Source organism: Larkinella humicola, from assembly GCF_008727875.1.
In the GTDB taxonomy this organism is placed as follows: domain Bacteria; phylum Bacteroidota; class Bacteroidia; order Cytophagales; family Spirosomataceae; genus Larkinella; species Larkinella humicola.
Genome location: NZ_VTWS01000001.1, coordinates 748870 through 864212, shown reverse-complemented (window position 1 = coordinate 864212; position 115343 = coordinate 748870). Strand labels below are relative to the sequence as shown.

At 51.3% G+C, this 115343-nt stretch carries 94 protein-coding genes and 2 tRNA genes (2 of these 96 only partly in view); 46 read left to right on the top strand and 50 right to left on the bottom strand.

Annotation, left to right across the window (positions count from 1 at the left end; all coding sequences use genetic code 11):
* A protein-coding gene (locus F0P93_RS03665) for a site-specific integrase (protein WP_138994179.1) crosses the window boundary here: on the bottom strand, positions 1–131 show its beginning. Its footprint begins 1135 nt before the window's first position; the window shows 131 of its 1266 coding nt (coding positions 1–131); its start codon is at positions 129–131; its stop codon lies off the left edge, out of view.
* 791 nt (positions 132–922) lie between these two features.
* Between F0P93_RS03665 and F0P93_RS03660 the strand changes: the two genes are divergently transcribed.
* Both F0P93_RS03660 and F0P93_RS03655 read left to right on the top strand, forming a co-directional pair.
* Positions 923–1252 (top strand): winged helix-turn-helix transcriptional regulator, encoded by a 330-nt coding sequence (locus tag F0P93_RS03660; RefSeq protein ID WP_150874979.1) that lies wholly within the window; start codon positions 923–925, stop codon positions 1250–1252.
* A 9-nt stretch (positions 1253–1261) separates the two neighbouring features.
* Positions 1262–2350 (top strand): fatty acid desaturase family protein, encoded by a 1089-nt coding sequence (locus F0P93_RS03655; protein WP_150874978.1) that lies wholly within the window; start codon positions 1262–1264, stop codon positions 2348–2350.
* Between the two features lie 213 nt (positions 2351–2563).
* Here F0P93_RS03655 and ald read toward each other — a convergent pair whose 3' ends face one another.
* Entirely contained in the window at positions 2564–3703 is a 1140-nt protein-coding gene (ald, locus tag F0P93_RS03650; protein WP_150874977.1) for an alanine dehydrogenase, read from the bottom strand.
* A 171-nt stretch (positions 3704–3874) separates the two neighbouring features.
* Here ald and F0P93_RS03645 point away from each other — a divergent pair, with 171 nt between their 5' ends.
* Positions 3875–4336, top strand: coding sequence for an Lrp/AsnC family transcriptional regulator (locus F0P93_RS03645; protein WP_114409623.1), 462 nt, complete (start codon positions 3875–3877; stop codon positions 4334–4336).
* Here the strand turns inward: F0P93_RS03645 and F0P93_RS03640 are convergent, their stop codons facing one another.
* The 3 genes from F0P93_RS03640 to F0P93_RS03630 form a co-directional block, all read right to left on the bottom strand.
* Positions 4337–5458, bottom strand: coding sequence for an NAD(P)/FAD-dependent oxidoreductase (locus F0P93_RS03640; RefSeq protein ID WP_150874976.1), 1122 nt, complete (start codon positions 5456–5458; stop codon positions 4337–4339).
* A gap of 217 nt (positions 5459–5675) precedes the next feature.
* Positions 5676–6212 (bottom strand): ferritin, encoded by a 537-nt coding sequence (locus F0P93_RS03635; RefSeq protein ID WP_150874975.1) that lies wholly within the window; start codon positions 6210–6212, stop codon positions 5676–5678.
* A gap of 194 nt (positions 6213–6406) precedes the next feature.
* On the bottom strand, positions 6407–6760 hold the full coding sequence (locus F0P93_RS03630) for a hypothetical protein (RefSeq protein ID WP_150874974.1): 354 nt from the start codon (positions 6758–6760) through the stop codon (positions 6407–6409).
* A gap of 184 nt (positions 6761–6944) precedes the next feature.
* Here F0P93_RS03630 and F0P93_RS03625 point away from each other — a divergent pair, with 184 nt between their 5' ends.
* The 6 genes from F0P93_RS03625 to lepB all read left to right on the top strand — a co-directional run bounded on the left by F0P93_RS03625 (position 6945) and on the right by lepB (position 12649).
* The gene (locus F0P93_RS03625; protein ID WP_138994166.1) at positions 6945–7967 is read left to right on the top strand and encodes an SPASM domain-containing protein; all 1023 of its coding nucleotides are present in this window, start codon (positions 6945–6947) and stop codon (positions 7965–7967) included.
* A 191-nt stretch (positions 7968–8158) separates the two neighbouring features.
* On the top strand, positions 8159–8947 hold the full coding sequence (locus tag F0P93_RS03620) for a ParA family protein (protein WP_114409618.1): 789 nt from the start codon (positions 8159–8161) through the stop codon (positions 8945–8947).
* Between the two features lie 23 nt (positions 8948–8970).
* Positions 8971–9888 carry a ParB/RepB/Spo0J family partition protein gene (locus F0P93_RS03615; RefSeq protein ID WP_138994165.1) on the top strand — a complete coding sequence of 306 codons (918 nt, stop codon included), beginning with the start codon at positions 8971–8973 and terminating at the stop codon, positions 9886–9888.
* Positions 9889–10004: 116 nt separating this feature from the next.
* Positions 10005–10652 (top strand): DUF5683 domain-containing protein, encoded by a 648-nt coding sequence (locus F0P93_RS03610; RefSeq protein ID WP_150874973.1) that lies wholly within the window; start codon positions 10005–10007, stop codon positions 10650–10652.
* 19 nt (positions 10653–10671) lie between these two features.
* Positions 10672–11400, top strand: a complete 729-nt coding sequence (gene dapB, locus F0P93_RS03605) for a 4-hydroxy-tetrahydrodipicolinate reductase (protein WP_150874972.1) — start codon at positions 10672–10674, stop codon at positions 11398–11400.
* A 112-nt stretch (positions 11401–11512) separates the two neighbouring features.
* The gene (gene lepB / locus F0P93_RS03600) at positions 11513–12649 is read left to right on the top strand and encodes a signal peptidase I (RefSeq protein WP_150874971.1); all 1137 of its coding nucleotides are present in this window, start codon (positions 11513–11515) and stop codon (positions 12647–12649) included.
* Between the two features lie 130 nt (positions 12650–12779).
* Here lepB and ung read toward each other — a convergent pair whose 3' ends face one another.
* Positions 12780–13445: a uracil-DNA glycosylase gene (gene ung / locus F0P93_RS03595; RefSeq protein ID WP_150874970.1), complete on the bottom strand. Its 666-nt coding sequence runs from the start codon at positions 13443–13445 to the stop codon at positions 12780–12782.
* Positions 13446–13625: 180 nt separating this feature from the next.
* On the opposite strand from ung, the gene apaG reads away from it, so the two are divergent.
* From apaG to F0P93_RS03580, 3 genes are read left to right on the top strand one after another with little or no spacing between them, the layout of a single operon-like run.
* On the top strand, positions 13626–14012 hold the full coding sequence (apaG, locus tag F0P93_RS03590) for a Co2+/Mg2+ efflux facilitator ApaG/CorD (RefSeq protein WP_114409612.1): 387 nt from the start codon (positions 13626–13628) through the stop codon (positions 14010–14012).
* 34 nt (positions 14013–14046) lie between these two features.
* Complete coding sequence (locus tag F0P93_RS03585) at positions 14047–14826, top strand: O-methyltransferase (protein WP_310587979.1); 780 nt, start codon at positions 14047–14049, stop codon at positions 14824–14826.
* A gap of 6 nt (positions 14827–14832) precedes the next feature.
* Entirely contained in the window at positions 14833–16212 is a 1380-nt protein-coding gene (locus F0P93_RS03580) for a monooxygenase (RefSeq protein ID WP_150874969.1), read from the top strand.
* 143 nt (positions 16213–16355) lie between these two features.
* On the opposite strand, the gene F0P93_RS03575 is transcribed toward F0P93_RS03580, so the two are convergent.
* From F0P93_RS03575 to F0P93_RS03565, 3 genes are all read right to left on the bottom strand, one after another.
* The gene (locus tag F0P93_RS03575) at positions 16356–18242 is read right to left on the bottom strand and encodes a DEAD/DEAH box helicase (protein ID WP_150874968.1); all 1887 of its coding nucleotides are present in this window, start codon (positions 18240–18242) and stop codon (positions 16356–16358) included.
* A 390-nt stretch (positions 18243–18632) separates the two neighbouring features.
* A complete protein-coding gene (locus tag F0P93_RS03570) occupies positions 18633–19979 on the bottom strand; it encodes an anthranilate synthase component I family protein (protein ID WP_150874967.1) in 1347 nt (448 codons plus the stop codon).
* On the bottom strand, positions 19979–20938 hold the full coding sequence (locus F0P93_RS03565; RefSeq protein WP_150874966.1) for an NYN domain-containing protein: 960 nt from the start codon (positions 20936–20938) through the stop codon (positions 19979–19981). The genes F0P93_RS03570 and F0P93_RS03565 overlap by 1 nt, the downstream gene beginning before the upstream one ends.
* A gap of 253 nt (positions 20939–21191) precedes the next feature.
* Between F0P93_RS03565 and hisB the strand changes: the two genes are divergently transcribed.
* A complete protein-coding gene (gene hisB, locus F0P93_RS03560) occupies positions 21192–22316 on the top strand; it encodes a bifunctional histidinol-phosphatase/imidazoleglycerol-phosphate dehydratase HisB (protein WP_150874965.1) in 1125 nt (374 codons plus the stop codon).
* A 442-nt stretch (positions 22317–22758) separates the two neighbouring features.
* Positions 22759–23199, top strand: coding sequence for a hypothetical protein (locus tag F0P93_RS03555; protein WP_150874964.1), 441 nt, complete (start codon positions 22759–22761; stop codon positions 23197–23199).
* 88 nt (positions 23200–23287) lie between these two features.
* Here F0P93_RS03555 and radC read toward each other — a convergent pair whose 3' ends face one another.
* The 3 genes from radC to F0P93_RS03540 form a co-directional block, all read right to left on the bottom strand.
* On the bottom strand, positions 23288–23983 hold the full coding sequence (gene radC, locus F0P93_RS03550) for a RadC family protein (protein WP_150874963.1): 696 nt from the start codon (positions 23981–23983) through the stop codon (positions 23288–23290).
* A 116-nt stretch (positions 23984–24099) separates the two neighbouring features.
* Complete coding sequence (gene rpsT, locus F0P93_RS03545) at positions 24100–24363, bottom strand: 30S ribosomal protein S20 (protein ID WP_150874962.1); 264 nt, start codon at positions 24361–24363, stop codon at positions 24100–24102.
* Between the two features lie 105 nt (positions 24364–24468).
* Positions 24469–24870, bottom strand: a complete 402-nt coding sequence (locus F0P93_RS03540) for a Dabb family protein (RefSeq protein WP_150874961.1) — start codon at positions 24868–24870, stop codon at positions 24469–24471.
* Between the two features lie 138 nt (positions 24871–25008).
* Between F0P93_RS03540 and F0P93_RS03535 the strand changes: the two genes are divergently transcribed.
* From F0P93_RS03535 to F0P93_RS03520, 4 genes are all read left to right on the top strand, one after another.
* Positions 25009–25965, top strand: a complete 957-nt coding sequence (locus F0P93_RS03535) for a zinc dependent phospholipase C family protein (RefSeq protein WP_225309361.1) — start codon at positions 25009–25011, stop codon at positions 25963–25965.
* A gap of 98 nt (positions 25966–26063) precedes the next feature.
* Entirely contained in the window at positions 26064–27251 is a 1188-nt protein-coding gene (locus tag F0P93_RS03530; RefSeq protein ID WP_150874959.1) for a class I SAM-dependent rRNA methyltransferase, read from the top strand.
* Between the two features lie 30 nt (positions 27252–27281).
* The gene (locus tag F0P93_RS03525; protein WP_150874958.1) at positions 27282–28418 is read left to right on the top strand and encodes an FG-GAP repeat domain-containing protein; all 1137 of its coding nucleotides are present in this window, start codon (positions 27282–27284) and stop codon (positions 28416–28418) included.
* Between the two features lie 142 nt (positions 28419–28560).
* Complete coding sequence (locus F0P93_RS03520; protein ID WP_225309360.1) at positions 28561–29769, top strand: FG-GAP repeat domain-containing protein; 1209 nt, start codon at positions 28561–28563, stop codon at positions 29767–29769.
* 80 nt (positions 29770–29849) lie between these two features.
* Here F0P93_RS03520 and F0P93_RS03515 read toward each other — a convergent pair whose 3' ends face one another.
* On the bottom strand, positions 29850–30872 hold the full coding sequence (locus F0P93_RS03515; RefSeq protein ID WP_150874957.1) for a S1C family serine protease: 1023 nt from the start codon (positions 30870–30872) through the stop codon (positions 29850–29852).
* Positions 30873–31005: 133 nt separating this feature from the next.
* Between F0P93_RS03515 and F0P93_RS31425 the strand changes: the two genes are divergently transcribed.
* The 3 genes from F0P93_RS31425 (at position 31006) to F0P93_RS03505 (ending at position 34139) form a co-directional block, all read left to right on the top strand.
* Complete coding sequence (locus tag F0P93_RS31425) at positions 31006–31182, top strand: hypothetical protein (protein ID WP_191908717.1); 177 nt, start codon at positions 31006–31008, stop codon at positions 31180–31182.
* A gap of 82 nt (positions 31183–31264) precedes the next feature.
* Positions 31265–32407, top strand: coding sequence for a UDP-galactopyranose mutase (gene glf / locus F0P93_RS03510; RefSeq protein WP_150874956.1), 1143 nt, complete (start codon positions 31265–31267; stop codon positions 32405–32407).
* A 175-nt stretch (positions 32408–32582) separates the two neighbouring features.
* A complete protein-coding gene (locus tag F0P93_RS03505) occupies positions 32583–34139 on the top strand; it encodes a capsule assembly Wzi family protein (protein WP_150874955.1) in 1557 nt (518 codons plus the stop codon).
* On the opposite strand, the gene F0P93_RS03500 is transcribed toward F0P93_RS03505, so the two are convergent.
* The 3 genes from F0P93_RS03500 to folP all read right to left on the bottom strand — a co-directional run bounded on the left by F0P93_RS03500 (position 34125) and on the right by folP (position 36317).
* Positions 34125–34418 carry a hypothetical protein gene (locus F0P93_RS03500; protein WP_150874954.1) on the bottom strand — a complete coding sequence of 98 codons (294 nt, stop codon included), beginning with the start codon at positions 34416–34418 and terminating at the stop codon, positions 34125–34127. The genes F0P93_RS03505 and F0P93_RS03500 overlap by 15 nt on opposite strands.
* A 179-nt stretch (positions 34419–34597) precedes the next feature.
* Entirely contained in the window at positions 34598–35428 is an 831-nt protein-coding gene (cdaA, locus tag F0P93_RS03495) for a diadenylate cyclase CdaA (RefSeq protein ID WP_150874953.1), read from the bottom strand.
* Positions 35429–35471: 43 nt separating this feature from the next.
* Positions 35472–36317, bottom strand: coding sequence for a dihydropteroate synthase (folP, locus tag F0P93_RS03490; protein ID WP_150874952.1), 846 nt, complete (start codon positions 36315–36317; stop codon positions 35472–35474).
* A 90-nt stretch (positions 36318–36407) separates the two neighbouring features.
* On the opposite strand from folP, the gene F0P93_RS03485 reads away from it, so the two are divergent.
* The 6 genes from F0P93_RS03485 (at position 36408) to F0P93_RS03460 (ending at position 44542) form a co-directional block, all read left to right on the top strand.
* Complete coding sequence (locus F0P93_RS03485; RefSeq protein ID WP_150874951.1) at positions 36408–36965, top strand: DUF1599 domain-containing protein; 558 nt, start codon at positions 36408–36410, stop codon at positions 36963–36965.
* Positions 36962–38110: a BT_3928 family protein gene (locus F0P93_RS03480; RefSeq protein ID WP_150874950.1), complete on the top strand. Its 1149-nt coding sequence runs from the start codon at positions 36962–36964 to the stop codon at positions 38108–38110. The genes F0P93_RS03485 and F0P93_RS03480 overlap by 4 nt, the downstream gene beginning before the upstream one ends.
* A 25-nt stretch (positions 38111–38135) precedes the next feature.
* A complete protein-coding gene (locus tag F0P93_RS03475; protein ID WP_150874949.1) occupies positions 38136–38645 on the top strand; it encodes a shikimate kinase in 510 nt (169 codons plus the stop codon).
* 131 nt (positions 38646–38776) lie between these two features.
* A complete protein-coding gene (locus F0P93_RS03470) occupies positions 38777–40126 on the top strand; it encodes a TolC family protein (RefSeq protein ID WP_150874948.1) in 1350 nt (449 codons plus the stop codon).
* Positions 40127–40168: 42 nt separating this feature from the next.
* Positions 40169–41335, top strand: a complete 1167-nt coding sequence (locus F0P93_RS03465; RefSeq protein WP_150874947.1) for an efflux RND transporter periplasmic adaptor subunit — start codon at positions 40169–40171, stop codon at positions 41333–41335.
* A gap of 12 nt (positions 41336–41347) precedes the next feature.
* Positions 41348–44542 carry an efflux RND transporter permease subunit gene (locus tag F0P93_RS03460; RefSeq protein WP_150874946.1) on the top strand — a complete coding sequence of 1065 codons (3195 nt, stop codon included), beginning with the start codon at positions 41348–41350 and terminating at the stop codon, positions 44540–44542.
* A gap of 1 nt (position 44543) precedes the next feature.
* Here F0P93_RS03460 and F0P93_RS03455 read toward each other — a convergent pair whose 3' ends face one another.
* The 3 genes from F0P93_RS03455 to F0P93_RS03445 form a co-directional block, all read right to left on the bottom strand.
* Positions 44544–45050, bottom strand: coding sequence for an RNA polymerase sigma factor (locus F0P93_RS03455; protein WP_225309359.1), 507 nt, complete (start codon positions 45048–45050; stop codon positions 44544–44546).
* Between the two features lie 308 nt (positions 45051–45358).
* Entirely contained in the window at positions 45359–46906 is a 1548-nt protein-coding gene (locus F0P93_RS03450; protein WP_150874944.1) for a hypothetical protein, read from the bottom strand.
* A gap of 234 nt (positions 46907–47140) precedes the next feature.
* Positions 47141–48454, bottom strand: coding sequence for a pilus assembly protein (locus F0P93_RS03445; RefSeq protein WP_150874943.1), 1314 nt, complete (start codon positions 48452–48454; stop codon positions 47141–47143).
* A gap of 190 nt (positions 48455–48644) precedes the next feature.
* Between F0P93_RS03445 and proS the strand changes: the two genes are divergently transcribed.
* Together proS and F0P93_RS03435 are read left to right on the top strand one after the other, a co-directional pair.
* Positions 48645–50117 carry a proline--tRNA ligase gene (gene proS / locus F0P93_RS03440; protein WP_150874942.1) on the top strand — a complete coding sequence of 491 codons (1473 nt, stop codon included), beginning with the start codon at positions 48645–48647 and terminating at the stop codon, positions 50115–50117.
* Between the two features lie 164 nt (positions 50118–50281).
* Entirely contained in the window at positions 50282–50731 is a 450-nt protein-coding gene (locus F0P93_RS03435; protein ID WP_114409587.1) for an FKBP-type peptidyl-prolyl cis-trans isomerase, read from the top strand.
* Positions 50732–50851: 120 nt separating this feature from the next.
* On the opposite strand, the gene F0P93_RS03430 is transcribed toward F0P93_RS03435, so the two are convergent.
* Together F0P93_RS03430 and F0P93_RS03425 are read right to left on the bottom strand one after the other, a co-directional pair.
* Positions 50852–51235: an FKBP-type peptidyl-prolyl cis-trans isomerase gene (locus F0P93_RS03430; RefSeq protein WP_114409586.1), complete on the bottom strand. Its 384-nt coding sequence runs from the start codon at positions 51233–51235 to the stop codon at positions 50852–50854.
* Positions 51236–51282: 47 nt separating this feature from the next.
* Positions 51283–53811, bottom strand: a complete 2529-nt coding sequence (locus F0P93_RS03425; protein WP_150874941.1) for a DUF5686 and carboxypeptidase-like regulatory domain-containing protein — start codon at positions 53809–53811, stop codon at positions 51283–51285.
* Between the two features lie 300 nt (positions 53812–54111).
* Here F0P93_RS03425 and F0P93_RS03420 point away from each other — a divergent pair, with 300 nt between their 5' ends.
* The 3 genes from F0P93_RS03420 to F0P93_RS03410 are packed head-to-tail and all read left to right on the top strand — an operon-like array spanning position 54112 to position 59781.
* Positions 54112–55251, top strand: a complete 1140-nt coding sequence (locus F0P93_RS03420) for a Pycsar system effector family protein (protein WP_225309358.1) — start codon at positions 54112–54114, stop codon at positions 55249–55251.
* A 16-nt stretch (positions 55252–55267) separates the two neighbouring features.
* Positions 55268–56122 carry an SdiA-regulated domain-containing protein gene (locus tag F0P93_RS03415; protein ID WP_150874940.1) on the top strand — a complete coding sequence of 285 codons (855 nt, stop codon included), beginning with the start codon at positions 55268–55270 and terminating at the stop codon, positions 56120–56122.
* A gap of 20 nt (positions 56123–56142) precedes the next feature.
* Positions 56143–59781 carry a BamA/TamA family outer membrane protein gene (locus tag F0P93_RS03410; protein ID WP_150874939.1) on the top strand — a complete coding sequence of 1213 codons (3639 nt, stop codon included), beginning with the start codon at positions 56143–56145 and terminating at the stop codon, positions 59779–59781.
* Positions 59782–59783: 2 nt separating this feature from the next.
* Here F0P93_RS03410 and F0P93_RS03405 read toward each other — a convergent pair whose 3' ends face one another.
* A complete protein-coding gene (locus F0P93_RS03405; protein ID WP_150874938.1) occupies positions 59784–61112 on the bottom strand; it encodes an adenylate/guanylate cyclase domain-containing protein in 1329 nt (442 codons plus the stop codon).
* 213 nt (positions 61113–61325) lie between these two features.
* Here F0P93_RS03405 and F0P93_RS03400 point away from each other — a divergent pair, with 213 nt between their 5' ends.
* Genes F0P93_RS03400 through F0P93_RS03385 form a run of 4 tightly spaced genes read left to right on the top strand, consistent with a single transcriptional unit; the run spans position 61326 to position 64866 of the window.
* Positions 61326–62738, top strand: coding sequence for a CotH kinase family protein (locus F0P93_RS03400; RefSeq protein ID WP_225309357.1), 1413 nt, complete (start codon positions 61326–61328; stop codon positions 62736–62738).
* 8 nt (positions 62739–62746) lie between these two features.
* Positions 62747–63553 (top strand): polyphosphate polymerase domain-containing protein, encoded by an 807-nt coding sequence (locus F0P93_RS03395; RefSeq protein WP_150874936.1) that lies wholly within the window; start codon positions 62747–62749, stop codon positions 63551–63553.
* Positions 63519–64181: a DUF4956 domain-containing protein gene (locus tag F0P93_RS03390; RefSeq protein WP_150874935.1), complete on the top strand. Its 663-nt coding sequence runs from the start codon at positions 63519–63521 to the stop codon at positions 64179–64181. Before F0P93_RS03395 ends, F0P93_RS03390 begins: the two co-directional genes overlap by 35 nt.
* Positions 64132–64866, top strand: a complete 735-nt coding sequence (locus F0P93_RS03385) for a DUF2490 domain-containing protein (protein ID WP_225309356.1) — start codon at positions 64132–64134, stop codon at positions 64864–64866. The genes F0P93_RS03390 and F0P93_RS03385 overlap by 50 nt, the downstream gene beginning before the upstream one ends.
* Positions 64867–64986: 120 nt before the next feature.
* Here the strand turns inward: F0P93_RS03385 and F0P93_RS03380 are convergent, their stop codons facing one another.
* From F0P93_RS03380 to F0P93_RS03360, 5 genes are all read right to left on the bottom strand, one after another.
* Positions 64987–66099, bottom strand: a complete 1113-nt coding sequence (locus F0P93_RS03380; protein ID WP_150874934.1) for a DKNYY domain-containing protein — start codon at positions 66097–66099, stop codon at positions 64987–64989.
* A 130-nt stretch (positions 66100–66229) separates the two neighbouring features.
* Positions 66230–66928 (bottom strand): SanA/YdcF family protein, encoded by a 699-nt coding sequence (locus F0P93_RS03375; protein ID WP_225309355.1) that lies wholly within the window; start codon positions 66926–66928, stop codon positions 66230–66232.
* A gap of 10 nt (positions 66929–66938) precedes the next feature.
* The gene (locus F0P93_RS03370; RefSeq protein ID WP_150874933.1) at positions 66939–69599 is read right to left on the bottom strand and encodes a DNA gyrase/topoisomerase IV subunit A; all 2661 of its coding nucleotides are present in this window, start codon (positions 69597–69599) and stop codon (positions 66939–66941) included.
* 342 nt (positions 69600–69941) lie between these two features.
* Positions 69942–70580 (bottom strand): NUDIX hydrolase, encoded by a 639-nt coding sequence (locus tag F0P93_RS03365; protein WP_150874932.1) that lies wholly within the window; start codon positions 70578–70580, stop codon positions 69942–69944.
* Entirely contained in the window at positions 70573–72162 is a 1590-nt protein-coding gene (locus F0P93_RS03360) for an NAD(P)/FAD-dependent oxidoreductase (RefSeq protein ID WP_150874931.1), read from the bottom strand. The genes F0P93_RS03365 and F0P93_RS03360 overlap by 8 nt, the downstream gene beginning before the upstream one ends.
* A gap of 466 nt (positions 72163–72628) precedes the next feature.
* Here F0P93_RS03360 and F0P93_RS03355 point away from each other — a divergent pair, with 466 nt between their 5' ends.
* The gene (locus F0P93_RS03355; RefSeq protein WP_150874930.1) at positions 72629–74707 is read left to right on the top strand and encodes a discoidin domain-containing protein; all 2079 of its coding nucleotides are present in this window, start codon (positions 72629–72631) and stop codon (positions 74705–74707) included.
* 91 nt (positions 74708–74798) lie between these two features.
* Entirely contained in the window at positions 74799–75989 is a 1191-nt protein-coding gene (locus tag F0P93_RS03350; RefSeq protein WP_150874929.1) for an acyl-CoA dehydrogenase family protein, read from the top strand.
* 91 nt (positions 75990–76080) lie between these two features.
* Here F0P93_RS03350 and F0P93_RS03345 read toward each other — a convergent pair whose 3' ends face one another.
* The 3 genes from F0P93_RS03345 to F0P93_RS03335 all read right to left on the bottom strand — a co-directional run bounded on the left by F0P93_RS03345 (position 76081) and on the right by F0P93_RS03335 (position 78751).
* On the bottom strand, positions 76081–77565 hold the full coding sequence (locus tag F0P93_RS03345; protein WP_150874928.1) for a helix-turn-helix domain-containing protein: 1485 nt from the start codon (positions 77563–77565) through the stop codon (positions 76081–76083).
* A gap of 118 nt (positions 77566–77683) precedes the next feature.
* A complete protein-coding gene (locus F0P93_RS03340; protein WP_150874927.1) occupies positions 77684–78142 on the bottom strand; it encodes a hypothetical protein in 459 nt (152 codons plus the stop codon).
* A gap of 186 nt (positions 78143–78328) precedes the next feature.
* Positions 78329–78751: an OsmC family peroxiredoxin gene (locus F0P93_RS03335; protein WP_138994117.1), complete on the bottom strand. Its 423-nt coding sequence runs from the start codon at positions 78749–78751 to the stop codon at positions 78329–78331.
* Between the two features lie 212 nt (positions 78752–78963).
* Between F0P93_RS03335 and F0P93_RS03330 the strand changes: the two genes are divergently transcribed.
* On the top strand, positions 78964–79677 hold the full coding sequence (locus F0P93_RS03330) for an MBL fold metallo-hydrolase (protein WP_150874926.1): 714 nt from the start codon (positions 78964–78966) through the stop codon (positions 79675–79677).
* A gap of 38 nt (positions 79678–79715) precedes the next feature.
* Here F0P93_RS03330 and F0P93_RS03325 read toward each other — a convergent pair whose 3' ends face one another.
* From F0P93_RS03325 to F0P93_RS03305, 5 genes are all read right to left on the bottom strand, one after another.
* Positions 79716–79931, bottom strand: a complete 216-nt coding sequence (locus F0P93_RS03325) for a hypothetical protein (RefSeq protein ID WP_150874925.1) — start codon at positions 79929–79931, stop codon at positions 79716–79718.
* A 33-nt stretch (positions 79932–79964) separates the two neighbouring features.
* Positions 79965–83975 carry a non-ribosomal peptide synthetase gene (locus F0P93_RS03320; RefSeq protein ID WP_225309354.1) on the bottom strand — a complete coding sequence of 1337 codons (4011 nt, stop codon included), beginning with the start codon at positions 83973–83975 and terminating at the stop codon, positions 79965–79967.
* A 23-nt stretch (positions 83976–83998) separates the two neighbouring features.
* Entirely contained in the window at positions 83999–89488 is a 5490-nt protein-coding gene (locus F0P93_RS03315) for a hybrid non-ribosomal peptide synthetase/type I polyketide synthase (RefSeq protein ID WP_150874923.1), read from the bottom strand.
* A gap of 834 nt (positions 89489–90322) precedes the next feature.
* On the bottom strand, positions 90323–90643 hold the full coding sequence (locus F0P93_RS03310) for a hypothetical protein (protein ID WP_150874922.1): 321 nt from the start codon (positions 90641–90643) through the stop codon (positions 90323–90325).
* A gap of 49 nt (positions 90644–90692) precedes the next feature.
* On the bottom strand, positions 90693–91358 hold the full coding sequence (locus F0P93_RS03305) for an AAA family ATPase (protein ID WP_150874921.1): 666 nt from the start codon (positions 91356–91358) through the stop codon (positions 90693–90695).
* 741 nt (positions 91359–92099) lie between these two features.
* On the opposite strand from F0P93_RS03305, the gene F0P93_RS03300 reads away from it, so the two are divergent.
* The gene (locus F0P93_RS03300) at positions 92100–93542 is read left to right on the top strand and encodes an amidohydrolase (protein WP_150874920.1); all 1443 of its coding nucleotides are present in this window, start codon (positions 92100–92102) and stop codon (positions 93540–93542) included.
* Between the two features lie 16 nt (positions 93543–93558).
* Here F0P93_RS03300 and F0P93_RS03295 read toward each other — a convergent pair whose 3' ends face one another.
* Together F0P93_RS03295 and F0P93_RS03285 are read right to left on the bottom strand one after the other, a co-directional pair.
* The gene (locus F0P93_RS03295; RefSeq protein WP_225309353.1) at positions 93559–94341 is read right to left on the bottom strand and encodes a M15 family metallopeptidase; all 783 of its coding nucleotides are present in this window, start codon (positions 94339–94341) and stop codon (positions 93559–93561) included.
* A 481-nt stretch (positions 94342–94822) separates the two neighbouring features.
* Positions 94823–95620: a TolB-like translocation protein gene (locus F0P93_RS03285; protein ID WP_225309352.1), complete on the bottom strand. Its 798-nt coding sequence runs from the start codon at positions 95618–95620 to the stop codon at positions 94823–94825.
* Between the two features lie 527 nt (positions 95621–96147).
* On the opposite strand from F0P93_RS03285, the gene F0P93_RS03280 reads away from it, so the two are divergent.
* Entirely contained in the window at positions 96148–96939 is a 792-nt protein-coding gene (locus tag F0P93_RS03280) for a hypothetical protein (RefSeq protein WP_150874918.1), read from the top strand.
* A gap of 74 nt (positions 96940–97013) precedes the next feature.
* Here F0P93_RS03280 and F0P93_RS03275 read toward each other — a convergent pair.
* From F0P93_RS03275 to F0P93_RS03245, 7 genes are all read right to left on the bottom strand, one after another.
* Positions 97014–97101: transfer RNA gene (locus tag F0P93_RS03275), tRNA-Ser, on the bottom strand.
* A gap of 61 nt (positions 97102–97162) precedes the next feature.
* Positions 97163–98230 (bottom strand): asparaginase, encoded by a 1068-nt coding sequence (locus F0P93_RS03270; RefSeq protein WP_150874917.1) that lies wholly within the window; start codon positions 98228–98230, stop codon positions 97163–97165.
* Position 98231: 1 nt separating this feature from the next.
* Positions 98232–99011 (bottom strand): TatD family hydrolase, encoded by a 780-nt coding sequence (locus F0P93_RS03265; protein WP_150874916.1) that lies wholly within the window; start codon positions 99009–99011, stop codon positions 98232–98234.
* Positions 99008–100000, bottom strand: a complete 993-nt coding sequence (locus tag F0P93_RS03260) for a glycosyltransferase (RefSeq protein ID WP_150874915.1) — start codon at positions 99998–100000, stop codon at positions 99008–99010. The genes F0P93_RS03265 and F0P93_RS03260 overlap by 4 nt, the downstream gene beginning before the upstream one ends.
* Positions 99997–100644 carry a polysaccharide deacetylase family protein gene (locus F0P93_RS03255; protein WP_150874914.1) on the bottom strand — a complete coding sequence of 216 codons (648 nt, stop codon included), beginning with the start codon at positions 100642–100644 and terminating at the stop codon, positions 99997–99999. Before F0P93_RS03255 ends, F0P93_RS03260 begins: the two co-directional genes overlap by 4 nt.
* A 33-nt stretch (positions 100645–100677) precedes the next feature.
* Positions 100678–101811 carry a glycosyltransferase gene (locus F0P93_RS03250; RefSeq protein WP_150874913.1) on the bottom strand — a complete coding sequence of 378 codons (1134 nt, stop codon included), beginning with the start codon at positions 101809–101811 and terminating at the stop codon, positions 100678–100680.
* 6 nt (positions 101812–101817) lie between these two features.
* Positions 101818–102804 carry a lysylphosphatidylglycerol synthase transmembrane domain-containing protein gene (locus F0P93_RS03245; RefSeq protein WP_150874912.1) on the bottom strand — a complete coding sequence of 329 codons (987 nt, stop codon included), beginning with the start codon at positions 102802–102804 and terminating at the stop codon, positions 101818–101820.
* Between the two features lie 32 nt (positions 102805–102836).
* Between F0P93_RS03245 and ruvC the strand changes: the two genes are divergently transcribed.
* The 3 genes from ruvC to F0P93_RS03230 all read left to right on the top strand — a co-directional run bounded on the left by ruvC (position 102837) and on the right by F0P93_RS03230 (position 104100).
* The gene (ruvC, locus tag F0P93_RS03240) at positions 102837–103436 is read left to right on the top strand and encodes a crossover junction endodeoxyribonuclease RuvC (RefSeq protein ID WP_114409552.1); all 600 of its coding nucleotides are present in this window, start codon (positions 102837–102839) and stop codon (positions 103434–103436) included.
* Between the two features lie 162 nt (positions 103437–103598).
* Entirely contained in the window at positions 103599–103799 is a 201-nt protein-coding gene (locus tag F0P93_RS03235; RefSeq protein ID WP_150874911.1) for a hypothetical protein, read from the top strand.
* A gap of 7 nt (positions 103800–103806) precedes the next feature.
* Positions 103807–104100, top strand: a complete 294-nt coding sequence (locus F0P93_RS03230) for a PAAR domain-containing contractile injection system baseplate protein (RefSeq protein ID WP_150874910.1) — start codon at positions 103807–103809, stop codon at positions 104098–104100.
* A 167-nt stretch (positions 104101–104267) separates the two neighbouring features.
* On the opposite strand, the gene F0P93_RS03225 is transcribed toward F0P93_RS03230, so the two are convergent.
* Positions 104268–106334, bottom strand: coding sequence for a thioredoxin domain-containing protein (locus F0P93_RS03225; protein WP_150874909.1), 2067 nt, complete (start codon positions 106332–106334; stop codon positions 104268–104270).
* Between the two features lie 172 nt (positions 106335–106506).
* On the opposite strand from F0P93_RS03225, the gene F0P93_RS03220 reads away from it, so the two are divergent.
* Positions 106507–107826 (top strand): MFS transporter, encoded by a 1320-nt coding sequence (locus tag F0P93_RS03220; RefSeq protein WP_150874908.1) that lies wholly within the window; start codon positions 106507–106509, stop codon positions 107824–107826.
* A 22-nt stretch (positions 107827–107848) separates the two neighbouring features.
* Positions 107849–107923 (top strand) — tRNA-Val (locus tag F0P93_RS03215).
* A gap of 14 nt (positions 107924–107937) precedes the next feature.
* Here F0P93_RS03215 and F0P93_RS03210 read toward each other — a convergent pair.
* The 5 genes from F0P93_RS03210 to F0P93_RS03190 all read right to left on the bottom strand — a co-directional run.
* The gene (locus F0P93_RS03210; RefSeq protein ID WP_150874907.1) at positions 107938–108978 is read right to left on the bottom strand and encodes an alginate O-acetyltransferase AlgX-related protein; all 1041 of its coding nucleotides are present in this window, start codon (positions 108976–108978) and stop codon (positions 107938–107940) included.
* Between the two features lie 10 nt (positions 108979–108988).
* Complete coding sequence (locus F0P93_RS03205) at positions 108989–111715, bottom strand: hypothetical protein (RefSeq protein WP_150874906.1); 2727 nt, start codon at positions 111713–111715, stop codon at positions 108989–108991.
* Positions 111716–111899: 184 nt separating this feature from the next.
* Positions 111900–112673 (bottom strand): glycosyltransferase family 2 protein, encoded by a 774-nt coding sequence (locus tag F0P93_RS03200; RefSeq protein ID WP_150874905.1) that lies wholly within the window; start codon positions 112671–112673, stop codon positions 111900–111902.
* 152 nt (positions 112674–112825) lie between these two features.
* Positions 112826–113968, bottom strand: a complete 1143-nt coding sequence (locus F0P93_RS03195) for an acyltransferase family protein (RefSeq protein ID WP_150874904.1) — start codon at positions 113966–113968, stop codon at positions 112826–112828.
* 3 nt (positions 113969–113971) lie between these two features.
* On the bottom strand, positions 113972–115343 hold the 3' portion of the coding sequence (locus F0P93_RS03190) for a hypothetical protein (RefSeq protein WP_150874903.1). 419 nt of this gene lie beyond the right edge of the window; the window shows 1372 of its 1791 coding nt (coding positions 420–1791); its start codon lies beyond the right edge, outside the window — the gene reads right to left on this strand; the stop codon is at positions 113972–113974.

Genomic DNA, 115343 nt, shown 5'->3' with positions numbered 1-115343 from the left:
AGGTCTATACCGATACTGTAATACTTGCGGTCGCGCTGATAAGTTAGTCGAAGTTTTAGCGGATAGGTGTTATCGGCCTTAATCCGCCGAGTATCCAGAATGACTGCAATTGTTGGAGCTGCTATTTTCATTGGGCGTATCAAACCTTGCTACACAGTTTGATACACGAAATTAGTAAATATTCAGAGTAAAACAAGTAAACGTTAGTAATTCATTTCGGTTAAGCTACTGATTTTTAGTAATATTACTTCGTAAACAGGAACTACTAAGAAGCATCAGTAAGTTATGAGCAACTGACTTGTAATCAGTAGGTCGTTGGTTCGATCCCGACTGGGGGCTCTTCACACATTATCAAGTAGTTAGGTCGGAATTTCCGGACAGACAGAAAAGTTTCCAGTAGAACATCAGTGGAACTTCTTGTCTGTCCGTTCCGGTTCTAAGGTAAGTCAAGTTCCAATTTCTCCAAATCGGCCGCCATTCGAGCTAGCCTTTTCTAATTCCACTTTTTAGTTTTTTAATCTTTTACTGCCACATGAAGAAAAAGACCTTCAGGCCGCAGCTCGCCGTTCTGAAACAAATATGACATTTTTTTTATTTATCTGAACTTGTTAGTAGCTTACAGCGTAGTAAGTATATCACACATTCGTTAGTTACCTTCCTGGGGTGACTTTCTCTTTCCCCGCATTCATCCACTTGCTCTTGCCGGCGAAAATCGCCGGAAGCTTTCACTTTGACAATTCCTGGCATACTACAACTTTAAGGTATCCGGAGTGCTCTCTTACGCGTGCTGGTTTGTCTTTTCATTTGCGATGAACAGCCCGGATATCAAGGCGCACCCTACTCTGATTGCCTTTTTCTGATTCAGGCGTCCTCCCGCTAGGGGATTACTTTGATTCGGTTCAGGTTCACTGACTCAATAACGATGTCCAAAAAGAACCGGAATGATCCACCCGCTGAAATCGATTACACCCTCATCACCAAAGCTCTGGCCGTAGTGTCCGGGAAATGGCGGTTGTACATCATACTACTGGTGGGCGAACACACGCTGCGCTATGGCGAGCTCTACGAAAAAATGGCCATCAGCGAGAAAATGCTGGCCAGTGAACTAAAAGCCCTTGTTGCCTTGGGGGTAATGATCCGAACGGTCTATGCCGAGGTTCCGCCACGGGTCGAATATACACTAACTACGAAGGGCCGATTAGCCTTGCCGATTCTGCGGGGTATACAGGAAATCGGTCGAATGTTTAACTGACTTTACAACATGCCACTTAAATTCACCAATACTACCCGGTCGCAGTTTTTTGCTACGGCCCGCCAGCGAGTCGATGCCTATTTTAAGGAGACTGGGATTTCACCCCATGCCAACAGAGCGATGTGGCTTAAGGCCAGCTTCTTTTTGGGTGGCTATGCACTGTTTTACGGACTCATCCTGTCGAACCAATTCAGCCCCTGGGCGATGTTGTTGCTGGCTGTAGGTCTGGGGATGTTTACCGCTTTTATCGGGTTTAATGTCTCGCACGATGCTCTCCACGGCGCATTCTCGTCCCGGAGTTGGGTCAACCGGCTGCTGGGAGCAACCTTCTATTTAGCGGGAGCCAATCCCTACGTCTGGAAAATTACCCATAACGTCGTTCATCATACCTACACCAATATTCCCGGCCACGACGAAGACATTGAAATTGCTCCCAATTTAATTCGCGTTGATTCTGATGAGCCATTGCGTCCGTGGCAGCGCTTTCAGCAATGGTATGCTTTTGGATTGTACTCGCTGGCTTCGCTTTCCTGGGTATTTAGCAAAGATTATTTGAAATTCTTTAAGCGGAAAATTGGTCAGCATGATAACTCCTCGCACCCACGCAGTGAATATTTTACGTTGTTTGCCACAAAAATTGCCTACTACTTTTTCTTTTTGATTCTGCCTTATCTGGTGCTCGATCTGACCTGGTGGCAATTGGCAATTGGTTTTGTCGTGATGCACATGGTCGAAGGATTGGTATTGGGTCTGGTTTTTCAATTAGCGCACGTGGTCGAGGGAACCTCATTTCCGGTACCCATCGAAGGGGTCGGCATACAGGAAGCCTGGGCGGTACATCAAATGCGCACAACGGCTAATTTCGCTCCACGCTCCCCCGTTGCGGCCTTTTTTTGTGGTGGACTGAATCGTCAGATTGAGCATCACCTGTTTCCAAAAGTCTGCCATATTCACTACCCGGCTATTACGGCCATTGTAAAGCAGACGGCGCTTGACTTTGAACTGCCTTACCTGGAAAATTCTTCGTTTTTCTCAGCACTTCAGTCACACTTTCGGCTTCTGAAAAAATTGGGTCGGCCCGATGGCGTGGCCACCTAGGCCGATGGCATAACCCCGGAGCCTTCGCAAATGTGCGCTCCGTTCTCACTGGCTAAAACACGTAAACGATTCAATAAAAAAAGACACGACTCATGGCGGTCGTGTCTTTGCTATTTCTATTCCTAAACCCTTAAAAAATTGTTGATGAAGGTGTACTGATTATTCGTCGATGAAGTGTAATCTTAACCAGGTCGGAATACATACGGTCTTGCTTTAATAGTCGATTTCTTCTTCTTCGCGCTGCAGCAATTCGTTCACATCGTTAAGCGGCAAACCAAACGCATCGGCTACGCCTTTGTAAACGATTTTGCCGTTAACGACATTCAGCCCACGCTTCAGTTCGTCATTGTCGCGACACGCTTTTTGCCAGCCTTTGTTGGCCAGTTGCAGGGCGTAAGTAAGCGTGGCATTCGTCAGGGCCACGGTCGAGGTGTACGGAACGGCACCCGGCATGTTGGCAACGCAGTAGTGAACGACATTGTCGATGACATACGTCGGATTTTCGTGCGTGGTCGGTACACAGGTTTCAATGCAACCACCCTGATCAACGGCGACATCGACCAGAACCGTTCCGGGACGCATCAGTTTCAGCATCTCGCGGGTGATGAGGTGAGGGGCTTTCGCGCCCGGAATCAACACCGCGCCAATAATCAGATCGGAATGCTTGACGGCTTCCCGAATGCTGTATTCGTTCGACATCAGCGTATCGACGTTTTCGGGCATGATATCCGACAAATACCGCAGACGCGGCAGGCTGATGTCCATGATGGTGACGTGAGCGCCCAGACCAGCCGCCATTTTGGCTGCCTGTGTTCCCACAATGCCACCACCCAGAATCAGCACATGGGCCGGTTTTACCCCCGGAACACCTCCCAGCAGGATTCCCCGGCCTTTTTGCGGTTTTTCGAGGTATTTGGCACCTTCCTGAACCGCCATCCGGCCGGCGACTTCCGACATCGGAATCAGCAACGGCAGGCTGCGATCGGTTTTTTCCACGGTTTCATAGGCCAGACAAACGGCTTTGCGTTCGATCATGGCGTGCGTCAGTTCTTCCGACGATGCAAAGTGGAAATAGGTAAACAGCAGTTGATCTTCTTTAATCAGGTTATATTCCGACGCAATCGGTTCTTTCACCTTCATGATCATTTCGGAAATGCCGTAGACATCCTCGATGGTGGGCAGCATAACGGCCCCGGCGTCAATGTACTCTTCGTCCTCAAAACCGCTTTCCACCCCCGCATTGACCTGGACATAGACGGTATGACCAAATCGACGAAACTCAGCAACACCCGCGGGGGTCAGCGCCACCCGGTTTTCATTGTTTTTTATTTCTTTAGGAACACCGATTACCATCGTATTCTGCGGTTGTGGTTGGTATTGATTGGATGCACAAAGGTATGAATTGCCAAACAGATTTCTGATTCTATAACTCCTTTTGGGAAATACTGTTTACTTTTCGTAGTATAGAAGGAAATAATTTGGCAACGAGCCTCACGAATGGCTTTGTAAAGAAAAAATTCCGTCATGACGCAGGTAGACAAGATTGACCGGCAGATATTGTCTCTTTTACAGGATAACGCACAGCTCACCATTCAGGAGATCGGCCAGCGGATCAACCTCTCGAAATCGCCCATTCACGAACGCATCAAACGGCTTGAACGTGAAGGGATTATTGAGAAATACGTGACACTTCTGAACAAGAAAAAACTGGGCCATCTGCTGGTGGTTTTCTGCCATGTTACGCTCGACAAGCAAACCCGCGACACCTTCGTGGAGTTTAATCTGGCCATTGCCCAACTCCCGGAAATTATGGAATGCAATCTGGTATCGGGAACGTTTGATTACCTGCTGAAAGTGGTGGTTCACGACATGGAGACCTACAACCGGTTTTACCAGGAAAGGCTTTCGGTAATTCCCGGTATTCTGAACATCAGCAGCTTTTTCGTGATGTCGGAAGTGAAAAATACGACGGTGATTCCGGTGTGACTATTTTTCGACCGCGATAACCTCCCCATGCGTCTGCCGAATCACCCCCCGCAACAACGGTTTGAACGTTCCGAAAACCGAAACCGCTGCTTCCGACAACCACCGATCACCGAAAAGCCGTTGTACGGTTCGGCCTACCCACAGCCGCCGGGCAAACCGGGCCGACCATTCCGATTGATACCGTTGCTCCAGTTCGTTGCGCGAGAACTGCCCGTTTAAATACCTCGATGAGAGTTCACTAACCAGTTTGCCACTGTGTATGGCTAATGCCATGCCGTTGCCGCAGAGGGGCGTAATCAGTCCCGCCGAGTCACCCGCCATGAGAATGTGCTGTTCGACGGCGCGTTTAGGGGCAAACGAGAATTCGTTGATGACTTCCGGCTTTTCGTACAAAAATTCGGCATTTTCATAAATGCGTTTCAAATGGGGATTCTGAAACAAAACAGCCCGTTCCATCGCCGGAATGTTGCCGAAAGGGCGGAGATTCTCGCGCGTCGTCAGGTAGCAAAGGCAAAACTTCCCGTCTTCGATGGCCGACAAACCGCAATACCCGTCCTGGAAATTATGGAGAGCAATGGTGTCGAGTGGAAAGTCGGTCCGGATGTGATATTTCACGCCAAGATACGGCGACGGTTTTTGCATGAACGGCCGCTGCAATTGCCGGTCGATTTTGGATCGTTTGCCATACGCACCAATCACCAATCGGCTGGATAAGACCTGTCCGTCGTTTATGTCAACTGCAAACTGATTGGAAGAAAAGGTGACCTTTTCAACCTGTTTGCCCACTAAAAACCGGATGCCAGCCGATTGGCCCAGCGAAAACAGGGAATGGTCGAGGACGTAGCGACTCACGCCAAAACCGCCCAAATCCAGCGTCGTTTCCAGCAAACGGCCCGAGGGAGAGCTGAACTGGAACCGGTCGATGTGGTTGGCCCCCAAACCCTTCAAATTGACTCCCAGCGATTCGATGTAGGGTCTAACTTCATTGGAGACGTATTCGCCACAAACTTTGTGGAAAGGGTACATTTTTCGCTCGACAATCGCAACCTGAAACCCCGCCCGGGCCAGTTCCAGCCCGCTGACTAATCCGGCCAGCCCTCCTCCGATAATGATGACATCCATGCTTCAGGCCGGTTCGTATGCGATTGGGGGTTGATTGGAAATGGTAAAGATAGTGAATCGAAGTGGCCCAATAAACACAACCAAAATGGGCAATCAAGATAAGTTGCTCATGCTAAATCCCAGTTTATAAAACCGAATAAAAAGAAAACCCGGATGGTTTAAATCCGGGTTTATACAATTCAGTAAGAAGCTATAGGAAGAAAGCAATGAATTCAGTTTATTGTGCTTCAACGTCGCCGTAGGTGATCTTTGGAATGGCTTTGTCGATCATATAACGACCCACGCCTTCTTCACCAATGACATCGAATAGTTCGACTGCCCGACGCGCTACGTATTCTTCTTCGATTTGTTCTTTCACGAACCACTGCATGAATTGATCGGTTGCGAAATCGTTCAACTGGCGGGCCTGACCCACAATGCGGTTGATCGAGTTACTAACCGCAATTTCCTGTTGCAGAGCCAGTTCGAATACATCCCGGAAACCGTCAAATTCCTGCGGAACGTTGGTTACTTCGGGCGAAATGGCGTGACCGCCCATATCAGAAACATAGTTGAAAAGCTTCAGCATATGGTTCCGTTCTTCATTGGATTGCTTATAAAAATAACCGGCGCTAAAGTCAAAACCGTTGCGATCACACCACGCAGCCATCGATAAGTAAATGGCCGAAGAGTGTGCTTCCATTTTTATTTGTTCGTTGAGAATGCGCTCAATTTCTTCTTTCAGCGACGTTCTCATTCTCACTAAATCTTTCATCGTTGTATCAGTTTTTGGTTCTTGACCAGATGGAGGGATTTGCCTTTTCTGTTACAAGAATACTGATTTCAACTGGAAAAAGTTTTGAGTCTGCAAAATTTGGAAACAGTCTAATTGCAGTGATTGAGCGCTTTAAGAAGGTAAGCGCTGTAAAACAGAATGAATGTCCGGCAAAACAATCCGGTGATGGTCGGTTAGTACACGACCGAGCTATAAATTCGTTCGTTCAGGAGGGTGTTGAGGTCGAGGACGAAACGGGTGCCGGCCAGCAGGTCGCGGAGGGCAATGAGGTCACAGAGACTCAGAACAAAAAGATGGCCGGTGCGGGGTGCATCGATGATTTCGACGTCGTAGGCGTCGTCGGTATTGAAGATCATCGTGTGAATATCCACCGAATCAACCCGCTTCTTAAACGTCAAAAAATCGGAAATCCGGAGCGAAACGCGCGCTTCACCGAACTGAATAATGATCCGATTGGTTGTATCGCATTGATAGGTTGCGCCTTTTGAGCTGGCAAACAATTCAGTTAATGGAAGCGTATTCGACACGGATGGTACAAAAGAAATCGGTGAAAAACAGATTACGATGCATTTGACTCCGTAAAAGTACAATTGGATTGCAGATATGTCAAGTTTATTTGAAACAATTCTAAATAAATTTGTTTTCATATTCTATAACGTAGTACCATCGTGGCCAATGGCCTACCTTTGTTCCACATCTTGATGAATCCGCATGAATCGTAATATTTCCGACGGCTTAAATTTTTTCTCGAAAGTAACCCCCAAACGTGCCTGGAACGCGCTGAAAGTATTGTCGAGTTATTACGAATCGAAGTGGACCGGCAAGGCGGTTCACCGGGGTTCGCCGATTGCCATTTCGTTTGAACCCACCACCTCGTGTAACCTCCGCTGCCCCGAGTGTCCGAGCGGTTTGCGGTCGTTTACCCGGCCAACGGGCATGTTACCGGCTGATCTTTTCAAGCAAACCATTGACGAAATTGCCGATACCCTCTTGTATCTGACGTTCTATTTTCAGGGCGAACCGTACCTGCATCCCGATTTCCTGAAACTGGTGGGCTACGCATCCCAGAAAGGAATTTATACCGGAACTTCAACCAATGCGCATTACCTGACGGATGCCAACGCCAAAAAAACCGTCGAATCCGGCCTGGACCGGCTGATTATTTCGATTGACGGTACTACCCAGGAAACGTACCAGCAATACCGGGTGGGCGGGAAGCTGCACAAGGTGATCGAAGGCACGAAGAACATCATCAAGTGGAAGAAAGAACTGAAGTCGAAGACACCCCACGTGATTTTTCAGTTTCTGGTGGTCAAGCCCAATGAACACCAGATTGGGGAAGTGTACCAACTGGCAAAAGAACTGGGGGTGGACGAGGTGGGTCTGAAAACCGCCCAGATTTATGACTTCGAACATGGCTCCGATCTGATGCCGACCATCGATAAGTATTCCCGGTACGAAAAAACGAACGATGGTACCTATGCCATCAAAAACGCGCTGGACGGACATTGCTGGAAAATGTGGCACTCCTGCGTCATTACCTGGGACGGTCTGGTGGTGCCCTGCTGTTTCGACAAAGACGCCCATTACCGGCTGGGTGACCTGAAGGAACAGACGTTTACGCAGTTGTGGAGCAGCGAACCGTACCGGCAATTCCGGCAGACGCTCATCCAGTCGCGCTCCGGCATTGAAATGTGTAAGAATTGCACGGAAGGAACGCAGGTCTGGGCTTGATCACAATTAAATAATACGACCGGAAACCGGAACGGGTAAGGGTCTAGACAGTCAGACGATTAGCGTATGGATTGATCCGGTTTGCCGGCTCGTCATTTTTTCATCCGTGAAACATTTTCAAAAAATCCGTGAAACGTTCCTTGCTTTAGAATAACCATCTATAGATATTTGGGTCTGTAACGAACAAACCCATGGGTAAAGTTATTGCTATTGCCAACCAAAAGGGGGGCGTCGGAAAAACCACCACCACGATCAATCTGGCCGCCAGTCTGGCGGCTCTCGAGTTTCGAACCCTGATTGTCGATGCCGACCCACAGGCCAATTCCACGTCGGGTCTTGGTTATAATCCGAAAGAAATTGAGAACAGCATTTACGAGTGCATGATTGAGGATATTCGCACCCGGGATGCCATCATCCAAACTGATTTTCCGAATCTTGACCTGCTGCCGTCGCACATCGATTTAGTAGGGGCCGAAATTGAGATGATCAATCTCAAAAACCGGGAGGAGAAAATGAAGGAGGCTCTGTATGATGTAAAAGATGAGTATGATTTTGTCATCATCGACTGCTCGCCTTCACTGGGTCTGATTACTATCAACAGCCTGACAGCCGCTGACTCCGTGATTATACCGGTTCAATGCGAATATTTTGCCCTGGAGGGACTCGGTAAATTGCTGAATACCATCAAGATCATTCAATCGCGGCTCAACACGTCGCTGGCCATCGAAGGCATTCTGCTCACCATGTATGATTTGCGGGTTCGCCTGTCCAATCAGGTGGTTGGCGAAGTCACGGCCCACTTCCAGCAAATGGTGTTCAACACCATTATCCCGCGCAACATTCGGCTGAGTGAATCACCCAGCTTCGGATTACCGGTTCTGGCGCAGGATGCCGACAGCAAAGGAGCCATCAGTTATCTGAATCTCGCCCGCGAAATTCTGATTAAAAATGGCCGGTTGCCGCAGGATCAGACCGTATAATATCCAACCCGAATTTAGCAGCCATGGATAATACGAACGCAAAAAGTAATCCGAAGAAAATGATAGGTCTGGGGCGTGGGTTAGGAGCCTTATTGCATGACAGTGACCAGGTAAATCGTCCCAGCAAACCGTCGCCGTATGAGTCGATCTCAACGATGACGGAAATCAGCGTCAACCACGTTGAAACCAATCCCTTTCAGCCCCGAACCCGGTTCGATGAAGAGGCTTTGATGGAGTTGGCGGAGTCGATCCGGGTCCAGGGAATTATCCAACCCATCACGGTTCGTCAACTGGGCCGCGACCAGTATCAGTTGATTGCCGGTGAACGGCGGTTGCAGGCATCCCGCCTGATTGGGCTGACGCACGTGCCAGCCTATGTTCGACAGGCCAACGACCAGCAGATGCTGGAAATGGCACTGATCGAAAACATTCAGCGTGAAAACCTGAATTCGATCGAAATTGCCCTGAGCTACCAACGGCTCATCACGGAATGTAATCTGAAACAGGAAGAACTGGGCGCCCGGGTTGGGAAAAACCGGACGACGGTGAACAACTACATCCGGTTGCTGAAATTACCGCCGGTGATTCAGGCGGCTTTGCGCGACACCAAAATTCAAATGGGACATGCCCGGGCCATTATCAACGTCGATAATCCGGATATCCAGATTAAACTTTTCAACCGGCTGATTGAGGAAGACTGGTCGGTACGCCGGGTGGAGGAGGCCGTACGCGGTCTTTCAACCGCACCTGAAAACGAACCCGAACGCCGGTCGACACCCTACAAGCAGGAGATTCGGGGGTTGCAGTTTAAACTCTCGTCCATGTTCGGAACGAAAGTGTCTATCAAAGCCGATGACAAGCACAAGGGCGAGATCAAAATTCCGTTTACTTCCCAGGACGAAATGAACCGGATTCTGGAAGTGCTGAATTACAAGGCATAAAAAAAGTTAATTTCCTGAAATCCGGTGGCGGGTCGGGTGCGTACTACGTTAGTATACGGACAATCTGCATTGATAACACTTGGAAGATGGAAACAGGAACCCCGGTACGGTTACGAATGAAGTGGAAAAACTACGTTTGGGTGGGTATGCTGATCATGCTGGGTACAGCGGCACGGGGGCAAACGCCGGTTGGTGCGGTTCCCAACGGGCAACCACAGCCGGTTTTGGTCGATTCCGCTCGTACACTGGTCACGGCTGATACGATTTCGCTGACGCCGAAGCAGAACGCGAAGATCCGTAAAATCATACCAAGAACCGCCACCATTCGCTCGGCCATATTGCCGGGGCTCGGCCAGATTCACAACGGCCACTGGTGGAAAGTACCGATCATTTACGCCGGTTTTGGGACCATGCTGTATTTTTCCCAATACTACAGCGATCAATACCGAATGTATCGGGATTACGGCATCAAGGCGAATTATTCCACAGGTCAGGAAACCGAGGTGCCTGGCTACTCACGGAAAATAACCGTGGCCGAACTGGAACGGGCCGCCCGCGCTGTTGCACGGTACCGGGATTATAACTACCTGGGAATCGGGCTGTTGTGGGGTGTGAATGTCATTGAAGCCAATGTGACGGCCCACTTAAAAACGTTCGATATTTCGGAAGACCTGACGATGAAAGTAAAGCCTGGGTTGCTGATGCCCGTTATTGGCATCATGCCGGTTCCGGGAATCCGGGTTGCTTTTCAGTTTAAAAATTGAAGCCAGAACGATTAGCTGAATGAAGATTTTATTACTCGGATACGGCAAAATGGGTAAAACCATCGAGCAGATTGCGCTGAACCGGGGGCACGAAATTGCGGGTCGGATTGATGTGAATAACCGCTCTGATCTGGATGCTTTAGGGAAGGACGACGTCGACGTTGCCATTGAATTCAGTTCGCCGGAAGCCGCGCTGGATAACGTGCGGGATTGTTTGAAACGCGGTTGGCCGGTGGTTTGCGGCACAACCGGCTGGTTGGAACACCGGACGGAAATTGAAGAATTATGCCGACAGCAACACGGGGCGTTTTTTTACGCATCGAACTACAGCATTGGCGTTAACCTGTTTTTCCGGCTCAACAAAATGCTGGCCCGGTTTATGAAGGGCTATCCGTCATACCACGTTTCGATGACCGAAGTGCATCATACCGAGAAAAAGGATGCCCCGAGCGGAACGGCCATCACGCTGGCAGAAGGCATCATTGAACAGATCCCGACCAAAAAACGTTGGATCAATGATGCTGACAGTCAACAGGATGCGGTAGTCATTGAATCCCTTCGGGAAGGCACGGTTCCGGGAACCCACGTAGTCCGGTATGACTCGGAGGTCGATACCATCGAGATCAAACACGTCGCCTACAGCCGCCAGGGCTTTGCCCTCGGCGCCCTCACCGCCGGGGAATGGCTGGTGGGGAAAGAAGGCGTTTTTGGAATGGAAGATCTGTTGGGAGAAACGGTTAGTATATAAAGTAAGTAATATCGAACATCGAATACTGAATAGCGAATAACGAAATAGTCGGACTCAAGTCGGTTCATTATTCAACATTCGGTATTTATTATTCATTATTTTTTACAAAAGCATGTCTGTCGTTAAAAACCAGGAAACCGCCACCCGGCGCACTGTCAAGAACAAATCGCCGTTCCGTGAGTGGATTGATTCCATTGTCTTTGCGGTGGTTGCAGCTACGCTGATTCGCTGGCTGTTTATGGAAGCGTTTACGATTCCGACGCCTTCGATGGAAAAGAGCTTGCTGGTCGGTGATTTTCTGTTTGTCAGTAAATTGCATTACGGAACCCGGACGCCCAAAACGCCCTTGCAGGTGCCGCTGACGCACCAGAAAATCTGGGGGACCGAAATACCGTCGTACCTCGACTGGATTCAATTGCCCCAATACCGTCTGCCTGGCTTCTCGTCCGTCAAGCAAGGCGACGTCGTGGTGTTTAACTACCCGCCCGAAGACTATCCGACCGATCTCAAAACCAACTACATCAAACGCTGCATCGGCGTTGCGGGCGATGTGCTGGAAGTGCGCGACCGCAAGGTTTTCGTCAATGGCCAGGCATTTCCCGATCCGGTGAAATCCGAAACCGAGTATTTTCTGAAGACAAACTCGGTGATCAGCGCCAAAGTGTTCAAGCGGTATGACATTACGGATTTTGAGCAAAGTACGGAAACGTTTAATGATACGATTGCCGCGAACGATGCCTCCGGCTACCGGATTCACACCACGCCAGAAACCGCTGCTCTGTTGAAGCAACAGGATTTTGTTCAGGGCATCGAAGCCCTGAGTTCGCCGAAAGGGTCGGCCAATCCTTTCCAGCCGGTGTATCCGCAGTCGTCCCTGTTTCCCTGGAATGTCGATAATTACGGTCCGATTACGATCCCGAAAGAAGGCGCGACGATCCAACTGGACGAAAAAAACATTGCCTTGTACGGCCCGGTGATTCAAAAATACGAGGGCAACGAGAAGGTTGAGTTAGCCGAAAATTCCATAAAAATTGATGGGAAAGCCATCACGTCATACACGTTCAAGCAGGATTACTACTTTATGATGGGCGATAACCGCCACAACTCCGCCGACTCGCGGTATTGGGGCTTTGTGCCGGCCGATCACATTGTGGGTAAAGCGGTTTTCATCTGGATGTCGATCGACCCCAATCCGGAAAGCGTTTTGAATAAAATCCGCTGGAACCGCCTGTTCCGAATTATTGACTAACTAAAGCGGTACCAAGGAATAATAAATGTAAAATGATGAATGTTAAATGTAAAAGTGCTGGATTGGAAACTACTTTTACATTTAACATTCATCATTTTACATTTAGTATTCCTTCAACTTAAACAGTCGATTACCACTCAATTTCCTCGATTCCTTTGCTTTTTAAGTAGTCATTCGCCTGGCTAAAATGCCGGGTACCAAACCAGCCGCCATAATTGGCTGCCATCGGCGAAGGATGTTTGGCTTTCAGAACCAGGTGTTTGTTGGCGTCGATAATGGCCCCTTTCTTCTGGGCATAGGCACCCCAAAGCATAAAAACCAGGTTTTCTTTTTCGTCGGAAAGGTGCTGAATGGCGGCATCGGTAAACGTTTCCCAGCCTTTGTTCTGATGAGAACCGGCCTGATTGGCCCGCACCGTCAGGGTAGCGTTGAGCAGCAAAACGCCCTGAACCGCCCAACGTTCCAGATTGCCGGATTTCGGAATCTCCGTACCCAGATCGTCTTTGATTTCTTTAAAAATATTGACCAGAGAGGGTGGTTTGGTGATGCCGTCGTTGACCGAAAACGACAACCCGTTAGCCTGTCCTTCGCCGTGATAGGGGTCCTGCCCTAAAATAACGACCTTGGTCTGATCGAACGGACATTTATCAAAAGCATTGAAAATCAGTTTGCCCGGCGGATAGCAACGGTGAGTCGTGTATTCCAGGCGGACGAATTCGGCCAACTGAGGGAAATACGGTTTTTCAAATTCAGCTTGCAGCCGCTGCTGCCAGGAGGGTTCAATGACAACCTTCATATAAATGGTGTTTGAGATTCGGGTCAATTCGATCCGGTTAAAGATGGATACGCTCGAAACGTTTTTTTTCGTTAGGCTGACAAAAGTAGGCGAAACCGAAAATAATCGATGCGGTAATTGGAATTATAAACTCTTAAATTTAATTTTCGTTTTAAGGGTATTTACCAACACGTAACTAAAATGATATCGGCAGTTACCGACGGCGTCAAGGTCAGTGTGATGACCGAATACCAACCGGAATATTCCAGTCCGTCACAGGCGCATTATGTCTTTACGTACCGAATTACCATCGAAAACGAAGGTCCATCGACCGTGCAATTATTGCGACGTCACTGGATTATTTACGACGCCCACGGCATGGCGCGGGAGGTAGAAGGCGAGGGCGTGGTTGGCCAGCAGCCCATTCTGGAGCCGGGCGAGACGCACGAGTATGTATCGGGTTGCAATCTGCGGTCGAGTCTTGGCAAAATGGGAGGAACCTATCTGATGGAACGGATTATTGACGGAAAGCAGTTTCGGGTCAATATTCCCGAGTTTACGATGGTGGTTCCGTATCGGTTGAATTAATTATCGTCTGTTTTTAAATCCGTGGTAGCGGTTTTTGTTCTTGATTCGTGCTTATCTGAAGTTTCTCCTGAAGGCCGGCGATGCCCATTCCCTGCATTCGCCGTTTGTATTTGATCTATATTCCAGTCTTATTCGTCGCGACAACCCTGATGAGCCGCAATTTGCACCCATCCGGGCGTTGCAACAGCAGTTGTTGAAGGATACCGCTAAAATTCAGATCACGGATTTTGGGGCGGGTTCCCGCATCAATGCGTCGCGCGAACGGGCCATTCGGGACATTGCTAAAAATTCGCAGAAACCGGCGCGTTTCGGGCGACTCATGTACCGGCTGATTCAACGGTTCCATTCGCAGACAATTGTCGATCTGGGTACCTCACTCGGCATCACAACGCTGTATGAGGCTGTGGCCGCTCCCGGGGCGCAAATCCTGACGTTCGAAGGGTGTCCGCAAACCGCTGCCGTGGCGCGACGCAACTTTCAGCAATTAAACCAGCCGACTATCGAAATCATAACCGGTAACATTGACACGACCTTGCCGGAACGATTGAAGACGGTTTCTACCATCGACTTCGCCTTTTTCGACGCCAACCACCGGTTTGAACCGACCGTTCGGTATTTTGAAACCTGTCTTGCGAAAGCACATAACGATTCCTGTTTTATTTTTGACGATATTCACTGGTCGGAAGAAATGGAACAGGCCTGGGAGACGATTAAGGCGCATCCGTCAGTGACCATTTCCATCGATCTTTTTTACGTCGGGTTGGTCTTTTTCCGAAGCCAGCAGCCCAAACAGGATTTTGTTCTGAAGTTTTAACTCTGTATGCAACACCGTTTCCATCCCTTCAAACTGAGTTTGCTCGGCGCAGTTGGCCTCAGTCTGCTGATTGCTTCCTGCGAAAAATCCGGTGACAATCCTGCTGACGATCCGGCACCGGTGGTGACGAGTTTTGACCAACTGCAACGGCGGATTCTGACGCCTACCTGTGCGGTTTCCGGCTGTCATTCCTCAGAAACCGACCCGACATTTGCGCAGCATAAACTGGTGCTGGCGGCCAGCGTAGCCTACAAAAATCTGGTTGGCGTCGCGTCGACCAATGCAACGGCCAAAGCCAACGGATTACTGCGCGTAAAACCGTTCGCTGCCCTGGAGAGTCTGCTCTACCATAAAATCAATGCGGCTGCAAGTCACCACAGCGGGGCCAATTACGGAAATCCGATGCCGCTAGGCAAGGAATTGCTGACGGTGGGGCAGATCGAGTTTGTGCGTCGCTGGATCGAGGCCGGGGCACCCCGGGAAGGAAGCGTCGTCGATTCCACTTTGCTGGATGACAAGACGCCCAGTACGCCGGTTACGGAAAGTTTCGATGGCTTGAAGGTGCCTGCGGCCACGGAGGGATTTCAGCTCAAACTGGATCCGTTTACCATCATACCGAATTTTGAGCGGGAGTTGTTTATCCGGAAGTCAATTGGCAATACCCAGGATGTGTATGTTAACCGATTTGAGGTGAAGATGCGGAACAACAGCCACCACTTTGTGATGTATAATTTCCGGAATAACCAGAATCTTCCGGTCCTGAACCAGATTCGGGATCTTCGAAATCCGGATAATTCATACAATCTCCTGACGGCACTCTCGATGCAAAACCATGTCTATTTTATCGGTATTCAGGCACCGTATATCGACTACGCTTTTCCGGAAGGGACGGCTTTGTTAATACCGGCCAATACGACGATGGATTTTAATTCGCATTACGTCAATAAATCCACTGCTACCATCACCGGCGAGGTATTTGTGAACCTATACACAACCGATAAAGCCAAGGTGAAAAATGTGGTGAAGACGATGGATTTCACCAATAATGATTTGTCCATTCCGGCGAATAAACGCGTTACACTTTCCAAAACCTTTTTGATGACCAAACCAGTCAAAGTGCTGGTTTTGACTTCACACACGCACAAACTGGCGGAAAAATTTGTGATTAAGATCAAGGGAGGAGCGCGGGATGGCGAAGTAATTTATACGTCCACAAACTGGGAACACCCAGAAATTAAAACCTTTACGACTCCCATTTTATTGGCCAAGGGAGAAGGGCTTGTTTCTGAAATTACCTACAATAATACCACGGCGAAGGACGTCAGCTTCGGGCTGACGAGCGAAGATGAAATGGGGATTATTTTCGGGTATTATCTGGAAGATTAGTTTAGTTGAGAATAAAGAGGGAAGAATAGAGAAGAAAGATTACTACTCTTCATATTTTTTCTCTATTCTACCTTCTTTTCTCGACCACAAAAAAAGCCGCTCTGAATCCAGAGCGGCTTTTTTTGTGGTCTTAATCAGACAGTTTAGCGTGCGACTTCAATCTGAACGCGTTTGCCTTTGATCGTATTTCCTTCCATAACATCCACCACCCGATTGGCAACATCGCGGGGAACGTCAACGTAGGTATGTTTGTCGAAAATGTCGATGTGACCAATGCTGCTGCCTGGAATGTTGGCTTCGCCGGCAATGGCACCAACGATGTCGCCCGGACGGATGAAATCGCGACGACCAACGCTGACAAACAGCCGGGTCATGTTCGCTTCCTGCTCGCGGGGAGCGCGGTTATCATCGCGCTCGAATTTGCGGCCTTCTTCACGAGCACCAAAACGGGGGGTACGTTCCCGGTCACCGAAACGGCTTTCACCGCGGGTGCCGCGTTCACTGAACCGGCTGGGTCCTTCGCTGCGGCCACCACGATCACCAAAACGTGAACCGCTTTCTCCGCGACTCCGATCACCGAAGCGTCCGGTGCTTTCGCCCCGGCCACCGCGATCACCAAAGCGTGATCCGCCTTCTTTCCGTTCCCGACGGTCATCGTCATGGCCCAGATTCTGGTCTGAAAATTCATTTTTCTCGATCCCCATTCCACGTTTCACCAGGGCCGAAACGATTTGTTCGGTGGTAAAACCAGAGTGGTGCAGGGCCGTCAGCAGATCATCATACAGATTCAGATCGGTGCTGGTTTCGATGCTTTGTTTTACCTGTTCGATAAAACGGGCCTTGCGCAGTCCAACAATGTCTTCAAAGGACGGAATAACCCCTTTTTCGATCCGAACTTTGGTATAGTTCTGGATTTCGCGCAGCCGGTATTTTTCGTCTTTCCCCACCAGTGAGAAGGCTTTACCCGACTTTCCGGCACGGCCGGTCCGGCCAATCCGGTGTACGTAATATTCTTCGTCGAGGGGAATGTCGTAGTTAATAACGGCGTCCACGTTGTCAACGTCGATACCACGGGCGGCTACGTCGGTGGCGACCAGAATGTTGGTAACACCCGACCGGAATTTCGACATCACGTTGTTCCGTTGCGCCTGACGCAGATCGCCGTGCAAGCCTTCAGCCTGATAACCGCGAACTTGCAGGTCTTCAACGATTTCGTCGACGCGTTTCTTCTGGTTACAGAAAACCAGCAGCAGGTTCAGGTTGTGCATGTCGATCAGACGGCACATTACTTCTACTTTGGCTTTTGGTTTCACTTCGAAGAAAACCTGCTCGATGTTCTGAGCGGTCAGTTCGTTCCGAACCACTTTCACCAGAACGGGATCTTTCTGGAAACGTTGGGTGATCGTCATGATCGGTTTCGACATCGTGGCCGAGAACAAAATCGTCTGACGTTCTTCCGGCATGTCTTCCAGAATGCTTTCGATGTCGTCACGGAAACCCATATCGAGCATTTCGTCCGCTTCATCCAGAATCATCATCCGGACGTTGTCCAGTTTCAGTGTCCGGCGCTCCATGTGATCCATGACGCGACCCGGCGTACCGATTACGATATGAACACCGGTTTTCAGCGACTTGATCTGGCGATCGATCGAATCACCACCGTAGATGGCTTCGATGCGGATTCCTCTTTTAAATTTCGATAATTTCCGGATCTCTTCCGAGACCTGGACAGCCAGTTCGCGGGTTGGACACAGAATCAGCACCTGTGGATGGCGTTCGGCCACATCAATCATGTTGATGGCTGGAATACCAAAGGCTGCGGTTTTTCCAGTTCCCGTCTGGGCCTGACCAATTACGTCGCGACCGGCCAGAATGGGAGGGATGGCTTCGGCCTGAATGGGAGAGGGGTGTACGAATCCCATTTCAGTAACCGCTTGTAAAATTTCATCTGAAAGGTTCAGATCGGCGAATGTCCGCTGTGGAATTCCCGGCGTAACAATAATTTCCTGTTCAATGATTTCAGGAGTCATAACTTGTAAGAGTTTTAAAAAATGAAACTAATACAAGCGTTTATCGGCAGAAGTGCTCGTGCTGCACGGCCATGCAGATCCGATTGCGAAAAATCGGCGTACGATACGTGAAAATTTGAGATACAAACGTGAAGGAACCCCCGAAAATGCCCAGCTTAGCCCAAAGTGAAACTTGATTCACCAATGCAATTGCCCCAACAGATGCGCCCAACGAATGTTAAACCCCTAACCGGTTGACATCCGTGCAGCTCTGTGGTAATAGAAAAAATCCCATGAAGAGTATCTTTTACAGAGATCGGACGGATGTCCGCTTGAAAACTGTTGCAAAAGTAAGGAGATTTTTTGATAAACGCAAGCCCGGTCCGTACTTAATTGTATTATTTTACGAAACTACTCCTGGAAAACCGCCCTCATCGCTTCAGCTTTCAGCAAACACTCTTCATATTCCTGTTGAGGGTCAGCGTCGTAGGTGATAGCACTTCCGACAGAAAAAGAAACCGTGCCGGTTTCGGCGTTGTAGAAAATACTCCGAATCATGACGTTAAAGTCAAAGTCGCCGTCTGGTGTAATGAAACCGGCAGCTCCTGAATACAACCCCCGCCGACTCGCTTCATATTGATCGATCAGTTCCATGGCCCGAACTTTGGGCGCGCCCGTCATGCTGCCCATCGGAAAGGCGTTGCGGATGGCTTCAGTGAAAGGCAAGTCGTTTAGGATGGTGGCCGAGACTGTCGAAATCATCTGAAACAACTGTTGAAACGGGTAGATTCCGAATAACTCGTCCACCCGAACGCTGCCGGTTTCGGCACTGCGGGCGAGGTCGTTGCGAACCAGATCGACAATCATCAGGTTTTCGGCCTGCTCTTTTTCACTGCTGCGGAGTTGCTGCCGGAGTTGCGCATCTTCATCGGGGGTCGTTCCGCGCCGGATGGTACCTTTGATGGGTTGGGAAATGAGCCGGTTGCCTTCTTTCTTCAAAAAGCGCTCGGGCGATGCGCCAATGACGTACTGATTTCGGATTCGCTGGAAATGCGAAAAAGGCATCGGCGAGCGTTTCGTCAAGTCGGAATACACCGTCAGCGGATCAATTTCGGTGTTTTCAAGGAAAAACTCGATGCAGTAATTCAATTCGTAAACCGTGCCGTCGAGAATATCCTGTTGAATCTGGCGAACGGTTTGACGGTATTCGTCCGGCGAAACCCGGCTTTTTACCGGATTACTCCATTTGTTTTTCGGCGTGTTGGGCGACGTTTTTGTCGAATCGGCCAAAATCGCGTCGATCACCGCATCCGGGTTTTCCCACGAGCGAACGGTCAGTTGATCGTCGTCAAAATCGATGAGGTGGAGGGGCTGGAAAAAATAGATTTCCGGAAAGCAGAGCGTGTTTTCATGCCGACTGACGAGTGGCTCGATCCGGTTTTTTAGATCATAGCCAAAATAACCAATCAAAAAATCCGGATGTTGCCGGTGGTGCCGGAACAGGGTGTGGAATGGATCGGTGTCGGGGGAGAACTCAACCGGTCGATACACCCCGGCGGCCAACCGATTCGGAAAACCCTGGTAGGGAAGGTCTACATTCGAAAGCGATGCCTGATTGTTGTTCAACAGCACAACATGATCATATTGGCTCAGGGCCCAGGCCAGCGCTATTTTGGGCCAGAAGTCAACGGGCTTTTGGCCCGTTGACTCAAGCGGTACGGTACGGTCCTGACGAATGGTTCCGGCAGTGGGTGGCATTAGTTACTTTCCAAATGCACATCGATGGCAATGTCTTTGCTCTCGGCATTTTTCCCGATGCGGAATTTTACCTCATCGTCGACCTGCAATTCGTTAAAATCGATGTCATTCAAACTCGTGTAGTGAAAAAACAGGTTGTTGGGCGGATAATTGATAAAACCGTATCCGTTTTTGAGGCTGCGAATGGTGCTGATTTTAAATTCGGAGGGGTCGGAATCATCGTCCACGCTGTCGGAATAACTATCAAAACCATTGCCTGCCGGTACGGGGGCACCGTTCCCGATCAAGACCCGCGCCGATTGTTTGACAAACAGGTTCTGAATCAGCGGATCGTTTTTCCGAAGCCGCGTATCGATCATTTCGTGCATGGCGACGGGATACGAAACCTCGGCCAGCAAATCCTGAGAGGTGCGGGTCACCATTTTCTCGCCTTCATCGTTGTAATACTCAAAATCCCAGCTCAGCACCATCAGGCGCGTTCCGAGTGTGTTGAGCTTCCGGATCAGCGGTACATAGTCACCGTCGGCGGTGATGAGCACCACCACGTCGAATTTTTTGGAAATCGTCAGTTCAAATGTTTCGAGGGCAAGCCAAACGTCGATGCCTTTTTCCTGCCGCGAGCCCTGAAAGGTTTTAACCGGCAGATAGTGCGTAACCACCCCTTCGGACATCAAAATGTCATCGAATAACCGATCATAGAAGAGTTGATTTCCGCGTTGGCTGGCTTCATGAGCGTTCAGACGCCCCCGGAAATAATGCGCATCGACGATTTGGCACAGGCGAAAATCGGTTTCCTCTTCCTGGGCCACCTGCGCCCGTATAAATTCATGTAATCCCGATATGCTGATGCGGCTCCGTCTTTCGTGGGAGTAATTGTAATAATTGCTTACGTGAAGAAAATAGTTGCCATCATAAATTACTGCAATACGGGTTAGTTTAGTGGATTTTTCTGGGTGCATTTTTTTACGGAATGGAAAAAATAAACGATATAAAACTAGGATCTGGATAAAAAGGCAGGACTTGGCTTGCAAGTATCGTACATACTATTTCGGTACTACTCTGTAAGTGTGCTACTTACGTATTTACTTTTCGATATTTACTTTATAAAAAAAACGATAGGGGAGTCTATTAGGGTACAATAGTAGTAAAAAAATACAGAAATGCCGTTCCAGTTGATGCATTCGCTACCTTTGCATTCCACTAAAAAGCCTTATGAAGAAAGTTTTGTTCATCGATCGGGATGGTACCATCATCTTCGAACCTCAGCCCGACCAGCAGGTAGATTCGCTGGAAAAACTGGAATACATTCCGAAAGTGCTTTCCAATCTGCGCAAAATTGCCGAAGAAACCGATTTCGACCTGGTGATGGTTACCAACCAGGACGGTTTGGGAACGGCGGTTTTTCCGGAAGATACGTTCTGGCCTGCCCACAACAAAATGATGAAAACCCTGGAAGGGGAAAACATCCATTTCAAAGCCGTTCATATTGACAAAACATATCCTCATGAAGGCGCATCGACCCGCAAACCCGGAATCGGAATGTTGACGGAATACATGACGGATGCGTATAATTTGCCGGAAAGCTACGTGATCGGCGACCGGCTGACGGATATTCAAATGGCGGTCAATCTGGGTGCCAAAGCCATTCTGATTGCTCCGCAGGACCCTACGGAAGGCATGACCGACGACATGCAGAAGGCTTTAGCGCTGTCGACCGACAACTGGGATCTGATTTATGAGCTGCTGAAATTGCCGACCCGGACGGCCGTTGTGGACCGCAATACGAACGAAACTCAAATCCACGTTGAACTGAATCTGGACGGGCGCGGCCGGGCTACCATCGAAACCGGTATTGGATTCTTCGATCACATGCTCGACCAGGTGGCGCGTCACTCCGGTTCCGATCTGGTGATTCGGGTGAAAGGCGATCTGCACATTGACGAACACCACACGATTGAAGACACCGCCCTGGCTCTGGGCGAAGCGTATCGCAAGGCGCTGGGCGACAAACGGGGCATCAGCCGATACGGTTTTTTGCTACCGATGGATGAAGCCCTGGCCCAGGTGGGAATCGATTTCTCGGGACGTCCGTGGCTGGTGTGGGAGGCCGACTTTAGACGGGAGAAAATTGGCGAAATGCCAACGGAGATGTTCTTTCATTTCTTCAAGTCGTTTTCCGACGCAGCCCTGTGCAATCTGAACATCAAAGTGGAAGGGGAGAATGAACATCATAAAATCGAATCGATCTTTAAAGCCTTTGCCAAATCGATCAAGATGGCCGTCAAACGCGATCTGAAAGAACTGGATACGTTACCAAGCACCAAAGGGGTACTGTAACCGGGCAGGAACGATTATTTGTAATAAAGTGATGGATTAATCGCTTTGCCTGTGCGCTTCCCGTTCAGTTTTTATTATTTTTGCGTCAACAATTCATAAACCGGTACTACTATGTTCATGACTATCGTAACCATCGTTTTTTATATTGTTTTATTAACTGCGGCATTCATTGCGGGTCGCTGGCTGGAAAACAAAGAACGGAAGTACTAAGATTCAGTTCGCAACCGTTTGTTGCAGGCTCGACCCGTCTCGGGACCGGCTGGCAGCATCCTTCATATTTCATTGTTAAAAAGGGCCTGTGTAGGCCCTTTTTTTATTGGCCACAACGACGGATTCACGGTTTTTCCAAAAATTGGCGTAGGTAAAAAAAGACGTAAAAAAATAAAAACGGTTCCAACTGTCGTTTCTGGAATGGGGTCATTCAGACAAACGATAACAACAAATGACACCATTTAAAAGTTTGTATGGATTCCTGCTGGTCGGTTTGCTGGCAGTCGGTTGCGAGAAAGAGAATAAAGTAGCTCCAACGCCTACCGAAGACGCTCAGGCGGTAACGGTGAAAGTGAACCAGTTGGCCCGGGTAAAACAGGATGTTACCCTGAATGTCGACAGCATTTCCGACAGCCGTTGCCCATATAATGCCAATTGCGTATGGTTCGGGAACGCGCAGGTGAAGTTTACGCTGAAAAACGAAACGCAGTCACAAACCGGCGAAATGTGCATCGGGCAGTGCGGTACCCAATTGAAAAACCGCGATGTGATGACGGTTCAGTTGGGGGCCGAAAGCTATGAAGTGACGTTGTCGGACGTTCAGCCTTTTCCGGGAACCAAACCGGACGGCACCCCCACAGAGGCCGTGATTACGGTAAATCTGAAAAAATAACCTGATAGGATCGAGTAGTTAGACGGTGACCGGTATGATTTCATGAATCGTACCGGTCTTTTTTTGGCTATCTTTTACCATTGCGGCCTTATAAAATTCCCTGGTCTGCAAAGCTCAGATACGATTGATCCGTAAAAATCAGATGATCGAGAATGGGAATGTCGAGTAATCGCCCGGCTTCTTTCAGTTTTTTGGTTAGATCCCGATCCGCCTGAGAGGCTGCCAAATTGCCGGAGGGGTGATTGTGAACCAGAATCAGGGCGCTGGCCAGTTGCTCGAGTGCGTGCTTGAAAATTAGCTTTGGGTCAGCCACCGTGCCGGAAACCCCGCCGGAGCTGATCTGTACCGGCCGGATCACTTCATTGGCGCGATTCAGCAATAGAATCCAGAACTCTTCGTGTTGCTTGTCCAGCAGATGCGGTTTTATCTCTTCATAGGCATCCCGGGAACTAGTGATGCGCAACCGAAGCGGACGGTCCTGTTCCTTCCGCCGTCGGCCCAGTTCGAGTGCGGCAACAATACTGATGGCTTTGGCTTCGCCAATGCCTTTGAACTTCGACAAGTCTTTGACACTCAGCCGGGCCAGATCGTTGAGATTATGGCCCACACTTTGCAGAATTACCTTCGCTACATCGACGGCGGACAAGTCGCGGGTACCGGAACCGATGAGGATGGCGATGAGTTCGGCGTCGGAGAGCGCGGCCCGGCCTTTGAGCATCAGTTTTTCGCGGGGGCGGTCTTCTTCCGCCCAGCTCAGTATTTTGCGGGAGCTTTCGTAGGTCATGGTGGGGGGTGTGGATGGGCAAAAAAAAACCTCACCTGAATAAAATCAGATAAGGTTTTTCTAACGTTTTTGAGCGTATCGCTAAACCGCCCGGGCGGTTTAGCGATACGGATTAATTAAGCAGCAACAGCCAGTCCGTTGACGAGTTTCGCCAGTTTCGACTTGTTGTTAGACGCTTTGTTTTTGTGAATAATATTCCGCTTTGCCAGTTTGTCCAGCAGCGATGACACCGTTGTATACAATTCAGTTGCAGCCACCTTGTCGGTTGTCAGCCGCAAACGCTTGATCATTGAACGGGTCGTTTTGTGTTGGAAACGGTTCAACAAACGTTTCTTTTCGTTTGCCCGGACCCGCTTCAATGCCGACTTATGATTTGCCATTGCTTATTAGTACAGTATACAGTTTCTCAGAAATATCCGCAAAAGTAGGGATTTACGAGAAACTATGCAAATTAATCTTGCTTCAACAGAGCAATTCAGGAGGGTTTACTGGCGGATATCCGAGTTGATGGTGAATACCTTGTCCCAACTGGCCCGATTATTTTTTACGAACTCCTGTTGCTTTTGGCTCTTGTTGAACGTCTCAATATCAGCTTCGCTCTGAAAAGTGAGGTAGTGCATCACATCATACTCGGAAGAACTGCCGCTAACCCCATTTAAAGTCTTCCCGGAGGTGTAAGAAATGATCTGAGGAATTTCATGCTTTAAAGCGGCAAACTCACGCATATGTTGCTCAATCGCTTCATTTTTAGTGCCTTCTTTGAATTTAAAGCAGACAATTTGCTGTTTTTGGGCTTTTCTGGCAGGTGAGTAGGCACCGTAGATAACAAGGCCAAAAACTCCGAAGAAGAAAAGAATTAGGCTGTAGCCAATGGATTTGCGTTTCATGATGATTGTGAAATTGATGTTATTCCAAATATTATTCTGAACAACACAGTCTTTTATAAATAAAGTAGAAACTTTTCTTGTTAAAGTGCTATGTTTGAACAAAGGTATCGTATAAATATTTCGAATCAAGTATTTCTGTTGTTTTTTTTCGCAACGGTCGCCTATTCACGGCCGGCTGGAAAACCGCAGTGGGGGTTTTACGCCCACAAACGCATTAACCGGCTGGCGGTGTTCACCTTACCGCCGGAGATGCTGGGCTTTTATAAAAAGCACATCGACTACCTGACCGAGAATGCCGTCAATCCCGACAAAAGGCGGTATGCCGTCGCAGGGGAAGCGCCCCGGCATTTCATTGACCTGGATGCGTATCTGGACACCACGAAGGCGACTTTGCCGCGTTCGTGGAAGCAGGCAGCCGAACGCTATGGAGAAGATACCCTGGCCCTGCACGGAATTGTGCCGTGGCATATTCAACTGGCCAAATTTCAACTGACCGAAGCTTTTAAGTCCCAGGATGCGAAACGCATCCTGAAAATTTCGGCCGACCTGGGCCATTACATTGCCGATGCGAATGTGCCGCTGCATACCACCCGCAACTACAACGGCCAACTGTCAGGGCAGCAGGGTATTCACGGTTTCTGGGAATCGAGACTGCCGGAATTGTTCAGCACGGAATATGACTTTTTTACCGGTTCGGCCACCTATGTGACCTCACCCCAGAAAGCGGCCTGGCGGGCGGTTTTCGACGCCCATGCCGCGCTGGACTCGGTCTTGCGGTTTGAAAAAGAACTCACCGACCAGGTAGGCGAAACCCGGAAATACGGTTTTGAGGAGCGCAACGGCCAAACCGTGAAGGTATACGCTGACGATTTTTCCCAAAAATACCACGAACGACTGCGCGGACAGGTGGAGCGGCAGATGCGGGCGTCGGTTAAAATGGTCGGTGATTTCTGGTATACCTGCTGGGTGGATGCCGGACAGCCCGATCTGGACACTCTGGCAAGGGATGCCGCAGCGGTGGTCGACGGGAAAGAAGAAGTCGCAGAAAAACAGAGCTGGTGGAAACGCCTGTTTACCGTTCGTCCGGAAGAGTAAGTCTGATTCTCTGGGCCGGTACAGATGAAAGTGCGCCGGGACGTAATGCCAATGGGCCGTGAATTTTGTAGTTTCGCCCGTTCAACGAGTCAACAAAAATGAATTTACCCAAAATATACCTGCGTCCCGGGCGTGAGGAAGCCATCCGGCGGTTTCATCCCTGGGTGTTTTCCGGAGCCGTGGTCCGGACCGAAGGCGAACCCCAGGACGGCGATGTGGTGGAAGTGCTGGATAAAAAAGGGACTTACCTGGCGACCGGCCATTTTCACAATGGAAGCATTCTGGTCCGAATTTTCTCTTTTCAGCCCGTTATTCCCGATGTCGCGTATTGGACAGCCAAATTGGCCGCCATTCGAAGCATCCGAACGGCCATTTTGCCGCCGGATACCAATTGTTACCGGCTGGTTCATGGCGAGGGGGACGGTTGTACGGGTCTGATCATTGACATCTACAACGGAGTAGCGGTTTTGCAGGCCCACTCCATCGGGATGCACCGCGAGCGAAACCTGATTACGGAAGCACTGAAAAATGTGTTTGGAGAGCAACTCCTGGCCGTATATGACAAAAGTGCCGAAACGTTGCCCGACGACTATGCGGCCACCATTCAGAATGCCTACCGGTTTGGCCGGGCGGACGTGCCGCATGAGGTGATGGAAAACGGCCATCGGTTTCTGGTTGATTGGATCACCGGTCAAAAAACCGGTTTTTTCCTCGATCAGCGCGACAACCGGAAATTGCTGGCGCATTATTCCGCCGGAAAAAAGGTGTTGAACGCCTTCTGTTATTCGGGCGGTTTTTCCGTGTATGCGCTGAAGGCCGGGGCAACGCTGGTGCATTCCGTCGATGCTTCCCAGAAAGCCATTGACCTGACCAACCGCAACGTAAGCCTGAATTTTGGCGAAACCGATGTAGCAAACCGGCACGAAGCGTATGCGGATGACGTAATGAAATACCTCCACGCCCACGACGATCAGTACGATGTGGTCGTGTTGGACCCGCCTGCCTACGCCAAGAGTTTGTCGGCGCGGCATCGGGCCGTCCAGGGCTACAAGCGGCTGAATGCCGAGGGGTTGCGCCGGGTGGCAAAGGGTGGGATTCTTTTCACATTTTCGTGTTCGCAGGTCATTGACCGGGAACTGTTCTACAATACCGTGGTGGCGGCTGCCATCGAGGCCGGGCGGCAGGTGCGGGTTTTGCACCATTTGAGCCAACCCGCCGACCATCCGGTCAATTTATTTCACCCGGAAGGCGGTTATTTGAAAGGATTGGTTTTATGGGTTGAGTAACAAACCAAGATTATTTATAAACTTGCAGGCATGAAGATAAGTGTTGTTTCCATTGCCCTGGCAGGTTGGGTTTCACTGGCAACCGATCCCAAAGAGATTCAGTTTAGCCGCTATTTTGTGGCGGCCGAAAGCTACGAAACCGTTGGTGTCGTCGATATCAATAAGGATGGTCGACCGGATTTGGTTTCGGGGGATTTCTGGTATGAGAACTCCGCTGATCCGAAGGCACTTTTTCGCAAACGGTATTTGATTGGTAACCAGAAACGGTTCGACCAATATTATGATGACTTTTCGACCATTCCGCTGGATGTCAATGGCGACGGCAATGCCGACATTGTAACCGGCGGCTGGTTTGGTGAGAATCTGAAATGGCTCGAAAACCCCGGTATTGGTAAAAAGGATTTATGGGCGGTTCACGACATCGGCAAAGTCGGCAATGTGGAAACCACCCGCGCCTGGGATGTCGACGGCGATGGTGTCATCGAAATCGTTCCCAACAATCCGAAGCATCCACTGAAATATTTCAAACTGGAAAAAGGAGGCACGTTTAAGCAGGTCGACGTGGCCCCGACGCAGGATCATGGCCTGGGTCTGGGTGATGTAAACGGCGATGGTCGCAGCGATTTTATCGTGAGTAAAGGCTGGCTCGAAGCCCCCGCCGACCGAGAAAAAGGCCCCTGGACGCTCCATCCTGAATTTGATCTGGGCAAACAGGCCTCCGTTCCGATTCTTGTGGTCGATGTCAACGGCGATAAACGCAACGATCTGATTGTGGGACAGGCGCATGGCTACGGCTTGCACTGGTACGAACAAACGCTGGAAGGTGGCAAACGCGGTTGGAAAAAGCACAGCATCGACGAAAAAGCATCGCAATACCACGTTCTGGAGTGGGCTGATCTCGACGGTGATAAAAAACCGGAACTCATTACCGGCAAACGCTACCGCGCTCATAACGACGGGGATGCCGGTGCTTACGATGACGTAGGACTTTACTACTTCACCTGGAACGGCAAGGAATTTATAAAGCATACCATTGCCTACGGTCAGCCGGGCAAAGGCAAAGGAACCGGTATTTACTTCGCTCTCGCCGACCTGCGCGGCACCGGCCGTTTAGACATTGTCGTTGCCGGCAAAGACGGTTTGGAGATTTTTTTCAATGAAAAGTAGGAGGCACCTTTCAACAGGTTTGGACTGAATGCCACAGAGGAAGGAGTTGCTGGCCCGGCGAAGAAACTGAGTAGAATTGAACAAAAAACCGCTTGTTTGTTTACTACGGTAGTAGAGCATCGTATTTCAACCGCGATATAAAATGATGAGTATAGCGATTACCACGGCGTCGTTTACCCGGAATAGCTGGCTTCTGACCAGTTGTCTGGCGCTGGGCATTCTAACCGGCCATGCCCAGAAAGGAACCGAGCTTCAGTTCAAAAAAAGTGTGCTGACCAGCGATTTCATTGCCGAGGGCGCCACCATCGGAGATGTCAACAAAGATGGAAAAAAGGATGTCATGGCCGGTGCGTACTGGTTTGAAGCCCCCAACTGGACACCCCACGAACTAGCCAAGCCGGAAAAATTCTCGTACAGCACAGGTTATAGCAACTCTTTTCTAAACTTCGCACTGGATGTCAATAAAGACGGCTGGGTGGACATGATTCGGATCGATTTTCCCGGTAAATCGGCAGTTTGGCACGAAAATCCGAAAAACCAGCCCGGTTTCTGGAAGGTTCATCCCATCCACTCCTCGGTGGGCAACGAATCGCCCCTGTTTGTGGATGTCGATGGCAATGGCCGGGCCGACATCATTTGCAACGACCCAACGGCCAAGGAAATCATCTGGCTGCGCTCACCCGACAATAATTTCTCGGATGAATGGGAACGGTTTGTCATCAGTAAGGGTGAAAACACGCCCGGTACGCACATGTACACCCACGGGCTGGGTTTTGGCGATGTCAATGGCGATAAAAAGATGGATGTTGTGATCCATACGGGCTGGTGGGAAGGACAGACCGATCCGAAACGCTCCAACTGGACGTTCCATCCCGCCAAACTGGGAGAAGAGTGCGCCCAGATGTACATCACGGACGTGAACGGCGATGGTTTGAACGATGTCATCAGTTCATCGGCTCATAAATACGGCATCTGGTGGCACGAACAGGGGAAAGATGGAGAAGGAAATCCCACCTGGACGACGCATGAGATTCATAAGACGATTTCCCAGACGCACAACCTGGCGCTGGTCGATATGAATGGTGACAAAAAGCCCGATCTGGTAACTGGGAAACGGTATTATGCCCACAATAAAACGGACAATGATCCGGGCCGGGAAGAACCGGCGGTTTTGTACTGGTTTGAGTTCAAACCCGGTAAAAACCCCTCCTGGATTCCACACGAGATTGACAACAATTCCGGCGCAGGTCTACACGTTGTCGTGGAAGATATGAACGGTGACCGATTGCCGGACATCGCCGTGGGTAATAAAAAAGGCGTTCACGTTTTCGAGCAACTTAAAAAGAAATAGCCCATCGTCAAAAACCGGTCCGGAATCCTGTTGAGCTTTGTCGCTGGTCAGGATTCCGGACCGGTTTTTTGATGAAAACATTACTTGATTTCGCCCGGAATTACCACAATGCTCTGACGAAAATTTTCCCGCAAAACCGCCATCGAAATGCGCTGTCCAATCGTTTCTTCGGTCAGTAATTTGTGCAGATCATCGACGGAGGCAACGGCCTGCCGGTTGAATTCGACAATGATATCGCCCTGCTGCAATTCGCTGTTGTACGAAACGCCGTCCGCTTCGGTGCTCACTACAATCACCCCGGTTTTGGCATTCAGATGGTTGTATTGTTTAATGCGTTCGGTTAGGTTGATGAGCTGACCGGAAATGCCGAGGTACCCGCGACGCACCCGCCCGTGCATGATCAGTTTCCCGGCTACCAGGGCAGCCAGATTGGACGAAACCGCAAAACAGATTCCCTGCGCGGGCAGAATTACGGCGGTATTGACGCCGATGACATCGCCCTGCGAATTGACCAGCGGACCGCCCGAATTGCCCGGATTCAGGGCCGCGTCGGTCTGAATCACATCATCGATTAGCCGACCGGATTCCGAGCGGAGCGTTCGGCCCAGCGCGCTCACAACCCCGGCCGTAACCGAATACTGAAAACCGTACGGATTACCGACCGCAATAGCAATTTGCCCCACCTGTACCAGGTTGGAATCGGCAAAGCGAATGGCTTTGAGTCCCTCGCCGTAAATTTTGATGACTGCAATGTCGGTGGCCGGATCGCGGCCGATCAGGGTGGCTTCAAAATCCCGGCCGTCGGGCAGGGCCACCTCAATTTTGGACGCCCCGGCCACCACATGGTTGTTGGTGATGACGTAGCCATCTGATGAGATGATGAATCCCGACCCCGTCCCCCCATCCGGTTGACTGCGCCCCCGGGCGGGTGGTGGCCCTTCCTTGGTGCGGCCGCTTACTTTGATTTGAACCACCGACTGACTGACTTTTTTTGCTACATTTACTACCGTGTTGGAGTAGGCATCGAGCAGCGGAGCATCCTGGTCGGTGACACCTCCGGGGATCGACGCTGATCCGGTATCGGTTATGCGTTGTATTATCATGGCTAGACTAAATTTAGTTGTAAATGCAACTTTCAAACCCTGTACCAATTCCCGGTACGCACCGATGTGCGCCAAATTGTCAGTCTACCTGGTTTTTGCTACCATCTCATTTCTAACCGCTTTCATCTCCACCATGACTTTTGAGGAATACCTGACCAGCAAGAAAATCGACGAAAACCGATTCAAACAGCAGGAGCCTATGCGGTATACGACCTGGAAAACGGAGTTTGAACAACAGCACCCGGAGAGCTTTACTACCCAGAAAAAGTTTCTCATCAACGAAGTTCGGCGCAAGTATTTGGTACGTTAAATAAGGAAAATCGTCCTGCAACGGTCGATTGGAGAAAAATCACTACTTTTAACCACGAAAAAAACACCCTTTTTGTCTGTTTATGCAGCATTACGATTTTGCAATTGTTGGAGCCGGATATGCCGGTAGTGTGTTGGCCGAACGCCTGGCCAGCCAGTCCGGAAAGAAAGTTCTGGTACTCGATAAACGCCCTCATATCGGCGGGAATGCCTACGATTATTACAATGAAGACGGTATTTTAATCCACCTCTACGGCCCGCATATTTTCCACACCAACTCGCCGGAAGTGTTTGGGTATCTGTCTAATTTCACGGAATGGCGTCCGTATGAACACCGGGTTCTGGCTTCGGTCGAGGGCCAGTTGCTGCCCATTCCAATCAACCTGGATACCGTCAATAAACTTTACGGCAAGAATTTTACGTCGGAAGAACTCAGCGAATACTTCAAAACCGTTGGAGAGCCGGTCGATGACATCAAAACGTCGGAAGATGTAGTGGTGAGCCAGGTAGGACGTGATCTGTACGAAAAGTTTTTCAAGTTCTATACCAAAAAGCAGTGGGGTGTTTACCCCTCCGAACTCGACAAGTCCGTGACGTCCCGGATTCCGACCCGGACCAATCAGGACGACCGGTATTTCTCGGATGAATTTCAGTCGATGCCGCTGCACGGTTTTACGAAGATGTTCGAAAAGATGGTCGACCATCCGAATATCACACTGATGCTGGGGACGGATTTTAAAGACGTTAAAGACAGTTTGTCATACGATCAGTTGATTTACACCGGCCCGGTTGACGAATATTTCGACCATTGTTTCGGTAAACTCCCGTATCGTTCGCTCCATTTTGAGCACAAAACCCTCAACGAAGAGTGGCACCAACCGGTGGCCGTGGTCAACTACCCGAACGACAACGCCTATACCCGCATCACGGAGTACAAGCATTTGACAGGCCAGGAACACCCCACCAAAACCAGCATTACCTTCGAATACCCCCAGTCGGAGGGCGATCCGTATTACCCGGTACCGATGCCGGAAAATGCAGAACTCTACCGGAAATACAAGCAACTGGCTGATCAACAATCGAATGTCTATTTTGTAGGACGTCTGGGAACGTACCGCTATTACAACATGGATCAGGTCGTTGCGCAGGCGTTGACCCTGTATAAGAAACTGGTAGGTGCCGATTCGCTGGCGGAAGTAGCCGCGGGCAAAGCACCAACGAAATAAAAGAAATACGTCCCCAATCGGAAACCATTTCCGGTTTTGCAGGCTTCCTTGCGGGCGCGGCAAGGCCGGAAATGGTTTTTTTATATTTATTTGAGAATGTTTGTCCGATAACGATTACTTCTGAATCGAAACAGCGTCTAAAGTAAACCGGTGGGTTTATTTTTCACGATGCTGTATGAGGATATTTTTTCTGATCACGTTAAGTCTTTTTATTTGTATTCCAACGGTTTTTAGCCAGGACTCTTTGGGGCTGAAAACCGTTATCAGAAATCCACCCATCCGATTTTTTGCCGAGCTGGCGGCATCCGCCAGTTCCTCGCATCAAACACCATTCTGGCTCCGTACCAACCAATTCGGTACGGTTCCAAACACTGCACCTTTCCTGACAGCACGCGCCGGAATCCAGGCCGGGTATGTTGGCAAAAACAACAAAATGGGTTGGGGATACGGTTTTGAAGGAGTTAGTACCATAGCGGCCAAGTCGGTCCTGCTGGTTCCCGAAGCATATGTGAAAGGAAAATGGGGCGCTTTTGAACTCCTTGTCGGACGGCGTCGGGAAATCATTGGGCTGGCGGATTCCACGGCTGTCGGTTCGGGATCGTATAGTTGGTCGGGAAATGCTCTGCCGATGCCCAAGATCCAGGTTTCGCTGGCGGATTATACACCCATCGGTTTTACCAAAGGTCTCATTGCGTTCCGGGGGGTGTATGCCCACGGCTGGTTTGACAACCAGGGACCGGTGACGCATTCGTATCTCCATCAAAAAGCACTTTATGGTCGAATTGGTAAACCGGACTGGCCGGTCCGGTTCTATGGCGGGCTGAATCATCAGGTTCAATGGGCTGGTCGAAGTACGGTAATTACCGGGGACGATGTGATCAAAAACGGGCGATTCCCCACCGGTTTTACCAATTATCTGAATGCCATTACCGGCCTTTCGCTGGCAGCCAAAGGCGATGCTGTCGATACTACCGAATACAGTAAAAACGACCGGGGAAACCGGGTAGGAAATCACCTCGGCACCGTCGACGTGGGCCTGGAAATCATCCGGAAATCGTTTACGCTGCTGTTTTATCGCCAGAGCATCTACGAAGATGGTTCGCTCTATTATTTGACCAACCTGGCCGACGGTCTCAACGGAGTGCGCTTTCGGAATAAAAAACCGCCAACCCAAAACTGGCAAATTCAGACGGCTGTAGTTGAATTTTTGTTTACGAAAAGCCAGGGGGGCTCTGTGTTCAGTACAGAAAATAAAAAACGGGGTTCAGATAATTACTTCAATCACGGTCAGTACATCGACGGCTGGTCGTATGGTGGACGAACCATCGGAACGCCTTTCATAACACCCGCTGTGGATGCTAAGCCGGACCTGCCGCGTTCCTACAAAGAACAACTCCTTTTCTTTACGAACAACAACCGCGTTCGGGTGATGCACCTGGGGCTGGTGGGTAGCTTCCGGTCGACTTATATTTTTCAGTTAAAAGGGTCGTTGAGTGATAATTATGGAACATACAGCCAGCCATTTCCTGAACGAGCCCGTCAGTTTTCGTCCCTGATTTCGGTTAGCTTTCCGGTTACCTGGCTGGAACGTGCTCAGGCCACTGTTATGATGGCCAGTGACCTGGGGAAGCTTTACACTAACCGCACGGGTATTTATTTTAGTCTACGGAAAAACTGGCTGGGGCACTGCCCAAAACAACGGATCGACGCCAACCAGTCAGCCCCGAATTAACTGATGCAGATCGATTTGATCTGAATAGGGTTCAAAAGGGTGCTGGCTCCTCGATTTGCGACGGTTCTGGCTGCGAAGCGAGAATACCTGCTGGAGTTCATGATTGCCTTCGTAATACGGGCTCTCGCTGAAATAGGCTTCAACGAAAAAATCGCCTACGGCGTACAAACTGACCGTAAAAGGAGGAGAAAAACGATTCATCAAGTGGTGACCATGACGCCAGAGAAAATCCGCTTTCTTGGGTAGTGGGAGCTGGTTATATTCAATTTGAGTTAACATAAGCTGCAGTTGATGATTAAAGTCGTCGTATTTACGATGCAGTTTACGTTTCCGGATTTACAATTGTATGCGGAAGCACCCAATTAAATAGCCAAAGTTAGCTAGCGGTTTTTTATGTATTCGTATGTTGTATTTGGTTGATTGGTAGTTAATTAAATAGAAATATCAGTAACATTTAATTATTCCACCGAAGCGTCTTTTCCGTTCTCCCTTCGTTTGATGCGGTTGAGGTCGATCAAATACTGCTGGAGTTTTTCCTCCAGTTCGGCGGATGCAATGTTAGGGTATAATTCGCCGTCGATGGCCAGTGATATGCGACCGGTTTCTTCGGAGACGGCAATGGCTGCGGCATCCGTCACTTCGCTGATGCCGAGGGCGGCCCGGTGGCGAAAACCCGTTGTCGTCGGAATTTCGTCGTTTTCAGAGATGGGTAAAATACAGCGGGCGGCCCGAATCCGGTCTTCGGAAATGACGACGGCTCCGTCGCGTAGCGGGCTGTACTGCCCGGCAATGGAAAGCAGAAGCCGCTTCGAAACCAACGCATCGAGTCCGTCGCCGGTTTGTATGAATTTTTCCAGATCGTCATTTTTGGCAATCACGATCAGCCCGCCGGTAAATTCCGACGACATGGATTTGCAGGCATCGATGATCGGTTTCAGGGGCGTTGTGGGTTCGGTTACCGAAGGCTGGCGAAACCACCGCATCACAAACCGGCTGTTGGCGATGTTGGTGGATTTGCCGATGATGAGCAGAAACCGCCGGATTTCCTGCTGAAAAATGATGATTAACGCCAGTGCCCCCACGCTGATGAAATACCCCAAAATGGTGGTCAGCAACTCCAGACCGATGGCCTTCGCCACCAGATAAAGCAGATAGACAAGCAGATAGCCCAGAAAAATCCGGCTTGCAATCGTGCCTTTGACCAAAAAATAAATCTGATAGAGCAGGAAGGCCAGCAACAGAACGTCCAGCACATCAAACCATTCGATATCGAGAAAACCAATTTTCATACTAGCGCATCTGTTTTTTAGTGGGAAGAAGCGGTTGCTGCAATCAGGCCGACTGACAGTTTGTAACCAGCGTAATGGCTTCCACTGCTTCCCTTACGTCATGGACCCGTAAAATGTCGGCTCCTTTGATCAGGGCCAGGGTATTCAAAACCGTTGTTCCATTCAACGCATCCTCGGGCTGAATGTTCAGGGTTCGCCAGATGGTCGATTTGCGTGACAATCCAACCAGCACCGGCGTGTCGAACGTCTGAAACGCTTCTAACTGGTTCAGAAGCTGGAAGTTCTGCCGGGGTGTTTTGGCAAATCCAAAACCGGGATCGATCAACACCTCTTTTTGCCCCAGGGAACGCAGCGTTGCCAACTGTTGCTGCAACTCGAACAGGACATCCGGCACCAGATCGTTGTAAACCGTGTGCCGGGTCATCGTCTGCGGGGTTCCGCGCATGTGCATCAGGATATAAGGAACATCCAGTCCAGCGACGGTTTCGAACATACGTGGGTCCAGGGTGCCGCCCGAAACATCGTTGACCAGTACTGCACCGGCTTCAACAGCCTGCCGTGCCACGGAGGAACGGAACGTATCGATCGAAATCCGGACGTCCGGAAAATGCCGAATCAGGGCTTCGATGATGGGTAAAACCCGGTTTATTTCTTCCTCTTCACTAATATCTGCCGCACCCGGCCGGGTCGAATACCCCCCAATATCGAGCAGGGAAGCTCCTTCGGAACGCATGATACCCGCCCGCTCAATCGCCTGATCGACAGAATGAATACGGCTACCGGCGTAGAACGAATCGGCGTTGCTGTTCAGGATTCCCATGACCACCGGCGTGGTCAGGTCCAGAACATTTCCCCGAAGATTGAGTGTTTTTTTCTTAACTTTCGGCATGAAATTAGTGGGTAGTCATCGGTTGCCTTTCTTCAGTCAACTGCAGAAATCGAATGGCTACTGAAGACTGATAACTGAAGATTCCAACGTATGTTGCAAACCGAAGCTCAATATCGGCAAGTCATTCAACTCTGCAAAGAGGTTTTCCAGAAAAAGAATAAAGACTACGGTACGGCCTGGCGCATTCTGCGGCTGCCCTCTATCACAGACCAGATTTACATCAAAGCGCAACGGATTCGTACCTTACAGGAACTTCAGACGCAGCGCGTCGCGGAAGGGGTGATCCCGGAATTTATGGGCATCATCAACTACTGCGTCATGGCGCTGATTCAACTGGAACTGGCCGACAGTGATCAGATGGAAGTTCCGGTAGACGAACTGATGGCCTTGTACGACCGGCAGGTGAGTAATGTTATGGCGTTGCTGTTTGCCAAAAATCACGATTACGGTGAGGCCTGGCGGGAGATGCGGGTCAGTTCGATGACCGATATTATCCTGATGAAACTGCTTCGCACGAAGCAAATTGAAGACAACCAGGGACAAACCCTGATTTCGGAAGGCGTCGATGCAAACTACATGGACATGATCAATTATGCCGTCTTTTGTTTGATAAAATTAGAAGTAGTAGAAACCTCTGTACCTCGATGAACACCAGTAAAGTCCGGGCCACACCCGTCCGAAAAACCGCACTCTGGCAGCGTATTCTGGCCCAAACCGCCCGTTTCATTGTGGGAGCCATCTTCATTTTTTCTGGCCTCATCAAGATTAACGACCCGGTTGGTACCCAGATTAAATTCACCGAATATTTCGAAGTTTTTGCCCTGGATGTGCCGTCGCTGGCGGGCTTTTTTCACGGTCTGATTCCTTTCACGCTCATTTTGTCGGTCATTTTCTGTGCCGCCGAAGTGGTGCTGGGGGTAGCCCTGCTGCTGTCTTACCGGATAAAGCAGACCTCCTGGGTGCTCCTGGCCCTGATCGTGTTTTTTACCTTTCTGACCTTTTATTCAGCCTATTTCAATAAAGTAACCGATTGCGGGTGTTTTGGTGATGCCATCAAGCTAAAACCGTGGACCTCGTTCAGCAAAGACATTTTCCTGCTGGTGCTGATTCTGGTCATTCTCTGGCAACGGAAGGTCTTCCGCAACACGCCCACCGGATTTCTGGTTGGAATGGCCACCGTGGTTTCAATCGGGATTGGTGTCTTCGCCATTCAGCATTTGCCCCCACTCGATTTGCTGCCATACGCCGTCGGGAAAAGCATTCCGACCCAGATGCAACCCTCGGAACCGTTGCGGTTTTCGTATAAAATGGAGAAAGACGGCAAAGAAGTGGAGCTTGAAAAATACCCCACCGACACGACCTATAAATTCAAAGAAATGGTTTTGTTGAACGAATCGGCTAAGCCCAAAATCACCGATTACCGGGTCTGGAACGACGAAGGCGACTTTACACAGTCCACCTTTGAAGGCACTAAACTCATGCTGATTATCCGGGAACTGGACGATCTGAGCATTGGCGATATGCCCGCCATCCGGAAACTGATGAAAGGCGTTGAGGACAAAAACGTGATGCCGATGATTCTGACATCGGTGAGCGACAAGGAAATCAACGATTTCCGGCACGAATACCAGCTTTCTGTCCCGGTTTATAAAGCCGATGCAACGGTTTTGAAAACCATCGTCCGCTCCAACCCCGGTTTGTGGCTGATTAGTGGCGGGGTGGTGAAGGGCAAGTGGCACCATTCCGATACGCCGACTCCCGAGGAAGCACTTGCGCTGTTGACTAAAAACTAAGTGATTGCCTGGCAGGGCGTAGTACATGAAGAACATCTTTTTGGTCGGAATGCCGTCGTCGGGAAAAAGCACCCTCGGAAAACGGCTGGCCCGGCATTTGGCCTATCGGTTCGTTGACACGGATAAACTGATTGTTCGGGCGGAAAACGGACGGAGTATCAACGCTATTTTCCAGAGCGACGGTGAGTCCTATTTTCGGGAAGTCGAAAGCCGGGTTTTACACACGATTCAACCCAACAGCCGTCTGGTGGTGGCAACGGGGGGCGGAATGCCCTGTTTTCACGAGAACATGGCGTTTATCAAGGCGAATGGATTCAGTATTTTTCTGGATGTTTCGCCGGAACACCTGCTCGACCGCATGCTGCGTCACGCTCAGGACGACCGGCCGCTTTTCAATCGACAGGACCCTACACTACTCGAAAATTTGCGTCAGAAATACAACGACCGCCGGATTTATTATACACAGGCTGATTTAATTGTTCCCGGAGAAACCGCGGTAGAAGAGCTGAGCAAGCAGATTGAAGGGTATTTATAAACTTAACAGGCAACGGGCGGTTCAATAATCTTTTCCAGTTCCAGGAACCATTTAAAACCGTCAATGTGTATTCTATACAGTTTGCACTGCCCCAGTGCGGTTTTAAAAGGTGAATTGCGCCGTATATCCCTATGATTGTAGCGAAAAAGTACTTGATTGCCTGCCTGCTTAGTTTTGGGTTTTATCTTTCGTATTCGCAACCATCCACCGATTCTACGTTACAACAGGCTACACTGGAAAGCTGCATCCAGTATGCCCTTCAGCACCAGCCCGTTATCAAGCAATCGGAAATTGACCAGTTGATTGCCGAACGAACGATTCGCAGTGCATTATCGAGCTGGTTGCCGCAGATTTCGGGGAATTACAGCCTGCAACGTTATCTCAAATTACCCGTTTCGCTTTTTCCGAATTTCAGCAACCCCACATCTCCCGAACGAATTCCAGTCACGACGGGCGTTGCCAATCTCTCGAACATCCAGTTTTCCCTCAGCCAGAACATCTTTAACCGGGATGTGTTGCTCGCCAGCCGCACCGCCGATACCTACCGCGATCAGGCCCGCCAGAATCTGGTCAATAACAAGATCGATGTAACGGTCAACGTCAGCAAAGCTTTTTACGATCTGATCCTGACCCAAAAGCAGGTGGACATTCTGGACGGTGTCATCGTCCGGCTGGAGCGGAGTTTGCAGGACGCCACGAATCAGTACAAGAGCGGTCTGGTGGATCGGACGGACTACAAACGGGCGGCCATTGCCCTGAACAATTCGCGGGCGCAGCGGAAACAGGCGCAGGAGCAAATCGGTGGCAAAGCCCAGCTCCTGAAGCAGTTGATGGGTTATCCCCCCAACGGCGAGCTGAAAGTGACCTACGATACCCTGCAACTCGCTAATGAAGTCTATATCGATACGACCCAACTCATCAAACCCGAAAGCCGAATCGAGTTTCAATTGCTGCGAACCCAGCAGGAGTTGCTGAAGGCCAACGTAAGGTATAACCGTTGGGCCTATCTGCCGTCGGTTTCGGCCTCGGCCAACTACAATTTTGTGTTTCAGAATAGCGAGTTTGCCCAATTATACAGCCGGAACTTTCCGAATTCGCTCATTGGACTCACCATTGCCCTGCCGATTTACCAGGGTGGGCGACGCGTTCAGGAAACCCGGATTGCCGAATTGCAACTTCAGCGTTCCCAATGGGATCTGACGAATCTCTCGAACACCGTCACCACGGAATACCGGCAGGCGATGGCGAATTACAAGGGTAATCTGGCCACTTACCGGGCATTGCAGGAAAACCTCGATCTGGCCAACGACGTCTACCGGGTCATTCAGTTGCAATACCGTTCGGGGGTGCGGGCTTATCTGGATGTAATCATCGCCCAGAATGATCTGCGAACCACCCAACTGACGTATTTCAATGCCCTGTATCAGGTATTGGTCAGTAAATTGGATGTTCAGCGGGCCTTGGGCACGGTGCCGAATTAGTAATCAGAAACTATGAAACGCAGTCTTTATCTATCATTTCGAATGAACAGGCGCTTACTCCCGTTTTCCATACCCGTTGTTTTGCTGGTTTTTTTGACGGCCTGCGGGGGCGATAAAAAACAAGCCCAGCAGGGGCCACCTCCGCCAACAGCCGTTGCTGTAGCCGTCGCCAGTCAGGGAACCGCCACGTATTACGACGAGTATCCGGCAACGGTAACCCCGCTCAACCAGGTGGAAATCTATCCGCAAATTACGGGGTACATTACCGGTGTTTTCTTCACGGAAGGGCAGGTCGTTACGCGGGGGCAGAAACTCTACGAAATCGACAAACAGCAATACCAGGCCAATTATGATGAAGCTGTTGCCAACGTCAATGTGGCTTTGGCCAACCTGAACCGGGCGCAGAAAGATGCGGATCGCTACAACACGTTGGCAAAACAAGACGCTATTGCCCGGCAGGTGGTCGACAATGCGGAAGCATCCCTCGAATCGGCTAAAATGCAGGTGGCGGCTGCCCGGGCCAATGTCTCGCGGGTTTCTACCAACCTGAATTATTCGACTATCAAAGCACCCCTGACCGGAACCATCGGCATTTCGCAGGTGAAACTGGGAGCCGCCGTTTCGCCGGGGCAAACCCTGCTGAACACCATTTCGTCCGATGATCCGATTGCCGTCGATATTTCGGTCGATGAAACCGACATTGCCCGTTTCGTGCGTTTTCAAAACAGGAACGTGACCGACTCAACCTTCGTTTTTGTGCTACCCGACGGAACTCCGTATCAGGCTGCGGGGAAAATCGGAATCATCGACCGGGCCATTGATCCGCAGACCGGAACCTTGAAAGTGCGTTTGTTTTTCGCCAACAAACAGAAACTACTCAAATCGGGCATGAACGGCAACCTCCGGGTTCTGAACAGTGACTCGGGCCAGCGGCTATTGATACCGTATAAAGCGGTGACGGAGCAGATGAGCGAGTATTTTGTGTATGTGGTCGGCGACAGCAGCAAGGTGTCTCAACGGAAAGTTTCGCTGGGCAACCGCATTGGAGCCAACATCGTTGTCAAAGACGGAATTCGTGCAGGTGATAAAATTGTGACAGAAGGAATTCAGAAACTGCGGGAAGGGGCGGTTGTCAAAGTCGTGGGTGATTCTGCTGCCGTTGCGCAGGCCCCCGCGTCGGCATCTACAACACCCGGTCAAACCCGTTAATCAGCTTTAAACATGTTTGCCAATACGTTCATCAACCGGCCTGTGATGGCCATCGTTATTTCCATTGTCATTGTCTTATTGGGAATATTGGCTATTCTGGAACTTCCGGTTGGGCAATACCCGGACATTACCCCTCCGGTGGTGCAGGTGACGGGAACCTACACCGGTGCCGATGCCCAGACGGTGGAACAAACTGTGGCGACTCCCATCGAAACGCAGGTCAACGGAACGCCCAACATGTTGTATCTGCAAAGCAACAGCACCAGTGACGGCCGGATGACGATGAACGTAACGTTCGACGTCGGAACGGATGTGAACATTGCCGCGCTCGACGTCCAAAACCGGGTTGGCATTGCCCAGCCGCAATTGCCTTCGGAAGTAACGCGGCTTGGCTTGACTGTTCGCAAGCGGAATCCGAGTTTGTTCATGCTGGTAGCAATCTACTCGCCCAACAAAACCCACGGCGTTTCTTTTCTGGATAACTACGCCAATATTTTTATTCGGGATGCGCTGCTGCGGGTGGAAGGCGTCGGCGATATTTTTTCCCGCGCAGATGACTTTAGTATGCGAATCTGGCTGCAACCGGACAAAATTGCGCAGTTGGGCATGACGCCCGGCGATGTGGTGGCGGCTTTGCAGGAGCAAAACCTTCAGGTGGCGGCCGGGTCCGTTGGTGCCCCGCCCCAGCAATCGTCACAGGCGTTTGAATATACGGTTTTTACGAACAGCCGACTCAGCAAAGAAGAAGATTTTCGGAATATCGTCGTGCGCAGCAAGCCCGAAACCGGCTCTATCGTCTACCTGAAAGATGTAGCCCGCGTTCAGTTAGGGAAGTTCAGTTACGTCAGCAATTCCTTCGTCGACGGCAACCGGGCGGCTTACCTCTTGCTCTACCAATTGCCCGGCAGCAACGCCCTTTCCACGGCCAAGGGTGTGTATGCCGCTATGGATGAACTGAAGAAATCGTTCCCCAAAGACATCGATTACGTGGTGCCTTTCGAGTCGGTTTCGGTGGTGCAGGTTTCCGTCGATGAAGTGGTCAAGACGCTGGTGGAAGCGCTGGTTCTGGTTACGATTGTGGTCTTTCTGTTCCTGCAAAACTGGCGGGCAACCCTGATTCCGGTGTTGGCCATCCCGGTTTCGATTCTGGGGACCTTCGCCTTTTTTATTCCGCTTGGTTTCACGATCAACACCCTGACGATGTTTGGCTTCGTTCTGGCCATCGGGATTGTGGTGGATGATGCCATTGTGGTGGTCGAGGCCGTGCAGCACTACATTGATACAGAAAAAATATCGGCCAAAGAAGCCACCCGAAAGGCCATGCGGGACATTTCGGGACCGGTTGTGGCCATTGCTCTCATTCTGGCTGCGGTGTTTGTGCCGGTTGGATTCATACCCGGAATCGTGGGGCGATTGTACCAGCAGTTTGCCATTACGATTGCAGTTTCGGTACTGATCTCCGCTTTTGTCGCTCTTTCACTAACGCCGGCCTTGTGCGCGCTGATGCTGAAACCCACGGAGATGAACGAGAAATCGAAGGGACTGAACTGGTTTTTCTTCCGGTTTAACAAGTGGTTCGACCGCACGAGCAGTGCGTATGGCGGGGGCGTCAACCGGCTGATCAAAGTATCACCACTGGTGCTGGTCCTGTTGGCCTGCCTGTTTGTTGGAACCGGTTTCCTCTTCAAAAGCAAACCGACCGGTTTTATCCCGACGGAGGACGAAGGGCGCGTGATCATTACCTACGAAATTCCGGAGGCCGCTTCCACCACCCGTAGTCTGGACGTGCTGAACCGGGTGATGGGCATTTTGAAACAACAGCCGTATGTCGCTCACTTTTCCGCGCTGGGTGGTTTGAATGCCGTCACGTTTTCCAGTAAATCGAACAGTGGAACGGTTTTTACCCAGTTAAAACCCTGGGATGAACGGAAAGACAAATCGGTCCAGATCGACTCGGTGGTGGTGAAACTGCAACGAGCCCTGTCTAGCATTAAAGAAGCCAGTGTCGTCGTTATTCCGCCCCCGGCCATTCCCGGTCTTGGACAAACCGCCGGTTTTACGTTTGAAATCGAGCAGCGCGAAAGTACAGACGACGTTCGGGCGTTTGATAAAGTGGTACAGACGTTTGTTGCGGAAGTGAACAATCGACCGGAAATCGCCCGGGCTTTTACCTACTTTACGTCCAAAACACCGGCTTTCCGGGTGGATGTGGACCGGGAAAAATGCAAGAAACTGGGTATTAACGTCAGTGAAGTTTACACGACCATGCAGACCTACCTGGGAAGTGTTTACGTCAACGACTTCATCGTTTATGGCCGGAAATTCCGGGTGGTGGCGCAGGCGGATACGGCCTACCGCGCTGATATTCAACAACTGAACCGGTATTTCGTCCGCAATCGTGCCGGAGCCATGGTGCCACTCAGTACGGTCATCAAAACTGAGGTCATTGAAAATGCGCCCCTGATTTCGCACTACAACCTGTTCCGCTCCGTCGAAATCAACGGAAGTCCAAAACCGGGCTACAGCAGTGGGCAGGCCATCGATGCACTGCGCGAGGTGGCCGACAAAGTTCTTCCCGCTGGCTATGGCTATGACTTTTCCGGTCTGAGTCGCGAAGAAATCAGTTCGGGCTCCAGTACGGTGTATATATTCGGTTTGTCGATTCTCTTTGTGTTTTTGTTTTTGGCTGCGCTCTATGAAAGCTGGTCGGTTCCCTTCGCGGTCCTCTTGTCGGTTCCCATTGGGGCTTTCGGTGCCATTCTGACTCTGACCCTGATTCCATACCTGAGTAACAACGTGTATGCCCAAATTGGGTTGATTACCCTGATTGGTCTGGCGGCCAAAAACGCCATTCTGATTGTGGAGTTTGCGAAGGAGCGTGTCGACAAGGGAGTGGATTTACTGGAGGCAACGCTTGACGCCGTCAAGCTGCGGCTTCGTCCCATTATTATGACATCGCTGGCGTTTATTCTGGGTGTATTACCGTTGGTGTTTGCCAGTGGGGCCGGTGCCGTAGCGCGGAAAACCATTGGGTGGACGGTTTTCGGAGGGATGTTAGCTGCCACGTCACTGGCTATTTTCGTGGTGCCGGTTCTGTTTGTAACCATTACCCGGGTGGCTTATGGGAAGAAGAAACTGGCAGAGCTGAAGGAGATGGCGAAAAAGCCAGCGTTGCAGCTTCAGGAAAACGACGGAGTAAACCTTTAACTTACTGAAACGCGAACTGGTCCCGCCGAAACGTCTGCCGAAGCTGAATGAGGGCGATGCGGGTCCAGGTTTTTACTGTTCCCAGAGGTAGATTAAGGTGTTCGGAAACTTCCTGCTGGGTGTAGCCCTGAAAGTAGACGAGTTCAATAATTTGCCAATGCTTGGGATCGAGGGTCGTGTTTACTGCATCACTGAATCCGATGTAACCCACATTATTCAGCGTTGCGCTCATACCCGGTAAATAGCCATCCAGTGGAATTTCAACTTGCGGAGCTTTTTTGTTGGCCCGCAGGTAATCTAAGGCGGTGTTTCGGGTAACGTTGAGAAGCCAGGTGAAAAGTCGCCCTTTGGCTGGATCGTGCCGATGGATGTTTTTCCACACTTTGACGAAGGTATCCTGCAACAAATCTTCTGCTTCTGTTTCGTTCTTAACGATTTTGGTAATTACACCGAGTAGCGTAGCCGCATACCGGTCGTAAAGTTCGCTGAAAGCAATGCGGCTGTGCATTTTAAGACCTTCAATCAGATCCGTTTCACAAGGGGTAGTAAAAGGCTTTTTCAAAAGGCACATAAGAAAAGTAAGGTGATTGAATACTTAGATTTGTAGCCAGTTGCCCCATTCCTATTCTTCGCACCAGCTACTCAGTAAGGCTAATTATACTACTTAACTCAAGCGGGCTAAAATTGTTCTGGTTGTGATTAATTGGCTTGTTAAAAAACGCATACTAACGGGAAATACTTAAAATTCGAACGTGTAATTACATGCAAAGAGCTTCCCGAAACCGGGAAGCTCTTTGCATGAACAGGTACGTGATCTCAGAAAAATACCCCGGCTGTCAGGGTAATTGTCGTCAACTTGGAGTCGATTTGAGCGGATGCAAAATCCGAGGTGTTGGGTAAGGTATACGGCGTATAGGCCGATTTAAACGTATTATAGCTGGCGCTGCCATCCAAAAAGAAACGGTCTGTCCGAAAACCAAGACCTCCGGATACCAATAACCGACTGCGGTCGATGTTATTCAACTGTTCCTTGTAAGGGTCGGGCAGATAGGCCACACCGCCCCGGATTCGCAGCAAACCCGCCCGAATTTCGGCACCGGCCCGTAGATTTACCACATTCTGGTACGTGTTCTGAACCTCTCTTTTGACATCGTTCTTAAAGGCATTGTTGTCCTGCGCATCGTAGACGTTGGTGGTAACGCGCATGCCCGAATACCCTACGTAGTCAGCGGTTGCCGTGATGAACCCGATTTTTCCCGAACCCAGGAAGTAGGTCAGTCCACCGGATGCCCGGAATGGTGTGGTCAGTGAGTAATCAAAATTATTGGGTGTTACAAAAACTTCATTCCGGTCGAGGGGCAGGTTGGGATCTCTGGCGACGGCCCGAAGCGTTTGCTCGAACGATTCTTTGACGCTGGTGAAAGTTGGCGTGGTCAGCGAGGCTCCCAGTTGCAGGTTGCGATCCGGCTTGTAGATAAGCCCCAATGAGAAATTAATGCCGTTTCCGGTAACGGAGAAATTGTCAATCTGGCTGTAATTGTCCAATACGGCACCGCCGATGACGGTTTCACGATACACATTTTCGAAATCATACCGCAGCCGACTAAGACCAAGGGAGGCTCCGATGTATAATTTATCGTCCAGATTTCCGGCGTATCCGATTGTCCACTGCGAATTAGCTCCCGACGAGGTAAACGTGTTCAGTTGCTGGGTCGGCGCAGTGGCGTCGTAGCGAAAATACGGTGGGCCGGACTCGTTGGGATTGGTGGAAGAAGGGGTCCCATTGATCAAAAAAAGCTGATACGCAGCCGCAGAGGCAAAGTTGGCTTCGTTCGTATTACCGTCATATTGGTTGTTGATCTGCGTACCGGTCAGGTTCCGGTTGTTGGCATCGACGATGTAGGAATCGACAATGGAACTGCGGTTGTTACGCGCCTGAAATTCAAAACTGTTGCTCAAACTGACCTGACGATTGTATGTAATTCCCAGGGCCGTCCGGCGCCACCGCCGGTTTTCATTTTGCTTGTTGCCAGCCAATACCACCCCAAACTGACTGATGTTGGGCGTCGTTTTGGTATTAGTAGTTTGCGTGCCGATGTAGGTCGACTGGGCATTCAGGATGTTGAACGACGGGCTAAACGTGATTTCGGAGCGATTGTAGAAACCCAGACCAGCCGGATTGCCGAAGGTCGAGCTGGCATCACCACCAATGCTGACATGATTGCCGCCCAAACCGCGCATCCGGGCGGTTCCGGTTTGGGTTAGTTCTGAATACCGAAACGCGTCGCCAGCGTAAATATCAGCCTGGCTCCAGGCTGTGCCTGCGTACAGGAGCAAGCCCACGATGCAGATACTATTTTTCATAAAGGTTGTGTGCTAAAAGTGAAAACCAGGTTCCGGACTTGTATGAAATACGACTTTTCAACTATAGATGCGTTGTAGAGTCGTTTGGTTTAAAAACAACCCTAAAAAACACCTGAGGGTTGCATTTGCATTCCATTTCGATACGATTATACAACGAAAAAGCCCGTCGAATGTACCATCGACGGGCTTTTTATTTTCTATTACCACGGCTAAGCGTGCGGAATGAGTTCAGAATTACCGGGGACCCCGTGATCCGCCACCGCCTGAGTAGCCACCACCACCGCTCGATCCGCCACTGCTGCCACCCCGGCTACCACCGTTGTACGACGGAGCGCTGTAACTTGGCTGGGAAGGAGGGCTGTAGCTGCGTTGGGTAGGAGCCTCATAAGACCGCGTCGGAGCGGACTGGTAGCTCCGGGTTGGTGCTGTTGGGGATTGATAGCTTTGTTGGGGCGCACTATACCGCGATCCGCTGTTGACCGAAGACGAAGGAGAAGGCGTGTAACTTCCCCGGCTGTTGGAACGAGGAGCTGCGTAATAGTCCGAGTTGCTGGGAGCACTGTAGCTCGGCGTCGGAGCATTAGTAGCGCTGGCCCGGCCACCGGTGTTCGAGCCTCCATAGTAATAATCACTTCCCCGGCTATTGGTACGACCCGCTCCGTAGCTGCCACTCGTGGAAGAACCCGTCGTGTTCGGACGGCTATAATACGTATTGTTGTTCGCTGAGTTCAGCTCACCGGACCGACGGCCGCCGTTGTTGCTGTTATAACTCCGGGGCGTGTTGACAAAATCACCGTTGTAACGGTCGCGGCTTGACCCACCACGAGCACCATACGTCGCATTGCGGCTGGCTCCAATGTTGTTATAGTTGTTTACAACGACCACATTACGTCCGTAACCGCCGTAGCCATACGAGTACGGGCTGTAGAAGCTGTTGTATCCGTAGCCGTACGGTGAGTAGAATGAATCGTAGAAACCCCCGCCGTAACCGAACGGGCTGTAGGCATAACCGCCACCGTAGCCAAATGGGCTGTAACCGAATGGACTATAGAACGGGCTGTAAAAACGGTTGAAACCCCAGGGAGACATCATACCCATGCCAATACCCAGGCTCAACCCACCGTAGAAAGGACTGTTCCAACCCCAGCGGTTCCAGCTTGAATTCATCATGGCGGTATTGTAACCGTTGGCAAAGCCGTTGGTGTAATCAGCATCAGAATTCCAGCCTGGATCAGCCGAAATACCCCGGGTCACCTTCCGCGCCGAAACCTCGCTGTAATACTCATCATCGGAATACTGAGAAGCTGTTTGTTCGTTGTAATACTCCGGATCGGAATTTAACGTACCGTTATTAAACCGTTGCGTCGATTGGCGACTCGCCAATCGTTTCTCTTTTTGGGGCGATGAAATGACGGCCGCATCGGAGGAAGACCCGTAGAGATCATCAAATTCACCCGCATTCTGGGCGGTCTGTTTCGAGGAGCTACAGCCCCAGAAGCCAACCACGGCCAGTAAACTCAGGTATTTGAAGGTATGAAGCACTTTCATGGTGTTGTTTGATAAAAGGTTCTAGGGACCGATTATATTGCTAAAACGCAGAACTTGGCAAATTGATTACAAATAAGCTGTTTGATTACAAATATAGGAGAAAAACCTATCTTTGCAAGCTTCACATAACATTAGACCCACATTTGTAGGTGATGGTTTAATCGCAACAAAAAAATATTTTTAGTCCGACATGGCAAAAGCAATTCCTTCGCGTTCCGAGAATTATTCCGAGTGGTATAACGAGTTAATTAAAAGAGCGGATCTGGCCGAAAATTCGGCAGTTCGCGGCTGTATGGTGATCAAACCGTACGGTTTTTCGATCTGGGAGAAAATGCAGCGGGCTTTGGACGATATGTTTAAGGAAACCGGTCACAGCAATGCCTATTTCCCATTGTTCATTCCGAAGTCATTTTTGAGCAAAGAAGCCTCCCATGTGGAAGGTTTCGCGAAAGAATGTGCCGTAGTGACCCATTACCGATTGAAAAATGCGGAAGACGGTTCCGGTGTCATCGTGGATCCGGAAGCCAAGCTGGAAGAGGAACTGATCGTGCGTCCCACCTCGGAAACCGTCATCTGGAGTTCGTATAAAAACTGGATTCAGTCCTACCGGGATCTGCCATTGCTGATCAACCAATGGGCCAATGTGGTTCGCTGGGAAATGCGAACCCGGATTTTTCTGCGAACGTCCGAATTTCTCTGGCAGGAGGGGCACACCGCCCACTCCACAGCACGGGAAGCGATGGAAGAAACGACCCAAATGCTGAACGTCTACGCCACGTTTGCGGAAGAATGGATGGCAATGCCGGTGATCCGGGGGACCAAAACCGCCAACGAACGGTTTGCGGGAGCCGATGATACGCTCTGCATCGAGGCCATGATGCAGGACGGCAAGGCCCTGCAGGCGGGAACATCCCATTTTTTGGGCCAGAATTTTGCCAAAGCTTTCGATGTGAAATTCCTGACCAAAGACAACCAGCAGGATTACGTCTGGGGAACCTCCTGGGGCGTCAGCACCCGGTTGATGGGCGCTCTGATCATGGCGCATTCGGATGACGACGGCCTGGTTTTGCCACCCAAACTGGCTCCGATTCAGGTGGTCATTATTCCCATTTTCCGCAACGACGAGCAACTGGCGCAGTTGTCTGAAAAAATCAACCCGCTGATCAAGGAGTTGAAGAAGGCCGGCATTTCGGTTAAATACGATACCAGCGACGCCAACAAACCGGGATGGAAGTTTGCCGAATATGAACTTCGGGGGGTGCCTGTTCGGCTGGCAATGGGGATGCGGGATTTTGAAAACAATACCGTTGAAATTGCCCGGAGGGATCTGAAAACGAAAGAAACCATTTCGGCCGACGGTCTGGTTGCGCACATCCAGAATCTGCTGGAAGAGATTCAGCTCAACATATACAACAAAGCCGCGCTGTTCCGGCAGGAGCATACGTTCCGGGTCGATACCTATGAGGCATTTAAGGAACAAATTGAAAAAGGCGGTTTTCTGATGGCCCACTGGGACGGCACTTCTGAAACCGAAGAAGCCATCAAGGAAGAAACCAAAGCCACCATTCGCTGTATTCCGCTGGATGCCGAGCTGGAAGAAGGAACCTGTATTTACTCAGGAAAACCGTCGAAACAGCGAGTTGTTTTTGCAAGGGCTTATTGACGGGAATGATGGTTGATGAACGATGTGTGTTCGACGGATTTCTGGCATCATTCATCGCTCATCATTCATCAACCCCGAAGAACATTGGCTCAAATAATCGGCAAATCGTGCCTGACTTTCGGCGGGTTTGGGTAGTTTTGCCGCTACACAATTCAACTCGTATTATGGCAGAAGCAAAGGCTGGGGATACGGTGCAAGTGCACTATACCGGCAGAAAAAACGATGGTACCGTGTTTGATTCCTCCAGTGGCCGGTCGCCATTGCAGTTTCAGGTAGGAAGCGGCATGGTCATCCGGGGTTTCGACGAAGGCGTAAAAGGAATGGAGATAGGGCAGGCAAAAACCGTTCGGATTCCGGTGGAAGATGCCTATGGTCCGTCGAGCGAAGATATGATTTTCGAATTTGACCGCTCGCTGATCCCGGACGATATTGAGCTGGAAATTGGACTAACCCTCAACATGCATCAGGACGGGAATCCGCAGGCGGTTCCGGTAGTGGTTCGGAATGTGACGGCCACGTCGGTAACGCTGGATGCCAACCATCCGCTGGCGGGCGAAGAACTGATCTTCGATATCGAACTGGTGGGAATCAATCCTTCCAAGTTGATCCTGTAATCGGTAGTTCGACAGGGAATGATACATGTAAAATGAGTAATGCTCACTGTGAAAGTGAACAGCGCCTGGCTACTTTTACAGTGAACATTACTCATTTTACATGTATCATTCCCTCTTAATTTAATTAATCCGGATCAGATCAATCTTAAAGATCAGAATGGAATTGGCCGGAATGCCGCCCTGCGCGCGTGAACCATAGGCCAGACTTGGGGGCAAATACAGCGTAATACTGCCACCCGGTGCAATCAGCGGAATGCCTTCCTGCCAGCCCAGAATAAGCTGATAGAGGCCAAAACTGATGTTTTTATTGCTGTCAAAAACTTTGCCGTTGGTCAGCGAGCCCTCATAATTCACCGTCACGTTGGAGCGGACGGTTGGTTTTTCGCCCGAACCCGGAGCTTGAATGGTGTAATAAAAACCACGGTCATCGGCCGTGGCGGAGATGCCACTGGCCTCAATAAATTCTTTTAAGGTCGCTACTTCGGCCTCTGGTGCTTTCGCCATAAGAATGTCTGGTTAATCAGAAATCGTTTACGGCTGCAAGATAACCGTTATAAATTTACCCAGGCCGAAACTTTGATTCCAAAGGTCGAAATATTGGGATTGTTCCGGTAGGTCAGGCGGTGAATCGCATCGACGCGAAACACCTTGAAGATGTTGTCGATGCCGTAACCGACTTCCACATACGGCGCCCGGCTCAGCGACTGGAATCCCAAAACCGGTTGGCCCAACTGGTCGGTGGCCGGTATGAGCGCCGTGTTGGCTTGACTAACACCGCCCATCAGGATATTTCCCGTGGCCAGAAACCGCCATTTTAGCCGCCGAATTGCCGGAATCCGGTTGAAAAACAAGCCTTCAAAATTATGTTCGGCCATCACGCCCACGTAGCGATCGGTGACAAATTCAAAGAAATTCATCAGGTTATACGAGTTCTCGACCCGGAAAAATGTCTCGTTGCCCAGCGGCATGTACAGCAACGGATACGGGATCGTGGAGGGAATGTAACCGGCATTGACCTGGTAACGGGTTCGGCCCAGAACGCCCATCCGGAACGAATGGCGCACATTCAGGCTAAACCGGTGGTAAGAAAAATCGCCGTGCAGAACGTCCTGCATCCCCAACTGGTAGCGAAACGTGAACACCGGATTGTTGCTGCCTTCCACACTGAACCGGTCGTTGTCGCTTTGAATCATCAGCGAACCGGGAGCAAACCGCGTTTCAAACAGCAACTCGGTGGTGCGGTATTGACTGGCGGTGATCGTTTCCCGATCGTTGGTGTTGTAGGCAAACGGAAAGAGCGGCTCGAAAGACCGGTTTCGTAAACTGATCGTTTGCGTTATTCCCTTGCCCAGTTCACTTCGGAGGTAGGTATTGTGAAACTCCTGCATGTAGGGACGGCGCAGCGTTCCGAAACGGGTATAAGCCGCAAAAATCGTGTTGCCGCCCAGGTTTTCCGACGATGTTCCCAGTCGTTCGATGTCGTAGCTTTTCTGGATACCGACAATCGTATACGGTTTTTTACTGACCACGTAGTCGATGTTCATACCGTATTTGAGTTGCTGGTCGCGCGTTCCGTAGGCCAGGTAACCGCCCAGAATCCACCGGCGGCTAAACCCCGAATTCGTCCGCAAGCCCAGTCGCAGGCGGTGCCCTTCGACATTGTTGAAAGCGTAGCTGTTTAGCAATGGTCCCACATCGAGGTGAAGGGGCCCCAATGGATAATAACCCACGGCAGTAAGATTCACTACCTGCCCCAGAAATTTCATGAAAGGTACATTTCGTACGGAATCGACAATGGTAAAAGCCCTCAGTTCGTCCGGATCCAGTCCTTCGGGGCGAATCGTTTGCCAGAATGCCGGGGATTTTTCGTTGTAGTTTTCGGCCAGTTCCAGGGGTGGTTCGTAAAATTTCGACTCTTTGGGCACATTGACTTTTACGTTCCGGGCTGCTACGTACATTCGAACCAACGCACCGGGCGCATTGGGCGTCGGCTCATCGGTATCGATCAGCAGTTGCGTTAAAACCGGCAAACGAACCGAAGACGTCTGCGTGCTGTCGCCCACATCCTCCCATTCCTGTTCGATCCGGATTTCATCGACAAAATTGATGTTGGCGCGCTGGTCGATTTTGGCGTCGATCTGCGTGAGACCCATGCGGGTGGTGTCGATCCAGGCCGTACCGGAAAACGCCAGATCGGTAGGCCGTTTGGGTTCAAAGTCCACCTGAAAACAGACGAGTCCACCAACCGTGACCGTATCGATCAGCCGGAATTTGTAAACCGTTTGCCAGGCCTGACCCAGCGGAGAGGGCAGGTCTTTCCGCAGCAGGCTGATGTAATTGCGGTAGAAATTGTATTGCTGAAACGACGAACCGGTCAACTGCGCCGAAACCCCGCCGTCGCTGATGCCTACACCCGAAGCCCGGCTTTTCAAGATCCGTTCTTTTACTTTATGGGGATTCGCCCGCTGGTAGTATTCCGAAAACGTTTCCGAAACAAACACCGGAACCGCCGGTTTTCCCTGGCTGTCGTAAATGGCCGGCAATTTGGAGAGCAACCGGCCGACCGGGCCTCCTTTTCGGCCATTTTTGCGTTCGTTGGCAAAATTGTTGACGTAGGCTTCCACTTTGGAATAACTTTCATACTGAAAAGCCGTCAGTTGGTCGGGATCGAACTGGTCGCGCCGACGAATTGCTTCCTTGATGATGCGGTAGGCCGGATCACCGCCTTTGGCATATATTTTTACTTCCTGAAGTTTGGTAGCGGAGGAGGTCAGAACGGCGTCGATGGCCTGGCTGGCCACCGGAATGATGCGGTAGGCCCGGTTCTGATAACCCAGACTGGAGAACAGGAGGGAGTCGCCGGTTTGGGTGGAGGTCAGTGAAAACCTGCCATTTTCGTCCGAGGTTGTTCCAACGGTTTTGCCTTTAATGGCTATATTGGCGAACGGAATGCCTTCTCCGGTAACAGCGTCGGTGACGCGACCACTGATCTTGTAGGATGTTTGCGCAAAAACAGGAAAAAAGAGTGCATTCAGGATAATGAAAATTAAACTGAATCGCTCCCGTACAACGTGCTTCATTCGGAAAGGCAGTGGTATGAATAATACCCGTTTAACACAAATCTAGTCAACAGAGTTTACCAAGTAAATTGATTTTATTTCATTTGTAGACGAATCGCCGAAATGTATAGACGAATCACCAGAATAATCCTATAAATTGTCCGCTGGGGAATCGTTTATCGGTATCACTTAGACTTTATATCCCATTTTTTGTCACAATCTGCAACCACTTTTTCCGTTAAACTCAGAAACTTGATTATGCCTACCGATCGATCGTCAGTTATCCGTACGCGGGAATACGCTGAAACGTTGCTTCATGAGATGCCAACTAACCTGGTTTATCACAATCTGACGCACACCCGCGAGGTGGTTGAAGCCGCTGAACTGATTGGAAAACAAACTGACCTGAGCCCGGAAGAATTGGAAAACGTGTTGATTTCCGCTTGGTTACATGATCTGGGTTATGCCAAAAGCTGCCAGCAACACGAAACGATTGGTGCCGAAATGGTAAAGCCTTTTTTGGAATCCCTTTCCATCGGGCCGGAACGGATTCAGGTGGTGGTCGACAACATTCTGGCTACCCGTATGCCCCAAAACCCGCAATCAAAAATGGCTGAAGTGCTTTGCGATGCCGATCTGTTTCATCTGAGTTCCGACCGTTTTTTTGAGCGGAGCGAAATGCTGAGGCAGGAAGTGAAAAGCGTCTATGGAAAAGTGGGCAAACGGAAGTGGATGCAGGGCTCTATCGTCCTCATGGAAAAACACCATTATTTTACCGACTACGGGAAGGAGGTTTTAACCCCACTGAAAGAAAAAAATCTCAAAAAAGCTCGTCGTAAGCTGGCCGAACTGGAAGCCGAAGAACAGGAGAAAGACGGGAAACCCTCGGATAAACACAAAACGGAAGAAGAACCCGATAAGGTGAAAAAACCGGGGCGCGGCATCGAAACCATGTTCCGCGTGACTTCCCAAAACCACTTCCAGCTCAGCGCTATGGCCGACAACAAAGCCAACATCATGATTTCGGTCAATACGATCATCGTTTCGCTGATCATCAGTATCCTGATTCGGAAACTGGAAGAATGGCCGCAGTTGGTCGTTCCCACCATCATGCTGACCGCCAGTTGCCTGGTAGCAACCATTTTTGCCATTCTGGCCACCCGCCCCACCATCACCAGCGGGCGGTTTTCCAAAGAAGATATTCACCAGAAGCAGGCGAACTTGTTGTTTTTTGGCAATTTTCACAAAATGGATTTGGCCGATTACGAATGGGGAATGCGGGAAATGATGAACGACAGCGATTTTCTGTATAGCAGCATGACCCGGGATATTTATTTTCTGGGGAAAGTGTTGGGTAAAAAATACCGGCTGCTCCGAATTTCCTACACCACTTTTATGTTCGGATTTGCAGCGTCCGTCCTGGCGTTTGGTCTGGCGGCCTATTATTTCCCGGTCAAATAACCTGTAACCTTTTTGAATGAAAAAATCACAAGTTGTCGTTCTCGCCCTGCTTTGTTTTTTAGGAGCATGTACGGCCAAAAAAAGCAAGGAAGATGGCGAAAATCAAGCTGTTAGCGAAGAAAATGCTTCCGAAAAACAGCCATTGGCCTACGACCTGAAAACGCCCACCCGACGCTTTACGCTTCCGCCCGATCTGGAAGAAATCTCCGGACTGTCGTACTACAAAGACAACCAACTGCTCTGTGTGCAGGACGAAAAGGCGGTTGCTTACCTTTTCGATCTGAAAAAAGAAGCCGTGACCGACTCCTCGGTTTTTGGGGGCTATGGTGATTATGAAGGCATCGAATGGGCCAAAGGCGAGATTTATACCCTGAAAAGTAATGGCGATCTGTACCATTTTAAGCCATTTTCGAAGGAAATTGCCCGCACACCCACGGATTTGCCGTCTAAAACGGAGGTGGAAGGCCTGGCGTACGATGCCGAAACCGAACGGCTGCTGATTGCGGTGAAAGAAAACTCCAAGAAGAACGAGAAGGCGGTTTATACGTACGACATCAAAACGAAGGTGGTTTACAAAGGCTTGACTATCAAAGACGACGTTTTGACCCAGGCTGGCGTGGCGGCTCCTAAATTCAAGCCGTCGGGTTTGGCTGTTCATCCAAAGACCGGTGACTTGTATTTCCTGACTTCGGTTGGAAAAAGGATCGTTGTGCTCAATCGGAAGGGGAAGGTCGTTGCCACCGAAGCCCTCGACCCAAAACTGTATCGCCAACCCGAAGGCATTTGCTTTGCGCCCGACGGAACGCTCTACATCGCCAGCGAAGGGGACGGAAAACCCGGTTATATTCTCGAGTTTGCGAACCAGCCGTAAATCCGAATTGTACTAGGCGTATGAAAATACTCTACACAGCCTTTCTTTTGTTAATATGTTTTCCCTTCCGGGTCGTCGCCCAGTCGAAACCCTATACGGTTTTTCTGTTGGGCGACGCGGGCGAACCCCAGCCGGAAGGGGATGTGGTTTTGAAAACCGTTCGAAGCCAGTTGCTGACCAGCGGGGCCAACAGCAGTTTGATTTACCTCGGCGATAACATTTATCCCCGGGGCTTACCCGACTCGTCTCATGCTGACCGTGGCGATGCCGAACGCCGGATGCGAGATCAACTCGCCATCCTGTCGGGTTTTAAAGGACGTGCTTTCGTCATTCCGGGCAACCACGACTGGCAGCAGGGTAAGCGGGAAGGCTGGGACCGGGTGCGGAACCAGGCCGCCTTCGTAACCGCCGAACTGGGTCGTGAAGACGTGTTTTTTCCGAAAGACGGCTGTCCGGGACCGGTCGAAGTAGCGTTGAATGACGAGATTACCCTGGTTTTGATCGATACCCAATGGTGGCTTCATCCCTGGGACAAACCGGGTGAAGAATCGGATTGCGAAGCGAAAGATCTGCCTTCTTTTCTGCTGTTGCTGGACGATGTGCTGGCCCGAAATCAGAACAAAAAAGTGGTGCTGGCCGGCCATCACCCGATGTATAGCCACGGCGAACACGGGGGGTATTTTACACTTAAGGACCATCTTTTTCCATTAACCGACCTCAATCCGTCTCTCTACATTCCCTTGCCGGTTTTGGGATCGATCTACCCGGTTTATCGCTCGTTGATTGGCAATATTCAGGACATTCAGCATCCGAAGTACAAACTGATGCGGAACGGCATAGTTTCGCTGCTGAAAAAATACCGGAATGTCGTGTATGTCAACGGACATGACCACAACGAGCAGTTGATTCTGCGGGATTCCATCTATTACGTCACCAGCGGCAGCGGTTCCAAATCCGTATCGGTTAAAAAGGGGCGGCACAGTTTATTTGCTTCATCGGCGAAAGGATTCGCCCGGCTCGATTTTGAAGAAAATGGAAAGACGCGGGTGCGGTTTTTTGCCCCCGACGGCGGATCGGAAACCGGTATACTCTTGTTCGAAACGGCCTTTACGTTGCCCGTAAAGCCCCTGCCAACGCCCGCGTCTACGACGGCACCCACGGAGCAGAATGTCATTGCCAGTGGCCAGTATGCCGCATCGCCCTTGCACCGGATGCTTTTGGGTGAAAACTACCGTGATGTCTGGCAAAGCCCGGTTTCGGTTCCGGTGCTGAATCTGCGGCAGGAAGCGGGCGGGCTCAAACCCTTGCAGCGCGGGGGCGGCATGCAGACGTTCTCGCTGCGGATGGCTGGGCAGGACGGCAAGGAATACGTGCTGCGATCCGTTGAAAAGTACGCCGAAAATGCCATTCCGAAAGCGTTACGCAGCGGTTTTGTCAATGATCTGGTGCAGGATCAGATTTCGGCATCGCACCCGTTTGCGGCCCTGGTGGTGCCACCGCTGGCCGATGCCGTGGGTGTTTTTCATACGAATCCCAAACTGGTTATTGTTCCCGACGACTCGCTGCTGGGGCCGTATCGCCGGACGTTCGCCCGGTCGCTGGCACTGTTTGAAGAACGGGTAGATGGCAATTACGCCAACAGTTCGCAGTTTGGCGGGACCAAAAAAATACTCAGCACCACCAAGTTACTCGAGAAACTGGCGGACGACAATGACAACCAGGTCGACCAGCTGGCGGTTTTGAAGGCGCGACTCTTCGACATCTGGCTGGGCGACTGGGATCGTCACGATGACCAGTGGCGCTGGGCGAGTTTCAAAACCGATAGGGGATTGCAATTCAAACCCATTCCGCGCGACCGCGATCAGGCTTTCTTCGTGAACATGGGAATCATTCCGAAGGTGGTCAGCCGGAAATGGGCCATGCCGAAGTTCCAGGGATTCAGTCAAACCATCCGGGATGTTCCCGGTCTGGCGTTCAACGCCCGGTATTTCGACCGCAGTTTCCTGACCGAACCGTCGCTGGAAGAATGGCTGCAAACCGCTGACAGTTTATCCCGGCAACTCACGGATGCCGTCATCGATACGGCATTGAAGCAATTGCCCAAAGCCGCGTACGAGGAAACAGCAGCCACCATCAAAGCCAAACTGCAAAGCCGCCGGACCGATCTGGCGCGTTATGCGGAGGAACTTTACCGCTTTCTGGCCAAAACCGTCGAGGTGACCGGCAGCGACAAAAAAGAACGGTTTGAAGTAGAGCGGCAACCGGACGGGCCAATGACGGTGGTGGTGTCCAAGCTAAAAAAAGCGGGAGAAACCGGTGAACAACTCTACCGGCGGGTTTTCAAGGCGGACGAAACCCGCGAAGTGCGGTTGTTTGGCCTGGGGGGCGACGATGAGTTTATCGTAAAAGGAAAAACCAACGACGGAATTTTGCTGCGAATCATTGGTGGCAAAGGTCGCGATCAGGTGACGGACAGCTCCTCGGCGTCGGGGCTTCGGCGGGAAACGGTGGTGTACGATTCGAAAAAAACGGTGGTAGACCCCGGCTCCGAAACGCGGGTGCGGCTATCGGGAAAATCAAAAATTAATGCCTACGACCGGAAATCGTTCCAGTACGACGTTCTGTTTCCGCAGGTTTCGGTGCAGTACAACCCCGATGATGGTCTTTTTCTGGGGGGCGGTTTTTTATATACCAGACACGGTTTTCGGAAAGAACCGTATGCCCAGCAGCACCGGTTTGTGGTCAATCATGCGTTTGCAACCGAAGCCTATAATTTCAATTACGACGGAATCTTTACGGATGTGATAGGCAAAGCCGACCTTCGCCTGGATGCTGATTTGCAGGCTCCGAACTACGTTTATAACTTTTTTGGGCTGGGTAACAATACGGTTTTTGATAAACGGCAAGGCATCAAGTATTACCGAACGCGGTTTGAAAACATGGCAGTCAGTGCCCTGTTTCAGCACAAGATCGGCAGTTTGAACGTGTATTACGGTCCGGCGGTGGAAAGTATTGAGGTGGAGGAAAATCCCCGACGGTATATCCAGGAATTTGACAATACGCTACCCGATGGACCGGATCTGTATAGCCGACGGTGGTATGCCGGACTAAAAGCCGGTTTTCTCATCGACAACCGCGATAGCAAAATCCTGCCAACCCGAGGCACCTACTGGAAAACTGAGCTACGATTGTACGAAGGCATTTCAACCCACTCACAGGATCTCACGCGGATCCAGTCGGATCTGGCGTTCTATGCCAGTCTGCGGTTACCAACCACATTGACCATCGCTTCGCGCGTGGGGGGCGGGGTGAATTTCTCGGACTACGAATTTTTTCAGGCCAACACGCTGGGCGGTCTGTCGAACCTGCGCGGTTTCCGGCGAACGCGTTTTGCGGGGGGGAGCACGCTCTATAACAATACCGAACTTCGGCTGAAAGTGGCGACCATCCGGACGTATCTTTTCCCGGCTTATCTGGGCGTGCTGGCGTTCAATGATGTGGGCCGGGTATGGGTAAAAGGCGAAAACTCAAAAACCTGGCACCACGGCTACGGCGGGGGTGTTTGGCTGTCGCCGTATAAGCAGACCGTTATCTCGTTTCTGTATGCCCTTTCGGAAGAAGAAAAACTGCCGATGCTGCGGGTCGGTTTCCTGTTCTGAGGTCAGGAAAGTTTATACAATTCAACGCCATCTTCCATGCCTTTGACATCGACCACGCCCAGCAGTTCGGTCAGGGCCGGGTATTCGGACAGTTCGTTGATGACATCCTGCGACACCAGCATGTTGGTGCCGTAGACTTTGTTGAGTTGTTCAATGCGGGCGGCCAGAATGACCACGTTGCCGGTAATGGAGAATTGTTGCCGGGTTTCGGTGCCGATGTTGCCGATTACCGCATCGCCTACGTGCACGCCAATGCCGACGCTGGTGGGAATAATCAGATCCGCAAAGACGGCTTTTTTAATTTCATCGATGATTTCCAGACCGGCTTTGACCGCATTTTCGGCGGGGTTGTCCAGCGGAATCGGGGCGCCAAAGGTAATCATGCAGCCGTCGCCCAGAAACTGGTTGACAATGCCGCCGTGGCGGTTGACGACGTCGACAATAATTCTGAAGAACGAATTTTGATAGGCGACGACCTCATCGGCGGTGTGCTTATCGGCGTATTTGGTAAAATTTCGAATGTCCAGAAACAGCACGCTGACCTTCATGTGCTGGCTTTTCAGCATCCCCTTTTCTTTGATGATCAGGTCGGCAATTTCGGGGGAAACCTGCTGGCCGAAGAAGGTAATCAATTGATTATGCGTTTCGTTGCCTTCGATGGAGGTTTTGATACTTTTCTGGATTTGCCGGGAAACAAAACCGGCACACGCCCCGCACAACACCAGAATGCCCGCTTTCACCCCGTAGGCAAACGCTACGGACATGTACAGATCAAGCGAGTCGGCCACCAGCGACGGCTGTTCCAGCAGATACACACTCAGCAGCAGATACTCGGAACCCGCCACCAGACCAGTATAAAACGAAATCCAGAAGTTGAGCCGGAGGGTGGAAAGAATTATGAAAAAGTAATAGAGCGTGGCAAAGGGTGACAGCATGACCAGAATCGGATGGTCGAACTTGTCCGAAATCAAATACATCAACAGCGAAATGGAGGTCACTTCAAACGTCGCGTTCAGGAATTTGGTGAATTGAGGCATGTGAATGCCTTTTTGCAGCCATCGGCGGAACAGGTTCCAGATGCTCAGTTCATACAGGCCCATGAAGAGCATAAAGCTGAAGACCACCCGCAGGACGTCCATCTTGGCTTGGTGTGGAAAGGCTGACTCGGGAATGAACGAGTGAAAAAACGAGGCAATCAGCACGCCAACACCGAAAACACTGGCCAGCAAACCCGCCCGTTGTTTTTCGCGTCGCAGGTTTTCCTGCGCAAAAGCCAGGTGAAAATACGGACTGATTTCAGGCTTCTCTTTTTTGTGGTAAACAAAGGTCATAGCGTCACGGTACTGGATTGGTTAACATGACAATGCTGCCCGCAATTTAATTCCAGGAAAATACGGTTCCCAGTCCAATCCTACGAAGCGACGAACAAGGGGAGTGAACCGCCAAAGTAGTTTCGTGAGCGGACAAAATTAGCGAAATACCCTTGCAACGCTTTCAGAAATTTGTACGTACGGTCAAATAATGATTCTCAACCGTACATGTGCATGACACCATCTCGCCTTCTTCTTCTTCTCGCTTTGGTTGGTACCGGGTTTTCCTGCCAGCAAAAAGCCATCGACATTGAGCCGGGCTCGACCAATTCGGATTGGACCACCGAATCACACAGCAACGAGGTCGATCCCAATTATGTCGTCGTTTTTCCGCAGGATCAGGTCAATACCCTGGAAATAACCATGACTGCGGCCGAATGGACCGCGATCCGCGCGGACATGAAAACCAAGTTTGGCAGCGATTTCGGCAGCAGTGGCACAACCGGCGGAGGCATGGGAGGGGCAGGCGGTTTTGGTTCCGATGACCCCGATTATGTTGCCCTGCCGGTCAAATTTAACGGAAAAGTCTGGAACAAGGTTGGTTTTCGGCTGAAAGGCAACTCGAGTTTATCGTCGACCTGGCGATCCGGCATCTACAAACTCCCGTTCCGGTTGCACTTCGATAAATTTGAAGACGACTTCCCTGACATCAAAAATCAGCGGTTCTACGGTTTTAAGGAACTGTCGATGTCGCCTGCCTACAGTGATAATTCACTGATTCGGGAGAAAGTGGTGGCCGATATTTTTCGCAGTGCCGGTGTTCCGGCGGCCCAAACGGCTTTTTACAAAGTGTACATCGATTTCGGCGAAGGCCAGAAATACTGTGGGGTTTATACGATGGTCGAAGTGATCGACGACACGATGGTCGAGGAACAGTTTGGCGAAGACGACGGCAACATCTACAAACCGGAATCGACCTTTCAGCAGTTTACGCAAAGCCAGTTTGAAAAGAAAAACAACGAAACGGCGGCCGACTGGTCCGATGCCCAGGCTTTCGTGACGGCCCTCAATGCCACCACCCGCACCACCAATGCCGCCGAATGGCGGGCCAACCTCGAAAAAACGTTCAACGTCGACCATTACCTAAAGTTTTTGGCAGTCAACAATACCATCGTCAACTGGGATACCTACGGCGCGATGGCACACAATTATTACCTCTACAACGCCCCGGCCGGCAAACTGACCTGGATTCCGTGGGATCACAACATGTCGATGACCAGCACTGTGGGCGGGGGCGGCAACCCGGGCAATGGCGGGGGCGGGGGTATGCGGGCGGTTTCGATTTCCATGTCCGAAGTGACCAGTAGCTGGCCGCTGCTCCGTTACGTAGCCAATGATCCGGTTTATTACGCCCGCTACAAAGAACACGCCAAGACGTTTCTGGAAACCGTATTCACACCCGCCAACATGAACGCGCTTTTTGAGAAAAATACCAGCCTCATTTCGCCGTATGTCATCGGCCCGCAGGCTACCGAGACCGGTAAATATTCGAATCTGAGCAGTTCGGCCAACTTTATCAGTGCGCTAGGTGTCCTGAAAGCCCACGTGGTCACCCGCAACCAGGAAGTCAGTACGTTTTTAAAATAACCGCGTCCATGCGAACCCCTTTTCAAGTTGATGTCCGGGAAATTGAAGCCCGGGCGAGTTCGTTTGCACCCATTGCGCTGGCCGACATGGAGGGCGTCCGGCTGATGAACCGCACGGATACCAAATTCATGCTGCCCCTGCACCAGTTGCCCCGGTTGCTGACGGCGTTACAGCCCCATTATGCCTGGCTTGAGATTGATGGCAACCGGCTTTGCACCTACGAAACGCTGTATTTCGACACCGATGAGTTGCGGTTTTACCATGACCATCGCACCCGGCGGCTCAACCGCTACAAAATCCGGCAACGGCATTATGTGCAGTCGAACCTCACATTCACGGAAGTCAAGCTAAAAAACAACAAGGGACGGACCATCAAAACCCGCATTCCGAACGCCAGCCGCCCCGGCATGGGTTTCGACGAAGCGAGTGCGGCTTTTCTGATGCAAAATACCGGATATGAAACCGCCCATCTGAGGCCGGTTTTGTGGGTGAATTATACCCGTCTGACGCTCGTCAGCCAGACGACGGCTGAGCGCCTGACGATTGATCTGGACGTCCGCTTTCGGAATGGAACGCAGCAGCGCGGCTATCCGCAGGTCGTGATTGCCGAACTGAAACAGGATGCGCTGAAAGCGTCGGAATTTCTGAAACTGATGAAGCAATACCGGCTGCGGGAAGGCTCGCTGAGCAAATACTGCCTCGGCCTGATCAGTCTTGACCACACCCTGAAGCAAAATCTTTTCAAACCGAAACTAAAACAATTACACAAACTCCTTGCCGATGACGCTCCTGTTGCAACACCTCTCTACGCCTGACACCCCGGGATTCGCCAACCTGCCGGATGGCGTTTTCACCCGATTGGGCCTCGATCTGTTTACGGTGGTTGTCCTGATCCGGCTGGTCTACTACCGCATTTACCGAAAAACCGATCTGTTCCTGACTTTTTTTACGTTCAACCTCATCATTTTCCTGATTACCTTTCTACTGAATCAGGTCCAGATGTCGATTGGGGCGGCTTTTGGGCTGTTTGCGGTTTTTTCGATGCTCCGCTACCGAACCGAGGGACTTTCGGCCAAAGACATGACGTACCTGTTCGTGGTGATTGCGGTCGGTCTGATTTCGGCAGTCAGTCAGGGAAGCGGGTACCAACTGGCGGTTATCAACGGCTTGATCCTGCTTTGTGTGCAACTTCTGGAGGGAAACTGGCTTTTTCGGCGCGAATTCAGCAAAACCGTCTTCTACGACCGGGTGGATCTGATCGTGCCGGGTCGGCGACCGGATCTGTTGCTGGACCTGGAAAACCGTACGGGGCTGGATATTCACCGGGTTGACATTCAGGGTATTGACTTTCTAAAAGATTCCGCTCAAATCACCATCTATTATTACCAGGACGATGCAAAACACGAATCCGTTCAAAAAGCAGCCGCTTCGCTTCTCCGCTAACCAGCTTCAGGCCGGCCTGATTGTCTGGCTGATCGTGTTACCCGTGTTGGGCTGGTCACAAAGCACGGGTTTGGGGCTCTGGTCGGGGGTGAGTCTGGAGAAAAAATTTACAAAAAAGGTTGCCCTGCAAGTCAATACGCAGCTTCGTTTTAGTGAAAATGTATCGGTCACCCGGGCGTTCCTGGGCGAAGCGGGGCTATCCTACAAACTCAGCAAATCCTGGGAAATCAGCGGTTTTTACCGCTATACGGGTCGCAGGAAATGGAACAAAGAAACCGATGCGTATTATTACCGTCCCTATCACCGGTTTTACGGGCAGATTACATACGATCATAAAATCTGGAGAAACCTGAAACTGGACTACCGGCTTCGGTACCAAAATCAGTTTAAAGATGATACCGAGGGGCTGGTAGCGGCTGGAAGTTATTTGCGGAATAAAGTTGAATTATCGTATAAAAACTCCTCCCGATTGACCCCTTTTATCTCCGCTGATGTATTTTATCTGGTCGGCGTTGAATTTGACCAAATCCGCTATAAAGCGGGAGTTACGATGGATTTAACCAAAGTGCAAAGCCTGGATTTGTCGGTATTTAAAGATGTGGCTATGAGTGACTCTGACGAAAGCAGCGGGACGGTAATTGGCGTAACGTATAAAGTTAAATTCGGATATAAAAGAAAAAAGTAGAGATGGAATAATTTTAGTTCTTACGCTTTCGTCCCTAAATTCCCTAAAGGGGACTTGGACACCGAAGTGTGCATAAAGTCCCCTTTAGGGGATTTAGGGGCGAAAGTGAAAGTATCCAATTCACAATTCGTCATCACCGGCTTTTTTTAATTTCCCCGTATGATACGCGTGTTTTGCATCAGCCGCATCCTGGTTATACACGTTTTCAACCAGTTTAAAACTGGCCGCATCGGCTCCTTTTACTTCTTTCCCATCGAAATAAACGTGTCTATTGTCTTTTGCATAACCAGATTCCAGGACGGTGAAGGTGGCTCGGTCACTGTTCTTTAGCGGCTTATCCTGGTAAAACACGGTTTTCTGATCCCGGGCATAAGAGTCATTCAGTAACTCAAAAGAGGCTACATCGGCTCCTGAAATGGGTTTGTGCTGGTAAAAAACCTGTGTCGTATCCGACAGATAGTCATGGTAGTTTGGCTCCGTTAGTCGGGCGGTGAGCGGGTCTGCGCCGTTTAGCGGTTGATTTTTGTAGTATACCCGGTTTTTATCTTTGGAATAATCGAGGTCTAAAACCGCAAATGTTTCGGGGTCTGCTTCGGGAATGACCTGTGCTACCGGCAAGTTGCGGACCTTCGGATCGGCGTAATTGATCCAGCAATAATATACCCGGTTTCGGTCTTTGGCAAAACTGTTTCCTACGACTTCAAAGGAAGGTCCGTCACTGTTCGAAATCATCGTGAGGGCGTAATAACCGAATATTTTATCTTTACAAAAACTGTAATCAAGGGGCTGGAGGGTGGCAATATCCTGTACCGGAAACAGCACGCCATTCGAATAGCCATGTAGTTTATCTTTGGCATAGCCATTCAATAACAGTTCAAAAGAAGCGGCATCTGCTTTTGGTAATCGCTTGATGCTATTTTTCCGGGAGGTAAAATACGTTTGGCCATCCAATGAATTATCGCAGTAATAAACCGTGGATTTATCTTTAGCATAATGCTCGTCCAATGCAACAAAACTAGCTCCGTGGGCTTCGATGTAACTTCCCCGATAATAAGCCGCAACGGCATCCCGGGCATAAACGGAGTTCAGTTCCTCAAACGAATCAAGGTCTTCCAGGTTGACCTTGTTGCCTTTGTAGTAGACGGCTCCGTTCTTGGTTTCATAGCCGGATTTCTTGCAGGAGAGCAGGAAACTGAAACCCAGGACCGACAGGATCAAATAGACGAATTTCATTTCTGGTGTGTAGTTGAAAACCCTTCAAAGGTAGAGTTGCTTTGACGGTTCGCCTAGTTGGAATGAACAGCCGGTGGGATTGGGCGGATAACTTGCAGGTTTTGCCGGTCAGGTCGAGAGACGATCGTCTCTAGCGAATCTCCTTATTTTCCATTTCGGGTTGTGGATGCACGACGTACACATCCAGAACGGCCAGGGGGCGGGCCAGGTACTCGCGAATCAGGGTGCGGAAGGAATAACCGCCTGGAATGTCCTGGGCGGCAAAGGCAATGGCGTCGATGCCCTGGTGGTTGCCAATGTAGAGGGCGCGGGCGTTGTGAAAATTCTGGGAGATAATGGTTATCTTGTCCTGATTGAACACCTGTTTACAGCGAACTACCGAGTCGAACGTGCGGTAACCGGCGTAATCGAGGGTCATGTCAGCCTCCGGAATGCCCATCCGCAGCAGGGCTTTTTTCATGTCGGAGGGTTCGTTATAATATTCCGAGTCGTTGTTGCCGCTCAGGATGATGTGTTTGATTTTGCCCACTTTCCAGAGCCGGGCGGTGGCTTCCATCCGATAGCGGAAAAACAGATTTTCGTTTCCACTTTTCACAGACTTGCTGGTTCCCAGCACCAGACCGACTTCATTGGAAGGCAGGGAATCCATGTCGAAATAGACCTGACTCCGGGTGCTGTAGACAACCCAGAAATTACAAAGGAGCACGATGGTCACCCCTGCAAACGCCAGGGTGATGCTTCCCTTCACGAGACGCTTCATCCGCGACACCCGAACCCGGGGTCTGACTCCTTTGTAATCGCCGGATTCCCGGTCAGTCGTGTACGACATTGGATTCATATCATGAAAACAAGCCTAATTGTTTGGCGGATGGCTCGCTTCCGTTGTCTTCCGTTTCGGGTGTATCATCCATTGGTTCGTCCGTTTCCGCATCCACGACGATTAAGTTAGGCGTTATCGCGGTATTTTCCGCTATATCCCGCTCATTATTGCGCCGGGGAGGGAGCAATTTCACTTCTTTCACCTTGGCAAATGGCAATTTCGCCCCCAGAGCCTTCCAACCCCGCACATCGATGAACCCCTCAGGCTCCAGCACCATTTTTTCGAGCGGTCCCTTGTCTTTCATCTGGTGGGCGATTTCGAAACGCGGAAACCGGTCGGCCGTAACCGCCATCAGCTTTGAGCCTTTTGTGTCGCCAATAAAGCTGAATTTCTTGTCCTGCGTCGTGGTTTCAACCTTAAACCGCTTCACGTAATGCGATTTCTGGTTGACTTCGTAATAGATGGCCGACAGAATTCGCTCGCTGTCGAACTTTTCCAGAACCGCAATTTCGGACGGTTCGTAGCGGTTGGTCAGGTTATAATTGGTCAGTTCGTACTGCCCATCTTTATAGACCACCAAAATGCTCATTCCGTTGTCGAAATTTCCTAAATATTTTCCGCGTTCGTCGCGGTTCAACCGGCCGAGGTGTTCGTCATACCAGATGTCGACGCCCCCGAGGGTGGAAACCCCGCCCGATTTCAGGCTCACCTTTCGCACCGGATACTTCGTCAGGATATTGCCCTGTGCGGAGCGGTTTTTGATGCCAACTTCCGCAAAATTGTAGTCGAACTGCTTGATTTTGGCCGTACTCTGCGCCGTCAGGTTGATCGTTACGACTTCCGCTTCGCCGTTGTCGTTGGCCGTAAACCACAACACTTTCGACTTCGGATTGCCCATCGTCAGATCGTATTCCCGGTCGCGGGTCACGGCGGTAACACTGAACCGTTTGGCCATGGTAATCCCTGATTTGCCATCGAGGTAAAGCAGGTTATAAACCTTGCGCTCGTCGTTCTTTTTGAAAACGGCGCAGTAAATGATGTCTTTGCCGACGAAGGTTTTGTCCTGGATTTTGGTCACCAGACATTTGCCGTCGCGCCGGAAAACAATGATGTCGTCGATGTCGGAACAGTCGGACACAAACTCATCCTTTTTCAAACCGGAACCGACAAAACCGCCTTCGCGGTCGACGTAGAGCTTGGCATTGGCAGCCGCCACGACGTTGGCCGAAATGGTGTTAAAAGCCCGGATTTCGGTTTTCCGCTCGCGGCCTTTGCCGTATTTTTTCAGCAAATCCCGGTAATAGTTGATGGCGTAGCGGGTCAGGTTGGCCAGGTTGTCGTCTACTTCGGCCAGTTCCTGCTCCAGTCTCCGCATCAATTCCTCCGCTTTGAAACCGTCGTATTTCGAAATCCGCTTGATCCGGATTTCGGTCAGTCGCAGCAGGTCGTCCTGCGTAATTTCGCGGTAAAATTGCTTCTTGAACGGTTTCAGCCCTTTGTCGATGGTTTCCAGCACGGCCTCGAACGTTTCGCACTCTTCGATTTTGCGATAAATCCGGTTTTCGATGAAAATCTTTTCGAGGGAGCTGTACAGCAGTTTTTCCAACAGTTCTGCCCGCCGGATTTGCAGTTCCCGTTCCAGCAAGTCGACCGTCTGGAGGGTGTTCACCCGCAGAATGTCGGTCACCGTCACAAAGTGCGGTTTGTCTTTGATAATGACGCAGGCATTGGGCGATGCCGACACCTCACACTCGGTGAAGGCATAGAGCGCGTCGATGGTAATATCGGGGGAAACGCCGGGGGCGAGGTGAACGTGAATTTCGACATCTTTCGACGTCAGATCTTCCACTTTCTTGATCTTGATCTTTCCGTCGTCGTTGGCTTTGATGATCGAATCCTTGATCGACGTCGTCGTGGTGCCGAACGGTATTTCGCGAATGATCAGCGTTTTCTTGTCAAATTCCTCAATTTTTGCCCGGATGCGGGCTTTACCACCACGGCCACCGTCGTTGTAATTGCTGACGTCGATGTAACCGCCGGTTAAAAAGTCGGGATATAACGTAACCGGTTTGTCTTTCAATATGTTGATCGACGCTTCAACCAGTTCAATGAAGTTATGGGGCAGAATTTTGGTCGAAAGGCCCACGGCAATCCCTTCCACGCCCATCGCCAGCAACAGAGGGAATTTAACGGGCAGGGTCACCGGCTCTTTTTTCCGGCCGTCGTACGACAATTGCCACTCGGTGGTTTGCGGATTAAATATGACGTCGTTGCCAAACTTCGACAACCGGACTTCGATGTAGCGGGGAGCCGCAGCCCCGTCGCCGGTACGAATGTCGCCCCAGTTGCCCTGCGTGTCGAACACCAGATTTTTCTGGCCGATGGTGGTCAGCGCATCACCAATCGAGGCATCACCGTGGGGGTGATACTGCATGGTCTGGCCGATGACGTTGGCCACTTTGTTAAAGCGCCCATCGTCCATTTCCTTCAGGGCGTGCAGAATCCGGCGTTGCACCGGTTTCAGACCGTCTTCAACGGCCGGAACGGCCCGCTCCAGGATGACGTAGGATGCGTACTCTAAAAACCAGTTTTCGTAGAGACCCGACACCACGGTTTGCTGGTGGAGGGTGTTTTCATTTTGATCTTCCGGTAAATCAGTTGGGTCCAGAATTTCGCTCATTCGAATGGATACGGATAAAAATCAATGGTAAACGCTATCGTTTTGATTGGGTCGGCGGGTGGAATGGCTCCGTCGATAGCTTCATAAAGATACAATAGTTTTCAAGAAAACAGGCCAGATTGGAGCAAAATGCGGGATTTGGACGGTTTTCGTGAGGTGTCTTTACGTCGCCGGGCAAAAAAAGAACAAAAGAGGTGCCGGTTTTTCAGTCAGGCCTAAAAAGGCACCGTTTCCGGTTTTTCTACGGGTTTGGTCGTATTCATTGTGCGATCCAGGGTATATGATACTTGTATCACAAATATAATAATTTTCAAATAGAATCCCAGAGCTGATTTTACTAATTTACTTCGGAACGGAATGAATAACCGTCAGCAATTCGCTGATCATCATGGCGGTTGCGCCCCACACTTTGAAACCCTGAATCTGGTAAAAGGGCGCGTCGATGAGGGTGCCTTTGACTTCAATTCCGTTTTCACCGATGATGCTTTCGTCCATCAGTTCATCTAACGATACCTCGACAACGTGTTCGACTTCGCGTGGGTCGGGGTAAAAATCCGGGCGATAGGGTAGGATGCCCACCACGGGCTGGACGTAAAAATTACTGGGGGGAATGTAGATCTCGGTCAGTTTGCCCAACACCTTTACATCCGTTACCCGAATGCCGACTTCTTCCTGCGCTTCCCGCAGGGCCGTCCGAATCAGATTTTCGTCGGTGCGTTCCATGCGGCCACCGGGAAAGGCCATTTGCCCGGCATGAACACCGTCGTACTGGGGACGGAGAATCAGTGGTAAAAAAATCGAATTCTGGTAGGGATAAAAAACAATCAGGACGGCGCTACGCCGGGTTCGTTCGTTCGGTTGCATCGCCATTCGCAAGCGCGACCGGGCTGCCATTTTCAGGTGGGCATCCGGGCCGGGCAAGGGTTCGGCCAGTCGTTCCCGAAGGGAGCTGGCGAAGCTATGAAACGAAGGATCAACCATAGCATTTTATCAGTTGTTCAGCACATTTTTCACCGTCCATGGCCGCCGACACAATCCCGCCCGCGTACCCGGCTCCTTCGCTACACGGAAACAGCCGCCGGATCTGCACGTGTTCGAGCGTGTCGGGTTGCCGCGGAATCCGGACGGGCGACGAGGTGCGGCTTTCCACCCCAATGAGCTGGGCTTCATTCGTCACATACCCACGCATCGACAGGCCGAACTGTTTCAAACCGGCTTTCAGGGGGCCAGCAATGGCTTCCGGCAATATCGTACTCATGTCGGCCGGTTTCAGGCCGGGTTGGTATGACGTTGGTAACAGGCTAGCCGAAACCCGCTCGTTGACGAAATCCGAAACCCGCTGGGCCGGTGCGGTTTGATCACCCCCGGCCAGCCGACAGGCGCGTTGTTCGAGTTCTTTCTGGTATTGCAAACCGGCCAGCGGGCCGTGGTCCCGGTATTTTTTCAAATCGTTTTCGTGGATGGCTACCACCAGGCCCGAATTCGCGAATTTTGAATCCCGACGCGAAGGCGACATGCCATTGACCACCAGTTCGCCCGGCGCGGTGGCGGCAGGCACAATGAAGCCACCCGGACACATGCAGAACGAAAAAACGCCCCGCTCGATGCCCTTATGCCGCGTTTGTGTGACCAGACTGTACGAAGCCGCTGGCAGGTAATCCCCCCGATTCGGGCGGTGGTACTGCACCTGGTCGATGAACGACTGCTGGTGCTCAATCCGGACGCCCATCGCAAACGGTTTGCTCTCAATGGTGATTCCTTTCTGCTGCAAGAGCGCAAACACATCCCGCGCGGAATGGCCGGTGGCCAGAATGACCCCCAGTCCGGATATTTCTTCACCCCGGTCAGTAACAACGCCCTTGATTTCGTTTTGTTCAACCAGCAAATCGACCATACGGGTATCAAACCGGATTTCGCCCCCTGCATCGAGAATGCTGTGCCGAAGCGCCATCACCACATCGGGTAATTTGTTGGTGCCAATGTGCGGATGGGCATCGACCAGAATCTGTTCCGTGGCTCCGTGGGCGACCAGAATTTCGAGAATCCGGCGAACATCGCCCCGTTTTTTGGAGCGGGTATAGAGCTTACCATCGGAATAGGTTCCGGCACCGCCTTCGCCAAAGCAGTAGTTGGATTCGGGATTGACAACGTGGTCTTTGTTAATGGCCGCCAGGTCGCGCCGACGAGTCCGGACATCGCTGCCGCGTTCCAGCACCACCGGTTTGATCCCCAGTTCGACCAGCCGCAGGGCGGCAAACAACCCCGCCGGACCGGCGCCAACCACCACCGCCTGCCGGGCATTGCTGACGTTCGGATAGGTGCGTTGGTAGGCAATCAGGGGGTGCGGTTTTTCGCCAATGTACACTTCGGCGTCGATGTGCACTTTGACGTGCCGGGATCGGGCGTCGATGGACTGGCGGAGTTTCCGAACAACAGGGCGTTCGGGTTCCGCTCCGGTCAGCAGATCCGACGGAATCAATAAACGGTTATAGACTTCCCGCTCGAAAGCCGCATCATCCAGGGCAATATCGGGTTCGAGGGTTAACGAAAGCGAATGAATCATACATGAAAATTCCTGCTTTATCAACAACACCACCGTGTTCCGGGTTCGCAGGTATTTCTTATATTATTTAGGTATTTTTTGGTAAAATTAGTCAAATAACTGAATGTAACCCGGTCAGCGGTCGAAGACCCTGACCGTGGTGGCTTTTATGATCCATAATGCCGCATTGAAAAAACCAGCCACTTGAGTAATCAATTGAAGAAAACCGCACTACTTTTACCAACCTTTCAGGAGTGTTTGATTAATCTAGGACTTCCGCTCATAGTCTCTAAATCCCCTAAAGTCCGGCAGCGGCCGACCGTCCTTTAGGGGATTTAGGGGCAATGTTTCAGTGAATTAGAATTGTCAGACGTAAGTTCTATAATCAAAAGCTCCATTGTTATTGGAAAAACAAGTTACCAAGTTAACCCACCCGGTCAGCCATCCAGGATACTGACCGGGTGGGTATGCTGTCAATCTCTTTTCAATGAAAAAATTCCTTTATTTAGGATTACTCAGTGCGTTAAGCGTCAACGCGCAAAAGACCGCGCCCCCCGCTCCCTACGGTGCCCTGCCGACTCCCCAGCAGGTGCAGTGGCAGAAAATGGAATATTACATGTTCATCCATTTTGGTCCGAACACGTTTACCAACAAAGAATGGGGGCACGGCGACGAAGATCCGAAAGTCTTCAATCCGTCGCGTCTGGATGCCCGCCAATGGGCCAAAACCGCCAAAGCGGCTGGCATGAAAGCGATCATCATCACGGCCAAACACCACGACGGTTTTTGCCTGTGGCCGAGCAAATTCAGCACACACACGGTTCGCGAGAGTGCCTGGAAAAACGGCCAGGGCGATGTCTTGCGTGAACTATCGAATGCCTGCAAGGAATACGGGTTGAAATTTGGCGTCTACCTCTCGCCCTGGGACCGCAACCATCCCGCCTATGGCACACCGGAATATAACCAGATTTTTGCCAACACGCTCGATGAGGTACTGAGCAGTTACGGCGATGTGTTCGAACAATGGTTTGATGGGGCCAATGGCGAAGGTCCGAATGGAAAACGACACGAATACGACTGGAATCTGTTCCGGGGCGTGGTGTTCAAACACCAGCCGAAAGCCATCATTTTCAGTGACATAGGTCCGGGTTGCCGGTGGATGGGGAACGAATCCGGTATTGCCGGTGAAACCAACTGGTCGACGCTGAACACCGACGGTTTTGGCATGGGCAGTGCCGCGCCCTCCACGCAGGTCTTGAATACCGGCAATGAAAACGGGAAATACTGGATTCCGGCGGAAGTCGACGTGTCGATTCGGCCGGGCTGGTTTTATAGCCCCGACACCGACGACCGGGTCAAAACCCTGACGCACCTGATGAAGATTTATTACTCGTCAGTAGGCCGTAATGGCAATTTGCTGTTGAATGTGCCGGTTTCGCGCGAAGGCCTGATTCATCCCAACGATTCGACGCGGCTGATGGAATTCCGGAAAATCGTCGATGCTTCTTTCAAGACGAACCTGGCTCTTGGAAAAACCGTAACCGCTTCTACATTCCGGGGAAAGGATAAGCAGTTTGCCGCCGGTAATTTGCTGGATGGCAACTACGACACCTACTGGACGACGGATGACGCCGTTCGGCAGGCTTCCTTTGTGGTCGATTTGGGGAAACCAACCGAAATCAACCGCGTGGTGTTGCAGGAATACATTCCGCTCGGGCAACGCGTCAAGTCGTTCAAAGTGGAAGCCTGGAACGGCAGCCGGTTCGAAACCATCGACCAGCAAACGACCATTGGCTACAAACGGATTCTGGTTTTCCCGACGCTGAAAACCGCCAAAGTGCGGGTCACGATTCTCGACGCCAACGCTTGCCCGGTGCTGTCGTCGGTCGGTATTTACAAAGCGCCGGAGTTGTTGTCGAACCCCCAGATTGCCCGGAGCAAACAGGGAATGGTGACGATCATCTCGGAAGTTGCCGATCCGGTCATTCGGTATACCACGGACGGAACAGAGCCAACGCTGGCATCGGCGCGGTATTCGGCACCGTTCAACTATGCCAAAGGTGGTACGATCAAGGCAAAAGCCTTCATCAAAAATGGCGCAGAATCCTCGGAAACCATCCCGGTTTCGTTCGACCTGGCACCCGCCAACTGGTCGGTCGTCGGTGATGAAAGCAGCCGGAATTCGGCCAGCCGGGCCATTGATTCGAACCCCGGCACCGTCTGGCAAACCGCCCGGCAGGAGGGCAGCCGGAAACATCCGCACGAGCTGGTTGTCAATCTGGGCGAAAGCCTGACGATGAAAGGGTTTACCTACACGCCCCGGCAGGATGGCCAGTCGGGCGGGACGATTTACCAATACAGCTTTTACGTAAGTGAAAACGGAATCGACTGGAAACCGGTGTTGGAAAACCGTTCGTTTGCCAACATTAAAAACAGTCCGGTAAAACAGGAGGTGGCTTTTCCGGCTCCTCAGACCGCAAAATTCATCAAACTGGTGGCGCTTTCGTCGGTGAATGAAAACGAACACTGGGCTTCGGCGGCTGAAGTTGGGGTCATCGTCAAGTAAGGTGACGATATCGAAAACGTAAAACCTGTTTGGTCCCCCCTTAACCTGTCAGGTCTTCAAGACCTGACAGGTTTATGAGTCAAGACACACTATGGCAGCAATTCACAACGCCACCGGTTTTGAAGCACCGGATTTTTACGGGATCGACGAACTGCTGACGGACGACCAGAAGCTCGTCCGGTCAACCATGCGGGCTTTCGTGAATCGGGAAATCAGTCCGATCATCGAAGACTGCGCCCAGCGGGCGGTTTTTCCGGCCGATATGCCCCGGAAGTTTGGCGAAATCGGTGCGTTCGGCCCCACCATTCCGGCCGAATACGGCGGGGGCGGGCTTGATGCCATTTCGTACGGTCTGATGATGCAGGAAATCGAGCGGGGCGATTCGGGCATGCGGTCGTGTGTTTCGGTGCAAAGCTCGCTGGTAATGTGGCCGATTTATGCGTTTGGCTCCGAAGAACAAAAGCGGAAGTATTTGCCGAAACTGGCGACGGGCGAATGGCTGGGCTGTTTTGGCCTGACCGAACCCGACCACGGTTCCAACCCCGCCGGGATGCAAACCGCTTTCACGGAACACAGCGACCATTATTTACTCAACGGTTCCAAATTGTGGATCACCAATTCGCCGGTAGCTGATCTGGCCGTGGTGTGGGCGAAAAACGAACAGGGGCGCGTCCGGGGCTTGCTGGTCGAACGCGGAATGGAAGGCTTTTCGACGCCCGAAATCCACCACAAATGGTCGCTGCGCGCCAGTGCGACGGGTGAACTGGTGTTTCAGGATGTGAAAGTGCCGAAAGAGAACCTGATGCCCGGCAGTGACGGCATGAAAAGTCCGCTGCGCTGCCTCGATCAGGCGCGGTACGGAATTGCCTGGGGCGTGATCGGCGCGGCAATGGATTGTTACGACTCTGCCCGACGGTATGCCCTGGAACGGCAGCAGTTCGGAAAACCCATTGCGGCTTTTCAACTGGTGCAGAAAAAACTGGCCGAAATGCTCACCGAAATCACGAAGGCGCAGTTGATTTGCTGGCGGTTGGGCGTGTTGAAAAACGAAGGAAAAGCGACTACGGCGCAGATTTCGATGGCCAAGCGGAACAACGTCGAAATGGCCCTGAACGTGGTTCGGGAAGCCCGGCAGATTCACGGTGCGATGGGTATTTCGGGCGACTATCCGATCATGCGACACCTCATGAACCTGGAATCCGTGGTTACTTATGAAGGCACGCACGACATTCACCTCCTGATTCTGGGCAACGAAATCACGGGAATAGCGGCTTATAAGTGAAGACTTATGAGAGAGGAGTGAAGAGTTATGAGTGAAGAGTTGGCTGACGCATTCTACTTTTAAGGCTTAACTCTTAACTCTTAATTCTTCACTATTTCAACTCCTCCAGCGCCTTTTTCATGGCATCGACTTGGCGTTTTTTCTGCAATCCGGTGGGGGCGGCCACGCGTTCGCGGCAGTCGAAAATCCCGCAGCGTTCACAGGCTTCGTTGACGATGCGCTGGGAGATGTTGGGGGATAAGGGGTTCAAAAACCGCATTTTACTTTTGAGTGTGTCGGTCATTTTAAAACACATCGACACACTCATGTTCTGTTGCTGGTGCGGCTGGTAGGGCTGGGCGACCGACACAATCAGGAAGGTGTTGCCGGTATCGGCGTAGGTCGAAAGCTGAGCCTGGCATAAGGCCCCCACGTGGTTTTTGTTTTTTTGCAGAAACGCCAGTTCCTGCAGAATGGTCAGGGCCACCCAACGGCGGCAGTAATGCTCATCGACCATGCTTTTCGGACCCTGCTGGCGGGTCAGGTGCATTTCTTTGGTCAGGTGGAAGTTGGTTTGCCCGGCGGTATTGTTAAACCGGTAAAAGAACAACTGATCGATGCCGAAGTATTTGGGAAGCAGATTGCTAAGTCGGTAGAAAAACCGCTCGGGCGTGGCGTTGAAGGACTGAATCAGGTTGAGAAAGGCATCGTTGCTCCAGTTGGTCTGGTCGAAAATGGCCTGCAGGCGAGTAATCAGATCCGTCCGGCGAATCAGAATGGTTCCGGCAAAATAAGACGCTTTGTAATTGTTAAGAATCTGCTCGAACGACTCCACTTCCACGTAGGAATACGTGTAGGGCCGGATTTTCAGGTTGAGGTACTGAAATCCCACTTCGCGGGCCAGAATGAATGTTCTTTGCTCAACCGACAAATGGCTGTTGAGGTAAAGCGTGCCGGATTCCGGTCGGAAAACAGAGCGCAGGGCCGCCAGTTCCGGGTGGCTCTCCCGGCTAAAGTTCACCAATTTATAATTATACCGGGTTCGTAAGAGGCTGCTTAACAGGTTCTCATCGACCAGCGAATGGCTCGAAGCAAACTCCGTCAAGAAACGGTCGCCGTCCTGCTCGATGTCTTCAAAATAGTTATCGTGCATTTCCTGGTACGACCGCAACACCGCCATGTAGAGCCGTTCGACACTGACGTGGTAACTCCGCCCGATGTTCATGACCGTCGAAATCATGGCACTGACTTTGGCGGGGGCTTCGGCCAGCAATTCCAGCAGATCGGAGGGGTCGATGCCCAGCAGTTCGAGCGGGATTTCCGTCAAAAACCGGGAGCGCAGCAGTTCGGAAATGGGTTCGAGTTTCTTGCTGAGTTTGAGGGATACCAGCGTGTCGTAATCCACGTCCATCGCCTTGGCGAGGGCTGCAATCTTATCCGTTTTCGGGTATTTCCGGCCTTTTTCGATTTCGGTTAGATACGAAACCGAAAGCCCCGAGATCTGGCCCAGTTCACTGATCGATAATCCCTTATCCAACCGAATCTGTTTTAATTTCAGTCCAAAAAGCAGGCGGATATGGTCGGTATAAACAGCCACTGAGTCGGTGAGGTTAAGGTTCTGATGGAAGTAAAAATACCGCTAAAAACGACGGTAAACAAAAAAGTCCACCCGGTTCGATTTATACCGGGTGGACTTTCTGTAAAATGAACCGGGGTTAGCGTCTCATTCCTTTATAGGAGCGCGTCCATTTGGCTACGGTGCCATTTTGGTTCAGGGTCGTGACTGAGGTAACGGTGACCAGCTTGCCTTCAAACAGACCTGTACCCAGGAATTCGGCATCATACTGTTTGTTGCCCAGCGTCATCTGGTCGCGGGTCCGGTTGAGCGTAAACTTGGTTCCGTCTAATTTGACAACATCCATTGCCGTGCTGAAACCCGGAAATTCGGTGGTCATTTTCAGTTCATTCGAAGCGTCTCCCTTGCTGAAGGTCAGGACTCCTTTTCCGCTGTCTTCATTAAAATCGATGGATCCGATGATGGTTTTTGAGGAATAATCAATGTCGTAGGTTCCGTAATACTGTTCTCTTGGATCAACATTCCCGGCTTCAGAATCGCTTTTTTTACAGGAAGATATACCCACTACGAGGATGAAAAAAACGACGATGAGTCTCATTGTGCCCTTTAGGTTTTTCAACGGTTGAAAAATAGATAGATAATAGGTCATTTCGGTATAGAACGAAATGGATCGCCTATCTAATATATTCCACTGCAAATGATACGCCAAAAATGGGAATATTCGATGAATTGTTTCGCTGCATCGGAATCCCGAAGGGCTGGAACTCCGATGCAACCGAAGGGCTTATTCCAGCGTTGCGTCTACGCTGATGGCCGTGTTGAATAATTTTGAAATCGGGCAGTTTTTTTCAGCATGCTCGACCAGTTCGTCAAATTTTTCTTTTTCAAGACCCGGAACACTGGCCTTCACGGTTAACTTCGAACTGCTGATGCTGCTGCTGGCGGTGTCGAGCGAAACAACGGCTTTGGCGTCGATGAACGTAGCCGTAAAACCGGCACCCTGAATGTTAAAAGCGAGTTGCATCGCAAAACAGCCCGCGTGAGCGGCAGCCGCCAGTTCTTCGGGATTGGTCCCTACGCCATCGGCAAACCGGGTGTTGAAGGAATATTGGGTTCCGTCCAGAACGGTGCTGGCGGTGCTGACGGTACCTTTACCGTCTTTGCCTGAACCTTCCCAATGGGCGGTGGCATTGCGTTTGATTTCCATAAAGTGGATGTTTGTGTTTAAGCCGGGAAAGTAAGAAATCTTGCGGACAGCCCGGCAACTAACTTAGGCTTTGGCCTAAAAATAATACAGACTTCACAGGACAGAGTGGAATGTTGGCTAAAGATCCGTTTTTCAAACATCCTGAATAGCCCTAATGGCGTGGCAAAACCGTATTACGTTCTGGCAGGTTCGAACACGACAAACCAAGTGCTATGCAAATCCTAAAGAATTTATTTCAGGTCGGGGGTGACCTGAACGGCATCACCTTCGATCAGCCGGGGGCGCTGTGGAACGATGCCAATTCGTACGTTTTAAAGACGGAGCAGGGGTTGATTCTGTTCGATTGTGGCTGCGGAGACACGATGGAGCAGATATTTGCCAACCTGCGGTATTGGAATCTTTCGCCGGACGACATTCGCTACTGCCTCCTGACCCACGCCCATTTCGACCACGCCGGAGGTGGACACCTTCTGAAACAGCGGGGCATTCCGATCATTGCCCTGGGCGAAACGGCGGATGCCGTTGGTTCCGGCGATGAACGATGCTGCGGGTATCTTTACCACAAAACGTTTCAACCTTTTACGGTAGATCAACGGGTGGCAGACCGCCAGAAATTATCGCTACTGGGACTGGAAATCGACGTGATGCACCTGCCCGGCCACAGCCGGGGTTGCACAGCCTATTTGTTCAACTGGGAGCAGAAGCGGGTTGTCGTCAGTGGCGATGTGATCGGGACGCTGTTGAGCGGGGATTTTGGCTGGAGTGGATCCATTGATTTCGATAAAAAGAGCTACACGGAATCGCTGCGCCGGTTTGCCAAAGTGGACACCGATCTGATGCTGCCCGGTCACGGCATGATCTATTTTCACAAACCCCGCAGACGGGTCGAGGATGCCCTGAATTCGGCGTTGATGCAGTGGCGGTAAAAGAGAGGACCGGGGAAAAACGGCTTGCTTCTTCCCCTTCAGACCGAGGTTTTCTTCGACAAACGTACGATGCATTTGCCTTCGGTGTTGATGTGAAAATTCGTATTCAAATACAGTTCATTGACTTTTCCGTTTTTTTCCAGAAATTCTTCCACCGCACACCAAACCTCCTCGTCCATGGAAACCTCTTCGACTAAAAGGGTTCCGTGGGGTAGAATTCTTCGTTCGGGATCAAGATTCGTAATGATTGCCATCGTATACCGGAATAAAAAGGTAAAAACCGGGTATTAAGGTAAGCGATCCAGAACTTCCTGTAAGATCCGGGCAAATTCTTTGTCGTTGGGCGACGTAAACAAATTGAAATGGTCGCCGGGTACTTCGTGAATGGTAATCCCTTTCAAAGCGAACGGTTTCCAGCCCAGGTGTTCAAAGTCATCTACGTAGTAGCTGTGCTTTTTGGCTCGAAATAACGTTACTGTTACCTCCTGGGGCTCCAGCTGGTACTTCCGGGACGCTATTTCGTTGGCTTCATTTACTTTGTAATAGTTGCCATGAAACACTTTGAGATGGTCTTCGTTGTAACGAATTTTTCGATACAGCCGGGTTGCTTTTTTCTGTAGCGACCGGGTTATGGTGATTACGGTTTCCCGGGGATTCTCTTTTAAGAGCGTCAGCACAAACAGCCGCTCTTTAATCGCGGTGATGGTGTTCTGCCAGGCTTTGGCGGGCCAGGGATCGTAAAAATTAGACTGATACGCATACGTATCGAACATCGCCAGCATTTTCACCTCTTTCCCCATTTTCAGGAGTTGTTTGCTCATTTCATAGGCGATGATCCCCCCAAATGAATACCCGGCTAAGGCATACGGGCCTTCCGGATTCTGGGCCCTGATGGCGTCGATGTAATAGGCCGCAATTTCTTCGATACTCTCAAGCGGCTGATCCTCACTGTTGATTCCCTTGGCCTGCAAGCCATAAACCGGTTGATCGGGATCCATGCTCAAGGCCAGCGTGTTGAACAACAGCACGTGCAGGCCCGCACCGTGGACGATGTATAGCGGAATTTTGCTGCCGTGCGGTTTGATTGGAACCAGTGAATCCCAGGTAACCGACCGGCCATTCATGTGCAGGATCGACGCCAGTTTTTCGATGGTCGAGTATTCGAAGAGGGTCGCCAGTGGCAGGTGCTTGCCGGTTTTTTTCTCCAGAAGGCTCATCACCTGCACCGCCGTCAGCGAATGGCCCCCCAGTTCAAAAAAATTATCGAACACACTGATGTTTTCAATCTTCAAACACTCGGTCCAGATTTCGGCTACCAGTTTTTCTACATCCGTTCGCGGACTCATAAAACCGGTTTCACTGTCCCGTTCGGTCACAGAGGGCACGGGCAACACCTTCCGGTCTACTTTTCCGTTGGCGGTGATCGGGAATTTCGCCAGCGCCACAAAAGCGCGGGGAATCATGTAGTCTGGAAGCTGCTGCCGGAGTTGCTGTTTCCACTGCTGAACGCGCTCTTTTGGGAGGGCCAGATCGTCTTGCGGGGATTCGGGCACGACATAGGCCACCAACTGCTGGTCGCCGGGGCGGTCTTCCCGGGCGATGACCACCACTTCTTTGATTTCCGCAATTTTGTGGATGGTATTCTCAATTTCGCCGAGTTCGATGCGGTGTCCTCTGATTTTTACCTGATGATCGATGCGGCCCAGGCACAGGATTTCGCCGTTGTCCAGTAACCGCCCCAGATCGCCGGTGCGGTACATCCGGCCTCCCGGCGTCGCCACAAACGGATCGGCCACAAATCGCTCCCGGGTCAACTCGGGGCGGTTCAGATACCCCCGCGCCACCCCCGCGCCACCAATCCACAGTTCCCCGATTTCGCCGTCGGCCACCGGCTGCTGCTGTTCATCCAGGATGTAAACCCAGGTGTTGTGGATGGGACGGCCAATCGTAATCGGCTCGTTTTTTTGGATGTGTTTCAGGGTGCCCCAGACCGTGGTTTCGGTGGGGCCGTACACGTTCCAGAGCTCATCGGTTTTTTCGAGGAGCTTGTCGGCCAGATCCGGTGACAGCGGTTCGCCCCCGCAGAGCACTTTCAGCGGCAGGGGCTTGTCCCAGCCCGAATCGAGCACCATCCGCCAGGTGGCGGGAGTGGCTTGCATGATGGTAATGGGCTGGTTCTCCAGGAGGTCGAGCAAAGCGCGGCCATCGCGGGCGGTGGCCTGATCGGCCAGCCGGATGGAGGCTCCCACGATCAGGGGCAGAAACAGTTCAAGGCCGGCAATGTCGAAGGAAATGGTGGTGATCGCCAGGACGATATCGCTGGGTGCGATGCCGGGCTGCTGGATCATGCTCCAGAGGAAATTCACCAGGTTGTGGTGTTCGATGAGCACACCCTTGGGTTTGCCGGTGGAACCCGATGTATAGAGCACGTACGCCAGGTCATTTCCTTCCACAACCTGTTCAGGCTCCTCCTTCGAGTGGTTTTTGGACTCTTGTAACGCGGTCTCCAGGTGAATTTCAGGCGTGTCCGTGTTCAGGTAGTGGTGGTATTTTTCAGAGGTAATCAGCGTTTTGGCCGACGCATCCTCGAGCATAAACTGCAAACGATCCGCAGGATAATCGGGGTCCAGCGGCAGGTAGGCGGCACCGGCTTTCAGAACCGCCAGCAGGATCATGACCATTTCGGGCGAACGATCCAGCATAATGCCAACAATGTCTCCACGCCGAACCCCCTTTTGGGTCAGGAAGCGGGAGAGTTGGTTGGCCGTTTCGTTCAATAGCCGGTAGCTTAGTTCCTGCCGGTTAAAGTAGAGGGCTGTTTTGGTTGGATACTGCCGGGCGATTTGGGCAATCAGGGTTTGCGTCGGCGTATGGAAAGGGTAATCTGTTTCCGTGTAAGTTAAAGGGACCCAGTTTTTCTTCCGGGTCTTCTCCGGTTTCAAATCGATGTCGCGTATGGCAATGGAAGCATCGGCCACCACGGTTTCCAGAATCCGTACCAGTCCGGTCATCATCCGGTCGATGGTCTCCGCCTTATACAATTGGGTATTATACGTCCAATTCAGCATGAGTGCCTGATCGTCGCCACTGACATCCAGAAACAGCTCGAAATTTTCGTACTTTTTGGGCTGGTACACGACCCGGTGGGAGAGTCCGTGGAAGCTGAAATCGCCGTCTTTCCGATTGAAATTAAAGATGATCGGCACAAGCGGCACCCTGGAAATATCTCTGGGAACGTTTAATTTTCTCAGTAAGCTGCCAAACGTCAGGCGCTGGTGCTCATGCGCATCGAGAACCGATTTTTTACAGTGTTTTAAAAAGTCAGAAAAACCGAGACCCGTTTCGATCTGGCTGCGTAAGGGTAACAAATTGACACAATGCCCCGCCAATTGCTGGTAATCTGTGATGGATTGTCCGGCTGTCGGCAAACCGATGATGACGTCGTCCTGCCCGGTCAGCCGGTGGATCAATACCTCGAAAGCCGCCAGCAGGGTAGTGGCAAAGCTGCAGCCGGCCTTTGCGGCCACTTTCCGAACGGCGGTCACCAGAGCCTGTTCGAGGGTATAATCCAGGCGGTGGCAGTCGAAGGTGCGGGATGCCGGTCTGGGAAAATCGGTGGGCAAATCAAAAACCGGAATCTTCTTTTTGTACAGATTCACCCAGAATGCTTCCGTCTGAAGGTAGTCTTCACTGCTCAAATACTGAAACTGGCGGGTGGCAAATTCCGCAAACGAAGGCGCTTCGGGTAGTTCGGGAAGGGTGCCGGTGACAAAACTGGAATAAAAGACGCTCAAATCGTGCAGAATGACGCCCATCGACCAGCCATCACTGATGATGTGGTGCGTGGTCAGCACCAATTCATGCACCTGTTCCGATACCTTGAACAGACCCACTTTCAGCAAGGGACCCTGCACCAGGTCAAATACATGCATCGTGTCCTGTTCCAGATAGGCCGCGAACACGCGGTCTTTTTGGTCCGCCGGGTTTCGGGAAAGATCCTGGTAGGGAATATCAACCCGCAGTTCTTTATAAACATACAGGTGTTCGCCGTTAGGACTAACGACGGATCGTAAAGCATCGTGCCGGTCTACAACCGCCTGTATTGCCTGCATCATGGCCAACCGATCAAAAGCCCCTTCCAGTCGCAGCGAGTTCGTCAGATTATAGGATCGGTTCGCATGATCTCCCCCTAACAGACAAGCGATCCAGATCTCGGTTTGCGGCCCGGTAGACGGTGCTATTTGTGCAATTTCTGGACCGGCAAAGGGGTCAAAATCAACCGCTATCGTTTTAGGCATCGTAAAATTTGCTACCATTCGTGTTAGAGTATAATCTGTAAATAGCTCCCGGGTTTCTCGGGGTCTGAAATGAACCAGGCTGGATTTCCATCCCGGTCTTTGCCTAGACGAGCCCCCGGAACGGGCGGTTCGCTGAAGGCATAATCCGGAACCGGCCGCTCGGATCGGGGCATTTTTAGTACGGATTTTGGCCGTTCCACGATCGCTTCCACAGTTTTGACGGAACTGGGTTTAGCGGCTCCATTCAGGCCCGGCAGAACAGCCTGCGAAGCCAGGGAGGGCAGGTTCTGAAGGGTACTCTGGAGGTATTCAATTTTTTCGGTCAGGAGCTGCAACTGCCTGGCCATTTGATCCAGGGCAGGATCGTTACTCAAAACGGGAGTTCCCGGATGGGAGGGAGCCGGAGCCGGTTGGGACCCCGGAGCGGATGGCTGAGGCTCATAAGCTCCCGCCGGCAAGTCCCGGTCGAGGTAGGCCACCAGGGCATCCAGCGTGCCGTATTGTTCGTTCAGTTGGCGGAACGTAATGGGCAACCCAAACTCTTTTTTCAGGGTAGAAGAAACCTGGGTCAGCAGCAACGAATCGAGCCCCATTTCATAAAAGCTCAGTTCCGGTCGCATCTGGTCCACCGCCAGGCCGGATGCGTTTTTTAGCTTCTCCCGCACGATGTGGAGAAGAACTTCTTTGCGGCTCGTGGTTTGGGGCTGTGCGGCCTCCGGTCGAAGTGGCGCCTGCTCATCCGAACCAGGTAGCGGGCTGATTCCGGGCGCAGCGGTTTTTGGGGGATCGACCCAATACCGTTTTCGATCGAAAGCATACGTGGGCAGGTCAGCTTTTAACCGGGTTTGATGGCGGTAGAATGCTTCCCAGTCGGGTTCCAGGCCGTTGAGCCACACCTGACCCAGACCGTTGAGCAACGCCTGATAATCGGTTGGCACCCCTTTTCGGTCCAGGCTGGTCACCAGAGTGGCTGGTCTGGAACCCGCCTGCTGACGGGCCAGGGTGGTCAATCCACTGCCGGGTCCAACTTCCAGCAGAACCGGTCGGTTCAATTCAAAAAGAGAGTCCAGGGCATCGGCAAAGCGCACAGGCAGGCGCAGGTGGGTGGCCCAGTAGGCCGGATCCGTCGCCTGAGCATCCGTCATCCAGGTGCCGCTCACCGTCGAAATGACCGGTTTTCGGGGTTGGTGCAAACGAACCTGCTGAACGGTTTTCTCAAAAACCGGAACAACTGAATCCATCATGTTCGAGTGAAACGCATGGCTCGTTGCCAGCACCCGATTTGGGATTTCTTTTTGATCCAACAGGCGGGCAAAACAGGCAATTTCTTCATCTTCACCAGCAACGACACACAGGGAGTGGCTGTTGAAAGCCGCCACAGACAAGGTTTCGGGAATCAAAGTAGCCATTTGCTCTGCGCTGGCGCGTACCGAAAGCATACTGCCCGTAGGAAGTTCGCTCACCAGCCGGCCACGAACCGCAATCAGCCGGATGGCATCTTCCAGCGAAAAGATACCGGCCAGATGCGCTCCGACATATTCACCAATGCTGTGGCCACAGAAAACCGTGGGTTCGATGCCCCAACTCAGCCATACCCTTGCCAGAGCATATTCAGTAACAAAAATAGCGGGCTGCGTAAACCGCGTGTTTTTGAGTCGTTCTTCCGATTCGCGGTTGGTTTCGTCGGGAAACAGAACCTGTCGAATATCGATCTCCAGGTGTTCGCGAAGCAAGTCGGCACAGTGGTCCACGGCCTGTTTGTACACCGGTTCGTTCTCATACAGGTCACGGCCCATGTTGAGGTATTGCGCGCCCTGCCCCGGAAAAAGAAAGACGACATCGCCCGGTGGCTCCTGCAGCGTTTTCTGGTTTGCGCCCGGGATGGTTTCAATTCTTAATTGCTCGATCAGTACTTCCACCGACGGGGCGGTCACAAACCGCCGGTGGTTAAAATCCGCCCGGGCCGTTTGCAGGGTAAACGCCACATCCGCCAAATTCAAAGACCGGTTTTGCTGCAGGTGCGCTGCCAGAAGCGAGCCATACGCTTCCCGGCTGGCCGTCGATTTGGCCGACCAGGTGATCAATTGAACCGGGCGTTGCGGTTCTGCCGAATCGGTCGCGGGCGTTACTCCCTCATTGACAAACTCTTCCAGTACGATATGAACATTCGTTCCGCCTACCCCGAAAGAGCTGACGCCTGCCCGGCGGGGCTGGTCAGGATTTGAAACCGACGCTGGCCAGGCACCAAACGCAGTATTCATAAAAAACGGGCTGTTGGCGAAATCAATGGCCGGATTCGGCGTCGAGAAATGGAGTGAAGGCGGAATCTGTTTGTGATGCAACGCCAGGGCCGTTTTGATAAATCCGGCTACTCCGGCGGCAGCGTCCAGGTGTCCCATGTTGCTTTTGATGGAACCGATGGCGCAATATTGGGTGGGGACCTGATTCCCAAAAGCCATTTTTAACCCTTCAATTTCGATGGGATCGCCGATTGGGGTGGCCGTTCCGTGGGCTTCAACGTAGCTGATGGTCGCCGGATCGACGCGGGCATCGTCGATCGCCATTCGGATGGCCCCTGCCTGGCCTTCAGCACTGGGAGCCGTAAAACTCCCCTTGCCGCTTCCGTCGTTGTTGACGCCGGTTCCTTTGATGAGGGCGTAGATGGTGTCGCCGTCCTGTCGGGCGGTTTCGGCATTTTTTAGCAATACTACGCCCGCACCGTCGCTGAAAACCGTGCCCTGTGCATCCGAATCGAACGAGCGGCAATGCCCGTCGCGGCTGTAAATGGACCCTTCCTCGTAGAGATGACCACTGTTCAATGGAGCCCGAATACTGGAGCCGCCCGCCAGGGCAACATCGCACTGGCCGTTGCGAAGGCTGTCGACGGCCTGCGCGATCGCCAACAGCGACGTTGAACAGGCGGAATGAACGCTGACCGCCGGACCCGTCAAATTCAGCTGGTAGGCCGTCCGGGTGGCGATGTAATCTTTTTCATTCGCGGTCATCACCTGATAGCTACCGACCTGATTCATCAGGAATGGATTGGTCAGCACATGGTTGTAGTAATAGGTGTTGTTGCCACAGCCCGCATACACCCCAATCAATCCGTCATACTTTTGGGGTAAATAACCGCCATGCTCCAGGGCTTCCCAGGCAATTTCAAGGAAAATCCGTTGCTGGGGGTCCATGAGTTCTACCAGTTTCGGATTCAGGCCAAAAAAGCGGGGGTCGAACTGACTGGCGCCTGTAACGACGCCCCGGGCTTTCACGTAGTTTGCGTCCTGCGTCAGTTCGGCGGGCAACGAGTGGTCCAGTTCTTCATTGGTGAAAAAAGAAATGGTTTCCCGGCCTTCTTTCAAAACCGTCCACAACTCTTCAATCGTGTTGGCGCCGGGAAAACGCCCGGCCATGCCGATGACGGCGATGTCGCCCGTGCTACCCGAGCGGTTTACGGTCTTTCGTTTTTTGGCGGTGTTCCCTTTTTTGCCTTCCAGAAAACCGGCCAGCCCGGCCACCGTCGGGTATTGATAAATGGTCGTAACGGGCAAGTCATAGGCATACTTTTCTTTCAGACTGAGCACCATCCGCAATGCCAGAAACGAATTGCCGCCTAACTCGAAAAAGTTATCCTGAATGCTGACATGGCTTACTTTCAGGAGTTCTATCCAGAGGTCTACCAGGTTGTTTTCAACTTTCGTACCCGGCGATATGAATGCCCTCGTTAGCAGCTCGGAGGCATCGGGGTTGGGTAACGCCTTGCGGTCGACCTTGCCATTGCTGGTCAACGGAATTTCAGCCAGTTCCATCAACAATTGCGGAACCATGTAGTCCGGCAGCTTGGATTGCAAAAACCGGATCGCTTCCTGTTTATTAAATTCGCCTTCGGGAAGAATGTATCCGATCAGGCGTTTGTCTCCGCCCGGCCCTTCCTTGGCATCGACGACACACTGTTTGACGCCGGGAAACTGATGCAGGACGTTGTCAATTTCGCCGAGTTCAATCCGATAGCCTCTGATTTTGACCTGATGATCGATGCGGCCCAGGCAGAGAATTTCGCCGTTTTCCAGAAACCGCCCCAGATCGCCGGTACGGTACATCCGCCCGCCTGCTGTTCCGGCAAACGGATCGGCCACAAACCGTTCCCGGGTCAATTCGGGGCGGTTCAGATACCCCCGCGCGACCCCCGCTCCCCCAATCCACAATTCCCCGACCTCGCCTTCCGCTACCGGCTGTTGGTGCTCATCCAGGATGTAAACCAGGGTGTTATGGATCGGACGGCCCACGGTAATCGTTTCGCCCGCCCGGATGTGTTTCACGGTGGCCCAAACGGTTGTTTCTGTAGGGCCATACAGGTTCCATATTTCAGCCGCTTTGCCGGTAAGCTTCTCCACCAGATCCTGAGCCATGGGTTCGCCCCCGCAGAGCACTTTCAGCGGCAGGGACTTCTTCCAGCCCGAATCGAGCATCATCCGCCACGTGAACGGAGTAGCTTGCATGATGGTGATGTTCTGGTTCTCGATCAGGTTGAGCAAAGCGCGGCCGTCGCGGGCCGTAGTCAGATCGGTCAGCCGTACGGAGGCTCCCACAATCAGGGGCAGGAACAGATCGAGGCCGGCAATATCGAAGGAAATGGTCGTGACCGCCAGAATGGTATCGTTCGCAGTGATGCCGGGCTGGTCGATCATGCTCCAAAGGAAATTCACCAGGTTGTGGTGTTCAATCAGTACGCCCTTGGGTTTGCCCGTGGAGCCTGAGGTGTAGAGGACGTAAGCCAGATCCTGAGGAGTAAAGGCATTGGAAGGTGGCTGGCTGGATTCCCGGGCAATCATTTCCCAGTCCCGGTCTATAAACACCGGTTCCAATTTCTCCCGGCCTTTCAACAAAACACTGGAGGGAACATCCGTAACTGCCAGACAGCTATCGCTATCAGAAAGCATATACGCAACCCGGTCCTGCGGGTATTCCGGATCAATAGGTACATAGGCACCGCCAGCCTTCAGAATCCCCAGAATGCCTACCAGCAACTCCAGAGAGCGATTCATGCAAATGGGGACCAGTGTGCTGGCTTTTACACCCTTTTTTTTAAGATAATTAGCCAATTGACTGGATTTATCGTCCAGTTCTTGGTACGTTATGTAGTGATCATTGAAACGCATAGCTACCTTATCCGGCGTTCTTTGAACCTGCTCACGAAATAAGGTAATGATCGTTTTATCTTTAGGAAAGGGAATCATAAAATCAGGAGCGGGCAAAGCCGTTTTATCAATTTCCCCCGTAACCGTTCTGGGGAGTTCTTTCATCCAAATAAAATGGGAGGGGGGCATAAAATCAGGTAACTGCTGTTCGATAGCTGCCCGAATGGCGGAAATTTCCAGTTCGGTTTCAGTCGTTACCAAATAAGCAACTAACATCTTATGAGCTACTTGATTCTCCCGCGTTAGTACGACAGCCTGCTGAATACCGGTCTGTTGCAATAGAACAATCTCGATGGCTTCAGGATCATATCGTTCCATTTAATATTTTTTTTAACGTTCAGTAATGTACAGTAATCGCCCTAAATGAAGGTAATCCTATACTTTCTTAGGGGTAAGATTAAGATGATAAAGTTAATGGATATAAGCTCGAATGCTATTTTTAAACGGCAGAGGTGTTCATAAAAATGAGATGCACATACAAACCATGCGATTTGTAGATGGCACAGGACGAGCGTGTTATAAAGCAAATCTTTTATCTCGAATGAGATTGCACCCGTGTGGTAATCTCAAGGAGATATCAGGATTTCGTCTAATAAAAATCATGAGAATGCAAATTAAATAGTAATTAAAATAATTCACACGATTACTTGTAAATTATTTTCAACAAATTAAGTATTTTTCCTCATATCGCACCCCTATGTTGCCTGGAGCTTTTGTAGAAATACCAGACACAAGGTCATGGATGAATTCATGGTCTGAGGCTATCCCATTCGAAATCAACCATGGGTCGTTGGATTAATCCTATTTAACCTGTGTGAAATCTAAATTGTAGGAGATTGTACTAAATGGATCGGCCTGAGAAGCAAGAAAAAGGGGCTATTCAGAAGGATCATTTTAATGGGATGCAAGACTTTGGTTGGCCCGTAAAAAAGCGCGTAGTGTTCGGGGCTGGTCGGTTCACCCGGTTTGGGCAATGAAATGGAAGGCGGGCTGCCGAATGGAGTACCCACTAAACGGGTGGGTAAGTGCTTTGCAACAACTTGAACCAGGCAGGATTTTTCACTTTGCCTGATTCAAGTTGTTGCAAAGCACTAGGAATAACGTTACTTTGAGAGCTAAAAATGACGTTATTTTCGGTGTTGAAAAAGAGGTCTAAATGGACGTCAAACTATACTTCTTTTTTTCGCGTTCGATCTTCTCCTGAATGGCTTCGATCACCCAGTCGTGAACGGAGATCGTAATTTTCCGGCTGCGGCTCCGGGGGCGTTTGTCGCGGAGTTGTTTGATGGTCTCCATTTCGGTGGCGGTCATAATGAGTTTGATGCTCTTCATCTCATCCGGAATGTCCTGATCCATCCGGTTTTTTGCGGTTGGACTGCCTCCCTGGCTGATGAATTGCTGGATCTTTTTCTCGGAAACTTTTCGGGTTGGTTGCTCCGGTTTCGGTGGTTCCGGCGCTTTTGATATAGCCATAACGGACGTTTTTTATGAGGTTAAAAATAACGTATTTTTCAACGTTATTTCAGACGTTCATTTTTGTGCCTAATTTTTCCATAATGAGTTTAAAAACCAGGGTGATTTCGTGAATGGCTTTCTGATCGGCAGGCTGGTTTTCGATTACCCCAAGGCCGTTGGTAGCAGCATTGGCAAAGCTTTTGCGCGAGACGATGGGCGGGCCCACGTATTCGATGACGCTGCTTTCCTGGAGCAGTTCGGCCGAGTCTTTGTTGTCGGTGCCTTTCGGATCGGCACGGTTCAGGAGGGCAAACGCGTGCAGGTCGGTCGGTTTCAGCGCGCGGACTTCTCTCACCAGATTTTCGACGTCGGTGATGGTCCATAAATCGAAACTGCGCGGGTTGAAAGGAACCAGAAGCGCATCCGACACGAAGAGAGCCGCCCGCTGGCTCATCGTATCGCGTCCACCGGAGTCGATAACGATGTGATCGAACTTGGGTTTGAATTTTGTCACCTGCTGACGGACGGCATCACCGGTTAGCACGGTTGCGGTATAACCGCCATTTCCGTCGGTGTTCATCTCCCTCCATTTGGTGAATTTAGTGGCCGTCTGTTGTTCGTCGGCATCCACCAGCAAAACATCGAAGCCCTGTTTAGACAACCATACGGTGAGGTTCGTAGCAATGGTGGACTTGCCGCTTCCGCCCTTGATTCCGCCTAAAGTAAAAATCATACTGTTCTGGTTAACGTTGATTAAAACGTCAAATATACTGTAAAGAATCACCTTATAAAAAGCGTCTTATTTAACGTTAAAATGAAGGTGAAACCAAGGCCAGTCAACACGCCTGATGCCGTCACTTTCGCCTATCCGCGAAAGTGGCAATGTGGATGAAACGTTTATAAAATGTGATCATTTTTGACGTCAAAAACGATGTATGAAATTAACGTTGTTTTTAACGGTAAATTCACGTTTTAGTGAACTGATACTAAATGAGCTAAGGTACTTTAAGCCAACGAAGTATCGCCGGCGTTTGAGTACCGGTTCAGGAGACCGAACGGGAATGGAATGACCCTAAGCGGACACCCGAACGTTGGAAACCGTGCCTTGTTCGGTAAGCGTCTGTTCGTTTCGCACCCTGCCCGAAATGACCTACGGTGTTTCCTTCGGATCGGTTTTGTTCTCGGGTTGTGCATTTCCCTGATCAAATCTTCGTATTCAACCACTGAGCGGCTTGTGGTCATAGTAAACGGAAGTACCATCAGCTCGCGGTCGTACTCTTTCCGGGGCGGGAGAACGGCTGAAATCTGACGCACGACTTGCAAAGGTGATGGCTGTAGAAAAGGTAGTCAGAAAGAAGAGCCAGAGAACTTTTTTGTTGTCAATGTTACCTTAACCTTTTATATTGAACGTGATTCAATTGATTATTTTGATTTTTGGTGCTACCTCCAAATTTTCCATCTAAAATTTCTATTTATGTTTCAGGTAAGGTTAGTATTTGTGCTGTTAGTGGTATTTTTATTGGGGCAATCGGTTGTCGCTCAAAAAGAAAAAGCTGCGGCCATTTCTCATTTAGACAAACAATATTCCCATTATTCAGCTCTCGCGCAGCGAATCTGGAAACTGGCTGAACCCGGTTACCTGGAGAATGAAACCAGCAAACTGCTCCAAAAAGAACTACAGGATCAGGGTTTCAGCATTACGACGGGCGTGGCAGATATGCCTACGGCCTTTGTGGCCAGTTTCGGGAAAGGGGCACCGGTGGTCAGCATTCTGGCCGAGATGGATGCCCTGCCCGGTTTGTCGCAGGATTCCGTGCCGGTTCGCAAACCGCTCGTACCGAATGCCTACGGTCATGCCTGTGGGCACAATCTGTTCGGGGTGGGGTCGGTGGCTGCGGCCATTGCGGCCAAAAACTACTTGCAGCAGTCCGGTAAAACCGGCACGATTCAGTTGGTGGGTACTCCGGCCGAAGAAGGCGCGGGCGGTGGTAAAACGTATCTGGTCAAGGCGGGTCTTTTCGATAAGGTCGACGCGGTGCTACACTGGCATCCGGGCGATAACAACAGCGCGAGTCCGTCGTCCTCGCTGGCCTACCGCGTGGCGACCTTTCAGTTCAACGGATTGGCCGCTCATGCCGCGGCCGCACCCGAAAAAGGCCGGTCGGCCCTCGATGCCGTCGAAGCGATGAACTACATGGTCAACATGATGCGTGAACACGTGACGTCCAGCACCCGGATTCACTACGTTATCAAGAAAGGCGGTCTGACGTCCAACATCGTTCCCGACTACGCCGAGGTAGAATACACCATTCGCCACCCGTCGGCGAAAGGCCTGGAGGAAGTGTGGGCGCGATTGATGAAAACCGCTCAGGCGGCTGCGCTCGGCACCGAAACGACGATGACCCACGAAGTGATGGCGGGACTCTATAACCTGCTGCCAAACGAAACCCTGGCAAAGCTCATGCAAAAGAATTTGGAGCAGGTGGGGGGCAACAAGTATACAGCCGCCGAAACGGAATTCGCTAACAAAATCCGGAAAACCGTCAATTCGGAAAGTCTGCCGCCGTTGAGTCGCGCTTCCGATATTCAGCCGTATGCCCTGAATGGCGTGGGTTCGGCGTCCACCGATGTCGGAGATGTCAGTTGGGTGTTGCCAACGGTCGGGCTGTCGACGGCTACCTGGGTGCCGGGCGTACCGGCGCATAGCTGGCAGGCGGTGGCCTGCGATGGCATGTCGATCGGTTTCAAAGGCATGCTGGTGGCGGCCAAAACCATTTCGCTGACCGCCATCGATCTTTTTCAGCAACCGGCTGTCATCGGGCAGGCCAAAGTTGAATTGAACAAAGCGAGAGGTGAAGGATTTGTGTATAAATCGCTGGCCGGTGATCGAAAACCACCGCTGGATTACCGGAAATAAAGTCTGGGAGTGGTTTTTACATCAGCCTGGCTATTTCAAAGTGCATGCCGTCGAGCCGGGTGAAGTGGCCGCCCCAGTAAAAACCGTGTTTGTTGGCGATCGGCACCAGTTCACGTACACTCCCTTTTTTCCCGACCAGCGCGGGCATGGTCGACAGCATATTCTGAGGCACATTGATATCGAAAGCCGTACCGAAAGCGTGGTTGCTCAACTCGGTGCGGCTGCCGCGAACAAACCGGGGCACAAACGATCCGGCATAACTCAACACCAGATCGAGCAGGCCTGAATCTTCCCATTCGGCCCACATCGACACGAGTTGGGGAGTAGCCAGATGGTGGAATCGAATGGTGCCATTGGCCGGAGCACCGGTTTTTCCGATCAGTTGCGGTATGGTCACTTTGACAATGTTTTTGGATTCCCAGTCGTCCAGAATCTTGATGTTCTCCGGGTTTCCGGGAATGGGGGCAGCCGCGAATTTAAACTTCCCGAACAGCGATTGCCGGGCGGCAAGGCCAACCAGTGGGGAGAAATCGGGTTTCTGAGGCCAATTGGGCCCTTCTTTGGCCGGGTCGGAGTTGGTCAAAACCGGGAAGCCCAGTTGCATGGCAACACCGACGGTTTTGTTGCCGACAACGCCATCGTCCAGCAGGTTATTTTTCTTCTGAAAAGCAACCGTCGCTTCGTGCGTCCGCAGGCCAAACTTGCCATCGGCCACGCCGGGTTCAAAACCCTGCCCGATCAGAAATAACTGCCACTTTTTAACATCGGCTCCTTTGCTATTTTGTTTGAGAACTTGCATGGTATAAGAGGTTGAAGAATAGTCGAAACACCCTTGCAGGCATCAACTACACAGAAATTGGCCCGGTTTGAACGTACGAGGCTGGAATAGTGTAGTGAAAAATAACGTTGAGTACTGCAGATTTTTTAAAAGAAATGAACGGGTTAACCGTATTTGAAAAGTGAATGCGTAGCAGTAAGGTGACAGTCGTTAACCGGGATCTTATTCTTTTAATTTGGTAATTTTTATCGGATAAAATCAGAATAACGATTGCGTTTGTCCGTATAATTCATGTCCGTTTGATGATCACGGTTAAACGTACAAAAACTTTTTAAAGATTGTGCGTTGTATTGAGCGAACGGTTAAGATCGCTGGTATTACGCTTTGACCAGCGCGGCATGTGCATCCGGTGGATTTTGTTTTGTCCCGACTTTGACGGATTAATCCCTTTTTTATGCGGCCAATGAATCGATTTCAGGGGCTTTTGGAGGAATCATCGCCATTATTTCAATCCGTCAAGCACCGCTGCTTTCACCCAGAAAATATCACCGTCTCTGGAGAAGAACAGGTATTTGCCATCGGTGGTTATGAAGGGGCAAAACTCGTAGGCATCGCTATTGATCACAGAACCCATGTTTTTTGCTTTTTGCCACTCACCGGTTTTGCTTTTGAAGCTGATGTATAAATCGCCTTTCCCAAATCCGTCCGGGCGCTCGGCGCAGAAAATGACGTATTGCTCATCCGGTGACACGAAAACATCGGCTTCGTAATGTTCGGTATTGATGGTAGAGGGGAGTGACCGGGAAGGCTGGAATTTTCCTCTGGCATACCTGGAAAACCGGATGTCATACTTCTTATCGGTAGATTGGTCGGACCCGCCATTCGATGAAAAGTACATCGTACCTGTTTTCGTAAAGGACATGTAATACTCATTCTTGCTGGTGTTGATGCCGGGCCCGGCATTCACCGGTACAGTCGACCAGCCGTTTTTTCTCCGCTCGATGTACCAGATGTCAAAATCTTTCTTCTCTCCCTTCCCGTCGACGGCCCGATCCGAGATGAAATACAGGCGCTTTTCATCCGGCGATAGAAAGGGATCATTGTATTCATATTGATCACTGCCAATGACGATTTTGGGCGCGGTCCAGGCGTTTTTTTCAAACCGTATGCACCGAATCTGAGGCTTTTTATTGATGATGACTGCGTAATAAAATTCCGTACCGTCGCTCGAAAAAACCGACCCGTATTCGTAATGATCTTTTAAGGAAACCAAATCAGGGGCAAATATGCTGGGGACCATGCCGGGCGGATTCTGATTTAAATACGGAGTGGTCAATTGCGCATGTAGCGTACCCGAAAAAATGAGGAGTAGTGAAATTCCAGTTTGAAAACCAGTCATAAGAGGTTAGTTATTTTGATAGAAACGGGCTTGGTCAATCGTATAACAACGAAAATCATACCAGATACTAAGTTATTAAATTTCAATAGAGCGCAGAAATAAACAGCATCAGAATGAGTTCGGTATCACCCCTTTTGTTCGGTTTCGAACAACCTTCATGGATCGTAAAAGCAGAACGATTGTACCAACAAAAAAGTCACTGCCTAACCAGACAATGACTTTCCAATTCATTAACCTAATGTATAGGTTAAAAGTACGAACCCTCCTAAATCAAAGCTGTCTAATTTGGGAACAATCCTGTCACTAATTGGCATAAATGAAAACGAGTACGTTTAATAATATTATCATTCTCTCTTGCAACCTTTTTGTCAAAGAATAGCTCCTATACTCTTAGTAAATCAGTATTAACTTTTTTTATTCCTGCTCTTATGAAAATTCGTACTTCCCTGGCCTTTCTTTCTATCAGTCTTGTTGTGTTTCTTGATGCCTGTACTGTGCAGGATCACCGACCCGGCCCCGATCTTAGTTGTCGGGTGCTGACGTTTACAGCGATTGAAAAGTCGTCCCGCTCCGAAATCCCGTATTGGCAACCGCTGGATGAAACCGCGCAGCTGGATGGCAAGCCCGTCCAGATTGGAACCAAGTATACCGAGAAATACACCTATGATGAGCAAAACCGCTTGAGTCAGTACTATCGTAATCCGACAGGTAATTTCTCGCCGACTACCTTAAATTATTCGTATGAACCGGGTCTGATGAAAGGCGGCTATTCCGATATTGCCTTAAACGATCAGGGACTTCTGGCTGATATTACCACGAACACCCAGGTTCCCACCTATTATACGTACAATGCGGAAGGCTATTTGATTCGAAAAGAAACGCCTGGGTTGGTCTATATCTATACGATTGTTGACGGTAATCTGATCAATGAGGAAGTCCGTACGGTTCCGACCCAATCGAAAATGGTCTATGAGTATGAGTATGACCTGACCCGGCCGAATTTACCCAACATTGCACCACAGGAGGGGAAAACCAGTAAAAATCTACCCACCAAACTGACTACAAAGAACTACGACCAATCCAACGATCCGTTTGTCCACGTCTATGATTATAAGTACGAGTATGACGAAAACGGGCGCGTCAAGCGCCGATATTTTCTGGAGACCAGCGTGAGTGTTCCCTATTACCGTATCACAGATTTTACCTATACGTGCCGGTAACGAATCAATCCGGCGTAGAAACCGGATCCTTATAAAATAAAATAACCCGCTCAGAATGAGCGGGTTATTTTTCGCAGAGAGAGCGGGATTCGAACCCGCGATACGCTTTAGACGTATACACACTTTCCAGGCGTGCTCCTTCAACCACTCGGACATCTCTCTGGGTCGAAACGGGATGCAAAGATGCGGGTTATTCCTGAAACTTACAACCAGTTTTTGATCCTTACAGGCTCATTTCTCCACAAATCGGTGTAACCAGGCGTTTTTTCAACCGGTCCTGATCCGGTTCGTTGGCGAGCAGAAACATCAATTTGGTGATCGCGGCTTCAACGGTGCTGTCGCTCCCGCTCAATACCCCAATCCGGTCCAGGGCTTTGCTGGTGTGGTAGCGCCCCTGCGTCACCCGGCCGCCGTCGCACTGGGAAACGTTGAAAATGACCAGGCCGCGTTCGATGGCACTTTCCAGCGCATTCAGAAACCAGGTTTCCGTCGGTGCATTTCCGGAACCGTAACTTTCCAGTACCAGCCCTTTCAAAACCGGAATGCCCAGAATGGCGCTGATAATCTGGTGGTTGATACCCGGAAAAAGCGGCAAGACGACCACGTGCGTGTCCATTTCCTCGTAAACCGTCAGCGTTGATTCCGGCATAAACGGATGAATAAACGGCGTATTGTATTCGATGTTAACGCCGGCCATCGCCAGATGCGGGTAGTTTTCGGAATGAAACGCGTTGAAATGCACACTTTCCTTTTTCTTCGCCCGATTGCCCCGCAGCAGCATCGAATTGAAGTAAATACACACTTCCGGCACCAGTGGCCGACCGTTTTCCTGCGCAGCGGCAATTTCCATCGCCGTGATAAAATTTTCCCTTGCATCCGACCGGGCCACACCAATGGGCAGTTGCGCGCCTGTCAGAATCACCGGTTTGTTCAGTCCTTCGAGCAAAAAGCTGAGAGCCGAGGCTGTATAGGCCATCGTGTCCGTTCCGTGCAGGATGACAAAACTGTCGTACGCTTCGTAATTGTCCCGAATGATGCGGGCCAGATGAATCCAGTTTCCCGGTTTCATGTTCGAAGAGTCGATCAGTTCGCTCAGCACAATTACCGTTACTTCAAAATCGAGCCGCCGGATTTCGGGAACCCGATCCAGAATCTGCTCAAAATCGAACGGGACAAGCTGATCGTTCTGGCGGTCGTAGACCATGCCCAGCGTACCGCCAGTGTAGATGACCAAAACCGAGGATCGGGACTGACCCGGTAAAACCGGGTTGATATGAATGGTGCGATACATGTTAGCGGATTAAAAGCTGTAGGGCATTTTGGGTGGATTGCGCATCGACCTGTGCGAGCGGAACCTGCTTCAAATCGGCGACCCGCTGGGCAATCAGCTTCAGATACGCTGGTTCATTTCGTTTGCCCCGGTAAGGGACGGGAGCCAGATACGGCGCATCGGTTTCGAGCACCAGGTGTTCCAGATCGATGTGGGGAAGCACTTGATCCAAACCACCATTTTTAAAAGTCGAAACACCCCCGATGCCTAATTTGAAACCCAGTTCAATGGCGCGGTGCGCTTCCTCCACGGTTCCGACGAAACAGTGGAAAATGCCGTTCAGGTTGGGCAAAGCCAGTTTTTCAATGAGATCGGCGGCTTCGGCAAAGGCATTTCGCCCGCCGTTGGCGGCAGAACGGCTATGAATGGAAATGGGTACATTTCGCTGCGAGGCCCATTGCAACTGAACCGTGAAGGCTTCAAACTGGCGGTCTACATGGGTCAGATCCCAGTAAAAATCCAGCCCAATTTCGCCGATGGCAAAAAACGAATAGCGGTTCAGCCAACTTTCGACGGTTGCCAGTTCCTCCTCAACGGTTTTAGTAACATAACAGGGGTGAAGTCCCATCATCGGCAAACAGCGGTCGGGAAACCGCTCGGCCAGAGCCATCATGGCATCAATGGTTTCGGTGGCGCAATTGGGCATCCAGATTTGAGAAACGCCCTGGGCTTCAGCCGCCGACAGCATGGCTTCCTTGTCCTCGAACTGCAAATCGTAAATATGGGCGTGGGTGTCGATCATGAATACGTTCGGCCTTTCCAGACCAGCTTCGTGGGTAACCAATAATAAATGAGTGAAATAAAATAGCCAATGTGCAGGTAAAACTCGAAGCCGATCAAATACGGCAACAGGTCCCACCGGCGAAACCGGTTTAGAATCCAGAGCAGCTGGGCCGTCTGGGTAACAAACTTCAGAAGCCAGATCGTTGCCGCTGCGGTCGGAAACCAGAACGCCAGAACGATCAGCAGAGGATAAAAAAGCAATTGCAGGAGAAAAAGGACGATAAAGTACGGCGGTAACTGCAATGCCCCGACCATCCAGCGTTTTCGTTGGTGCAGCCAGCTTCTCCAGTTTGGTAACGGTAATGTGGTCGCCAGGACGTCACAATCGAAGAGGTGGCCAAACGAAAAACCGCGCTGAACAATTTCTGTAAACAGTTGGTAATCTTCCACCACCGAAAAGGGCAGATTTTCGTAGCCGCCGACGGCATCATACGCCGTTCGACGCACCGCCATGTTATTGCCCATTGCCGTCACCGGAACGTTCAGATCGGTCAATTGCTTGATCAGGTACTGTCCATAAAACCAGTCGACGGCCTGCAATTTCTGAAAAACCGTATGCCCGACAATCTGCGTACAGCCCGTCAAAATCCCGAGTCGTTCCTGCTCAAACGGTCGTGCCATCCCGGAAAGCCAGTCGGGCGACACTTCGCAATCGGCGTCGGTAAATAACAGAATCCGGCCCTGTGCGTGCTGGGCTAGCTGGGCCAGTACATTGGCTTTTCCGGCCTGCTTTCCCACTTTTTGCGTGATGGTGAAAAGCCGGTAACGCGGTTTATTGCGAATAAAACCGGCCACCAGTTCCCCGGTTTGGTCCTCCGACTGGTCATTGCCAATCAGCACTTCGAAGCGATCCGGCGGATACCGAAGTTGCTCAATGGCCTGAAGACAACGGACAATCGTGTCCTCCTCGTTGCGGGCGGCAATCAGAATGCTGACGTCGATGTTCACGCCACCGAAGTCCTGAAACCGGACGTTTGGGGCAGCCCGTCAAAGCGATACCCGCGTTCTGAAAAATGGGACAGAACCCGCGGAAGGGCGTAACTCATGCGGGGCCAGGCTTTCAGGCTGTCGTGAAACAGGATAATGGAACCCGGTTCGGTGTATTTCAACGTTTTCTGCAGCACCACTTCCGGCTGCAGCGACAGCGAAAAATCGCCCGTCAGTACATCCCACATGATGACATCATGCGTTTTGAGGACTTCGTGGCCCTGGCTGCGTTTCATGCGGCCGTAGGGCGGACGAAAAAGCCGGGTCGGCAGGTCCAACTGCTGCTGACACTGCCGAACGTTTTCCAGATACGGTTCGTTCTCGGTTTTCCAGCCATTTAAGTGATTAAAGGTGTGGTTGCCAATGGAATGGCCTGCCTGGTGTACCTGCTGAAAAATGCCGGGATGCTTTTTGACGTTGTCGCCAATGCAAAAAAACGTCGCTTTGGCCTGGTGGTTTTGCAGCGTTTCCAGTACAAATTCGGTGACGTCCGGGATAGGGCCATCGTCAAACGTCAGGTAAATCACCTTCTCCCGGGTCGGAATTCGCCACTCAAAGCGGGGGTAGAAGGCCCGAAGCAGGAAATTTGTTTTATGTAAAAACATAGAATCGGTTCGCTGATGCGGTTTTTGGTGGGATTAACGCAACGTCCGGTCTTTCCAGCGGAATCCCTTTTGTTGAGCCGCCAGCCCGAAAAAAACCACGTACAATGGATACACCAGTTGCGTGACCGGAATCCAGAAAAGCACCGGTTTTTTTTCCAGGAACACCAATACGGAGCCCAAAAATAGCCACTCCGGCACAGCTTTCAAGGCTACGATGCCGATAAGTTTGGACGCCGACAGATTCCCGAAGCCATACGCAAGCAGGGCGACGGGCAGTGCGAGGTTACTGGCAAAGATAAAAACCGCCAAAATCGATGGCAATACACTCTGGTACGCGCGCCATTTGCTGGCCCACCGCTTCCGCTGGTGGTAGAATGCTTCCAGCGTCGGCTGCGGGGCGGTGTGGACAATCGCATCCGGGCTTTTCAGAAATTTTACGCCCGCGGGATAGCGGCTGGCAATCTTGTGCATGAGCAGTTCATCGTCGCCTGAAGCCACATGGTCGATGCCGTCAAAACCGTCTACGGCTTCAAAAGCCCGTTTTTCGTAGGTCAGGTTGGCTCCGTTGCACATCGTCGGAAAGCCCAGCGCCATTGTGCAGGCACCCGCGCCGATGAGGCTGCTGCTCTCGACGGTTTGCAGGTTGCCGAAAGCGGAATGATCGGTATTGAAACTGATCGGGCCACTGATGAGTTGGGCACCGGTTTGCTGGTAAAAAGCCGCAATTGCTTCGAGCCACTTCGGCCCCACTCTGCAATCGCCGTCGGTCGTTACGATCAGGTCGCCGGTGGCCATCGCGATGCTTTGCCGAATCGCCCGCTTCTTCGGCGAGGTGGTCGGCTCATTGTCCAGCGGTAGCGGACGGAGGGAATAGGGCATCTGCCCGACCAGCGACTGCGTGATTTTTAGGGTGTTATCTGTTGACGAGTCGTCCGCAACAATGACTTCAAAACCGTCAGTGTTATAGGTCTGGTTTTGCAGATCACGCAGCAGCAGGGGCAGGGTATGTTCTTCGTTGCGAACCGGAATGATGACACTGATTCGGGGTGATTTCGCGTTTGGGGACGTTGCGGGAGCCGTAAACGCGGTCATTCGCCACCAGGTTACGGCCAGAATAAGCGTGAAGAAAGCGTAACTGATGGAGATGAAGAGGAGGATGTAAAACATAGCCGGTCAGTGCGTTGATAGCTTTAGTTTCCAGACCCAGAACAGCCCGACCAACACCGGGGCCAGAATGTTGAACAACCAGAGCGTGAGCGTCGCCGACAGAATTTGCGGAGCCGGAACCTGCCACTGGCCGAACACCCACATGGACGTAGCTTCCCGGACGCCCAGATCACTGAGCAGGTTAAAGGCCGGAATAATCGTTTTTCCCAGATACACCAGCCCGATCCCCGTGGCGGTTTCGCGTAGCGGTAACTGAATGCCGAATATGAGCAGGGCAAAATAGAATTGCAGCGAAAAAGTCAGGTAGCGGAGCGAGGCCGCACTGAAAGCCAGAACCAACTCCTTCGTCGTATAATAGGAAGCGACCGACCAGTATTTTTCCCAGCGTTGGAGCCAGCGAACGGGCAAATGAACCAGGCGGTGCCGCTGCCAGGCCGCCAAAACTGCCAGCCCCATCGTCAGCACCAGGAGCCAGAACAGCACGCCCTGCGCAACGGGCCAGGCTTCCGTCTCGAATTGAAGCTGCACGAAGAGGGCGATGGTCCCGAAAAAGACGGCGGCCAGAAACTGCATGCCGCCCGAAACAAGGGCCGCACCGATGCCCTGCCAGCGTTGGTCGGAGCGGAGCGAAAGCAGCCGGCCGGCGGTGTCGCCCAGTTGGGCGGGCAGGGCAAACCCCATCGCCAGACCGGCCAGCACACCCTGGGTCGCTTCTTTTAGGGAAATAGGTTCGACCCGTTGCACCAGAATCTTCCATTTCAGGGCTTCGAGCAGCCAGTTGGCGGGGGTCAACAGCAGCAGCAACAAAGCCGGGAGACTGAGCCAGTTGGCGGTTTTCCAGTAGGTAAAGACGGATTGCAGGTCGTGTTGCTGGCGATTCAGGGTAATGCCGATGTAACTGACGATCAGGGTAAGAATGCCGATTTTTGACCAAAAAACGATTTTTTTGGTCCTGGAATACGTTCTTTGAGGGACGAACCCGTTACTTTGCATAGTTTCCTTGCTAAAAATCCGTACGACCTTCCATGCCCATTCCACTTGCTGCTACCGAACTTGAAGCGTACGACAAAATTATTCTGGGAGTCGATCCCGGAACGCAGATTGCGGGTTATGGCGTCATCCGAATCCAGAAAGATCAGATGAGTATGCTGCAATACGGCGTCATTCACCTGAGCAAATATAGCACCCACGAACTGAAATTGAAGAAGCTCTTTGATCGGATGATTCAGCTCATCGAGGAACACCTGCCCGATGAAATGGCGATCGAAGATCCCTTTTTCGGAAAAAACGTCCAGGCGATGCTGAAACTGGGGCGCGCGCAGGGGGTGGCCATGGCCGCAGCACTGTCACGCGGCATTCCGATCGTGGAATATTCCCCCCGGAAGGTGAAGCAGTCGGTGACAGGCAACGGCAATGCGTCCAAAGAGCAGGTCTCCCACATGGTTGGCCACTTGCTGCATGCCGAACTCAATCCGGAGTTTTTCGATGCGACGGATGCCCTGGCGATTGCCATTTGCCATCATTTTCACAAAAATGCGCTGCCGGGAACCAAATCGACGGGTAAGAAATCGAAGAAAGGAGCCTGGTCGGCTTTTGCCAACGAAAATCCCGGCCGCATTTCCTGACGACGTAAAAAAGGTACTTTTCACTTCGCAAAACAGGGGAAACTACGCATTATTCTTCCGGAACAACCGTGTACTTTTGGGCATCGAAACGGACTGAGCTCTCTCCACCGGTTTTGATCCTGATTTTTCAGGGAATGGGGAGAAAAAAGTTGACCTGATCCAATGAAAAAGCTATTCAGAAATCGATTGATGTTAGCCGGTTTTTACCTGCTGGTTGGACTGGGACTCACCACCCTGGGCCGGGAACAGGTGCGTTCTAAAAATCTGGGCGTCATCAACTCCAAAACCATCTTCAGCCACAAAAAGGGCGCTGCCAGCCCCAGTGGTGTGTACATGGTACTCAAATTGATCAAAGTGATTTAAATAGACCATGGGATTGCCAGCCGCCCGGGTCGGAGATCTGCACGTTTGCCCAATGGTAACGGGCACCGTACCCCACGTGGGTGGCACCATTCTGCCGCCCGGTCAGGCTGTCGTCCTGATTGGCGGTCAGCCCGCTGCCTGTGTCGGTGATTTGTGTACCTGCTCAGGCCCTCCGGATTCCATCATCAAAGGATCGGCAACGGTTTTAATTGCCGGAAAACCAGCCGCCCGCGTAGGCGATACGACGGCCCACGGCGGCACCATCGTGTTAGGTCTACCCACCGTTTTGATTGGCGGTTAAAACGCTTCCCAATTTGTTTCCATTAGGACGCTTGTTGCCCCTAAATCCCCTAACGGGGACTTTAACATCCGGATTTGAAAGTCCCCGTTAGGGGATTTAGGGGCAACAAGCGTAAATACTTAACAGCACTGCCCTTTAAAGGAACGGGGCATCGAGCTAAAGTCCCGCTATTCGTTCTCCAGAATGCTAAACGCAGCTTCCACACTCGTAACCGGCAATTGGCAACTGCGGTTGTAACAGACGTAAATAGCGGTTTTTCCGTTTACCGTTGTCCGGTTTACCAGCAGCGGGAGGTCACTTTCCGTCAGGGTTCCAGCCAGAATTTTATTGGGGTAAAACCGCTGGTCGATTTCGCGACGGAACTGCTCCGCATCCGGCCCCACAATAGCCAGTTCAGCGGTTGGCTGCACCCGCATCGCGTAAAGCGCGGCCCAGTGCGTCAGGTAATCGGCGTTTTGTTGCAGCAGAGGTTGCACCCGCCCCAGCATGGCCGTGAGCAGATCCGTGTAAGCCGGAGCGCCATCGACCGGTTTTTCCAGCAACAGACTGAGCGTGTAGAGGTTATGGGCCATCATGGAATTGGACGCCGGGATGACGTTGTCAAAAACCTCCTTTTTTCGGGCAATCAATGGTTCCCCCGCCTGGTCGGTGAAAAAGAACAGATGATCTTCTTCGTCCCAGAAATAATCGAGGGTATAGCGAGCGAGCCGGTCGGCTTCGAGCAGGTATTCGTCTTTGAATGTGGCCTGGTAGAGTGCCAGAAAACCGTCGATGACAGCCGCGTAATCTTCCAGATAAGCCGTAATTGTTGCGACACCTTCCTGATCTCTCACCCCGGATTTGTAACTGTGCCAGAGCTGACCGGTTTCCGGACGGGTCAGTTTTTCCAGAATAAACCGGGCGTTTCGTTCGGCCAGATCCAGAAAGGAGACTTCCCCGAAAACCCGGTAGGCCGTCACCAGTCCTTTTAGCATCAGGCCGTTCCAGGAACACAGCATCTTGTCGTCCAGTCCGGGTCGAATGCGCCGGTCCCGAACGACCATCAATTTCTGGTGCGCTGCGGAAAGCTTGTCGGCCAATTCTTCCTTTGTCCATCCCTGTCTCCGGGCAAAATCCTCATCCAGCACCACGCGGTGAAGAATGTTTCGCCCGACGCCCGCGTGTTCCTCCCAGTTGCCATCTGGTGCAATGTGGTATAATTCACTAAACCAGTTGAAATCGTCTTCCAGAATCGCCTGCAATTCGGCGGTTGTCCAGGTGTAAAACTTGCCTTCGACCCCTTCGCTGTCGGCATCCAGTGCCGAATAAAAACCGCCTTCCGGACTGGTCAATTCCCGCTGGAGAAAGGCAATCGTCTGAAAAACCGTCTGGCGATACAAGGGGCTTTGGGTCAGGCTGTAGGCTTCGGAGTAAAGTGTTACCAACTGGCCGTTGTCGTAGAGCATTTTCTCGAAGTGAGGAGCAAACCACTGGTCGTCAACGGAATAACGGGAAAATCCACCCCCGATCTGGTCGTAAATGCCGCCCAATGCCATAAAATCGAGCGTCCGGCGAATGTGGTTCTGGGCCTCTTCGTTTTTCGTGACGTGGTAATACCGCAGCAGAAAACCGTAGATGCTCGGCATCGGAAATTTGGGTGCCCGACGCGGACCGCCTTTCACCGAATCGAATGATCCGGCCAATTTTTGATACATCGCTTCGAGCAACTCCCGCGTAAAGGCCGGTGCCGCATCGGTTAGGTAATACTGCTCCGTGACGCTCATATTCAGTTGTTTGGCAAAACCCTCGGCCGATTCGGCCAACTGATCCGGGTGTTCGGCAAATGCCGAGCGCACACTGGTCAGCAGGTTCATCCACTGACGGGCCGGGAGATACGTCAGGCCGTAGAACGGTTTGGCGTCAGGCATCAGGAACACATTCAGAGGCCAGCCGCCCTGCACCCCCATAGCCTGAACGGCATCCATGTAAATGGCATCGACATCGGGGCGCTCCTCCCGATCCACTTTAATGCACACAAAATTGTCATTCATGACCGAAGCAACCGACTCATTCTCAAACGATTCTCGTTCCATGACGTGGCACCAGTGGCAGGCCGAATACCCAATGCTCACCAGAATCGGTTTGTTCTCCTGCTGTGCTTTTTGCAGCGCTTCGGGTCCCCAGGGAAACCAGTCGACCGGGTTATGGGCGTGTTGCAGGAGATAAGGGCTACTTTCTTGGGCAAGTCGGTTCATACGGGCGTGGCTCGGAAGCGCGGTAAGGTTGTCATTTTAACCCGGTTTAGCCGATAGAAGTTTAGCCAGGCCGGTTTTTTATCCGTGAAGGAGTTATTGACGACACCAAATTTCCGTTTATTTTTACGGTCGATTGCATTCGGTTACACCAATACGCCTTCCTCCCTTTTTTATGAAAAACAACCCCCGTATTGTCAACGCCTGGTGTCTGTATGACTGGGCGAATTCCGTGCATTCGCTGGTCATCGTTTCCAGTATTTTTCCGGTCTACTTCAGCGCTACGGCCTTGAACGAAGCGGGTGGCAATGTCATTGATTTTCTGGGATTTCCGGTAAAAAACTCAGTCCTCTTTTCGTACTCCGTTTCGGTTTCCTTTCTCCTGATTGCACTCTTAAGCCCTTTTTCGTCCGCCCTGGCCGATTACAGCGGTCAGAAGAAATCGTTCATGAAGTTCTTCTGCATTCTGGGTTCCATCAGTTGTGCGCTGTTGTATTTCTTCACACAGGAGACGACGACCTTTGCGGTTTTTTGTTTTATTCTCAGTTTGGTCGGTTGGGGCGGCAGCATTGTATTCTACAATTCATACCTGCCTGAAATCGTGACCGAAGACCAAATTGACCGGGTCAGCGCACGCGGTTTTACGATGGGATACATCGGGAGTGTGTTGTTGATGGTGTTCAACCTGACCATGATTTTGTTTCCGCAGTGGTACGGCGGACTGTCCAGCGCGATGGCTTCCCGGATTTCGTTCCTGACGGTGGGCGTCTGGTGGTTCGGGTTTGCGCAGCTTTCATTTCGGTATTTACCAAACGCCGAGCGCCGGATTCGCAGCGAAACCTCGGGCAACTGGATTTTTAACGGTTTTCGGGAATTAAAGAAAGTCTATGCGCAGGTGCAGACGCAAACGTTGCTAAAACGGTTTCTGCTGGCTTTTTTTATCTACAACATGGCCGTCCAAACGGTGATGTACATCGCTACCATTTTTGGTAGTGACGAACTGAAGTTGCCCGCCCAAAGTCTCATCATCACCATTCTGCTCATTCAGTTGATCGCCATTCCGGGAGCCATTCTGTTTGCCCGTTTGTCGGGGCGGTTTGGCAACATTTACGCGCTAATGATGGCTGTAACGGTCTGGATCGGGATTTGCGTCGGGGCGTATTACGTAATGAGTGAAAACCAGTTTTACGCGCTGGCCGTGGTGGTCGGGTTGGTGATGGGCGGCATTCAGGCGTTGTCGCGGGCGACGTATTCCAAACTCATCCCGGATGGTACGCAGGATACGGCTTCGTATTTCAGTTTTTACGATGTAACGGATAAATTGTCCATCGTGATCGGGACGCTGATGTACGGACTCATCGAGCAGATTACGGGGAGTATGCGCAACAGTGTTTTGGCGTTGCTGGTGCTTTTTGTGGCCGGATTACTGCTGCTATGGCGAATTCCTTCACAAAAAGTTTACCGCGTTCGTTTGGAAACCGAAGAAATCTCCTAATTTTGTGGCCTGAAACGACGACAGGATGTTAGCTCAGTTGGTTCAGAGCGCCGCCTTGACAGGGCGGAGGTCAGCGGTTCGAGCCCGCTACGTCCTACAACACGAAGCTTATCACTTGACTGTGGTAAGCTTTTTTGTTACTTCCCGCATCCAGATTTCCCGACCGGCGCAATTCCAGTGCGCATCGCTGGTTTCAAACAGCGGAACCGAACTGGCCGTATAGGGCGTGTAGACATCGATTGCCGGAATGGCCAGCCGGGGGCTTTGTTGAACGCGTTCGATGAGGTGGTTATAGGGCAGCGGTCCCATGCCCGGTGCGTAAATGCTGGTTTTGTTGGGAATAACGGACAGAAACACCTGATCAAAACCGGCTTTCCGGTACCGGTCGGCCACCACATTGATGGTATCGATGTAGCGGTTCAGGAGCGTGTCGGGCAGGGGCCTGAACGATGAGTTCGTCAGCGATGTATCCGTATCGAGGTAATACAACAGGTACTTTCCGTCGGGCGACAAGGTCGTTTTGGGATTCACGCGGCCGAACCAGTCCAGCGTCAGCCAGGCTTTCAATTCCTTGAACCACAGCGCCCAGTCCGAAAAAAACAGGATGGTTTCCAACCGGGCTTCAACGGCATCCCGCGAAAAAAACGTTTCCATTTCCTTCGTAATGCTTTGCCAGGTCAGGCGGTTTTCGGGCGTCGGTTCGGCTTGGGTGGTGTCTGATACCACCGTCAGTTCGTCGATGTGTTTCCCAAACTGATCCCGGAAATGGCGCTCAACGGATTCGATGATCAGGATGTTGGTTTTGGTCGTATCCAACTGAACCCGGTGGTGGGTGTCCCACTTCGTTCGGTGAAAGTATTCAATCGGGAAGTCGTTCAGCGTAACGCGTGGGGGTTCAGAAAAACTATCGCCAATGATGTACAAGTGAATGGGTTTCCGTGGGCCATTCGCTGTGTAGGCGGGTGGACAGGGAATCTGTTCAGCTTTAAACTGGGGTAAATTTGCCATCCGGTAGAGATCACCAAAGCGGTAATCGTCGGGAATCAGCCCTTCTTTCTGGGCCGAATTCATAACATCCGAATGACAACTCCCGACGTATACGAGAATTCCAACGAGTAAAATCAAATACCGGGCAATCACGCCAATGTTCATAGACTCCTGCTTAACGCAACTTCACCGACCAGATCTGAACGGCTTTGTTGTCAGTACTGTAGACAAATAATTTATTACGGGTAGCCGAAAACTGCAACTCCACCGGGAAATTCCCCGGAATGGGTCGGTCACCTACCGGACGACCCGCAAGGTCGTATAGCGTGGTAAAATTACCGGATTTTACGCTGATCAGATTGACACCGGAACCCAGAATGTGGTATCGGATGGTCGTCTGGCCCGGTCGCAATCCCCGCACCTCAAACAACGAATTGCCTTTTCGATCGAGAATGGCCGCTTCGGTATCCGACGCCCGAAGCAACACATACCCGTTCTGATTCACTTCGGGCAGCAGCCGGAAAGAACCCCGCCGGATGGGCCGGACCAGTTGATTTCGTTCCAGAACCTTTCCATCGGCCGAAATACTGAGAAGTTCACCTTGCCGTGTTAATGTCGAGATGGTCGTCGGATTACCACCTTCCAGCCAGGCCGGTCCGGTTAGTTCCGCTTTCAAATCGACCGGGAAGCCGGGAGCAAAACCGCCATTTTCGTTCCAGTAAAACAGTTTGCCGTCTTTCTGAACCGAAGCCACCGAAAGGGCCTGGTTGCGAACGGCTGCGTGAAAAGCCGATACGCTCTCTCCGGCGGTATTATTCACCGGAAATTGGCGGACAAACTGCTTCCGCTGCCGGTCAAAACCGTATACACTGCCGTTCGTATGGAGCATCAGCAGAATCAGGGAGCGGTTTTGATCGCGTCGGGGGGCCATCATCGTCCGTGGGTCGAGCCCTTCCGGCAATGGGATGGACTGCAATTTGGCCAGGCCATTCACCGGGTCGGCAATGTATAAGGAACGGGACGTTGCAAACGCGTATTGCAAACGTCCATTGCTCAGGTAATCGACCGGCACCATCGGACTGATCACCGGGCCATTGACCGAACCCATCGGATGTTTTTCGCCTTCGGGGGTAATGAGCAGAAATTGTTGGGATTGATCGACCGCCCAGATGGCCCCGGAGCTACCGACAAAATCGCCGATCACCATCGGCTGACTCAGCAGGGGCGCGTTGAGGGCGATTTTTCGCTGGAGAAAAATCCGGTTCAAAACCGCTTCGCTGGCGCGCCGGGTCGTGTGGCCCAGAATGAGCGTCGAATAAATCCGCTCCCGTCCGTAAGTACTTTGGTAAATGAGGTTCTCAACGTTGTCCAGCGCGGTTTCGTCGTGGTTCAGCAACTGTTGCCAGGATTGCGGCCAGTTGGCGGTTACCGATTCACCCGCACGGCTGAAACGGGTGTAGGCCGTAAAGTTGGCGGGGCGCAGCGTCTGGGTCAGTAAATCCCGCTGGCGGAACGATTCCGACCAGACCGTTCGCTGCTCCACGGATTGCAGGTATTCCTGCAAAACGCCCTGCCCGTTCGCAATCACGAGATAATCACCCACCTGAGCCAGCCAGTTTTGCTCGAAACCGCGAAACAAACCGCCAAACAGAAAAGCGGGCAGGTTCGGGGCTTCGATGGACGAAATCCGGTAGCGCAGAAACGGTTTGGAACTCGACAGGCGGTCGGTGCCGGAAGCCAGCAGGGCCGCAAGCTGGTAGCGATCCCACAAACGATCGACGTTGGGCGAATGAATCAGCATCACCAGCCGCCGGTCGGCGCTGGGGGCATCCAGCCGTAGCAGCGCCATTTCGTTGCCGACGTATTTATAGATGCCGTTTTCCTCGTTCTGCAACAAGGGCCGGAGTTTACGTCGACCCTCGCGGGTGTCCTCTTCATCTTCGGAGTTGATAAAAGCCGTCAGGGCTTTGCCAAACCGGGGGCCGTCGCTCAGGCTGAAATGAAAAAGCGTGGTCGTCTGGTCGGGAATCAGCGCACCGCAGTTGATTCGGAAAGGCGTTTGCCGGTCGAAGAGATTGGCCAGGGCGCTTTTGGAACCGATGTCGTCCGTCGACAGGCCAATAAGGTGGGAGCGGGAAGCTGACTGCCGAAACCGGGTTAGCAACTCCGTGGGTAACAGGGCTTTGATGTATTTGGACTGGTAATCGGTGCTTTCTTCCTTCGGCGAAAGTATGGCCGACAACACCGAACTGCGAACGTAAATGCCCGCCAGATTGCCCGGCCGGATCAGCGACACGTCGGCCCGTTGCAGGGGTGTTTCCGTAAACGGTTGTTTCATCCGCCGGACGACGCTTTCCATCAGAATTGTAGAAGGACTGCCGATCAGGTAATCGTCCAGCACCACAAACGACCCGAGCGATTCGTTGCGGACGGTGAGCAGTTCATGAATCCGGGTGTCTTCGTACGGATGGCTGAGCACCCGGAAGCGGTTGGCGTCGGGATTCAGGATGCGGTTGACAAACGGTTGATCCTGGAGCGAACGAATGGGGATGTAAAAGATAAACCCCAGCCGGTCTTTGGACGTGGGATGCAGCGAATACCAGATCGGTTTGTCGTTCAGGAACTGAATGGCACTGGCGGTGTCGAGGGGCGCCCAGACGAATTTTTCGAGGCTGTGGGCGGCTTCCTGAAAAACCGGGGTAGTCTGAAGGGCCATTTCGTTCAGCCGGGCAAGTTTGGAGAGCGTATCCTGCAAAGTCGCACTTTCCAGAACCAGCAAGGCATCCGACGGAATCAGCATCCAGGTGGAACGGGCGGGCGCTTTCCACCAGCGGTACCCGAAGTAGCCGCCGAGAATCAGCGCCAAAATGCCAATGCCAATCCAGAGCTGCTTTTTGGTCATGTAGGTGAGTTTGAGTTGTAGACCATTGACCATTGACGATCGGCCATTGACCACCGTCGATCGTCAATGGTCAGCGGTCAAAAAATAAAACGCAGACCGGGCGGATTTTCGCAGATAAAATCTGGGGGATCCGTTCAATCTGCGTCATCAGGGGCAACCGGGCGCATTCCTGGCAGGGGATTGCTTACAGTTTAACGGGCTGTTTCACATCCACGGCTTTCAGGGCTTTCACTTTCGCGCCCAGATCCAGGCGAAACTCGGCCAGTTCCCGGAAGCTTTGCAAACAGACTTTGATCAGTTTCCAGCGTAAAATGGAAACCGTACCCGTCAGTCGTTCTTTGTGAACGATGGGAATGTCGAAGGTTTTCTGACCGGCTTTCCGCGCCATGACGGCCAGGAAGATGTTGGGGGCGAAGGGCGTCGGGTCGGGCAGTTGTTCCAGCAGTTTTTTGAGGTAGGCTCCGTTTATGAGCCGGAACGGAATGTTGCTGTCTTTGATGTAGGTTCCGTAAATCAGAAAGAGGCTGAATTTCAGAATCCGGGTGATGACCAGCCGGGCGGGGGCATCGAAACGAATCTGGCGGTAGCCCAGAATGAAATGGGATTCATGGCGTTTGGCCCACAGCTTGGCAAAATCGTCGGTCACAAACTGGTCGTCGCTGTCGGTTTGAAACACGTATTCCGATCCCATGGCGACGGCGTGGCGGTATCCCCGAACGACGGCATTGCCGTGTCCGCCATTGGGCGTATGAACCACCTCCAGTTTGGTCGGATATTTGGGTTTGAGCGAATCTAAAATGGCACCGGTGCGGTCTTTGGAACCGTCGTTGATCACAATCAGACGCGTATTTTCAGTTGGAAATTGCCGGGTAAGCAGATCGACCCAGGTTTCTACTACCTCGTGGATACACTCTTCCTCGTTGTAGGCCGGCATTACTATTGATAGGTGTAAACTCATTAGCTGGTAGCAGACTTATAAGTGGCAACGTTGACCAAATGCGTTCGAATTGCCGGTTTGACGAAATTAATTAGGCAAAGATAAGGAAATCGGAAGTAGGAATTGTCCTACCCCCGCACTTAGATTTATTCAACGGGCTTGTTTCCAAAAAATCAATAGGAAAAACGGTCTTTTAAGGCATTAAACGGTTTTTCGACTACGTACCATGAAACGGTGGCTAACAGTACCGTAAGCCCGTAAAAAAACAGGAATTTAAGCGTCGTATCAGCTCCGGTATCGACCAGAAAGGGCAACTCCCGCAGGACCCGGTTCCAGGCCCGAACGGTGATGAAATCGGGTGGTGTGTGGTAATAATTGAAAACCAGATTATGAAATAAGTACAATCCATAACTAATCCGGCCCAGGTAGTTGCTCACCGGGTGTTCGAGCACCCATTTGGCCAGACCGCCGTATCCTACGACGCTTTTTCCAATGATGAAAAAGCAGAACAAGGAGGTGAAAAACCGGTCGAAAACGTCCGTATAAACGTTTCGGGAGGGCGAGGTCGTCGACATCAAATATACATTGAGGGTGTACAAAGCCAGGCTTGCCAGCAGAAAACCCGTGTTGCCAACCAGTTTGTTGAACAGCTCCCGGCGGAAAACCATCAGAAAAGCCAGCACACCGCCCAGGCCGAAGGCATCCAGACACGCGGGCATGAAAACGAACTGCACCATCCAGGGCGCTCCGGTCGCAAACAGGTACACCCGCAACAGAAAGGCCAGCCCCACCAGTGTTGCCAACACCACCGGCAACCGGCGGAGTGGCAGAAACAGCACCAGAAACGGGAAAAAGATGTAATACTGCTCTTCCACCGCCAGCGACCAGAGGTGATCCAGCGCGCCAAACCAGGTCTGGTGAATAATGATCCAGAAGTTTTGCGTGTAGGTCATAAACCAGACGAAATTCTCCCGGGCAGCCTGAAAGCCAACGATTGCCAGAATAATGATGGTCAGGTAGTAGATGGGAAAAATCCGCAAACTCCGCCGGATGAAAAACTGCCGCAGCGAATGCCCGTGCGTCCGCTGAAGCCGGTCATCCGCCTGCTTGCTGTGAATCAGGATGCGGGTGATCAGAAAACCGCTCAGCACAAAAAACAGGTTGACGCCAAAATACCCCAGCGGCAGGCTGTTTTTCTCGCCCAGCCAATGATCGAGCATCACCAGGGTGACGGCCAGAAACCGCAGTCCGTCTAACTGAACGAGGTAAAGTTTCTCTTTCGATGGGGATTCGGTCGCTGGTGTCAAAAGGGACATGGGTTAATACGTAGTGGTGTGACGGAATAATACCGGGCTCATTTCCAGCCGCAGCGAGTCGTTGTGGTTGGTCAGCAGTGCCATTCGGTACGTACCCGGTCTGGTGGCTTCTTTCGGAACCTGCGCCAGAAACGCCGGGCTAAAATAGCCGGTTTTGCTGGATTTCAGGTCCGACTCCTGCACCGAATAAGGGCGAAGAGGCCGGGCCGGGTAGACATAACTGCTGTCAGCCCCCAGCAACACGATATAAGAACCATTTTCGGGTCGTTCCAGGGTGGGGTTCGCGGCATCCTTTTTGAAAACGTTCAGGAAAAAATGCGCTTCGTTGATGCGATCGAAAACCGCCGTGGTATCCCTGGGAGCGGTTTGTACGGCAGTAAGGTACGAATCAGAAAACGGATGGGGGTGATATACCGACTCAAAAGCCCGTTGCTCAAGAACCGGGGTTTGCAGCCGCCAGGTCAGGTACGACGCCACGGTTTTCCGGCGCTGGTTGATGATGCCTTCCAGACATTGATAATCCGCATACAGACTAATCGGAACGGTCACCACCAGCGCAACGGCCCAGACAAACCGCAGCCAGTCCTGCTTCTGATACATCCAGAGGGCATACAGGTAACAGAGGCTGATGAACAGCCCCGAATAAATTTTGTAGCGGCTCTGGAGCATGTATCCCGCCCCGCCGAAACCCACGCGGGCATACACCGTCATGGCATCCGTCGCCAGCAGAAACAGCAAACTGCCGCCAAAAAAAGCGGGCCAGAACCATGGCATCGCCGGAATGGAACGGCGGTTGGTAAGAAAATACGTCTGCAAAAGACGGATCAGTTGCCAGCCTGCAAACCCGATGAACAGAACGCCCACCAGAATGGTCAGCCAGATCGGGTTGTCATAGCCAATGGCGACGGGTTTGGGGTAAGGATACGTGTCGACAAAACCGCCGACGAACACAAAAAAGGCTTTGATCCACTGCCCGAAACCGTAGAGGTAGGGCGAAGGGAAAAACGTGATGCGGTTGTAGCTGTAAAAGTAGATGACCACACACGCCAAACCGACCACCAGCCAGAGCGCTCCCCGGCGGAAATGCCGCTGCCCGAACAGCAGCATCGCACCGATCAGAAAGAGGAGAAAACCGTTTCCGCTGGTGAAACTGGCAAGCGTGGCGACGCACAAAGCCGCACCAAAGGCCCGGCGCGATGGATAGGCGAGTAGATAAAAGGCACTCAGCGCGAAAACCAGGATGTAAAAATTCTGGATGGAAGCCATCGCCCAGATCAGGTTCTCGTGCGATTGCAGCGTGAACAGCAGGAACGGAACCGGCAAAAAGTAATACAGCGGCAGGCGGTTTTTCCGGAAAACCGCGTACAACACCCCC

Excerpts from the sequence above, each read along its gene's own strand:
- F0P93_RS03660 (WP_150874979.1), top strand. The coding sequence starts at position 923 with ATGTCCAAAAAGAACCGGAATGATCCACCCGCTGAAATCGATTACACC.
- F0P93_RS03655 (WP_150874978.1), top strand. The coding sequence starts at position 1,262 with ATGCCACTTAAATTCACCAATACTACCCGGTCGCAGTTTTTTGCTACG.
- ald (WP_150874977.1), bottom strand. The coding sequence starts at position 3,703 with ATGGTAATCGGTGTTCCTAAAGAAATAAAAAACAATGAAAACCGGGTG.
- F0P93_RS03645 (WP_114409623.1), top strand. The coding sequence starts at position 3,875 with ATGACGCAGGTAGACAAGATTGACCGGCAGATATTGTCTCTTTTACAG.
- F0P93_RS03640 (WP_150874976.1), bottom strand. The coding sequence starts at position 5,458 with ATGGATGTCATCATTATCGGAGGAGGGCTGGCCGGATTAGTCAGCGGG.
- F0P93_RS03635 (WP_150874975.1), bottom strand. The coding sequence starts at position 6,212 with ATGAAAGATTTAGTGAGAATGAGAACGTCGCTGAAAGAAGAAATTGAG.
- F0P93_RS03625 (WP_138994166.1), top strand. The coding sequence starts at position 6,945 with ATGAATCGTAATATTTCCGACGGCTTAAATTTTTTCTCGAAAGTAACC.
- F0P93_RS03620 (WP_114409618.1), top strand. The coding sequence starts at position 8,159 with ATGGGTAAAGTTATTGCTATTGCCAACCAAAAGGGGGGCGTCGGAAAA.
- F0P93_RS03615 (WP_138994165.1), top strand. The coding sequence starts at position 8,971 with ATGGATAATACGAACGCAAAAAGTAATCCGAAGAAAATGATAGGTCTG.
- F0P93_RS03610 (WP_150874973.1), top strand. The coding sequence starts at position 10,005 with ATGAAGTGGAAAAACTACGTTTGGGTGGGTATGCTGATCATGCTGGGT.
- dapB (WP_150874972.1), top strand. The coding sequence starts at position 10,672 with ATGAAGATTTTATTACTCGGATACGGCAAAATGGGTAAAACCATCGAG.
- lepB (WP_150874971.1), top strand. The coding sequence starts at position 11,513 with ATGTCTGTCGTTAAAAACCAGGAAACCGCCACCCGGCGCACTGTCAAG.
- ung (WP_150874970.1), bottom strand. The coding sequence starts at position 13,445 with ATGAAGGTTGTCATTGAACCCTCCTGGCAGCAGCGGCTGCAAGCTGAA.
- apaG (WP_114409612.1), top strand. The coding sequence starts at position 13,626 with ATGATATCGGCAGTTACCGACGGCGTCAAGGTCAGTGTGATGACCGAA.
- F0P93_RS03580 (WP_150874969.1), top strand. The coding sequence starts at position 14,833 with ATGCAACACCGTTTCCATCCCTTCAAACTGAGTTTGCTCGGCGCAGTT.
- F0P93_RS03575 (WP_150874968.1), bottom strand. The coding sequence starts at position 18,242 with ATGACTCCTGAAATCATTGAACAGGAAATTATTGTTACGCCGGGAATT.
- F0P93_RS03570 (WP_150874967.1), bottom strand. The coding sequence starts at position 19,979 with ATGCCACCCACTGCCGGAACCATTCGTCAGGACCGTACCGTACCGCTT.
- F0P93_RS03565 (WP_150874966.1), bottom strand. The coding sequence starts at position 20,938 with ATGCACCCAGAAAAATCCACTAAACTAACCCGTATTGCAGTAATTTAT.
- hisB (WP_150874965.1), top strand. The coding sequence starts at position 21,192 with ATGAAGAAAGTTTTGTTCATCGATCGGGATGGTACCATCATCTTCGAA.
- F0P93_RS03555 (WP_150874964.1), top strand. The coding sequence starts at position 22,759 with ATGACACCATTTAAAAGTTTGTATGGATTCCTGCTGGTCGGTTTGCTG.
- radC (WP_150874963.1), bottom strand. The coding sequence starts at position 23,983 with ATGACCTACGAAAGCTCCCGCAAAATACTGAGCTGGGCGGAAGAAGAC.
- rpsT (WP_150874962.1), bottom strand. The coding sequence starts at position 24,363 with ATGGCAAATCATAAGTCGGCATTGAAGCGGGTCCGGGCAAACGAAAAG.
- F0P93_RS03540 (WP_150874961.1), bottom strand. The coding sequence starts at position 24,870 with ATGAAACGCAAATCCATTGGCTACAGCCTAATTCTTTTCTTCTTCGGA.
- F0P93_RS03530 (WP_150874959.1), top strand. The coding sequence starts at position 26,064 with ATGAATTTACCCAAAATATACCTGCGTCCCGGGCGTGAGGAAGCCATC.
- F0P93_RS03525 (WP_150874958.1), top strand. The coding sequence starts at position 27,282 with ATGAAGATAAGTGTTGTTTCCATTGCCCTGGCAGGTTGGGTTTCACTG.
- F0P93_RS03520 (WP_225309360.1), top strand. The coding sequence starts at position 28,561 with ATGATGAGTATAGCGATTACCACGGCGTCGTTTACCCGGAATAGCTGG.
- F0P93_RS03515 (WP_150874957.1), bottom strand. The coding sequence starts at position 30,872 with ATGATAATACAACGCATAACCGATACCGGATCAGCGTCGATCCCCGGA.
- F0P93_RS31425 (WP_191908717.1), top strand. The coding sequence starts at position 31,006 with ATGACTTTTGAGGAATACCTGACCAGCAAGAAAATCGACGAAAACCGA.
- glf (WP_150874956.1), top strand. The coding sequence starts at position 31,265 with ATGCAGCATTACGATTTTGCAATTGTTGGAGCCGGATATGCCGGTAGT.
- F0P93_RS03505 (WP_150874955.1), top strand. The coding sequence starts at position 32,583 with ATGAGGATATTTTTTCTGATCACGTTAAGTCTTTTTATTTGTATTCCA.
- F0P93_RS03500 (WP_150874954.1), bottom strand. The coding sequence starts at position 34,418 with ATGTTAACTCAAATTGAATATAACCAGCTCCCACTACCCAAGAAAGCG.
- cdaA (WP_150874953.1), bottom strand. The coding sequence starts at position 35,428 with ATGAAAATTGGTTTTCTCGATATCGAATGGTTTGATGTGCTGGACGTT.
- folP (WP_150874952.1), bottom strand. The coding sequence starts at position 36,317 with ATGCCGAAAGTTAAGAAAAAAACACTCAATCTTCGGGGAAATGTTCTG.
- F0P93_RS03485 (WP_150874951.1), top strand. The coding sequence starts at position 36,408 with ATGTTGCAAACCGAAGCTCAATATCGGCAAGTCATTCAACTCTGCAAA.
- F0P93_RS03480 (WP_150874950.1), top strand. The coding sequence starts at position 36,962 with ATGAACACCAGTAAAGTCCGGGCCACACCCGTCCGAAAAACCGCACTC.
- F0P93_RS03475 (WP_150874949.1), top strand. The coding sequence starts at position 38,136 with ATGAAGAACATCTTTTTGGTCGGAATGCCGTCGTCGGGAAAAAGCACC.
- F0P93_RS03470 (WP_150874948.1), top strand. The coding sequence starts at position 38,777 with ATGATTGTAGCGAAAAAGTACTTGATTGCCTGCCTGCTTAGTTTTGGG.
- F0P93_RS03465 (WP_150874947.1), top strand. The coding sequence starts at position 40,169 with ATGAACAGGCGCTTACTCCCGTTTTCCATACCCGTTGTTTTGCTGGTT.
- F0P93_RS03460 (WP_150874946.1), top strand. The coding sequence starts at position 41,348 with ATGTTTGCCAATACGTTCATCAACCGGCCTGTGATGGCCATCGTTATT.
- F0P93_RS03455 (WP_225309359.1), bottom strand. The coding sequence starts at position 45,050 with ATGCACAGCCGCATTGCTTTCAGCGAACTTTACGACCGGTATGCGGCT.
- F0P93_RS03450 (WP_150874944.1), bottom strand. The coding sequence starts at position 46,906 with ATGAAAAATAGTATCTGCATCGTGGGCTTGCTCCTGTACGCAGGCACA.
- F0P93_RS03445 (WP_150874943.1), bottom strand. The coding sequence starts at position 48,454 with ATGAAAGTGCTTCATACCTTCAAATACCTGAGTTTACTGGCCGTGGTT.
- proS (WP_150874942.1), top strand. The coding sequence starts at position 48,645 with ATGGCAAAAGCAATTCCTTCGCGTTCCGAGAATTATTCCGAGTGGTAT.
- F0P93_RS03435 (WP_114409587.1), top strand. The coding sequence starts at position 50,282 with ATGGCAGAAGCAAAGGCTGGGGATACGGTGCAAGTGCACTATACCGGC.
- F0P93_RS03430 (WP_114409586.1), bottom strand. The coding sequence starts at position 51,235 with ATGGCGAAAGCACCAGAGGCCGAAGTAGCGACCTTAAAAGAATTTATT.
- F0P93_RS03425 (WP_150874941.1), bottom strand. The coding sequence starts at position 53,811 with ATGAAGCACGTTGTACGGGAGCGATTCAGTTTAATTTTCATTATCCTG.
- F0P93_RS03420 (WP_225309358.1), top strand. The coding sequence starts at position 54,112 with ATGCCAACTAACCTGGTTTATCACAATCTGACGCACACCCGCGAGGTG.
- F0P93_RS03415 (WP_150874940.1), top strand. The coding sequence starts at position 55,268 with ATGAAAAAATCACAAGTTGTCGTTCTCGCCCTGCTTTGTTTTTTAGGA.
- F0P93_RS03410 (WP_150874939.1), top strand. The coding sequence starts at position 56,143 with ATGAAAATACTCTACACAGCCTTTCTTTTGTTAATATGTTTTCCCTTC.
- F0P93_RS03405 (WP_150874938.1), bottom strand. The coding sequence starts at position 61,112 with ATGACCTTTGTTTACCACAAAAAAGAGAAGCCTGAAATCAGTCCGTAT.
- F0P93_RS03400 (WP_225309357.1), top strand. The coding sequence starts at position 61,326 with ATGACACCATCTCGCCTTCTTCTTCTTCTCGCTTTGGTTGGTACCGGG.
- F0P93_RS03395 (WP_150874936.1), top strand. The coding sequence starts at position 62,747 with ATGCGAACCCCTTTTCAAGTTGATGTCCGGGAAATTGAAGCCCGGGCG.
- F0P93_RS03390 (WP_150874935.1), top strand. The coding sequence starts at position 63,519 with ATGACGCTCCTGTTGCAACACCTCTCTACGCCTGACACCCCGGGATTC.
- F0P93_RS03385 (WP_225309356.1), top strand. The coding sequence starts at position 64,132 with ATGCAAAACACGAATCCGTTCAAAAAGCAGCCGCTTCGCTTCTCCGCT.
- F0P93_RS03380 (WP_150874934.1), bottom strand. The coding sequence starts at position 66,099 with ATGAAATTCGTCTATTTGATCCTGTCGGTCCTGGGTTTCAGTTTCCTG.
- F0P93_RS03375 (WP_225309355.1), bottom strand. The coding sequence starts at position 66,928 with ATGTCGTACACGACTGACCGGGAATCCGGCGATTACAAAGGAGTCAGA.
- F0P93_RS03370 (WP_150874933.1), bottom strand. The coding sequence starts at position 69,599 with ATGAGCGAAATTCTGGACCCAACTGATTTACCGGAAGATCAAAATGAA.
- F0P93_RS03365 (WP_150874932.1), bottom strand. The coding sequence starts at position 70,580 with ATGGTTGATCCTTCGTTTCATAGCTTCGCCAGCTCCCTTCGGGAACGA.
- F0P93_RS03360 (WP_150874931.1), bottom strand. The coding sequence starts at position 72,162 with ATGATTCATTCGCTTTCGTTAACCCTCGAACCCGATATTGCCCTGGAT.
- F0P93_RS03355 (WP_150874930.1), top strand. The coding sequence starts at position 72,629 with ATGAAAAAATTCCTTTATTTAGGATTACTCAGTGCGTTAAGCGTCAAC.
- F0P93_RS03350 (WP_150874929.1), top strand. The coding sequence starts at position 74,799 with ATGGCAGCAATTCACAACGCCACCGGTTTTGAAGCACCGGATTTTTAC.
- F0P93_RS03340 (WP_150874927.1), bottom strand. The coding sequence starts at position 78,142 with ATGAGACTCATCGTCGTTTTTTTCATCCTCGTAGTGGGTATATCTTCC.
- F0P93_RS03335 (WP_138994117.1), bottom strand. The coding sequence starts at position 78,751 with ATGGAAATCAAACGCAATGCCACCGCCCATTGGGAAGGTTCAGGCAAA.
- F0P93_RS03330 (WP_150874926.1), top strand. The coding sequence starts at position 78,964 with ATGCAAATCCTAAAGAATTTATTTCAGGTCGGGGGTGACCTGAACGGC.
- F0P93_RS03325 (WP_150874925.1), bottom strand. The coding sequence starts at position 79,931 with ATGGCAATCATTACGAATCTTGATCCCGAACGAAGAATTCTACCCCAC.
- F0P93_RS03320 (WP_225309354.1), bottom strand. The coding sequence starts at position 83,975 with ATGCCTAAAACGATAGCGGTTGATTTTGACCCCTTTGCCGGTCCAGAA.
- F0P93_RS03315 (WP_150874923.1), bottom strand. The coding sequence starts at position 89,488 with ATGGAACGATATGATCCTGAAGCCATCGAGATTGTTCTATTGCAACAG.
- F0P93_RS03310 (WP_150874922.1), bottom strand. The coding sequence starts at position 90,643 with ATGGCTATATCAAAAGCGCCGGAACCACCGAAACCGGAGCAACCAACC.
- F0P93_RS03305 (WP_150874921.1), bottom strand. The coding sequence starts at position 91,358 with ATGATTTTTACTTTAGGCGGAATCAAGGGCGGAAGCGGCAAGTCCACC.
- F0P93_RS03300 (WP_150874920.1), top strand. The coding sequence starts at position 92,100 with ATGTTTCAGGTAAGGTTAGTATTTGTGCTGTTAGTGGTATTTTTATTG.
- F0P93_RS03295 (WP_225309353.1), bottom strand. The coding sequence starts at position 94,341 with ATGCAAGTTCTCAAACAAAATAGCAAAGGAGCCGATGTTAAAAAGTGG.
- F0P93_RS03285 (WP_225309352.1), bottom strand. The coding sequence starts at position 95,620 with ATGGTCCCCAGCATATTTGCCCCTGATTTGGTTTCCTTAAAAGATCAT.
- F0P93_RS03280 (WP_150874918.1), top strand. The coding sequence starts at position 96,148 with ATGAAAATTCGTACTTCCCTGGCCTTTCTTTCTATCAGTCTTGTTGTG.
- F0P93_RS03270 (WP_150874917.1), bottom strand. The coding sequence starts at position 98,230 with ATGTATCGCACCATTCATATCAACCCGGTTTTACCGGGTCAGTCCCGA.
- F0P93_RS03265 (WP_150874916.1), bottom strand. The coding sequence starts at position 99,011 with ATGATCGACACCCACGCCCATATTTACGATTTGCAGTTCGAGGACAAG.
- F0P93_RS03255 (WP_150874914.1), bottom strand. The coding sequence starts at position 100,644 with ATGTTTTTACATAAAACAAATTTCCTGCTTCGGGCCTTCTACCCCCGC.
- F0P93_RS03250 (WP_150874913.1), bottom strand. The coding sequence starts at position 101,811 with ATGTTTTACATCCTCCTCTTCATCTCCATCAGTTACGCTTTCTTCACG.
- F0P93_RS03245 (WP_150874912.1), bottom strand. The coding sequence starts at position 102,804 with ATGCAAAGTAACGGGTTCGTCCCTCAAAGAACGTATTCCAGGACCAAA.
- ruvC (WP_114409552.1), top strand. The coding sequence starts at position 102,837 with ATGCCCATTCCACTTGCTGCTACCGAACTTGAAGCGTACGACAAAATT.
- F0P93_RS03235 (WP_150874911.1), top strand. The coding sequence starts at position 103,599 with ATGAAAAAGCTATTCAGAAATCGATTGATGTTAGCCGGTTTTTACCTG.
- F0P93_RS03230 (WP_150874910.1), top strand. The coding sequence starts at position 103,807 with ATGGGATTGCCAGCCGCCCGGGTCGGAGATCTGCACGTTTGCCCAATG.
- F0P93_RS03225 (WP_150874909.1), bottom strand. The coding sequence starts at position 106,334 with ATGAACCGACTTGCCCAAGAAAGTAGCCCTTATCTCCTGCAACACGCC.
- F0P93_RS03220 (WP_150874908.1), top strand. The coding sequence starts at position 106,507 with ATGAAAAACAACCCCCGTATTGTCAACGCCTGGTGTCTGTATGACTGG.
- F0P93_RS03210 (WP_150874907.1), bottom strand. The coding sequence starts at position 108,978 with ATGAACATTGGCGTGATTGCCCGGTATTTGATTTTACTCGTTGGAATT.
- F0P93_RS03205 (WP_150874906.1), bottom strand. The coding sequence starts at position 111,715 with ATGACCAAAAAGCAGCTCTGGATTGGCATTGGCATTTTGGCGCTGATT.
- F0P93_RS03200 (WP_150874905.1), bottom strand. The coding sequence starts at position 112,673 with ATGAGTTTACACCTATCAATAGTAATGCCGGCCTACAACGAGGAAGAG.
- F0P93_RS03195 (WP_150874904.1), bottom strand. The coding sequence starts at position 113,968 with ATGTCCCTTTTGACACCAGCGACCGAATCCCCATCGAAAGAGAAACTT.